The organism is Micromonospora sp. NPDC005206 (assembly GCF_040608175.1).
Taxonomy (GTDB): domain Bacteria; phylum Actinomycetota; class Actinomycetes; order Mycobacteriales; family Micromonosporaceae; genus Micromonospora.
In genome coordinates this window covers 1-115343 of sequence record NZ_JBEXHU010000022.1, presented here as the reverse complement: position 1 = coordinate 115343, position 115343 = coordinate 1, and the positions used below count along the sequence as shown (strand labels likewise).

97 protein-coding genes are annotated in these 115343 nt (G+C 72.4%); 45 read left to right on the top strand and 52 right to left on the bottom strand.

The features are described 5' to 3' along the window. The first annotated feature begins 75 nt into the window (after window positions 1-75). Complete coding sequence (locus ABZU69_RS29470; RefSeq protein ID WP_354967565.1) at window positions 76-1185, top strand: winged helix DNA-binding domain-containing protein; 1110 nt, start codon at window positions 76-78, stop codon at window positions 1183-1185. 118 nt (window positions 1186-1303) lie between these two features. Here ABZU69_RS29470 and ugpC read toward each other — a convergent pair whose 3' ends face one another. From ugpC to ABZU69_RS29450, 4 genes are read right to left on the bottom strand one after another with little or no spacing between them, the layout of a single operon-like run. After that, window positions 1304-2512: a sn-glycerol-3-phosphate ABC transporter ATP-binding protein UgpC gene (ugpC, locus tag ABZU69_RS29465; protein ID WP_354967564.1), complete on the bottom strand. Its 1209-nt coding sequence runs from the start codon at window positions 2510-2512 to the stop codon at window positions 1304-1306. A gap of 10 nt (window positions 2513-2522) precedes the next feature. Next, window positions 2523-3365: a carbohydrate ABC transporter permease gene (locus tag ABZU69_RS29460; RefSeq protein WP_354967563.1), complete on the bottom strand. Its 843-nt coding sequence runs from the start codon at window positions 3363-3365 to the stop codon at window positions 2523-2525. A gap of 1 nt (window position 3366) precedes the next feature. After that, window positions 3367-4362 carry a sugar ABC transporter permease gene (locus ABZU69_RS29455; RefSeq protein WP_354967562.1) on the bottom strand — a complete coding sequence of 332 codons (996 nt, stop codon included), beginning with the start codon at window positions 4360-4362 and terminating at the stop codon, window positions 3367-3369. Further along, the gene (locus ABZU69_RS29450) at window positions 4359-5645 is read right to left on the bottom strand and encodes an ABC transporter substrate-binding protein (protein ID WP_354967561.1); all 1287 of its coding nucleotides are present in this window, start codon (window positions 5643-5645) and stop codon (window positions 4359-4361) included. Before ABZU69_RS29450 ends, ABZU69_RS29455 begins: the two co-directional genes overlap by 4 nt. Before the next feature lie 252 nt (window positions 5646-5897). Between ABZU69_RS29450 and ABZU69_RS29445 the strand changes: the two genes are divergently transcribed. The 3 genes from ABZU69_RS29445 to ABZU69_RS29435 all read left to right on the top strand — a co-directional run bounded on the left by ABZU69_RS29445 (window position 5898) and on the right by ABZU69_RS29435 (window position 7540). After that, window positions 5898-6599, top strand: a complete 702-nt coding sequence (locus tag ABZU69_RS29445; RefSeq protein WP_354967560.1) for a VOC family protein — start codon at window positions 5898-5900, stop codon at window positions 6597-6599. A gap of 184 nt (window positions 6600-6783) precedes the next feature. After that, window positions 6784-7215 carry a hypothetical protein gene (locus ABZU69_RS29440; protein WP_089019976.1) on the top strand — a complete coding sequence of 144 codons (432 nt, stop codon included), beginning with the start codon at window positions 6784-6786 and terminating at the stop codon, window positions 7213-7215. Between the two features lie 46 nt (window positions 7216-7261). Next, window positions 7262-7540, top strand: coding sequence for a hypothetical protein (locus ABZU69_RS29435; RefSeq protein WP_121655610.1), 279 nt, complete (start codon window positions 7262-7264; stop codon window positions 7538-7540). Between the two features lie 25 nt (window positions 7541-7565). Here the strand turns inward: ABZU69_RS29435 and ABZU69_RS29430 are convergent, their stop codons facing one another. The 3 genes from ABZU69_RS29430 to ABZU69_RS29420 form a co-directional block, all read right to left on the bottom strand. Next, window positions 7566-8351 carry a L,D-transpeptidase family protein gene (locus ABZU69_RS29430; RefSeq protein ID WP_354967559.1) on the bottom strand — a complete coding sequence of 262 codons (786 nt, stop codon included), beginning with the start codon at window positions 8349-8351 and terminating at the stop codon, window positions 7566-7568. A 415-nt stretch (window positions 8352-8766) separates the two neighbouring features. Next, a complete protein-coding gene (locus ABZU69_RS29425; RefSeq protein ID WP_354967558.1) occupies window positions 8767-9477 on the bottom strand; it encodes an HAD family hydrolase in 711 nt (236 codons plus the stop codon). 41 nt (window positions 9478-9518) lie between these two features. Continuing rightward, window positions 9519-10151: a WHG domain-containing protein gene (locus tag ABZU69_RS29420; protein ID WP_354967557.1), complete on the bottom strand. Its 633-nt coding sequence runs from the start codon at window positions 10149-10151 to the stop codon at window positions 9519-9521. A gap of 161 nt (window positions 10152-10312) precedes the next feature. On the opposite strand from ABZU69_RS29420, the gene ABZU69_RS29415 reads away from it, so the two are divergent. After that, window positions 10313-11515 (top strand): low temperature requirement protein A, encoded by a 1203-nt coding sequence (locus ABZU69_RS29415; RefSeq protein ID WP_354967556.1) that lies wholly within the window; start codon window positions 10313-10315, stop codon window positions 11513-11515. A gap of 11 nt (window positions 11516-11526) precedes the next feature. Here the strand turns inward: ABZU69_RS29415 and ABZU69_RS29410 are convergent, their stop codons facing one another. The 4 genes from ABZU69_RS29410 to ABZU69_RS29395 form a co-directional block, all read right to left on the bottom strand. Beyond that, window positions 11527-11970: an SRPBCC domain-containing protein gene (locus tag ABZU69_RS29410; RefSeq protein ID WP_354967555.1), complete on the bottom strand. Its 444-nt coding sequence runs from the start codon at window positions 11968-11970 to the stop codon at window positions 11527-11529. A gap of 1 nt (window position 11971) precedes the next feature. Beyond that, window positions 11972-12322 carry a metalloregulator ArsR/SmtB family transcription factor gene (locus tag ABZU69_RS29405; protein ID WP_354967554.1) on the bottom strand — a complete coding sequence of 117 codons (351 nt, stop codon included), beginning with the start codon at window positions 12320-12322 and terminating at the stop codon, window positions 11972-11974. Then, complete coding sequence (locus tag ABZU69_RS29400) at window positions 12319-12777, bottom strand: SRPBCC domain-containing protein (RefSeq protein ID WP_354967553.1); 459 nt, start codon at window positions 12775-12777, stop codon at window positions 12319-12321. Before ABZU69_RS29400 ends, ABZU69_RS29405 begins: the two co-directional genes overlap by 4 nt. A 235-nt stretch (window positions 12778-13012) precedes the next feature. Beyond that, on the bottom strand, window positions 13013-15718 hold the full coding sequence (locus ABZU69_RS29395; RefSeq protein WP_354967552.1) for a glucosidase: 2706 nt from the start codon (window positions 15716-15718) through the stop codon (window positions 13013-13015). A 42-nt stretch (window positions 15719-15760) separates the two neighbouring features. Between ABZU69_RS29395 and ABZU69_RS29390 the strand changes: the two genes are divergently transcribed. The 14 genes from ABZU69_RS29390 to ABZU69_RS29325 all read left to right on the top strand — a co-directional run bounded on the left by ABZU69_RS29390 (window position 15761) and on the right by ABZU69_RS29325 (window position 34976). Continuing rightward, window positions 15761-17704: an amylo-alpha-1,6-glucosidase gene (locus ABZU69_RS29390; protein WP_354967551.1), complete on the top strand. Its 1944-nt coding sequence runs from the start codon at window positions 15761-15763 to the stop codon at window positions 17702-17704. A gap of 137 nt (window positions 17705-17841) precedes the next feature. After that, window positions 17842-19176 carry a glycosyltransferase family 4 protein gene (locus ABZU69_RS29385; protein WP_354967550.1) on the top strand — a complete coding sequence of 445 codons (1335 nt, stop codon included), beginning with the start codon at window positions 17842-17844 and terminating at the stop codon, window positions 19174-19176. A gap of 83 nt (window positions 19177-19259) precedes the next feature. Beyond that, the gene (locus tag ABZU69_RS29380) at window positions 19260-21041 is read left to right on the top strand and encodes a protein kinase (RefSeq protein WP_354967549.1); all 1782 of its coding nucleotides are present in this window, start codon (window positions 19260-19262) and stop codon (window positions 21039-21041) included. Window positions 21042-21159: 118 nt separating this feature from the next. Continuing rightward, the gene (locus tag ABZU69_RS29375) at window positions 21160-22791 is read left to right on the top strand and encodes a protein kinase (RefSeq protein ID WP_354967548.1); all 1632 of its coding nucleotides are present in this window, start codon (window positions 21160-21162) and stop codon (window positions 22789-22791) included. Window positions 22792-22893: 102 nt separating this feature from the next. Then, a complete protein-coding gene (locus tag ABZU69_RS29370; RefSeq protein WP_354967547.1) occupies window positions 22894-23703 on the top strand; it encodes a metal-dependent hydrolase in 810 nt (269 codons plus the stop codon). Further along, entirely contained in the window at window positions 23700-24608 is a 909-nt protein-coding gene (locus ABZU69_RS29365) for an amidohydrolase family protein (protein WP_354967546.1), read from the top strand. Before ABZU69_RS29370 ends, ABZU69_RS29365 begins: the two co-directional genes overlap by 4 nt. Window positions 24609-25238: 630 nt before the next feature. After that, window positions 25239-26288, top strand: a complete 1050-nt coding sequence (locus ABZU69_RS29360) for a LacI family DNA-binding transcriptional regulator (protein WP_354967585.1) — start codon at window positions 25239-25241, stop codon at window positions 26286-26288. Window positions 26289-26373: 85 nt separating this feature from the next. Beyond that, a complete protein-coding gene (locus ABZU69_RS29355; RefSeq protein WP_354967545.1) occupies window positions 26374-27678 on the top strand; it encodes an extracellular solute-binding protein in 1305 nt (434 codons plus the stop codon). 67 nt (window positions 27679-27745) lie between these two features. Continuing rightward, complete coding sequence (locus ABZU69_RS29350) at window positions 27746-28714, top strand: sugar ABC transporter permease (RefSeq protein ID WP_354967544.1); 969 nt, start codon at window positions 27746-27748, stop codon at window positions 28712-28714. A gap of 1 nt (window position 28715) precedes the next feature. Then, complete coding sequence (locus ABZU69_RS29345) at window positions 28716-29612, top strand: carbohydrate ABC transporter permease (RefSeq protein ID WP_354967543.1); 897 nt, start codon at window positions 28716-28718, stop codon at window positions 29610-29612. Next, window positions 29609-31849, top strand: coding sequence for an alpha-xylosidase (yicI, locus tag ABZU69_RS29340; protein ID WP_354967542.1), 2241 nt, complete (start codon window positions 29609-29611; stop codon window positions 31847-31849). Before ABZU69_RS29345 ends, yicI begins: the two co-directional genes overlap by 4 nt. After that, complete coding sequence (locus ABZU69_RS29335) at window positions 31846-33255, top strand: GH1 family beta-glucosidase (RefSeq protein WP_354967541.1); 1410 nt, start codon at window positions 31846-31848, stop codon at window positions 33253-33255. The genes yicI and ABZU69_RS29335 overlap by 4 nt, the downstream gene beginning before the upstream one ends. 73 nt (window positions 33256-33328) lie before the next feature. Then, window positions 33329-34285, top strand: a complete 957-nt coding sequence (locus tag ABZU69_RS29330; protein WP_354967540.1) for a helix-turn-helix domain-containing protein — start codon at window positions 33329-33331, stop codon at window positions 34283-34285. 43 nt (window positions 34286-34328) lie between these two features. Further along, window positions 34329-34976, top strand: coding sequence for a DJ-1/PfpI family protein (locus tag ABZU69_RS29325; RefSeq protein WP_354967539.1), 648 nt, complete (start codon window positions 34329-34331; stop codon window positions 34974-34976). A 19-nt stretch (window positions 34977-34995) separates the two neighbouring features. Here ABZU69_RS29325 and ABZU69_RS29320 read toward each other — a convergent pair whose 3' ends face one another. Together ABZU69_RS29320 and ABZU69_RS29315 are read right to left on the bottom strand one after the other, a co-directional pair. Continuing rightward, window positions 34996-35589: an NTP transferase domain-containing protein gene (locus ABZU69_RS29320; RefSeq protein ID WP_354967538.1), complete on the bottom strand. Its 594-nt coding sequence runs from the start codon at window positions 35587-35589 to the stop codon at window positions 34996-34998. A 141-nt stretch (window positions 35590-35730) separates the two neighbouring features. Further along, the gene (locus tag ABZU69_RS29315; RefSeq protein ID WP_354967584.1) at window positions 35731-37437 is read right to left on the bottom strand and encodes a bifunctional 3'-5' exonuclease/DNA polymerase; all 1707 of its coding nucleotides are present in this window, start codon (window positions 37435-37437) and stop codon (window positions 35731-35733) included. A 139-nt stretch (window positions 37438-37576) separates the two neighbouring features. On the opposite strand from ABZU69_RS29315, the gene ABZU69_RS29310 reads away from it, so the two are divergent. Both ABZU69_RS29310 and ABZU69_RS29305 read left to right on the top strand, forming a co-directional pair. Continuing rightward, on the top strand, window positions 37577-39346 hold the full coding sequence (locus ABZU69_RS29310; RefSeq protein ID WP_354967537.1) for an ABC transporter ATP-binding protein: 1770 nt from the start codon (window positions 37577-37579) through the stop codon (window positions 39344-39346). After that, complete coding sequence (locus ABZU69_RS29305; protein ID WP_354967536.1) at window positions 39343-41094, top strand: ABC transporter ATP-binding protein; 1752 nt, start codon at window positions 39343-39345, stop codon at window positions 41092-41094. The genes ABZU69_RS29310 and ABZU69_RS29305 overlap by 4 nt, the downstream gene beginning before the upstream one ends. Window positions 41095-41250: 156 nt before the next feature. On the opposite strand, the gene ABZU69_RS29300 is transcribed toward ABZU69_RS29305, so the two are convergent. From ABZU69_RS29300 to ABZU69_RS29280, 5 genes are read right to left on the bottom strand one after another with little or no spacing between them, the layout of a single operon-like run. Further along, window positions 41251-42180, bottom strand: coding sequence for a carbohydrate ABC transporter permease (locus ABZU69_RS29300; RefSeq protein WP_354967535.1), 930 nt, complete (start codon window positions 42178-42180; stop codon window positions 41251-41253). Then, the gene (locus ABZU69_RS29295; RefSeq protein ID WP_354967534.1) at window positions 42180-43088 is read right to left on the bottom strand and encodes a sugar ABC transporter permease; all 909 of its coding nucleotides are present in this window, start codon (window positions 43086-43088) and stop codon (window positions 42180-42182) included. Before ABZU69_RS29295 ends, ABZU69_RS29300 begins: the two co-directional genes overlap by 1 nt. A 16-nt stretch (window positions 43089-43104) precedes the next feature. Beyond that, on the bottom strand, window positions 43105-44541 hold the full coding sequence (gene ngcE, locus ABZU69_RS29290; protein ID WP_354967533.1) for an N-acetylglucosamine/diacetylchitobiose ABC transporter substrate-binding protein: 1437 nt from the start codon (window positions 44539-44541) through the stop codon (window positions 43105-43107). A 26-nt stretch (window positions 44542-44567) separates the two neighbouring features. Beyond that, complete coding sequence (locus tag ABZU69_RS29285) at window positions 44568-45317, bottom strand: SIS domain-containing protein (protein ID WP_354967532.1); 750 nt, start codon at window positions 45315-45317, stop codon at window positions 44568-44570. After that, a complete protein-coding gene (locus ABZU69_RS29280; protein ID WP_354967531.1) occupies window positions 45314-46276 on the bottom strand; it encodes a MurR/RpiR family transcriptional regulator in 963 nt (320 codons plus the stop codon). The genes ABZU69_RS29285 and ABZU69_RS29280 overlap by 4 nt, the downstream gene beginning before the upstream one ends. A 205-nt stretch (window positions 46277-46481) precedes the next feature. Between ABZU69_RS29280 and ABZU69_RS29275 the strand changes: the two genes are divergently transcribed. Next, the gene (locus ABZU69_RS29275) at window positions 46482-47468 is read left to right on the top strand and encodes a BadF/BadG/BcrA/BcrD ATPase family protein (RefSeq protein ID WP_354967530.1); all 987 of its coding nucleotides are present in this window, start codon (window positions 46482-46484) and stop codon (window positions 47466-47468) included. A gap of 265 nt (window positions 47469-47733) precedes the next feature. On the opposite strand, the gene ABZU69_RS29270 is transcribed toward ABZU69_RS29275, so the two are convergent. The 3 genes from ABZU69_RS29270 to ngcE (ABZU69_RS29260) form a co-directional block, all read right to left on the bottom strand. Next, the gene (locus ABZU69_RS29270; protein WP_354967529.1) at window positions 47734-48639 is read right to left on the bottom strand and encodes a carbohydrate ABC transporter permease; all 906 of its coding nucleotides are present in this window, start codon (window positions 48637-48639) and stop codon (window positions 47734-47736) included. Continuing rightward, on the bottom strand, window positions 48636-49544 hold the full coding sequence (locus ABZU69_RS29265; protein WP_354967528.1) for a sugar ABC transporter permease: 909 nt from the start codon (window positions 49542-49544) through the stop codon (window positions 48636-48638). Before ABZU69_RS29265 ends, ABZU69_RS29270 begins: the two co-directional genes overlap by 4 nt. Before the next feature lie 62 nt (window positions 49545-49606). Further along, complete coding sequence (gene ngcE / locus ABZU69_RS29260) at window positions 49607-51022, bottom strand: N-acetylglucosamine/diacetylchitobiose ABC transporter substrate-binding protein (protein WP_354967527.1); 1416 nt, start codon at window positions 51020-51022, stop codon at window positions 49607-49609. 202 nt (window positions 51023-51224) lie between these two features. On the opposite strand from ngcE (ABZU69_RS29260), the gene ABZU69_RS29255 reads away from it, so the two are divergent. Beyond that, window positions 51225-52598, top strand: a complete 1374-nt coding sequence (locus ABZU69_RS29255) for an acyltransferase (RefSeq protein ID WP_354967526.1) — start codon at window positions 51225-51227, stop codon at window positions 52596-52598. Here the strand turns inward: ABZU69_RS29255 and ABZU69_RS29250 are convergent. From ABZU69_RS29250 to ABZU69_RS29235, 4 genes are all read right to left on the bottom strand, one after another. After that, the gene (locus ABZU69_RS29250) at window positions 52570-54063 is read right to left on the bottom strand and encodes a CoA-acylating methylmalonate-semialdehyde dehydrogenase (protein ID WP_354967525.1); all 1494 of its coding nucleotides are present in this window, start codon (window positions 54061-54063) and stop codon (window positions 52570-52572) included. The two genes, ABZU69_RS29255 and ABZU69_RS29250, sit on opposite strands and share 29 nt — an antisense overlap. After that, window positions 54060-55358: an aspartate aminotransferase family protein gene (locus ABZU69_RS29245; protein ID WP_354967524.1), complete on the bottom strand. Its 1299-nt coding sequence runs from the start codon at window positions 55356-55358 to the stop codon at window positions 54060-54062. Before ABZU69_RS29245 ends, ABZU69_RS29250 begins: the two co-directional genes overlap by 4 nt. Window positions 55359-55490: 132 nt before the next feature. Further along, window positions 55491-56255, bottom strand: a complete 765-nt coding sequence (locus ABZU69_RS29240; protein ID WP_354967523.1) for a hypothetical protein — start codon at window positions 56253-56255, stop codon at window positions 55491-55493. A gap of 24 nt (window positions 56256-56279) precedes the next feature. Further along, a complete protein-coding gene (locus ABZU69_RS29235; RefSeq protein ID WP_354967522.1) occupies window positions 56280-57149 on the bottom strand; it encodes a hypothetical protein in 870 nt (289 codons plus the stop codon). A gap of 84 nt (window positions 57150-57233) precedes the next feature. Here ABZU69_RS29235 and ABZU69_RS29230 point away from each other — a divergent pair, with 84 nt between their 5' ends. Next, window positions 57234-58199: a hypothetical protein gene (locus ABZU69_RS29230; RefSeq protein WP_354967521.1), complete on the top strand. Its 966-nt coding sequence runs from the start codon at window positions 57234-57236 to the stop codon at window positions 58197-58199. 18 nt (window positions 58200-58217) lie between these two features. On the opposite strand, the gene murD is transcribed toward ABZU69_RS29230, so the two are convergent. After that, window positions 58218-59567 (bottom strand): UDP-N-acetylmuramoyl-L-alanine--D-glutamate ligase, encoded by a 1350-nt coding sequence (gene murD, locus ABZU69_RS29225; RefSeq protein ID WP_354967520.1) that lies wholly within the window; start codon window positions 59565-59567, stop codon window positions 58218-58220. A gap of 92 nt (window positions 59568-59659) precedes the next feature. Between murD and ABZU69_RS29220 the strand changes: the two genes are divergently transcribed. Continuing rightward, window positions 59660-61009: a hypothetical protein gene (locus ABZU69_RS29220; protein ID WP_354967519.1), complete on the top strand. Its 1350-nt coding sequence runs from the start codon at window positions 59660-59662 to the stop codon at window positions 61007-61009. Between the two features lie 32 nt (window positions 61010-61041). On the opposite strand, the gene ABZU69_RS29215 is transcribed toward ABZU69_RS29220, so the two are convergent. Continuing rightward, on the bottom strand, window positions 61042-62850 hold the full coding sequence (locus ABZU69_RS29215) for a PucR family transcriptional regulator (RefSeq protein ID WP_354967583.1): 1809 nt from the start codon (window positions 62848-62850) through the stop codon (window positions 61042-61044). 73 nt (window positions 62851-62923) lie between these two features. Beyond that, on the bottom strand, window positions 62924-63733 hold the full coding sequence (locus ABZU69_RS29210; protein WP_354967518.1) for an RNA methyltransferase: 810 nt from the start codon (window positions 63731-63733) through the stop codon (window positions 62924-62926). Between the two features lie 169 nt (window positions 63734-63902). On the opposite strand from ABZU69_RS29210, the gene ABZU69_RS29205 reads away from it, so the two are divergent. Next, window positions 63903-65711, top strand: coding sequence for a thiamine pyrophosphate-requiring protein (locus ABZU69_RS29205; protein ID WP_354967517.1), 1809 nt, complete (start codon window positions 63903-63905; stop codon window positions 65709-65711). Between the two features lie 16 nt (window positions 65712-65727). Here the strand turns inward: ABZU69_RS29205 and ABZU69_RS29200 are convergent, their stop codons facing one another. Further along, window positions 65728-65916, bottom strand: coding sequence for a DUF397 domain-containing protein (locus ABZU69_RS29200; protein ID WP_354967516.1), 189 nt, complete (start codon window positions 65914-65916; stop codon window positions 65728-65730). Continuing rightward, window positions 65907-66701, bottom strand: coding sequence for a helix-turn-helix transcriptional regulator (locus ABZU69_RS29195; RefSeq protein WP_354967582.1), 795 nt, complete (start codon window positions 66699-66701; stop codon window positions 65907-65909). The genes ABZU69_RS29200 and ABZU69_RS29195 overlap by 10 nt, the downstream gene beginning before the upstream one ends. A 203-nt stretch (window positions 66702-66904) precedes the next feature. Between ABZU69_RS29195 and ABZU69_RS29190 the strand changes: the two genes are divergently transcribed. Continuing rightward, window positions 66905-67258, top strand: coding sequence for a hypothetical protein (locus ABZU69_RS29190; protein WP_354967515.1), 354 nt, complete (start codon window positions 66905-66907; stop codon window positions 67256-67258). Window positions 67259-67280: 22 nt separating this feature from the next. Here the strand turns inward: ABZU69_RS29190 and ABZU69_RS29185 are convergent, their stop codons facing one another. The 4 genes from ABZU69_RS29185 to ABZU69_RS29170 all read right to left on the bottom strand — a co-directional run bounded on the left by ABZU69_RS29185 (window position 67281) and on the right by ABZU69_RS29170 (window position 72189). Next, entirely contained in the window at window positions 67281-69479 is a 2199-nt protein-coding gene (locus ABZU69_RS29185; RefSeq protein WP_354967514.1) for a transglycosylase domain-containing protein, read from the bottom strand. A 211-nt stretch (window positions 69480-69690) separates the two neighbouring features. Further along, on the bottom strand, window positions 69691-70452 hold the full coding sequence (locus ABZU69_RS29180; protein WP_354967513.1) for a hypothetical protein: 762 nt from the start codon (window positions 70450-70452) through the stop codon (window positions 69691-69693). 151 nt (window positions 70453-70603) lie between these two features. Beyond that, window positions 70604-71710 (bottom strand): SPFH domain-containing protein, encoded by a 1107-nt coding sequence (locus tag ABZU69_RS29175; protein WP_354967512.1) that lies wholly within the window; start codon window positions 71708-71710, stop codon window positions 70604-70606. Window positions 71711-71715: 5 nt separating this feature from the next. Continuing rightward, window positions 71716-72189 carry an NfeD family protein gene (locus tag ABZU69_RS29170; protein ID WP_354967511.1) on the bottom strand — a complete coding sequence of 158 codons (474 nt, stop codon included), beginning with the start codon at window positions 72187-72189 and terminating at the stop codon, window positions 71716-71718. A 131-nt stretch (window positions 72190-72320) separates the two neighbouring features. On the opposite strand from ABZU69_RS29170, the gene ABZU69_RS29165 reads away from it, so the two are divergent. Next, the gene (locus tag ABZU69_RS29165) at window positions 72321-73634 is read left to right on the top strand and encodes a serine hydrolase domain-containing protein (protein ID WP_354967510.1); all 1314 of its coding nucleotides are present in this window, start codon (window positions 72321-72323) and stop codon (window positions 73632-73634) included. A gap of 43 nt (window positions 73635-73677) precedes the next feature. Here the strand turns inward: ABZU69_RS29165 and ABZU69_RS29160 are convergent, their stop codons facing one another. Then, window positions 73678-74490 (bottom strand): DUF3097 domain-containing protein, encoded by an 813-nt coding sequence (locus tag ABZU69_RS29160; RefSeq protein WP_354967509.1) that lies wholly within the window; start codon window positions 74488-74490, stop codon window positions 73678-73680. 262 nt (window positions 74491-74752) lie between these two features. On the opposite strand from ABZU69_RS29160, the gene ABZU69_RS29155 reads away from it, so the two are divergent. Beyond that, complete coding sequence (locus tag ABZU69_RS29155; protein ID WP_354967508.1) at window positions 74753-75547, top strand: hypothetical protein; 795 nt, start codon at window positions 74753-74755, stop codon at window positions 75545-75547. A 9-nt stretch (window positions 75548-75556) separates the two neighbouring features. Here ABZU69_RS29155 and ABZU69_RS29150 read toward each other — a convergent pair whose 3' ends face one another. From ABZU69_RS29150 to fabG, 4 genes are all read right to left on the bottom strand, one after another. Beyond that, window positions 75557-76336 carry an HAD-IIA family hydrolase gene (locus tag ABZU69_RS29150; RefSeq protein WP_354967507.1) on the bottom strand — a complete coding sequence of 260 codons (780 nt, stop codon included), beginning with the start codon at window positions 76334-76336 and terminating at the stop codon, window positions 75557-75559. A gap of 36 nt (window positions 76337-76372) precedes the next feature. After that, window positions 76373-77401 (bottom strand): ferrochelatase, encoded by a 1029-nt coding sequence (locus tag ABZU69_RS29145; protein ID WP_354967506.1) that lies wholly within the window; start codon window positions 77399-77401, stop codon window positions 76373-76375. Between the two features lie 123 nt (window positions 77402-77524). Next, window positions 77525-78292, bottom strand: a complete 768-nt coding sequence (gene fabI / locus ABZU69_RS29140) for an enoyl-ACP reductase FabI (protein ID WP_354967505.1) — start codon at window positions 78290-78292, stop codon at window positions 77525-77527. Window positions 78293-78327: 35 nt separating this feature from the next. Beyond that, on the bottom strand, window positions 78328-79032 hold the full coding sequence (gene fabG / locus ABZU69_RS29135; RefSeq protein ID WP_354967504.1) for a 3-oxoacyl-ACP reductase FabG: 705 nt from the start codon (window positions 79030-79032) through the stop codon (window positions 78328-78330). Between the two features lie 155 nt (window positions 79033-79187). Between fabG and ABZU69_RS29130 the strand changes: the two genes are divergently transcribed. The 4 genes from ABZU69_RS29130 to ABZU69_RS29115 all read left to right on the top strand — a co-directional run bounded on the left by ABZU69_RS29130 (window position 79188) and on the right by ABZU69_RS29115 (window position 83271). After that, the gene (locus ABZU69_RS29130) at window positions 79188-80426 is read left to right on the top strand and encodes a histidine kinase (protein ID WP_354967503.1); all 1239 of its coding nucleotides are present in this window, start codon (window positions 79188-79190) and stop codon (window positions 80424-80426) included. After that, a complete protein-coding gene (locus ABZU69_RS29125) occupies window positions 80423-81085 on the top strand; it encodes a response regulator transcription factor (RefSeq protein ID WP_354967502.1) in 663 nt (220 codons plus the stop codon). The genes ABZU69_RS29130 and ABZU69_RS29125 overlap by 4 nt, the downstream gene beginning before the upstream one ends. A 99-nt stretch (window positions 81086-81184) precedes the next feature. Continuing rightward, the gene (locus ABZU69_RS29120) at window positions 81185-82090 is read left to right on the top strand and encodes an alpha/beta hydrolase (protein ID WP_354967501.1); all 906 of its coding nucleotides are present in this window, start codon (window positions 81185-81187) and stop codon (window positions 82088-82090) included. Beyond that, window positions 82087-83271 carry an acyltransferase family protein gene (locus ABZU69_RS29115; RefSeq protein ID WP_354967500.1) on the top strand — a complete coding sequence of 395 codons (1185 nt, stop codon included), beginning with the start codon at window positions 82087-82089 and terminating at the stop codon, window positions 83269-83271. The genes ABZU69_RS29120 and ABZU69_RS29115 overlap by 4 nt, the downstream gene beginning before the upstream one ends. A 413-nt stretch (window positions 83272-83684) precedes the next feature. Here the strand turns inward: ABZU69_RS29115 and ABZU69_RS29110 are convergent, their stop codons facing one another. Genes ABZU69_RS29110 through ABZU69_RS29100 form a run of 3 tightly spaced genes read right to left on the bottom strand, consistent with a single transcriptional unit; the run spans window position 83685 to window position 86718 of the window. Next, window positions 83685-84635, bottom strand: coding sequence for a VWA domain-containing protein (locus ABZU69_RS29110; protein WP_354967499.1), 951 nt, complete (start codon window positions 84633-84635; stop codon window positions 83685-83687). Next, the gene (locus ABZU69_RS29105; RefSeq protein ID WP_354967581.1) at window positions 84632-85633 is read right to left on the bottom strand and encodes a DUF58 domain-containing protein; all 1002 of its coding nucleotides are present in this window, start codon (window positions 85631-85633) and stop codon (window positions 84632-84634) included. Before ABZU69_RS29105 ends, ABZU69_RS29110 begins: the two co-directional genes overlap by 4 nt. Next, window positions 85612-86718 (bottom strand): MoxR family ATPase, encoded by a 1107-nt coding sequence (locus ABZU69_RS29100; RefSeq protein ID WP_354967498.1) that lies wholly within the window; start codon window positions 86716-86718, stop codon window positions 85612-85614. Before ABZU69_RS29100 ends, ABZU69_RS29105 begins: the two co-directional genes overlap by 22 nt. A 241-nt stretch (window positions 86719-86959) precedes the next feature. On the opposite strand from ABZU69_RS29100, the gene ABZU69_RS29095 reads away from it, so the two are divergent. The 3 genes from ABZU69_RS29095 to ABZU69_RS29085 all read left to right on the top strand — a co-directional run bounded on the left by ABZU69_RS29095 (window position 86960) and on the right by ABZU69_RS29085 (window position 89604). Continuing rightward, window positions 86960-87190, top strand: a complete 231-nt coding sequence (locus ABZU69_RS29095; RefSeq protein ID WP_354967497.1) for a hypothetical protein — start codon at window positions 86960-86962, stop codon at window positions 87188-87190. 376 nt (window positions 87191-87566) lie between these two features. Further along, the gene (locus tag ABZU69_RS29090) at window positions 87567-88079 is read left to right on the top strand and encodes a PH domain-containing protein (RefSeq protein WP_354967580.1); all 513 of its coding nucleotides are present in this window, start codon (window positions 87567-87569) and stop codon (window positions 88077-88079) included. A 184-nt stretch (window positions 88080-88263) separates the two neighbouring features. Then, complete coding sequence (locus tag ABZU69_RS29085; RefSeq protein WP_354967579.1) at window positions 88264-89604, top strand: PH domain-containing protein; 1341 nt, start codon at window positions 88264-88266, stop codon at window positions 89602-89604. Window positions 89605-89640: 36 nt separating this feature from the next. Here ABZU69_RS29085 and ABZU69_RS29080 read toward each other — a convergent pair whose 3' ends face one another. Continuing rightward, entirely contained in the window at window positions 89641-90741 is a 1101-nt protein-coding gene (locus ABZU69_RS29080; protein WP_354967496.1) for a phosphatase PAP2 family protein, read from the bottom strand. A gap of 138 nt (window positions 90742-90879) precedes the next feature. Between ABZU69_RS29080 and ABZU69_RS29075 the strand changes: the two genes are divergently transcribed. Next, entirely contained in the window at window positions 90880-91284 is a 405-nt protein-coding gene (locus ABZU69_RS29075; RefSeq protein ID WP_354967495.1) for a hotdog domain-containing protein, read from the top strand. Further along, window positions 91281-92111, top strand: a complete 831-nt coding sequence (locus ABZU69_RS29070) for an MBL fold metallo-hydrolase (RefSeq protein WP_354967494.1) — start codon at window positions 91281-91283, stop codon at window positions 92109-92111. The genes ABZU69_RS29075 and ABZU69_RS29070 overlap by 4 nt, the downstream gene beginning before the upstream one ends. Here ABZU69_RS29070 and ABZU69_RS29065 read toward each other — a convergent pair. Together ABZU69_RS29065 and ABZU69_RS29060 are read right to left on the bottom strand one after the other, a co-directional pair. Next, entirely contained in the window at window positions 92108-93043 is a 936-nt protein-coding gene (locus ABZU69_RS29065; protein WP_354967493.1) for a carbohydrate kinase, read from the bottom strand. The genes ABZU69_RS29070 and ABZU69_RS29065 overlap by 4 nt on opposite strands. A gap of 135 nt (window positions 93044-93178) precedes the next feature. Further along, the gene (locus tag ABZU69_RS29060; RefSeq protein ID WP_354967492.1) at window positions 93179-94330 is read right to left on the bottom strand and encodes an XdhC/CoxI family protein; all 1152 of its coding nucleotides are present in this window, start codon (window positions 94328-94330) and stop codon (window positions 93179-93181) included. A 189-nt stretch (window positions 94331-94519) separates the two neighbouring features. On the opposite strand from ABZU69_RS29060, the gene ABZU69_RS29055 reads away from it, so the two are divergent. The 4 genes from ABZU69_RS29055 (at window position 94520) to ABZU69_RS29040 (ending at window position 99643) form a co-directional block, all read left to right on the top strand. Then, complete coding sequence (locus ABZU69_RS29055; RefSeq protein ID WP_354967578.1) at window positions 94520-95020, top strand: (2Fe-2S)-binding protein; 501 nt, start codon at window positions 94520-94522, stop codon at window positions 95018-95020. Further along, the gene (locus tag ABZU69_RS29050) at window positions 95007-96002 is read left to right on the top strand and encodes a xanthine dehydrogenase family protein subunit M (protein ID WP_354967491.1); all 996 of its coding nucleotides are present in this window, start codon (window positions 95007-95009) and stop codon (window positions 96000-96002) included. Before ABZU69_RS29055 ends, ABZU69_RS29050 begins: the two co-directional genes overlap by 14 nt. Then, window positions 95999-98230: a xanthine dehydrogenase family protein molybdopterin-binding subunit gene (locus tag ABZU69_RS29045; RefSeq protein ID WP_354967490.1), complete on the top strand. Its 2232-nt coding sequence runs from the start codon at window positions 95999-96001 to the stop codon at window positions 98228-98230. The genes ABZU69_RS29050 and ABZU69_RS29045 overlap by 4 nt, the downstream gene beginning before the upstream one ends. 294 nt (window positions 98231-98524) lie before the next feature. Then, window positions 98525-99643, top strand: coding sequence for a lytic polysaccharide monooxygenase (locus tag ABZU69_RS29040; RefSeq protein ID WP_354967489.1), 1119 nt, complete (start codon window positions 98525-98527; stop codon window positions 99641-99643). A gap of 103 nt (window positions 99644-99746) precedes the next feature. On the opposite strand, the gene asnB is transcribed toward ABZU69_RS29040, so the two are convergent. Next, on the bottom strand, window positions 99747-101708 hold the full coding sequence (gene asnB / locus ABZU69_RS29035) for an asparagine synthase (glutamine-hydrolyzing) (RefSeq protein WP_354967488.1): 1962 nt from the start codon (window positions 101706-101708) through the stop codon (window positions 99747-99749). A gap of 133 nt (window positions 101709-101841) precedes the next feature. Here asnB and ABZU69_RS29030 point away from each other — a divergent pair, with 133 nt between their 5' ends. Together ABZU69_RS29030 and ABZU69_RS29025 are read left to right on the top strand one after the other, a co-directional pair. Beyond that, window positions 101842-103323 (top strand): aminopeptidase P family protein, encoded by a 1482-nt coding sequence (locus tag ABZU69_RS29030; protein ID WP_354967487.1) that lies wholly within the window; start codon window positions 101842-101844, stop codon window positions 103321-103323. Window positions 103324-103845: 522 nt separating this feature from the next. After that, complete coding sequence (locus tag ABZU69_RS29025; protein WP_354967486.1) at window positions 103846-105993, top strand: hypothetical protein; 2148 nt, start codon at window positions 103846-103848, stop codon at window positions 105991-105993. A gap of 149 nt (window positions 105994-106142) precedes the next feature. Here ABZU69_RS29025 and pulA read toward each other — a convergent pair whose 3' ends face one another. The 5 genes from pulA to ABZU69_RS29000 all read right to left on the bottom strand — a co-directional run bounded on the left by pulA (window position 106143) and on the right by ABZU69_RS29000 (window position 114499). Beyond that, complete coding sequence (pulA, locus tag ABZU69_RS29020; protein WP_354967485.1) at window positions 106143-111638, bottom strand: pullulanase-type alpha-1,6-glucosidase; 5496 nt, start codon at window positions 111636-111638, stop codon at window positions 106143-106145. A gap of 144 nt (window positions 111639-111782) precedes the next feature. After that, complete coding sequence (locus tag ABZU69_RS29015) at window positions 111783-112091, bottom strand: cellulose binding domain-containing protein (RefSeq protein ID WP_354967484.1); 309 nt, start codon at window positions 112089-112091, stop codon at window positions 111783-111785. Between the two features lie 485 nt (window positions 112092-112576). Beyond that, a complete protein-coding gene (locus tag ABZU69_RS29010) occupies window positions 112577-113269 on the bottom strand; it encodes a hypothetical protein (protein ID WP_354967483.1) in 693 nt (230 codons plus the stop codon). A gap of 126 nt (window positions 113270-113395) precedes the next feature. Next, window positions 113396-113785 (bottom strand): hypothetical protein, encoded by a 390-nt coding sequence (locus ABZU69_RS29005; protein ID WP_354967577.1) that lies wholly within the window; start codon window positions 113783-113785, stop codon window positions 113396-113398. A 36-nt stretch (window positions 113786-113821) separates the two neighbouring features. Next, a complete protein-coding gene (locus ABZU69_RS29000) occupies window positions 113822-114499 on the bottom strand; it encodes a hypothetical protein (RefSeq protein WP_354967482.1) in 678 nt (225 codons plus the stop codon). A 19-nt stretch (window positions 114500-114518) separates the two neighbouring features. Here ABZU69_RS29000 and ABZU69_RS28995 point away from each other — a divergent pair, with 19 nt between their 5' ends. Continuing rightward, window positions 114519-114707 (top strand): hypothetical protein, encoded by a 189-nt coding sequence (locus tag ABZU69_RS28995; protein WP_354967586.1) that lies wholly within the window; start codon window positions 114519-114521, stop codon window positions 114705-114707. 442 nt (window positions 114708-115149) lie between these two features. Here ABZU69_RS28995 and ABZU69_RS28990 read toward each other — a convergent pair. Further along, window positions 115150-115343 (bottom strand): hypothetical protein (locus ABZU69_RS28990; RefSeq protein ID WP_354967481.1); only part of this gene is annotated, 194 nt, incomplete at its 5' end.

Here is a 115343-nt window from a genome sequence, read left to right as displayed (position 1 = left end):
GCGGGGTGTCGTGTCGACCCGGACGTCGGTGGGTGGCCCTAGGCTGGCGGCCCCGACAACCGGAAGGAGCACCCGATGCCCGTCGACCTCAGCGCGGCCGACGCGTTGGCGCTGCGGATGACCAGCCTGCTGCTGCGCCCGCACCCGGGCACGCGACCCGGAACCGTCGGCGAGGTGGTCGAGTGGTTCGGTGCGATGCAGGCGCAGGACCTGGCCAGCGGGCTGTGGTCGCTGGGCGCCCGGCTGCCCGGGTGGACCGTGGCCGACGTGCAGGCGGCTCTGGAACGGCGCGAGGCGCTGCGCACGTGGCCGATGCGAGGCACCGTGCACCTCGTCCCGCCCACCGACGCGCGCTGGATGCTGGAGGTGACCGGCATCCGGTCGCTGGCCGGCGCGACGACCCGACGGGGGCAACTCGGGCTCACCGACGTCGACGCGGACCGGGCGGTGGACGTGCTCGGTGCGGCGCTGGCCGGCGGTGGCCGGCTCACCCGGGCGCAGTGTCTGGCCACCCTCCGCGCGGCCGGCCTGGGCACCGACGGTCAGCGGGGCTACCACCTGCTGTGGTACGCCAGCGTGCGCGGGGTGACCTGCCTGGCGCCGAACATCGGCACCGAGCAGACCTTCGCGCTGCTCGACGAGTGGGCGCCCGGGCCACGCCGGCTGGACCGGGAGGAGGCGCTCGCCCTGCTGGCCCACCGCTACGTGCGCGGGCACGGGCCGGTCAGCGCCCGCGAGTTCGCCGGCTGGACCGGCCTCACCCTGACCGACGCGCGGCGCGGGCTGGCCGCCGCCGGCGACGCGCTGACCGTGGTGCGGGTCGACGACGAGGAGATGTACGTCGACGCGGCGTTGGCCGACGCGCCGCGCACGCCGGTCGACGACGTGCTGGTGCTGCCCGGCTTCGACGAGTACCTGCTCGGCTACCGGGATCGCGCGCTGATGCTCGATCCCGCGCACCAGGCGGCCGTCGTGCCGGGTAACAACGGCATCTTCCAGGCCACCGTGGTGCGGGCCGGCCGCGTGGTGGGCCTGTGGAAGCGGCGCATCGCCCGGGCCGCGGTCACCGTGGCGATCCAGCCGCTGACGCCGCTGGACGCCGGTGAACGTGCCCGGGTGGAGCAGGCACTGGGTCGGTACGCGGGCTTCCTCGGCCTGCCACCCCGGTTCGACTGGCCGGTCTGACCGGGGCTCGCCTCGGCGTCAGTCCTCGGCCGGGCGGGCCGGTCGCGGGCGGGCCGCGGTGGGCAGCTCGACGGGGCCGGCGGGTGAACCCCGCCGGCCCCACCATGATGGACGCCACTCAGTTGGCGAGCGCGCCGGCCGCCCGTCCCTCGTGCAGCGTGAGGTTGCGGCCGTTGGTCGGGTCGAACAGGTGGATCTTCTCCAGGTTGAACCAGACCCGGCGCGACTGCCCCTCGGCCACCGGTGACTCGGCCGACAGCCGGGTGACCAGGTTCCCGCCACCACTGGCGAAGTCGGCGGCGCCCGCGTCGGCGGCCAGCTCCTCCAGCTCGGCGGCGCTGGCCCGCTCCCCCTCGACGGTGAAGTAGACGTACTTGTCCGAGCCCATCGACTCGACGATCTCCACCGGCGCCTCGAACTCCAGGCCCCGGCGGCGGGTGTCCTCGTCGACGAGCTCGGCGTCCTCGAAGTGCTCGGGGCGGATGCCGAGGATCAGCTCGCGCGGCGCGTCGGCCGCCTCCAGCTCGCGGCGGACCCGGTCGCCGAGCGGCACGTCGCCCAACGCGGTACGCAGCCCGCCGTCCTGCACGGCGGCGTGCAGGAAGTTCATCGACGGCGAGCCGATGAAGCCGGCCACGAAGAGGTTGCGCGGGTGGTCGTACAGCTCCTGCGGGGGCCCGACCTGCTGCACCGCACCGCCGCGCATGATGACCACCCGGTCGCCGAGGGTCATCGCCTCGGTCTGGTCGTGGGTGACGTAGACGGTGGTGGTGCCGAGCTGCTTCTGCAACCGGGACACCACGGTACGCATCTGCACCCGCAGCTTCGCGTCCAGATTGGACAGAGGCTCGTCCATGAGGAACGCCTTCGGCTGACGGACGATCGCCCGACCCATCGCCACCCGCTGGCGCTGCCCGCCGGAGAGGTTCGCCGGCCGACGGTCCAGCAGCGAGGTCAGCTCCAGCACCTTCGCCGCCTCGTCGACCTTCTGGTTGATGGTCTCCTTGTCCAGCTTCGCCAGCCGCAGCGGGAACGCCATGTTCTCCCGCACGGTCATGTTCGGGTACAGCGCGTACGACTGGAACACCATGGCGATGTCCCGGTCCCGGGGGGCCTTGTCGTTGACCCGCTGGCCGCCGATGCGCAGCTCGCCGGAGCTGATGTCCTCCAGCCCCGCGATCATGTTGAGGGTGGTGGACTTGCCGCAGCCGGAGGGTCCGACCAGGATGACGAACTCGCCGTCGGCGATCTCCAGGTCGACGTCCTGCACGGCGACGGTCCCGTCCGGGAACTTCTTGCTCACCTTGTCGAGCACGATGTCAGCCACGACTACTCACCTATCCCTTGACTGCGCCGGAGGTCAGGCCGGACACGATGCGGCGCTGGAAGAAGAGGACGAACAGGATGATCGGAACGGTGATCACGACGGCGGCCGCGCAGATCGCCCCGGTGGGGTCCTCGAACTGCGACTCGCCGGTGAAGAACGACAGGGCGACCGGCACCGTACGGGCCCGCTCGGTGGAGGTCAGCGTGATGGCGAACAGGAAGTCGTTCCAGCAGAAGATGAAGACCAGGATCGCCGTGGTGAACAGCCCGGGCGCGGCCAGTGGGGCGATGACCCGCCGGAACGCCTGCCCCTGGGTGGCGCCGTCCATCTTCGCCGCCTTCTCCAGGTCCCACGGGATCTGCTTGAAGAACGCCGACAGCGTGTAGATCGCCAGCGGCAGCGCGAAGGTGATGTACGGCAGGATCAACCCGGGCCAGGTGTCGAAGAGGCCGAGCTGACGCTCGATCTCGAACAGCGGCGACACCAGCGACACCTGCGGGAACATCGCGATCAGCAGGGAGACGCCGACCAGCAGCCCCTTGCCGGGGAAGTCCAGCCGGCTGATCGCGTACGCGGCCATCGCGCCGAGCACCACCGCGACCAGCGTGGCGATCAACGCGATGCCGATCGAGTTGATCAGTGCCCGGACGAACTGGTCGGTGTCGAAGATCGTCCGGTAGTTGTCCAGCGTCCACTCCCGGGGAATGAAGTTCCCGTCGGTGAGGGTGGCCGGCGTCTTGAACGACAGCGACGCGATCCACAGCACCGGGACCAGCGCGAAGACGACCACGAGGATGTCCAGGAGACCCCAGCGCACCCGGGCCCGGGTGGTGGTTTCGGTACCGGTGGCCATGTCAACGCCTCTCGGAGTCGTCGCTGCCCGGGGCAGCGGTGCCGAACAGCTTCACGAAGACGAAGGCGATGATCGCCACGGTGATGAAGATCAGCACCGACATCGTCGACCCGATGCCGAGGTTCAGGCCCCGGATCAGGTTGTTGTAGGCCAGCATCGACACCGACGACGTCTCGTTGCCGCCGGCGGTCAGCACGAAGATGTTGTCGAAGACCCGGAACGCGTCCAGGGTGCGGAACAGCAGCGCGACCAGGATCGCCGGCTTCATCACCGGCAGCATGACCTTGGTGAACCGCTGCCACGACGTCGCGCCGTCGGTGGAGGCGGCCTTGAGCAGGTCCTCCGGGACCAGCGCCAGCCCGGCCATCAGCAGCAGCGCCATGAACGGGGTGGTCTTCCAGATCTCGGCGAGCATGATGATCGCCAGCGAGCTGGCGCGCTCGGTGAGCGGCGCGCCGTCGCTGAACAGGTTGGCCAGGTAGCCGGTGCCGGGCGTCCAGGCGTACCGCCAGGAGAACGCGGCGACGACGGTGACGATGCCGTACGGGATCAGCGCCGCGGTCCGCACGATGCCCCGCCCGACCAGCGTGCGGTGCATGATCAGCGCCAGCCCCATGCCGAGCACCAGCTCGACGCCCACGGTGACCACCGTGATCAGCATGGTCACCCCGAACGCGGTCCACCAGAACTCGTTGGTGAGCACGGTGACGTAGTTCTCCAGCCCGATGAACTTGCGCTCGTCGGGGAAGCGCAGGTCGAAGCGTTGGAGCGACAACCAGACCGAGTAGAGGATCGGGTACGCGGTCACCGCGACCATGACGAGCGCGGCCGGCGCGCAGAGCAACCAGCCGAGCTTGCGTTCGGCCTTCTTGTTCTCGCTCAGCGGCGGCTTGCGACGGCCGGCGCGCTGGGTGGGGACGGTGGCGTGCCGGCCGGTGGAGCGGGTGGTCTCCTCGGCGGTCACGTCCGCCCCGGTCGGGGTCGCGGGCAGACTCATGGGAGGACCCCCTTGGACTGGAGTGCGTCGGCGATGGCGGAGCGCAGCTCATCCGCGGTCTGCTGCGGACGGATCGCCGACGGCGGCGACAGGATCGCCGACATCACGGTGGAGATGCTCTGGTAGGCCGGGGTCAGCGGGCGGGTCGCCGGCTCCTTCAGCTCCTCCAGGATGGTGTCCTTCATCGGGTACGCCTCGGTCATCTCCGGCTCGTCGTAGACGGCCTCGATGGTGGGCGGGACGCCGTCGTTGATGGCGGAGAACTTCTGGTGCTCGGCGTCGCGGATGCACCGGGCCGCCTCGAAGGACAGCTCCGGGTGCTTGGAGTAGGAGCTGACCGCCAGGTTCACCCCGCCGATGGTGACCTTGCTGGGGGTGTTCTCGTCGACGCCCGGGATCCGGGCCCAGCCGACCTGCTTCGCCAGTTCGGGGTTCGCCTCCTGAAGGGCGGGATAGACGAACGGCCAGTTCACCTGGAAGGCTCCCGCACCGGACTGGAACTCCAGCCGGACCGGATCCTCGATGGCGTTGGTGAACGACGGCGAGGTCACGCCCGACGTGGCGAAACGCTGCAACTGCTCCAGCGCCCGGACCGTGCCGGCGTCCATCACGGCCTGCTTGCCGTCGTCACTGAGGATCTTCCCGCCGGCGCTCTCGGCCAGGGTGTTGTAGAGGACGACGAGGCCCTCGTACTGGGCGCCCATGGTGAGCACCTGGTACGGCTTGCCCTGCTCCTTGAGCTGCTGGGCAGCGGTGATCATCTGGTCCCAGGTCTTCGGCGGCTGCGGCACCAGGTCCTTGCGGTACCAGAGCAACTGGACGTTGGTGTTCTTCGGCGCGGCGTAGAGCTTGCCCTCGTAGCGGGCGGTGTCCAGCGGCCCGGAGAGGGTGCCCTGCTCGACCTCGGTCTTGTCCTGGCCGGTCCACTCGCGGATCCAGTCCGCGCTGGCGAACTCCTGGGTCCAGGTGACGTCCAGGCCGAGCACGTCCATCCCGGTGTCCTCGGCGGCCAGCCGACGCACCATCTGCACCCGCTGTTCGTCGGCCTGCCGGGGCAGCACCTGGTAGGCGATCTCGTACCGCCCCTGGGCCTGCGCGTTGCAGTCGTCGACGACCTTCTGCAGGTTCTGCTCCGGCGGGTAGTACAGGTTGATCGTCGGTGGGCCACCAGCGTCACCGGAACCGCAGGCGGCCATGGGCGCCACCAGCGTCAGCGCGGCGGCTGCCGCCACCGCGCGTACCCGTGGTCGCCGTCGACGTCGGGCCTCGTCAGGGTCGCTCATCACCCCTCCCCTCTTGTCGGCCAGCCGCCGGGGAAACGCACCGCGCCCCGGCGCACGGCGAGACGATCGGGGCGCTGGACCAGCGGCGCGCGACCCCGGACGTTTCGTGGCCTTCACACTGCCCGACCTGGAAAGTCGCGAAACCTGACGCCAGTGGGGACCTGGCCGACCGGCCCGGTGTGCGCGACGTCACTTCGGGCGGGTCGGAGGGGGCCGCGTACTCGAGGGCCGGGGGCCCGGCATGCTGTGCCGGTGATCGCACGCTTCAAGGACCTCTGCCTGGACGCCGCCAACCCGCGCCTGCTAGGTGCCTTCTGGGCCCGGATCCTCGACGCCGACGTGGCCGACGCCGGCGGCGAGGACACCCGCGTCGACCCTCGTGCCGCCCGCTCGGGCGCCGAGTCGATCTGGGTGAACCAGGTGCCGGAGCCGCGTACCGGCAAGACCCGCGTACACCTGGATCTGCGGCTGGCCGGCGCGGAGCCGTCGGCGCTGATCGCGGCCGGCGCCCGGCTGCTCCGCGCACCGTCCGGGGACGTGACCTGGTGGGTGCTCGCCGACCCGGAGGGCAACCCGTTCTGCGGGTTCGCGGCCCGCAAGGGCACCCAACCGGGCCCGTTCGAGCTGGTCGTGGACTCTGCCGACCCGGCGGCCCAGGCCGCCTGGTGGGCGGGCGTGGTCGGTGGCACCGCCGAGTTCGGCTCCGGTACCGCGTCGCTGGTCGGCGCGGCCGGGTTCCCCTGGGAGCGCTGGGTGTTCGACGCGGTGCCCGAGCCCAAGACGGTCAAGAACCGGATGCACTGGGACGTCGATCTGGTCGACCCGGAGCCCGCGGCGCTGATCGCGGCGGGCGCGACGCTGCTACGCGAGCCGCAGGACGAGAGCCGTTGGTGGGTCCTGGCCGACCCGGAGGGCAACGAGTTCTGCGCCTTCGCGCCGCGTCCCATCGGGTGAGCGACCGACTACCCAGCGCGGGCACTGTCGACTAGCGTCTTCCTAGCGCCACAGCCATCGCGTTCGCCGCCGACGTCGACACGCCTCCGGCCGACCCCAGCCTGCCCGTTCGGTTGGTAATCGCGGGAAGTCCCACCGCCATTCCCCCGGTTCGCCAGGATCGTCCCAACGAGGAGGTGCCGTCGTGCAGGACACCCGCGCTCTCGCCCTGACGTTCGAGGTGAGCGGCCTGCCACCGGTCAAGACCGAAGCGTTGTCCATCTTCGCCGCCGGGCACCGGCAGGCGACGAGGGTCCGCACCCTGCTCCAGGCCGCCCTGGCGGCGGCCCAACGCACCGGCTGGACGCCGTTGCCCGGGCCGATCGAGGTCGACCTGGTCCTGCGCTGCCCGCCCGGGCACCGTACGGCCGACGCCAGCACCCTGCTCGGCGGCGTCTGCGCGGTGTTGCAGGACAAGAAGCGGGTGACCAGCATCGGCCTGGCCCACCTCGGCGTCCTGGTGGACGTCGCTCTCTTCGACGACGACCGGCAGATCCGCCGGTTGTCGTACCACGAGGAGCCGGCGGAGGACTTCTCGTACCAGGTGCGGGTCGCCGCCGTACCGGCTGAGGTTTGACCGACGGACGCGGTGGGGTACCGCCGACGCCGACGAAGGGAGCACCATGTCGGAGCCACATGTCACGCTCGACCCGCGCGGGCTCGACCCGGTGCAGCAGAAGCTGCGCGGCCCGTTGGAGGATCAGCTGACCTCGGCGCTCCAGGCCGCCACCGACCGGGTCCGCGCCGGTTACGCCGGCGAGCCGGTCGAGCAGGTCTGCCAGCGCCTGTTGGACGAGACACGCTCCGGGCTGCATCCTGACATCGCGGCCGGCTTCAACCCCGACATGGACGAGTTCTGCCGGGTGGCGGTGGCGATCGTCCGCGGCGGCGAGGTCTCCTGATCCACCGGCCCGCCCCGGGCTCAGCTCAGTAGCGGCGCATCTGGGCGTACGGGCTGAGCACGATGCGCGGCGACAGCGCCGGGTCCAGCCAGGTCAGCACATCGACCAGGTCATCGTGTGCGAGGGAGACACAGCCGGCGGTGGCGTTGCCGGCGCTGGTGCTGAACTGGTGCAGGAAGATGCCGCTGCCCGCGTTCGGCACCGGCTTCGACACGTTCGGCGGCATGTTGTAGGTGATCACCGCGAAGTGTGTGTACGCGGGCACCTCCGTCCACAGCGCCTCGCTGGCCCCGCCGGGGTTGGTCGAGCTGTGCTGGAAGGTGTTGTACAGCGACGACGACGGGTTCTCGTTCCACCAGTCACCGCTGACCAGCCGGTGGTACGGGTACCGCACGCCCGGGTTCGCGTCGATGCCGTACATGGTCGGGCCGATCGAGTAGACCCCGGTGGGGGTGGTCGGCACACCCTCCACGTGGTTGTCGCTGAACCCCTTGGAGCCGATCCGGGCGGGCACCAACCCCGAGGCGGGCATCCAGCGACCGCTGATCCGCACGTACGCCTCAAGGGTGGCGTAGGTGGTCGTGGAGCTGGTGGTGCCGACGATGAGCACCTGCTTCGTCTGCGCCGGCAGGGTTGTCAGCCGCGCGGCCAGGTTGCGGCGCGGCCAGACCGAGCCGGTGGATGCGGACACGGTCGCGACGCCCCGGGCCGGCGCGGGTCTGCTCGCGCCGAGCGCGGGTGCCGCCGGGCTGAGCAGGGTCGGCGCGGCCAGGCCCGCCGCGGCGCCGAGCAGGAGCGATCTGCGCTTCATTCCACCATCCTGACAGTCGGCCCGGCACGCGGCTGTCCCGCCCGCCGGGAGGAGTGGTCGATTGGTTGGCCGGGTCAGGACCGGGTCCGCAACTGCCCGGCCCTGACCCCCGGTCATCCGGCATGGGAGCGGACAGCTCCAGCACCCCTGCCGCGCGCGGGCGTGGCTCAACGCCCACGCGGCTCGACAGGGAGGCCGGCCGCCCTGCACTCAGCTCCACGGTGCCCACTCGCCGGACGCCCGTTCGCCCCCGGCACACCCCGAAAGGCCGTGGACGCCGGCACAGGCTAGGCAGGCCACGGCGGGTCGGACAAGCCAGGCAGGACCGCCGGTGGCAGGACTTATCTCACGGGGAAAAACCGTCATGTCGGCGTAACGCGACCATGATCGCCGACGCTGTTCGGTCTCAGAGCGGTCAGAAGTGCCGCAGCAGGTCGCGGAACGCGGCCAAGCGCAGCACGCGGGCGTCGGTCGGGTCCAGTTCGTCGTCCTCCAGCACCCAGGTGTTCTCATTCGGAATGAACACCGCGTTCAGCCCGGCCGCGCGGGCCGGCAGGATGTCCGACTTCGGAGAGTTGCCGATCATCCAGGCGCCGGCCGGCTCGAACCCGTGCTCCCGCACCAACCACCGGTAGGTGTCGACGTTCTTCTCCGCGACGATGTGCGCGGCTCCGAAGTGGTGCAGCAGCCCGCACGCGTCCAGCTTGCGCTGCTGCTCCACCTGGTCCCCCTTGGTCAGCAGCAGCAACTCGTGCCGACCGGCCAGCTCGTCGAGCGCGTCGGCCACCCCGGGCATCAGCTCCACCTGGTGCTCGACCAGGGCCACCGCCAGCCGCTCGATCTCCTGGCGCTCGGCGTCGGTGGCCGGTCGCTCACGCAGCCGCTCCAGGCACTCCGCCAGGCTGCGCAGGAAGACCTTGCTGCCGTAGCCGTGCGCCACCGTGTTGGCCCGCTCGATGTCGTCGAGGACGGCCCGCAGCTCCACCCGGTCCAGTGTCGGGTGGTCGAGCCAGGCCAGGAAATCGTCGATCACCCGCTCGAACACGACGTTGTTCTCCCACAACGTGTCGTCCGCGTCGAAGATCAGCACCTGCGCCTGCCGGCGCGCCGCCTGGTCCACCGTCATGCCGCCCCCCTTGTGATCAACGCTCCTGACGGTTCGGGACCTTAGGGCATGGCGCGAGGCGCACCCAAGGATTTTCCATCCGACTCGGCCGCCAGGCAGGGCCACCGCAACAACCGTTCCGCGATCATCGTCTCCCGCTCCTCCTGCGCCTCCGGACGCAACCGGCCACCCCGGGTGAGCATGACCATGCCGTGCAACAGACTCCAGCCCACCTCGGCCAGGGTGTCCGGATCACGCCCCTCGGCCAGCGGGGTCAGGGCCGCCCGCAGCTCGGCGAACACGCCGCGGGGAGCGGCCGGCACGCCGTCCACGCCGAGGGCCAGGTCGGGGGTCAGCGCGAGCATCGCGTCGTAGACCTCCGGATTCGCGTACGCGAAGTCGAGGTACGCGCTCGCCACCGCTGGCCAGACCCGTTCCGGATCGCCGGTCGCCTCCGCGTGCGCCTCGGCCAGGTCGGCGGCCAGGTCGGCGAAGGCGCACACCGCCACGGCGGCGAGCAGCGCCTCCTGATCGGCGAAGTGCCGGTAGAGGTCGCCGACGTCGACCTCGGCCCGCTCGGCCAGCCGCCGAGGGCTCACCCCCGTCCAGCCCTCGACCTCGGCCAACTCCCGCGCGACCGTGACGATGAGGTCGCGTCGGTCCTCTTCGGTGGCTCCCTCGGCAGATCCGGACACGACCACGAGCGTAAGTCGAAGACACCGACGGCAGCCGCGCGGTGACAGATTGGTGACTGTCCGTGCCGGACGGTCAGTGCCGCACCCGGCGCTTGGTCGTTAGGTGATGGGATCACCGGGACGGGAGGGCACGTGGTCATGGGACGGCACCCGGCGGGCGGATGAGTGAGAGGGGCGACGCGCGGCTGCTCCGCACCGAGAGCAGTCTCCAGCGAGCCACCTTCCTGGAACTCTTCCTCGACTTGGTCTTCGTCTTCGCGCTCACCAGGATCTCGGCCCGGTTGATCACGGATTTTACCGGTACCGAACGCGGCGCGCTCGCGGGTCTCGGTCAGGCCCTGCTGCTGCTCCTGGCCCTGTGGGCCGTCTGGTCGTTGACGGTCTGGTCGACCAGTTGGCTGAATCCGGAGGCGCCGGTAGTCCAGACCGTCATCGTCATGACGATGGCCGGCGCCATGGTGATGGCCGTCGCGGTGCCCGACGGCTTCGGCGCGCGGGCCTCCCTCTTCGCCGTCACCTACGTGACCCTCCAGATCGGCCGGGTGCTGTACTTCCACATCGCCGGACACGGCCGGCCGGATTCGCGGCAAACGATCCGGGTGCTGGTCTGGCTCGGCTTGAGCGCACCGCTCTGGGTCGTCGGTGGGCTGATCGACGATGGCACGGTTCGTGGGTCGCTCTGGACCATCGCCGCGCTGGTCGACTATGTCGGGTTGTTCCTCGGGTGGCCGACACCCCGGGTCGGCGCGCAACGGATCGGCGGACAGACGATAGCGGCCGAACACCTGGCCGAGCGGTACCAACAGTTCCTCCTCATCGCGCTCGGCGAGGCGATCTTCGTCATCGGGTTGGCCTTCAGCGGCAGCCAGTTCCACACCGCGCAGACGGCCGGCTTCACGCTGGCGTTGGCGACCACCGTCCTGCTCTGGCGGATCTACTTCCACCTGGCGGGAGGCGTGCTGGGTGCGGCCATCAGCCGTTCCCGGGACGCCCCCCGCCTGGCCACCGACATGGCACTCGCCCACCTGGTCATGATCGCCGGGGTCGTGCTGACCGGCGTGGGCTTCGAGCTGTTCATCACCGAGCCACTCGGTGACCTTCCGGCGCCCTGGCTCATCGCCGTCCTCGGCGGCCCGGCGGTCTTCCTCGCCGGACGATCGGCCCTCGAATACCAGGTCTTCGGTCGGGTGTCCCGATCCCGGACCGGTGGCCTGCTGGCCCTCGCGCTGCTGACGCCGGCAACGCTCCACCTGCCGCCCCTCGCGACCGGCGCGGCCACTGCCGTGGTGCTCCTGGGCGTCACCTACGCGGACGCGCGACGCTCACACCGCCGACCAGCGGAACAACCTGCACCACCGGTCTAGCCTGGCGGGGCTCAGTGCCAGTCGCTGATCCGGACGTCGTCCGGGGCCGGCCTGCCACGCCCGGTCTCCACAAGCTCCTTGAGACTCATGAGGAACATCGCCCACTTGGTGCTGCAGTGGTGCATGAACTCGACCGGCTCGCGCCAGCCCCCGTGGGTGAACTGGACGATGGTGTACTCACCGCGCTGGTCGAGGCGCCAACCGATCTCGGTGCCGATCCACTCCTCAGGGCCGTCAATGACCCGCCACCGCACGTGGCCGGAGGGGTCGAGCTGCACGACCTCCATGTCGAAGCCACCGACGTCGCCGAACCGGAAGGCCAGGCGTCCGCCGACCTCGCTCTTGCCGACCGTGTCGGTCGTCCACCAGCCGGCGATGCCCTCTGGAGTTGCCACCGCTCGGTAGACGTCGTCGAGTGAAGCGACGACTCCGACCCGGTGCAGGATGTCCACCATGTCACTCTCCCTGGTTGTCGTTGCGGTTGTGCTCGATGGCCTCGGCGATCCGCCTGATCCGGCGGAGGCGGGCGTCCCAGGTGGCACCGACCGCTGACATCTGGGCGGCGGCGCGGGCGAGCTGCGCCTCGTCGACCTGGTAGTGCCGCTCGCGACCGGCCGGCGCGGCGTGCACCAGACCGACCCGGTCCAGGACGGCCAGATGCTTCGAGACGGCCTGGCGGGTGACGGGCAGCCGCTCGCTCAGTGACGTGGCGGTGCCCGACCCCCCGGCGAGAAGAAGGTCGATCATCGTGCGCCGGAGTGGGTCGCCGATGGCCGACCACAGGTCGTCGTCGACCGCGGTGCTCATGAGGTGGCGACCAGCCGCGCAACGTACGTGCCCAGCGCGGGAATGTAGTGGTCCCACCCGCTCACGTGGTCGCGGTACTGCTCCTCGATGACAGCGACCTCCCATCCCATCTCGCGGAACCCGGTCTCGGTCATGCGGATCTGGGTTCCCGTACCGGTCGGGGCCAGCTCGAAGGTGACCAGCAGCGAGGGCCCGCTCCGGGCCGGGTCCGAGTAGCACCACCGGAAAGAGAACCGCTTCGGAGGGTCGACCTCGACGACGGCGAGGGCGACGGTGTTCGTCTCGCCCGTCGCCGCGTCGCGCCACACAAGCTCACCGGGCGCGCCCGCGACCGGCTCGAACCGCGCGTCGTCGGGCCACCACTCCCGCATGTGCTCGGGCCGACTGATCACCTCGAAGACCACCTCGGGCGATGCGTCGACGTGAATGTCCCGCTCGATGGATCCGTGTTCCATGCCACCCAACCTTTCGCAACCTTTGGTTGCGTAAGGCTACAACATCCAGGACGCGACGCGCAACCTTTCGTTGCATGTTGAGTGGCGCGGCCAGCCCGCATGATCGGTGCTCGAACCAGGATCGAGTGGCCTCCGAACGCCGGGGACACCACTACAACATTGATCGAGCACGATCATGCCGGCGCCGCCGCCGACAACGCCGACGCCGCCGCCGGACGCGCGGGCGGCGGCGGGGTCAGCGGCGCAGGGTGAGGATCAGGTCGGCCACCAGCGCCGTCCAGCCCGTCTGGTGCCAGGCGCCCAGCCCGGCCCCGTTGTCGCCGTGGAAGTACTCGGGGAACGCGATCAGGTCCCGCCAGTCCGGGTGGGTCTGGAACAGGCGCGCCGCCCCGTAGATCGGACGTCGACCCCAGTCGTCCTGGGTGAAGAGCGAGATCAGCCGGGCCGAGAGGTCGTCGGCGATCTCGTCCAGCGTGCGCTTCACCCCGGAGCGGGTCGGGTACTCCACCTGAAGGTCGTCGCCGAAGAACGCCGCGTAGTCGCGCAGCGCGCTGATCAGCAGGAAGTTCGTCGGCATCCAGATCGGGCCGCGCCAGTTCGAGTTGCCGCCGAACAGCCCGCTGGTCGACTCCGCCGGCTCGTACCCGACGGAGAACTCCTGCCCACCGAGGGTGACCGAGAACGGCTTGTCGAGATGCGCGCGGGACAGCGTACGGAGGCCGAAGTCGGAGAGGAACTCGTCGCTGTCCAGCATCCGGGCGAGCAGCCGCACCACCTGCTCCGGGCCGACCATGGACAGCAGCCGCTGCTGGCGGCCGTCCGGGCCCAGCCGGCGGGTGCCGATCACCTCGGCGTACTCCGGTCGGTTGGTGAGGAACCAGCGCAGCCGGGCGCCCAGCTCCGGCAGCTGGTGCAGGGTCCGGGCGGTGAGCCGGGTGGTGGCGGCCAGCGGCAGCAGCCCGACCACCGACCGGACCTTCAGCGGCACCTTCGTGCCGTCGGCGAGCCGCAGCACGTCGTAGAAGAAGGCGTCCTCGTCGTCCCAGAGCCCCTGCTCGTACGCGGCGGCGGCGATGTACGCGAAGTGCTCGAAGAACTTGGTGGCCGTGTCCACCCAGGTGCGGTCGTGCTCGGCCAGCACGATCGCCATGTCCAGCATGTTCAGCGCGTACATGGCCATCCAGCCGGTGCCGTCGGACTGCTCCAGCACACCGGCCACCGGCAGCGCCGCCGACCGGTCGAACGGCCCGACGTTGTCCAGCCCGAGGAAGCCGCCCTCGAATACGTTGTTGCCGCCGGTGTCCTTCCGGTTGACCCACCAGGTGAAGTTGAGCAGCAGCTTGTGCATCACCCGGGCCAGGAACTCGTAGTCCCGGCCGCCGTCGATCTCGAACACCTTGAGCGCCGCCCACGCGTGCACCGGCGGGTTCACGTCACCGAACGCCCACTCGTACGCCGGGATCTGCCCGTTGGGGTGCAGGTACCACTCGCGCAGCAGGAGCAGCAGTTGCGCCTTGGCGAAGCCCGGGTCGACCCGGGCGATGCTCACGCAGTGGAAGGCCAGGTCCCAGGCCGCGTACCAGGGGTACTCCCAGGGATCGGGCATGGAGATGACGTCGAAGCTCGTCATGTGCCACCAGGCGCTGTTGCGCCCGTGGCGACGCCCGGCCGGCGGAGTCGAACCCGGGTCGCCGTCCAGCCAACGCTTGACGTCGAAGTGGTAGAACTGCTTGCCCCACATCAGCCCGGCGATGGCCTGCCGGGCCACGAGCGCCTCGTCGGGCGTGGCGGCCTCCGGGATCACGCCGGCGAAGAAGCGGTTCGCCTCGGCACGCCGCGCCCACACCACCGCCTCGAAGCCGTCGCCGAGATCCGCCCGGGGCGGCGGGGCGGCGGCCGGCGGCGACGCGGTGCGGGTCAGCCGCAGCCGGATCTGACGCTGTCCGCCGGCCGGCACGTCGAGCACGTAGTGCAGTGCGCCCTTGGTGCCCTCCCTGGCCGGGTTGACCGTGGCGGCGCCGTTGACCACGTGGTCGTTGATGCCGTCCTTCGGGTAGCGGGACCGGCCGGGCAGGCCCCAGAGCCGCTCGGCGTTGGTGTCGTTGTCGCAGAGCAGCGGCACCGGGTCTCCGTCGCCCTCCAAAAGAAGTTGGCCGAGCACCCGGTGCTCGCCGACCAGCCGCGCGCCCTCACCGGTCAGCCGGGGAATCCGGTCAGCGCCGGGCAGGCCCCAGGCCCAGGTGTTGCGGAACCACAGGCTGGGCAGCACGTGCAGGGTGGCGGCCCGGTCGCCCCGATTGGCCACGGTCACCACCATGCACAGGTCGGTCGGGGACGCCTTGGCGTAGTCGACGCTGACCGCCCAGTACCGGTCGTCGTCGAAGATCCCCGTGTCCACCAGCTCGTACTCGGTGTCGTCCCGGCCGCGCTGCGCGTTCACCGCGACCAGCTCGTCGTACGGGAAGGCGGCCTGCGGGTAGTGGTAGCGCCAGCGCATCCAGGAGTGGGTGGGCGTGGAGTCCTCGTACCACCAGTACTCCTTGACGTCCTCGCCGTGGTTGCCGCCGTCACCGCCGAGGCCGAACATCCGCTCCTTGAGGATCGGGTCCCTGCCGTTCCACAGCGCCAGGGCGAAGGCGAACGTCTGCCGGTCGTCGCAGACGCCGGCCATCCCGTCCTCATTCCAGCGGTAGGCTCTGGACCGCGCGTGGTCGTGCGGGAAGTAGTCCCAGGCCGTACCGTGCTCGCTGTAGTCCTCCCGCACCGTCCCCCACGCCCGTTCGGACAGATAGGGACCCCATGCGCGCCAGTCCTGCTCCCCCGAGTCGGCCTGGGCGAGCCGGAGCCGCTCGGCGTCGGGTGGCGAGGCGTCGGAGGACGAACGGTCAGAGATCACGTGCACATCTTTGACGTCGCCGCGGTACTTGACCACAGCAGCCATTCTCGTCGTGGCGTGTTACACCCCGCCGCCGGTGGAGGAAAGTTGATCGACATTCACTTCGGCCCGCAGGTGTGCGGCGAGCTGACCAGCGCGGCCAGCCGGGAGTGGCTGGTGCCCGACGGCGTCGGCGGGTACGCGATGGGCACCGTCGCCGGGCTGCGGACCCGGCGCTACCACGGTCTGCTGGTGGTGCCCGGTGAGACGCCGGCGTCCCGCCGGGTGGGACTGGTCAGCCTCGACCCGTCGGTCACCCTGCCGTCCGGCGCGCGGGTCCGGCTCGGGGCGCACGAGTGGTCCTCCGGGGACGTCGACCCGCGCGGCTTCGAGCTGCTGGAGCGCTTCGACCTGGTCGACGGGCTGCCCCGGTGGCGGTGGCGGATCGGCGCGGTGGTGATCGAGCGGGAGCTGGCGATGCTGCCCGGCCGCTCCTGCGTGGCGGTGGTGCACCGGCTGGTGGCCGGCGGGCCGGTCCGGCTGGAACTCTCCGCCGCCTGCACCTGGCGTGACGCGCACGGCGAGCGGCGGGCCGACGGCCCGACGCCGCAGGTCGAGGCGGTGGCCGACGGCGCGGTGGTCGAGGGGGCGTACCGGCTGGCCGGCCCGGGCTGGACGCCCGAGGGGCAGTGGTGGCTGGGTGTGCACCACCGCGAGGAGGCGAGCCGGGGGCTGCACCCCGACGAGGACCTCTGGTACGCGGGCCGCTTCGCCGGCGATCTGCGGCGCCCCGGTGACACCGTGTCGGTGCGGGCCTGGGCCGGCCGGCTCGACGAGGAGCCGCCGCCCGCCCCGGAGATCGTGGCGACGGCCCGGCGGCGCAACCGTCAGGTGGTGGCGACGGCGAAGCCGGCGGACCCGGTGGAGGCGACGCTCGCGTTGGCCGCGGACGCGTTCGTGGTGCGTACCGGCCGCACGGCGGTCGACGTGGTCGCCGGCTACCCGTGGTTCGGCGCGTGGTCGCGGGACACGATGATCTCGTACGAGGGGCTGTTCCTCTGCACCGGTCGCGCGGACGAGGGTCGGGAGCTGCTGCGGGCGTACGCGGCGACGCTGTCCGAGGGGATGCTGGCCAACACGGCCGACACCGGGCGGGTGGAGTACAACACCGTCGACGGCACGCTGTGGTTCCTGCACGCGGTGAGCCGGCACGTCACCGTCACCGGTGACACCGACCTCGGCGACGAGCTGCTGCCCGCGCTGCGCACGGTGATCGACGCGCACGTTGCCGGCACCCGCTACGGCATCGCCGTCGACCCGGCCGACGGGCTGCTCACCCAGGGCGCCCCGGGCACCGCGCTGACCTGGATGGACGCCCGGGTGTACGGGGTGCCGGTCACCCCGCGTACCGGCAAGCCGGTCGAGGTCAACGCGCTGTGGATCAACGCGCTGGCCGGGCTCGCCGAGCTGACCGAGCTGGCCGGTCGGGACGCGGCCGAGCTGCGGCGACGGCACGGGCAGGCCACCGCCTCGTTCCGGGACCGCTACCCCGCGCCGGGCGGCTGGCTGCACGACGTGCTGGACGCGCCCGCACCGGCGTACCCGCTGGGCGGGGCCGCCCTGCACGACGACGACTCGCTGCGCCCCAACCAGCTGCTGGCCTGGTCACTTCCGTTCGCGCCGCTGGAGCCGGACGAGGCGACGCTGCGCCGGGTCGCGGCCGGGCTGCTCACCCCGCTCGGGCCGCGCAGCCTCGCCCCGGAGTCGCCGGAGTTCGTCGGCCGGCACCGGGGCGGCCCGGCCGAGCGGGACGGCGGCTACCACCAGGGCACCGTCTGGCCGTGGCTGCTCGGCCCGTACGTGGACGCCTGTCGCCGGGGCAAGATGTCGGTCGATGACATGTTCGTCGGTATTGAGTCCCATCTGACCGAGTTCGGGCTAGGCTCGGTGAGCGAGACGGCCGACGGCCTCGCGCCGCACGCCGCGACCGGCTGCCCGTTCCAGGCATGGTCGGTGGCCGAGCTGCTGCGGGTGCGCCGAAAGGGCCAGTAGCGCTTTACACGACCGCAACGGCGGTGTCTCCGCTGGTTATCTCGCCCCCGGCAGGATTGGTCCGAGATCCAGACGCGACGGCGGGCACCGGCTCCGGTGCGGTCGGCGCGCGCCCGGACACAACCAGAGGGGGCCGCATGTCACCCGACGCCCACGTGATCGACATCCACCCCGCCCGGCAGCTGCGGGTGCTGATGCTCTCCTGGGAATACCCGCCGGTGCTCGTCGGCGGCCTCGGCCGACACGTCCACGCCCTCTCCGTCGCCCTCGCCACCGCCGGCCACGACGTCACCGTCGTCACCCGCCACACCGACGGCGCACCCCTGGAGGAATACGCCGACGGCGTACGCATCCTGCGCGCCCCCGAAGACCCCGTCACCTTCCCCCTGGCCACCGAATCCCTCCTCGCCTGGACCATGGCCTTCAACCACACCCTCACCCGCACCGCCCTACGCGCCACCGAAGCCGGCACCTACGACGTCATCCACGCCCACGACTGGCTCGTCGCCCACACCGCGATCACCCTCGCCGAGCACCTGGACCTGCCCCTGGTCACCACCATCCACGCCACCGAGGCCGGCCGGCACCAGGGCTGGCTGCCCGAGGAGATGAACCGCACCATCCACGGCGTCGAGCACTGGCTCAGCGGCTCCTCCACCCGGGTGATCACCTGTTCGGCGTACATGCGCGAGCAGGTGACCGCGCTGTTCGACCTCCCGGCCAGCCAGGTCGACGTGGTACCCAACGGGGTCGACAACCGGGCCTGGCGGGCCCGGCCACGCGCGGTCGCCTCGGCCCGGGCCCGGTTCGCCGCGGACGGCCCGCTCGTCGGGTACGCCGGCCGACTGGTCTACGAGAAGGGCGTACAGCACCTGGTGCACGCGGTGCCCCGCCTGCGCGAGCGGCACCCCGGGCTGCGCGTGGTGATCGCCGGCGACGGCCCGTACCGCGCCGAGCTGGAGGACGAGGCCCGCCGGCTCGCGCTCTGCTCGACCGTCCACTTCACCGGCTTCCTCGACGCCACCCAACTGCCGGCGGTGCTCGGCGCCACCGACGCCACCGTGGTGCCCAGCCTCTACGAGCCGTTCGGCATGGTGGCGCTGGAGGCGGCGGCCGCCGGTGCGCCACTCGCGGTGGCCCGCACCGGCGGGCTCGCCGAGATCGTCGAGCCCGGCGTGACCGGCGTGACGTTCCCGCACAGCGACCCGGACGCCCTCGCCGGCGCGGTGGGCCACCTCCTCGGCGACGAGGTCTTCGCCCGGCGGGTCGCCCGCCGGGCGCGCAGCATGGTCGTCGAGCGGTACGGCTGGGCCACCATCGCGGCCCGCACCGCCGCCAGCTACACCACCGCCAGACGCGAGCACGGCCCACTTCAGGCCCGCCGGATCGCCGCCCAACTGGCGGGCGGACGTACCCGGATCGCCATCCCGGAGGGCAATCTGCTCGCCGCGGCCGACCACGCCGCCTGCTGAGCCGAGGCGGACGACCGATAGGTGACTCCCGATCCGCTGGTTAGGGTGTATCCCGGACAGCGGCTGAGGAGGAGCGTGCGCAGGTGCTGATCGCCGGTCGGTACCGGCTGCTCGACCTGGTGGGTCGCGGGGGCATGGGCCGCGTGTGGCGGGCCCGCGACGAGATGTTGCACCGAGAGGTCGCGGTCAAGGAGGTCGTGCCGCCGAGCTGGCTGGCCGACCACGAGCGGGCCGAGCTGCGCTCGCGCACCCTGCGGGAGGCGCGCGCCGCGGCCCGGCTCAACCATCCCGCCGTGGTCCGGCTCTACGACGTCGTCCCGGCCGAGGACAGCCCCTGGATCGTGATGGAGTACGTCCCGTCCCGCACCCTGCAGGACGTGCTGGACGCCGGGGGGCCGTTGGCTCCGGCCGAGGCGGCCCGGATCGGCCTGGCCCTGCTCGGCGCGTTGCGGGCCGCGCACACGGCCGGGGTGCTGCACCGCGACGTCAAACCGCAGAACGTGCTCATGGCACATGACGGGCGGGTGCTGCTCACCGACTTCGGGCTGGCCACGTTCGACGGCGGCGACGGGGCGATGACCCGCCCCGGCATGGTGCTCGGCTCCCCGCAGTACGTCGCCCCGGAGCGGGCCTCCGAGGCGGTGTCCACCGTGGCCGCCGACCTGTGGTCGCTCGGGGCCACCCTGCACACCGCCGTCGAGGGCCGCTCCCCGTACGCCCGCAGCACCGCGATGGCCACGCTGAGCGCGCTCGCGGCCGGGCCGCCGGACCCGGCCCCGCACGCCGGGCCGCTCGCGCCGGTACTGGCCGGGCTGCTGCGCCGTGACCCGCGCGACCGTCTCGACCACGAGGCGGCCCACCGGCTGCTCACCGCCGCCGCGACCGGCCACACCGGCCCGCTCCCGGTGCCCGACGGGACAGAGTCGGCAGCGGATCCGGCCGACCATCCCGACACGTCCACCGACCTGTCCGATCAGGATCCCACCATCCCGCTGCCCGAACCTGGCCGACCCACCGCCGCCCGGGCCGGGGCCCCGGGTGATCCGCCCGCCGGAGACGCCGCCGAGCGGACCGACACCCCTGGCGGGCAGGCGCCCGCTCGGGCGGTCGGACGACCGGCCGGGCGGACAGCCCGCCGGGCGGGGCTGGTCGTCACGGCGCTGCTGGTGGCGGCCGCTGCCGGCGTCGGCACCGCGCTGGCCGTCAGCGACGACGAAGCGGCGGACACCGCCGAACGGTCGACCAGCGCGCCGCCGACCGACCGTCCGCCCGACGGTGACGGCCCGGGCGGGCCGCACGGTCACGGCCCCGACCGGCCGGGCCGGCCGCCGGGCGGGGGCGCCTTCCCCCCGCCACCGTTTCCGTGCGTCCGCCCGGACGCCGTCGGTGCGCCGGCGCCGCCCGCGTCGCCGCCTCCCGGCGAGCGCTTCCGGCCGCCGGCCGGCTGGGTCTGGCACGCCGACCCCAGCGGCTTCCGGGTCTCCGTGCCCGCGACCTGGCATTACTCCCGTGACGGCGAGGTGGCCTGCTTCCAGGACCCGGCGACCGGACGGGCGTTCAGCGTCGCCGAGGGCGGCGCCACCGACCCGCTGGCTCGGCTGACCGCGATGCGGGACGCGGCGGCGGAGGTCGGGGCGCTGCCGGAGTACGACGAGGTCCGGCTCGCCGGGGGCGACGGCGGGGCGGAGTGGGAGTCCCGGTGGGCGGCGCCCTACGGCGCCCGGCTGCACGCCCGGCAGCATGTCGCCGGAGCACCCGCCGGTAACGGCCGCTGGACGCTGGGCTGGATCACCGACGACCGGGACTGGACCGCCGCCACCGCGGACTGGACGACGGTGCGAACGAGTTTCCGACCACCCCGTTGACCTGCACCGTGTGGGCCGGTTCGGTGTGCGGTCCGGGGTGGATCGAGGCCGCGCGGTGGATGAGAAAAGCCGCGCCGGTGGCTATCGTGTAACACGGGGTGACCGAGGGGGAGCGACTGTGCAGCAGTTGCTGATCGCGGGTCGGTACCGGCTGCTCGACCTGGTCGGCGCCGGCGGCATGGGCCGGGTGTGGCTGGCCCGCGACGAGATGCTGCACCGCGACGTCGCGGTGAAGGAGGTCGTGCCACCGTCCTGGCTGGCCGAGACCGAACGAGCCGAGCTGCGGCTGCGGACCCTGCGCGAGGCGCGTACGGCGGCCCGACTCAACCACCCCAACGTGGTCCGCATCTACGACGTGGTGCACGACCGGGAGAGCCCCTGGATCGTGATGGAGTACGTACCGTCCCGGTCGGTGCAGCAGATCATCGGCGCGGAGGGGCCGCTGAACCCGCAGCGCACCGCCCGGATCGGGCTGGCCGTTCTCGCCGCGCTGCGGGCCGCGCACACCGCCGGTGTGCTGCACCGCGATGTGAAGCCGCACAACGTGCTGGTCGCCGACGACGGGCGGGTGGTGCTCACCGATTTCGGGCTGGCCACGTTCGACGGCGGCGACGGGGCGATGACCGAGCCGGGCATGGTGCTCGGCTCGCCGCAGTTCGTCGCGCCGGAGCGCGCCCGCGAAGGGGTGTCGAATCCCCGTACCGACCTGTGGTCGCTGGGTGCGACGCTCTACGCGATGGTCGAGGGGCGTTCGCCGTACGCCCGCTCCAGCGCGATGGCGACGCTCAGCGCGCTGGCCACCGAACCGCCGGACCCGATGCGCCGGGCCGGGTCGCTGCACCCCGTGCTCACCGGCCTGTTGCAGCGCGACCCCTGGCGGCGGTTGACCGCGGCGGAGGCGGAGCCGCTGCTGCGCGGCGCGGCGGCGGACGACGACCCGCCCACCGAGCCGGCCCGCTCCGCCGCGGTGGCGGCCGTACGCAGCGCGGGCCGCGCCGCCGTGCCCGCCGCTCCGACCGGTTGGCCCTCCCCGCCCGGCGACCCGCCGGCGTCGACCGACCGGCCGGCGACCCGACCCGGCCGCTGGCGTCGGCGGATGCTCACCCTGGGCGGCGCGGCGACCGCGCTGCTCGCCGCCAGCGGTGTCGCGTTGGCGCTGGTCAACCGCAACGACGGCCGGACGCCACCGTCCGGCGCCGGGGGCGGCGAGGCCACCCCCCGCCCGGCCGCATTCGCCTGCGCGACGCCCCCGCCACCGACGGCCACCCCGGTGCCGTCGGTGCCGCAACCGGCCGACGCGCGGTACCGGCTGGTGAAGGGCTGGACGTGGCACGACGACCCGGCCGGGTTCCGGATCGCCGCGCCGGTGGGCTGGCTGCGCTGGACCGAGGAGTCGACGACCTGCTTCCGGGAGTCCGGCGGGCCTCGGATCCTCAGCGTCGAGGCGGGGCCGGCCCGACCCGACCCGGTGGCGTACTGGAAGGCGGAGGAGGCCCGGCTCACCGGCGGCGAGGCGCTACCGGGCTACCGCAAGGTGGACATCTCGGCGCTGGACATCTTCGAGGGCGGCGCGATCTGGGAGTGCGGCTGGAAGAACGCCGCCGGCGAGCGGGTGCACAGTTTCCGGCTGCTGGCCAACACCTCGGCCGGGCGCGCCTTCACCGTCTCGTGGTTGACAAAAGAGTTCGACTGGCAGGTCAACGCGACATACTTGCCGATGATCCGGCAGAGCTTCACCCCCGCACTCTGACGTTGTCCACCGTGGACCGACCGGAGGATGCCCCTGCGGCGCCGCCGCTAACTACAGTGGCGTAGTTTTGGCGCTCAAGATCCCTGGGGAGGGTGAGCCGAGATGATGGGACCGTCGCACGCGCTGTCCGGCGCGGCGGTGTGGTTGGCCGGGTCCTGGGCACTGGACCAGTTCGCCGACTACCACCAGTCGCCACTCGCGTTGGCGGTGGGCACCGCGGTGTGCGCGGGTGGCGCGCTCTTTCCCGACCTCGACATGTCGGGCAAGGTGACCCGCAACCAGGGTGGCGCGACCGTGGCCCGCACCTTCGGGGTCTTCTCGCTCTTCGCCGCCGAGGTGATGGAGAAGATCTCCCTCGGGGTCTACTACGCCACAAAGCTCAGCAAGGACCCGCGCCGCAACAACGGGCACCGGACGCTGACCCACACGCTTCCGTTCACGGTTCTGATCGGGTGGGGCACCACCGCGCTCTGCGCCGCGTACGGCAAGTGGGCGGTGATCACCATCCTGTTCTTCATGTTCGGCCTGGCCCTGCGCGGGCTGTTCGACAAGTGGGCCGAGCGGGCGGGGTGGGTGATCATCACCCTCGCGTCGGCCGGAGCGGCCTGGTTCACCTTCGCGAACCTGCCGGGTGGGCGCGGCTATCCGCTGATCGGTACCGCCGTCGGCGTGGGCTGCTTCGTCCACATTCTCGGTGACATGATCACCCGAGCCGGCGTGCCGATCCTCTGGCCGATCCCGATCAAGCGGCGCATGTGGACGATGATCGGCCTGCCGAACGGCATCGCCCTGCGTACCGGCAGCAAGGCCGAGGTGGTCGTGCTGCGTGCCGTGCTGACCGTCGTGGCGGCGCTCGCCATGGCGGGCCTGGTCGCGCCGTCGGTGTTGCAACGGTTCAACATCGAGATATGACCGACCCGGGCGCGCAGTCACCTCCGGAGGCTGACGAGCGGGTGCCGGATTTCTGGCGCGCACTGGGGCTGCCAGGGCTGGCCGACGTGCACGTGCACTTCCTGCCGCCGCGACTGCTGCGCCGGGTGTGGGCGTACTTCGACGCGGCCGGCCCGCTGGTCGGCACCGAGTGGCCGATCCGTTACCGGTGGAGCGACGCCGACCGGGTGGCGCACCTGCGCCGGCTCGGGGTACGCGCGTTCAGCGCGTTGGCGTACCCGCACCGGCCGGGCATGGCGGCGGACCTGAACCGCTGGACGTTGGAGTTCGCCCGCGCCACCCCGGGCTGCCTGCCCTCGGCCACCTTCTTCCCCGAGCCGGACGCTCCCGGCTACGTCGAGGAGGCGCTGACCGGCGGGGCCCGGCTGTTCAAGGTGCACGTGCAGGTCGGCGGGTTCGCGCCGACTGACCCGGCGCTGGACCGGGTGTGGGGGCTGCTGGCCGACGCGCGTGTGCCGGTGGTGGTGCACGCCGGGCACGCCCCGGTGGGGACCACGCACACCGGGCCGGACCTGTTCGCCGCCCTGCTCGCCCGCCACCCCCGGCTGACCGCCGTGGTGGCGCATCTCGGCGCCCCCGACTACCGGGCCTTCCTTGATCTGGCCGAGGCGTACGAGCGGGTCCGGTTGGATACCACGATGGCATTCACCCCGTTCTTCGACCGGTTCGTGCCGTTCCCCGCCGACGAGCTGCCCCGGCTGCGCGATTTGGGGCTGGCCGGCAAGGTGTTGCTGGGCAGCGACTTCCCGAACATCCCCTACCCGTACGCCGACCAGTTGACCGGGCTGGCCCGGCTGGACCTCGGCGACGACTGGCTGCGTGCGGTCTGCTGGGACAGCGCCGCCACCCTGTTCGACCTGCGCTGACGCGCCACCCGCCCGAGCCCCACGCGCTCCCGGCTCCCGGCTCCCGGCTCCCGGCTCCCGGCTCCCGGCTCCCGGCTCCCGGCTCCCGGCTCCCGGCTCCCGGGATTGTGCTGGATCCCTCGGGATGTTGCGCGATCCGGCGGGCCGGGCGGGGTCCCTCGATTGCCTTTGCTCTGCTTCAACGACCGCAACACCCACTGTCCGGATACCGGACGGCAGGTGTTGCGTGGAGTGAAGCAGAGCAAAGGCGGCCACAGACCACCCGTGGGCCGGGGCCGGGGCCGGGGCCGGGGCCGGGGCCGGGGCCGGGGCCGGGGCCGGGGCCGGGGCCGGGGGCCCGGGGGCCGGGGCCGAAGCTACGAGGCCGCCGGGCACAGGACGCCGCAGGACGCCGGGCAGGACGCGGGATGCGCGGCGACGGGCCCGGCTAGCGGGCCAGGTGCAGGGCACGGGCGGGCCAGGTGCGGGCTGCCGAGGAGGGCCCGCGGGGCAGCGGCGTCTTTTCGACATCGGCTATTGACGTCGCCGTAACAGGTGGCCTAGCGTCTGTCGAAACGCTTCGTCGAAACGCTTCGACGATCATTCGGGAGCGATCCCACGCCGGGCCGGAGGAGGTGCGCGGTGGCCACCATGCACGACGTCGCCCGCCTCGCCCGGGTCTCGGTCAGCACCGTGTCGTACGTGCTCACCGGCACCCGACCGATCTCCCAGGCCACCCGGGACAAGGTGCTCGCGGCGATGGCCGAGCTCGACTACCAGCCCAACGCGATGGCCCGTGGCCTGGCCAGCCGGCGCAGCCGGATCCTCGGTCTGCTGATGCCGATGGACGAGCGGGGCCTGGGCGCGACCGAAACGGCCTTCGTCACCGGCGCCGCCGCCGCGGCCAGCGCGGCCGGCTACCACCTGGTGCTCTCCCCCGTCGGCGGCGGCGACCTCGACGACCTGCGGCGGCTGGCCAGCCAGCGGATGCTCGACGGGGTCGTGCTGATGGAGGTGCAGCTCGCCGACGAGCGGGTCACCGTCCTGCGGGACGCCGGCGTCCCGCTGGTGTTGATCGGCCGCACCGGCGACACCAGCGGGCTCTCCTACGTCGACATCGACTTCGAGCAGACCGTGCGGGAGGCCGTCGCCCACCTGGTCGGCCTGGGCCATCGGAGCATCGTCTACGTCAACCACTCGGCCGCCACGCTGGCCAGCGGCTACGGCCCAGCCTTGCGTACCCGGCACGCCTTCGTCGCGGCGATGACCGGCCACGGCCTGGAGCCGTTGATGATCCCGGCCGAGGACAGCGCCGCCGGTGGGCGGGCGGCTCTGGCCGCCGCGTTCGCGCAGGCTCCGGAGCTGACCGCCGTGCTGGCCATGAACGAGACCGCGATCTTCGGCATCCTCGGCGAGCTGACCGGTCGGGGCCTCTCGGTGCCCGAGGACGTCTCGGTCGTCTCGATGGTCACCTCGCCGCAGGTCGCCGAGCTGGCCACCCCGGCGCTGACCGCGATGACCTCGCCCGGCTCGGCCCTGGGGCGGATCGCGATCGAGGCGCTGCTGCGCCACCTGGACGGTCCCGGCGACGAGCGCCACCAGCAACTGCTGCCATGCGCGTTGGAGATCCGGGGATCGACCTCCGTGCCACGACGGCCCGCACCGGACGCACCTCGGCGGTCGCCGATCGGCGGGGGCTGACCAGCGAAAACGGCCCGCCGCCGCGCGGCAACGCGACGACGGGCCCAGTGAAGTACCGGCTAGATACTCAACGAGGAGGATAGCAATGCAGCGATTCCGCCGGATCGTCGCCGCGATCGCCCTGGCGGCGACCGCGACGACCACCGTGGCCGCGTGCGGCGGTGGTGACAGCGGGGACGACAGCGGGGCCAAGACCCTCAAGCTCTGGCACTACGAGAGCGCCAACAGTGCCATGGGGGTCGCCTGGGACCGGGCGATCGAGATCTTCAAGGCCGAGCACCCGGGCGTCGAGGTGCGCTTCGAGCGCAAGGCGTTCGAGCAGATCCAGCAGAACGCCGGGATGATCATCAACTCGTCCGAAGGCCCGGACATCATGGAGTACAACAAGGGCAACGCGACCGCCGGCCTGCTCTCCTCCCAGGGCCTGCTCACCGACCTGAGCGCCGAGGCCGACAAGCGCGGCTGGGCCGGCAAGCTCAGCCCCAGCCTGCAGACCACCGCCCGCTACAGCGACAAGGGCGTGATGGGCTCGGGCAACTGGTTCGGCGTGCCGAACTACGGCGAGTACGTCACGGTCTACTACAACAAGGACCTCTTCGACAGGTACGGCGTGAAGGTGCCGACCAGCATGGCGGAGATGACCGCCGCGATGGACACCTTTGTCGGCAAGGGCGTCGCCCCGCTGGGCATGGCCGGCGCTGAGTACCCGGCCGGTCAGCTCTTCTACCAGCTGGCGCTGGCCAAGGCGGACCGGCAGTTCGTCGACAACTACCAGCTCTACAAGAACCCGGTGGACTTCAAGGCCGACCCGCTGAAGTACGGCGCGGACACCTTCGCCGACTGGGTGGGGAAGGGTTACGTCGCAAAGGACTCGGCGAGCCTGAAGGCCGAGGACATGGGCACCGCGTTCATCGGCGGCAAAACCCCCATGATCGTCTCCGGTAGCTGGTGGTACGGCCGGTTCAAGGCCGAGATGAAGGCCAACTGGGACACCTTCCTCTTCCCCGGCAACACCCTGCACGCCGGCTCGTCCGGCAACCTCTGGGTGGTCCCGGAATCCAGCAAGGCCAAGGGCCTGGCGTACGACTTCATCGACATCACCCTGCGTCCGGAGATCCAGGACCTGATCGGCAACAACGGTGGCGTCCCGGTGGCCGGTGACCCGGCGAAGATCAGCGACCCCAAGGACCGGAAGTTGATCGAGGACTTCAACACGGTCAGCAAGCAGGACGGCCTGGCCTTCTACCCGGACTGGCCGGTTCCCGGCTACTACGACGTGCTGGTCTCCGGCTTCCAGGGCCTGATCAACGGCTCCAAGTCGCCCGACCAGGTCCTCGACTCGATCGCCGGGCCGTACGCCGACGGCGTCAAGGAGATCACCGGCAAGTGACACGGCGAGTGGCGGGCGTGACCGGCACGACCGGAGCGCCCGCCCGCTCCACCGGGAAGGATCTTCGATGGCAGCCTCCGAGACCGTCGCCGCCCCGCACCCGCCGGCGACCCCGACCCAGCCCCGGCCCGACCGCGGGCGTCGCGGCCGCAACGCGGCGTACTGGCTCTATCTGCTCCCCGGAGCGGTGCTCTTCATCCTGGTCATCGGCGCACCGCTGGTCGGCACCGGCTACCTGTCGCTGACCAAGTGGTCCGGGGTGGGCGACCCCACCTGGGTCGGCCTGGACAACTACCAGCAGTTGCTGCACGACGAGGTGTTCTGGGCGTCGTTCCGGAACACCGTCGCGATGCTCGTCGCGATGGTGGTGGTGCCGACCCTGCTCGGGCTGGTGCTCGCCTCGGTGCTCTTCGACGTCATCGGCCGGCGGTTCCGGCCGCGCACCGCCGCCGCGCTGCGGGCCGCGTTCTACCTCCCGCAGGTGCTGCCCGTCGTGGTGGCCGGCATCGTCTGGGGCTGGATCCTGCGCCCCGACGGCGCGTTCAACAGCCTCCTCGACGCGGTGGGTCTCGGCGCGCTCCGGCACGACTGGCTCGGCGACCCGGACACCGCGCTGCCCGCTGTGATGGCGGTGATGATCTGGGTGCAGATCGGCTACCCGGTGGTCGTCTTCATGGCGGCGCTGCAACGGGTCGACCCGGAGCTGTACGAGGCGGCCGAGGTCGACGGCGCGAACTGGGCCCACCGGTTCCGGGCGATCACTCTTCCGCAGATCCGGCCGGAGACCTTCGTGGTGGCCCTGACCTGCACCATCGCGGCGTTGAAGGTGTTCGGGCCGATCTTCGCCCTGACCCGGGGCGGCCCGGAGAACGCCACCAACGTGCCGTCCTACTTCGCGTACTACACGTTCTTCAAGAAGCTCCAGGTCGGCTACGGCTCCGCGATCTCCACGGTGCTCACACTGATCATCATCGTGGTGGCCGTGGTCTTCATCTGGATGCAGGCCCGCAGCGAGCGCCGGGATCGGGGGTTCTGAGATGGCCGTCACGCTCATCCCGGCCGAGGGCTCGGTGCTGGCACCGCGCCAGAGCAGGCCGGGCCGTGACCGGCACCGCCGCGGCGCCGCCCGCTGGGTGGTGCTCGCCGTGGTCACGATCGCCGCGCTCGCCATGCTGGTGCCGTTCGCGTTCATGCTGCTCAACGCGTTCAAGTCGCCGACCGACTACTCCTCGGGCGGTCCGCTGAGCTGGCCGACGGAGTTCTACACCAAAGGTCTGCGGACGTACTGGACCACGGTGAACTTCCCGCTGAAGCTGTGGAACTCGGCGCTCATCGCCGGTTCGGTGGCGGTGCTCGGCGTCGTCGTCTCGCTGCTCAACGCGTACGCCCTGGGCATCGGCCGGGTCCGCGGCCGGCTCTGGATCGTCGGGCTCTTCCTGCTGGCCAACATGCTGCCGCAGGAAGCGCTGATCTATCCGCTCTACTACGTGGCAAAGGAGATCGGCCTCTACAACACCCGACTCTCGGTGATCATCATCTTCACCGTGATCCAGAGCGCGTTCGGCACCTACCTGCTCGCCTCGGTGCTGAGCACGTTCCCGCGCTCGCTGCTGGAGGCCGCCTCGCTGGACGGGGCCGGCAAGTGGACGGTGCTGTGGCGGGTGGTCTTTCCCAACCTGCGGCCCACCCTCGCGGTGCTGCTCATCTTCTTCTTCATCTGGACCTGGAACGAGTTCCTGATCCCGCTGGTCATGCTGATCGACAACCAGACGCAGACCATCCCGGTCGCGCTCGCGTCGTTGCAGGGCGACCGCCTGATGGACGCCCCGACCACCAACGCCGGCTCGCTGATCAGCCTGGTGCCGGCCATCATCTTCTTCCTCATCTTCCAGCGCACTCTGGCGCGCGGCATCACGGCAGGAGCCGAGAAGTGAAATTCACCGACGGGTACTGGCAACTGCGCCCCGGCGTCAGCGTGCTGCGCCCCGGCACAGTGGAATCGGTCGAGCCGGACGAGCGCGGCTTCACCGTCTTCGCGCCGGCCGGCCAGATCACCGGGCGCGGCGACACCCTCAACCGGCCCGTGGTCACCGTCCGGTTCTTCTCCCCCGCCCCGGGTGTCGTCGGCGTGACCATCGGCCACCACAGCGGCGGTCTGCCCCGCGAGCCCCACTTCGGGCTGGCCACCGACGACGAGCATCCGGTGACCGTCGACATCACCGGGATCAGCGCGTCGCTGACCACCGGCGAGTTGACCGCCCGGGTCGCGCTCATCGACGGGTGGCGGGTCGACTTCCTGCACGGCGACCGGCTGGTCACCGCGTCCACCGGGCGCAGCGTCGGCGTCGTCACCGACGGCGAAGGCCGCCGGCACGTGCACGAACGGCTCGCCCTCGGCGTCGGCGAGACGGTGTACGGGCTGGGCGAGCGGTTCGGCCCGTTCGTGAAGAACGGCCAGACCGTGGACATCTGGAACGCCGACGGGGGCACCGCCAGCGAGCAGGCGTACAAGAACGTGCCTTTCTACCTCAGCAGCGCCGGCTACGGGGTGTTCGTGGACCACCCGGAGCACGTGTCGTTCGAGGTCGGCTCGGAGGTCGTCACGCAGGCCCAGTTCAGCGTCGAGGGGCAGTCGCTCACCTACTACGTCATCGACGGGCCCACCCCGAAGGACGTGCTGCGCCGCTACACCGCGCTGACCGGCCGTCCGGCCCGGGTCCCCGCCTGGTCATACGGGCTGTGGCTGTCCACGTCGTTCACCACCTCGTACGACGAGAAGACGGTGACGGAGTTCGTCGACGGGATGGCCGAGCGGGACCTGCCGCTGTCGGTGTTCCACTTCGACTGCTTCTGGATGCGCCAGTTCCACTGGGTCGACTTCGTCTGGGACCCGGCGACCTTCCCGGACCCAGAGGGGATGCTGCGCCGGCTGCACGAGCGTGACCTGAAGGTGTGCGTCTGGATCAACCCGTACATCGCGCAGCGTTCGTACCTGTTCGAGGAGGGCCGGCAGGCCGGCTACCTGGTGCGCAACCCGGACGGGTCGGTCTGGCAGTGGGACAAGTGGCAGGCCGGCATGGCGCTGGTCGACTTCACCAACCCGGACGCGGTCCGCTGGTTCACCGGAAAGCTCAAGGTGCTGCTGGACATGGGCGTCGACTGCTTCAAGACGGACTTCGGTGAGCGCATCCCGACCGAGGTGGTGTGGCACGACGGCTCGGACCCGCAGCGGATGCACAACTACTACTCGTACCTCTACAACAAGGCGGTCTTCGAGCTACTGGAGGCCGAGCGTGGGGAGGGTGAGGCGGTGCTGTTCGCCCGCTCGGCCACCACCGGGGGGCAGCAGTTCCCGGTGCACTGGGGCGGCGACTGCGAGTCGACGTTCGTGGCGATGGCCGAGTCGCTGCGCGGCGGGCTGTCCCTGGCGGCGTCCGGCTTCGGCTACTGGAGCCACGACATCGGCGGCTTCGAGGGCACCCCCGACCCGGCCGTGTTCAAGCGGTGGATCGCCTTCGGGCTGCTGTCCTCGCACTCCCGGCTGCACGGTTCCGGCTCGTACCGGGTGCCGTGGGCGTACGACGAGGAGGCCGTCGACGTGCTGCGGCACTTCACCCGGCTCAAGCTCAGGCTGATGCCGTACCTGGCGGGCGCGGCGCAGGAGGCGCACCGCGACGGCATCCCGATGATGCGGCCGATGATCCTGGAGTTCCCGGACGACCCGACCGCCGCGCACCTGGACCGGCAGTACATGCTCGGCTCCGACGTGCTGGTCGCGCCCGTGCTCAGCGCCGACGGGGAGGTCACCTTCTACGTGCCCGTCGGCACCTGGACGCACCTGGTGACCGGCGCGCAGCTCACCGGGCCGGCGTGGGTCACCGAGAAGCACGAGTTCGACAGCGTGCCGGTGCTCGCCCGGCCGGGTGCGATCATCCCGTTCGGGGCGCGCTCGGACCGGCCCGACTACGACTGGGCCGACGGCGTGCAGCTGCGGCTCTACACACCGGCCGAGGGGCAACGCCAACGGGTACGCGTACCGGCGCCCGGGGGCGGGCCCGGCGCGGAGTTCGAGGTGAGCTTCCGCGACGGGGTGGCCACCGCCGAGCTGGTGGCGGGCGCCTCGTCGGCGTACCACTGCGTGGTGGCCGGCACGGAGGTGGCGGCGCGATGATGTCACGTACCTTCCCGGAGAGCTTCGTCTGGGGCTCGGCCACGGCGGCGTACCAGATCGAGGGCGCGGCCACCGAGGACGGGCGCGGGCCGTCCATCTGGGACACCTACAGCCACACCCCCGGCCGGACCTTCAACGGCGACACCGGCGACGTGGCGGCCGACCACTACCACCGCTGGCAGCAGGACCTGGACCACATCGCCGAGCTGGGCCTGGGCGCGTACCGGTTCTCCATCTCGTGGCCGCGCGTGCAGCCGGGCGGCTCCAGCCGCTTCAATCAGGCCGGCCTGGACTTCTACTCCCGGCTGGTGGACGGGCTGCTGGAGCGCGGGGTTCGCCCGGTCGCCACGATGTACCACTGGGACCTGCCGCAGGAGCTGGAGGACGCCGGCGGATGGCCGGTGCGGGAGACCGCGCTGCGCTTCGAGGAGTACGCCGCCGGCGTCGTCGCCGCGCTCGGCGACCGGGTGCACACCTGGACCACGCTGAACGAGCCGTGGTGCTCGGCGTACCTGGGCTACGCCTCCGGCGTGCACGCGCCGGGGCGTACCGAACCGGCGGCGGCGCTGGCCGCGGTGCACCACCTCAACCTGGCGCACGGCCTGGCCGGGCGGGTGGTCCGCGAGCTGGCGCCGGCGGCTGAGCTCTCGGTGACGCTGAACCTGCACGTGATCCGGCCGGAGTCGGACTCGCCGGCGGACGCCGACGCGGTGCGGCGCATCGACGCGCTGGCCAACCGGTCGTTCCTCGGGCCGATGCTCGGCGGGGCGTACCCGGCGGACCTGCTGGCCGACACGGCGAGCGTCACCGACTGGTCGTTCGTCCGCGACGGCGACGAGAAGGTGGCTGCCGTCCCGCTGGACATGCTCGGCGTCAACTACTACTCCAGCACCCTGGTCCGGGCCTGGGACGGGCACTCGGCCCGCTCGGACGCCGACGGTCACGGCGCTTCGGCGCACTCACCGTGGGTCGGCGCCGACGACGTCGACTTCCTGCCTCAGCCCGGCCCGTACACGGCGATGGGCTGGAACATCGACCCCGCCGCGCTGACCGGGCTGCTGCTGCGGCTGCGCCACGAGTACCCCGGTCAGCCCTTGATGATCACCGAGAACGGCGCGGCGTTCGACGACGTCGTGTCGGCCGACGGCACGGTGCACGACGAGCGGCGCGTCGACTACCTGCGCCGGCACATCGCCGCCGTGGCGGATGCCCGCGAGCAGGGCGCGGACGTCCGGGGCTACTTCGTCTGGTCGCTGCTGGACAACTTCGAGTGGGGCTACGGCTACGACCGGCGGTTCGGGATCATCCGGGTCGACTACGACACCCAGGAGCGCACCTGGAAGGACAGCGCGCACTGGTACCGGCGTCTGGTCGAGACCGGGACGCCGGACCAGCCGGCGGACTGACCACGGCTGAGGTGTCACTATCCGTGGGTATGACGTCATGGCGCCACGGTGGTCCCGCCTGCAGACTGGGACCATGGCTGAGCCCGTCACCGTCGTCGCCTTTCCGGGCGTGCAGTCCCTCGATGTCACCGGTCCGTGGGAGGTCCTGGCGGGGGCGAATCGGCACCGGGCGGCACGCGGAGGGCGTCCCGCGTACGACCTGAGGCTGGTGGGCGCGGAGGCCGAGGTGGCGTCCGAGAGCGGCCTCGTCCTGGCGGCCGACGCGCTCGGAGAACCGGTCCGGGCCGGCACCCTCGTCGTGCCCGGTGGCCGCACGGCGGCGGCCGAGGATGCGCACGCCGATCTCGTCGCCTGGTTGGCAGCATGCCGCCCCACGCGGTTGTTGTCCGTCTGCTCCGGGGCGTTCCTGTGCGCGCGGGCCGGGTTGCTCAGTGGTCGCAGGGTGGCCACCCACTGGTCCGTGTCCCGGGACCTCGGTCGGCGGTTTCCCGACGTCACCGTCGACCACGACGCCCTCTACGTGCACGACGGCCCGGTGTGGACCTCCGGTGGAGTCACATCAGGAATCGACCTGGCACTGGCCGTCGTGGCCGCCGATCACGGAGCACGAGTCGCCCAGGAAATCGCCCGCTGGCTCGTGATGTTTCTGCACCGCCCCGGACACCAGGCTCAGTTCTCCGGCCCGGTGTGGTTGGAACGCGCCACCGAGAAGCGGATAGCCGCCGCCCAACGGGCCATCGACGCCGATCCGGCCGCGACACACCGGGTCGACGACCTTGCCGCGCAGTTCGCCATGTCGCCCCGGCACTTCCAGCGCCTGTTCGCACGTGAGACGGGCCTCACCGTCGGTCGTTACCTCACCGAGCTTCGCCTGGAGACCGCCAAACGCCTGCTGGTGCAGTCCGACCTCGGCCTCGACACGGTGGCGGCCAAGGCGGGACTCGGATCCGCCGAGTCGCTCCGACGCGTGTTCGGTGAACGACTCGGCACGACCCCGGGCGCATTTCGCGCGCGCTTCTCGACCCTCTGACCGCGGACACCTTGCTCATCCCTCCCGACCGGAAGGAATTCCGATGACCCATGTCGTCATTCCGCTCTACGAGCGTTTCACCGCGTTGGACGTCATCGGCGTCTACCAGCCACTGGCCCTCACCCCGGGCATTGACGTGGTCCTGGTCGCCGAACGCCCCGGTCCCGTCCGGGACGACTGCGGGATGGTCTCCCTCGTGGCCGAGTCCGCGCTTGACGACGTCGAAGCGACCGACGTTCTCATCGTCCCGGGCGGGCCGGGGACCATTCCGGCTCTCACCGGGCCTCTGCCGGCCTGGATCAGGCGGATCCACGACACGACGACGTGGACGACGTCCGTGTGCTCCGGTTCGATCCTCCTGGGGGCCGCCGGCCTGCTGCGGGGACGACGGAGCACCAGCCACTACCTCGCGGCGCAGGAGCTGATCCGCTTCGGCGCCGAACCGGCAGACCAGCGGATCGTCGAGGAACCGGACGCACACATCATCACGGCCGCCGGAGTGTCCAGTGGCATCGACATGGGGCTGAGACTCGTCGAACTCCTCACCGACCGGACGACCGCGGAGGCCGTCCAGCTCTGGATGGAGTACGACCCACAACCGCCGTTCGACAGCGGCCACCCCTCCCGCGCGACCCCCGAGGTGGTCGCGCGGGCGGCGGCGTACGACAGCGCGGCCAGAGTGGCGCGGTGACCTGCCGGTCAGCGACCCCCTAGACCCCGACCCGCTGCGGCGGGACGGTCAGGCCGTAGAGCGCCATCAGCTCCGGGGTGTCGACCCGGCTGCCGTCGGCGACCGAGTCGCAGCCGATGTCGACGATCTGGTCCTTGTGCGCCAGCAGGTACGGTCGGGCGCCCACGTCGGCGCTGGCCAGCGTGGCGATGCCGGGCCAGTGCCGGCGACCGAAGAGCATCGGGTAGCCGCGCAGCCCGTCGTAGGTGGCGCAGACCAGCACGTCCGGGTACGGCAGTGCGGCCACTCGCCGGACAGCGGCGGCGGTCAGGCCCGGCATGTCGACCGGGACCACCACCACTGCCTCGATTCCCTCGTCCTCCATGGCGGCCAGGCCGGCGCGGATGGACGAGCCGACCCCGGTGCCCCACGCTTTGTTGATGACCACCGTGGCCCGGCCCAGGTCGGCGGTTTCCCGGACCTGGTCGGCGGCGGCACCCAGTACGACCACGATCTGCTCGCAGCCCGCCTCGGTCATCGTGTCGATCATCTGGTTGACCAGGGGCTTCTCCCCCTGGTGCAGCAGCGCCTCGGGACCACCGATGCGGCGCCCCCCGCCCGCGGCGATGATCATTCCTGCGATCCGGTTCAGCTGGGCCCCCTCCACCGTGGAGCGGACCGGGCACGGCGGCACCCGGTCCGTCCCGTCCTACGGACACCGGATGCAACGAGTGCGGCAGGCCTCGGGTAGCGGGGCAAATAGGAAAATCGTCCGCTATGCCGCGTCGGCGTAGCAGTCGACGATGGACAGATCCAGCGGAAATCGCACCGGAGTGTCGCCGAACAGCAGCGCGGTGGCCCGCTCACCGCTGCGACCGACCGCCTCCGCCACCGCCTCGGCCTGTGCCGCCGGACAGTGCACGACCACCTCGTCGTGCTGAAAGAAGACCAACTCGGCGTCGGTGCCGGCCAGCTCGGTGCGCAGCGTGGCCAGCAGCGTCGAGGCCCACTCCGCGGCGGTGGCCTGAATGACGAAGTTGCGGGTGAAGCGCCCCCGCGACCGGGCGGCGCGGGCCCGGGGACTCTGCGGGTCGGCCACGCCATCGGGGTCGGTCGCCCCGTCCGGGTCGCCAAAATCGGCTGAGCCGGGCGGGCAGGTGCGCCCCAGCCACGAGCGCACCAGCCCGCCCGCCTCACCCGTGCGCGCCGCCGCCTCGACGTAGCCGAACGCCGTCGGGTAGCTGCGCTTCAGCACCGCCAGCGCGGGCACCGCCGCCCCGCCGGTCTGCCCGTACATCGCGCCGAGCAGGGCCACCTTGGCCCGGGCCCGATCACCGGCGAAGGCGTCCCGGGCGAGGGCGGCGTACAGGTCACCGGCCCCACCCGCCGCCGCCAACCGGACGTCACCGGACACCGCCGCCAGCACCCGGGGCTCCAACTGGCCGGCGTCGGCCACCACCAACCGCCGGCCCGGGTCGGCCACCACCGCCCGGCGGATCACCTTCGGGATCTGCAACGCGCCACCACCCCGGGTGGCCCAGCGGCCCGAGACCACCCCGCCCGGGACGTACTCCGACTGGAACCGCCCGTCGCGAACCCACTGCTCGCGCCATGACCAGCCGTGCGCCGTCCAGATCCGGTAGAGCTCCTTGTATTCCAGCACCAGCGGCACCGCCGGATGGTCCACCCCGCGCAGCACCCAGGCCCGGGTGTTGGGCAGCTCCACCCCAACCCGGGCGAACGCCTTCAGCAGCTCCGCCGGGGAGTCGGCGTGCAGCTGGCGGACGCCGAACGCGTCGGCGATCCGGGCGGCCAGCTCGGCCAGCCGGCGCGGCGGGCCGCCGACCGGTGACGGCTCACCGAGCAGCTCGGCGAGGATCGCGTCGTGCACCTCGGCCCGCCACGGCAGCCCGACGACACCCATCTCCACCGCGATCAGCGCGCCGGCCGACTCGGCGGCCACCAGCAGCCGGAACCGACCCGGATGCTCGGTGACGGCGACCCGGGCGACCTGGTCGGCGTACACCCGGGTCAGGGCGTCGACCCCCGGGCCCGGCGGGCCGGGCAGCGCGTCGAAGAGCGCCCCCTGCCCGTGCCCCGGCGGCGCGGCCGGGCGCGGCGGCGGGTCGGGTGGCACCGGCGCACCGCTGAGCCGGGCCCAGGCGGCGGCGAACGAACGCGGCTCACCCCAGCGGCCGGCGTGGCCGAGCAGCAGAGCCTCGGTCAGCTCCACGTCATGGCAACGCTCGACGCGCACCCCGGCCCGCAACAACGCCGGATAGACCGCGCCGGCGGTCGGCCAGACCCAGCGCGGACGCTCGGCGGCCTCCCGCGCCGCCACCGCCGCGGCCAGGTCGGTGACGACCTCGGTCGGACCGGTGGGGTGGCCGGCGGCGTCCAGCGGGCACAGCTCTCCCCCACCCCGCTCATCCGCCACCACCGCCACCAGCACAGATGCGATTCTGCCTCGCCCCTGTGACAGGAACGGAAAGGTGCCCTTCCTTACATCTCGGCGCGTGCCGGCAAACGGGTCGATGGGTCGTGAAAGGGCTCGGTAGCGTGGCCGGGTGCCCCCGCAGATTCCGCATTCCGATCCTGGCACTCCGGACACCGGGGGTCCGATGCGGTACCTCTGGTGGCTGGTCCGCCGCCAGCCCTGGCGGGTGCTGCGCGGCAGCCTGCTCGGGACCGCCTGGATGATCGGGCTGTCGGTCCGGCCCTACCTGATCGCCCGCGCCGTCGACGACGGGCTGCGCGCGGGCGACACCCAGGCCCTGGCGTTCTGGGTGGCGGCGATCCTCGTCGCGGGTGCGGGGCTGTCGTACCTGGGCATCATGCGGCACCGCACCATGACCTTCATCCGGGAGGACGCCAAGGCCCGCTCGGCCGCCGTCGTGCTGCGGCAGCTGTCCCGGATCGGCGCGGTGCTGCCGCGCCGGGTCGCCGCCGGCGAGGTGGCCACCATCGGCGGCTCCGACATCGACTGGTCGGCGCAGGTGCTCACGCTGACCGGGCCGGGGGTCGGCGCGATCGTCGCGTACGCGGTCATCGCCGTGGTGCTCTGGTCGATCTCCCCGGTGCTCGCGCTCTGCATCCTGGTGGGAGTGCCCGCCGTCGGGCTGGTCGTCGGTCCGCTGCTACGCCGCCTGGAGCGGGCCGAATCGGTCTACCGGAAGCAGCAGGGCGCGCTCACCGCCCGATCCGGCGACATCGTGGCCGGGCTACGGGTGCTCGCCGGGGTGGGCGGTCGGGACCTGTTCGCCCGCCGGTACGCGGCCAGATCCCGCGACCTGCTCGCCGAGGGCTACCGGGTCGGCGCGGTCAACAGCTGGATCGACGCGGCGACCGTCGCCATCCCCGGGTTGTTCCTGGCGGCGGTGGTGTGGCTGACGGCCCGGATGGCGGTGGCCGGTGATGTCACGATCGGTGAGCTGGTCGCCGTCTACGGCTACGTGGCGACCCTGATCGTGCCGGTCTGGTTCCTGCTCGAAGGCAGCCACCAACTGATCCGCGGCCGGGTCGCCGCCCGGCGGATCGTCGCCCTGCTCAAGCTGACCCCGGACGACGTCGGCGGCCCGCGCAGCGCACCGGATCGGCGGGGTGGCGTTCCGGATCGACGCCGCCGGGACGTCGTCTCCGCGCCGGAGCACCCCGCGGACCTGCACGACCCGGTGACCGGGCTGACCGTTCCCGTCGGCCGGCTGACCGGCGTGGCCGCCGACGATCCTTCGGCGGCGCTGGCCCTGGCCGATCGGCTCGGCCGGTACGTGGCCAGCGAATCCACCTGGGGCGGCGTGCCGCTGACCGGGATCGCCCTGGACGAGATCCGCGCGCGCATCGTGGTCGCCGATCACGACTCGTACCTGTTCCCCGGCACGCTGCGGGAGGTCCTGCTCTCCCGAACCGAGTCCGACGACGACCGGCTGAACGACGACGACGACGACCGGATCAGCGCGGCTCTGCGGGCCGCGTCGGCCGAGGACATCGTCGATGCGCTGCCGGCCGGGCTGGACACCGTGATCGACGCCCGGGCCCGGACGCTCTCCGGCGGCCAGCGCCAACGGGTACGCCTGGCCCGGGCGCTGCTCGCCGAGCCGGAGGTGCTGATCCTCGTCGACCCCACGTCGGCCGTGGACGCGCACACCGAGGCGCGGATCGCCGAACGGCTACGTGCCGCGCGAGCCGGCCGCACGACGGTCGTGCTCGCCACCTCGCCGCTGCTGCTCAGCCGGACCGACCTCGTCGCGCACCTGCGTGCGGGCCGGATCGTCGCCACCGGCACCCACACCGACCTGCTCCACCAGGACCCCGGCTACCGGCACCTGGTGGCCCGGGACAGCGCCGATCCCGACGTGGACCGACCCGCCGACGTCGAGGGGGCCTATCCGTGAGCCGACTGCCGGTGGCGGACCGCAGGACGGTACGCCGGGCGCTGCGGGACCTGATCGGCCGGCACCGGCGCTCGGTCGGCGTCGTGCTGGCGTTGCACGGCGCCGCCGCGGTCGCCGGGCTGGCCCCGCCGTGGCTGCTGGGCACCATCGTCGACCGTGTCAGCGCGGGTGCGAGTGTGACCACGGTGGATCGCCTGGCCCTGGCGATCGGCGGGTGCGTCCTGGTCAGCGCGTTGCTCTCCCGGTACGCGCAGTACGCCGGCCACCGGTTCGGGGAGCGGGCCGTCGCCGAGTTGCGCGAGGAGTTCGTCGACAGGACGCTCGGGCTGCCCGTCTCGGTCGTCGAGCGGGCAGGTTCCGGGGACCTGGCGACCCGCAGTTCCGTCGACGTGTCGACGGTCGGCACCACGGTCCGGGACGTGGTGCCCACCATGGTCATCGCCTCGGTGCAGCTGACGCTGCTGTTCGGGGCGGTCTTCCTGCTGCACCCGCTGCTCGGGCTGGCGGCGCTGGCCGGGCTGCCGTCGATCTGGGCGGTGACCCGCTGGTACCTCCGGCGGGCCAGCTCCGCGTACCTCACCGAGGGCGCGGCGGCCGCGGAGCTGACCGAGACGCTGACCACCACCGCCGAGGGCGCCCGCACGGTCGAGGCGCTGCGGCTGGCCGACGACCGTATCCGGCACGGCACCACCCGCATCACCCGGCTGTGGCGGGCCCGGCGGGCGACCCTCGCGCTGCGTACGGTGTTCTTCAGCGTGGTGGAGGCCAGCTACCCGCTACCCGTCGCCCTGGTCCTGCTCGTCGGCGGGTATCTGCTCGCCGAGGAGATGGTGTCGCTCGGCGCGGTGGTCGCCGCCGCGCTCTATCTTCAGCAGGCGATCGATCCGCTGGACCGGCTGCTGCAGTGGACCGAGCAGGCGCAGCGCGGCTTCGCGTCGTTCGCCCGGGTGCTCGGCGTCGGCCTGGTCCCACCGGAGCCGCCCGGCACGGTCGCCACGTCACGGGGAGAGCGACTCGTCGTGCGCGAGGCGCGGTTCTCGTACGGCGGGGGGCGCGACGTGCTGCACGGCATCGACCTGGAGGTGCGGCCCGGGGAGCGGCTGGCCGTCGTCGGCCCGTCGGGGGCCGGCAAGTCCACCCTGGCCCGGCTGCTCGCCGGGATCGACGCGCCGCGCCGTGGCGTCGTCAGCATCGGTGGCTGCCCGGTGACCGACCTCGACCCGGCCGAGCGTCGTCGCCGGATCGCCCTGGTCACCCAGGAACACCACGTCTTCATCGGTTCGCTACGCGACAATCTCGCCTTCGCCGCCCCGGACGCCTCCGACGAGCAGATGCGCGCCGCGCTGGTCACGGTGGGCGCCGACTGGTACGCCGACCTGCCCGACGGCCTGGACACCGCGCTCGGGGACGGGGCCCGGCAGCTCGGCGCGGCCGAGGCGCAGCAACTGGCGCTGGCCCGGTTGGTGCTCGCCGACCCGCACACGCTGATCCTGGACGAGGCGACCGCCGCGCTCGACCCGACGACCGCCCGGCGTACCGAGCGGGCGCTGGCCGCCGTGCTCGTCGGGCGGACCGTCATCGCCATCGCGCACCGGCTGAACACCGCGCACGACGCCGACCGGGTCGCCGTCCTGGCCGACGGCCGGATCACCGAGATCGGCAGCCACGACGAGCTGGTGGCGGCCGACGGGGCGTACGCCGCGCTGTGGTACTCCTGGCACGCCCACGCCGACGACCACCCGAGGTGAAAGGAAGGGCACCTTTTTAACGCCTCCGGTAGAGGAAGGGCCCCTTATTAACAAACCCCCCGCAGCACGCGCAGGCGCTGGGGTCGGCACCGGCCGAGGAGGTGTTGTTAATAGGGGGCCCTTCCTATGCACCAGGCGTTAAGAAGGTGCCCTTCCTTACTTCACGGCGCCGGAGGTGAGGCCGGCCTGGATCTGACGCTGAAAGATCGCGTACACGATGATCATCGGGAGGATCGCGATGGTCAGCGCGGCGAACAACCCGGACCAGTCCGCCTCGTAGCCGGCGTTGACCGAGATGTCCGCGATGCCCTGGGTGAGCACCCACTTGTCCTTCGCGTTGGAGAGCAGCACCAGGGGAAGTTGGTACTGCGCCCACTGACCGATGATGTTGAAGATCGCCACGCTGATCAGACCCGGCTTCGCCATCGGCATCATGACCTGGAAGAACAGCCGCGTGTGCCCGCAGCCGTCGATCAGCCCCGCCTCCGCCACCGACGACGGCAGCGTCTTGAAGAACGCGGCCAGGAAGAAGATCGTGAACGGCAGCGAGTACGCGATGTAGACCAGCACCACCCCGGTGTGGGTGTCCAGCAGGCCCAGGTTCTTCACCACGAAGAAGAGCGGCACCAGGGCCAGGAAGACCGGGAAGGCCAACCCGGAGACGAAGAGGTAGTAGATCGCCCGGTTGCCCCAGAACTTGTACCGGGCCAGCACGTACGCCGCCATCGAGCCCAGCAGCATGGTGCCGAAGGTGCTGCACGTGACCACAATGACGCTGTTGAGGAAGTACCGGCCGACGTGCGCCTTGGTCCAGGCCCGGCCGAAGTTTTCCCAGCGCAGTTCCGCCGGGAGCGTCCACGGGCTGCTGAAGATCTCGGTCGTGTTCTTGAACGCGGCGAGGAACGTCCAGAGGATCGGCACGATCACGATCACCGCCCACACGGCGAGCGCGATGTGCCCCAGGCCGGCGAAGAGCCGTGCCTCCGAGCGGGGGCTCTTCGACCCTCGTCCACCGGGGGCGCCCGGGTCGCCGGTCTTCGGCGGTAGCGCCGCCGGCGTCGGCGGCAGCGTCGACTGCGGGTTCATCAGTACTCCACGCTTTCCCGCTTGGTGAGCCGCAGCGTCAGCGCCGCGAACGTGAGGGTCAGGAAGAAGAGCGCCACACCCATCGCGGAGGCGTAGCCGTATTTCGAGTAGACGAACGCGTTGCGGTAGATCTCCATGGCCAGCACCGTGGTGGCGCCGTCCGGGCCGCCACCGTCCACGGAGAGCACCGCGACGATGGCGAACGCGTCGAACGCCGCGATGCCCAGGTAGACCCAGGCGACCTGGAGGGTGTCCCAGAGCAGCGGCAGGGTGACCCGGAAGAACAGGGTCACCTTGGTCGCCCCGTCCATCTCGGCGGCCTCGTAGATCTCACCCGGGATGGAGGCCATCCCGGCCGAGAAGAGCACCACGTAGAAGCCGACCGCCTGCCAGACCAGCACCCCGATGATCGACCAGAGGGCCAGGTTCGGCCGGACCAGGAAGAGCACCGGATCGAAGCCGAGCTTCATCAGTACGCCGTTGATCAGGCCGGACTCGTTGGGCCGGTAGACCATCTGGAACAGCACCGCGATGATGGCCACCGCCAGGACCTGGGGGAAGAAGAACACCACCCGGTAGAACTTCGCCCCCCAGACCCCCTGGCGTTGCCCACCGCTGCTCTTCCCGCCCACGTTGAGCAGGAACGAGAAGAACAGCGCGATGGCAATGGTGATCAGCGGCAGGGCAAGCAGCAGTACGCCGTGGTGCTGGACCGCCTTCCAGAAGCTGCCGTCGTCGAGCAGCCTCCGGTAGTTGTCGAAGCCCACCCACTGCGGGGCGGAGAGCCCCCTCCAGTTGGTCATCGAGATCTGGAACGCCTGCGCGTACGGCGCGATGACGAAGACCACGTACAGCGTGACCGGGGCGAACAGGAACCCGATCACGAACGGATACTTGCCGTGCCGCATGACCCCTACGCTCCGATCAGCGCTTGAACTTGGTGACGGAGCTGTCCTTCTTGATCGCGTCGGCGCGCTTCTGGATCCGCTCCACGAAGGCGTCCGCCTTGATCCGGCCGAACATCAGCTCGTTGGTGGCGGTACGCGCCTCCGTGTCGAGCTCCTTGTACCAGCCGTCGAAGTACAGGTTGAACACATCCTGGCCGGCCGCCTTGAGCGCGGCCTGCGAGCTGGCCACACCGGGCGGGAAGGCGAAGCCCTCCGAGCCGGCGGTGACCACGGTCGGGGCCTTGACCACCTCGGTGAAGCCCTTCGCGCCCGCCGTGGACAGCATCTGGCGCATGTACTCCAGGCCGCCCTTGGGGTTCTTGCTCTTCGCCGAGACGAAGTAGCCCTCACCCGCGGTGGCCCGCAGCGCCGTGGCCGGCAGCTTGTCCGAGGCGGACATGCTCGGCACCGGCATGAGCTGGTACTCGAAGCCGGCCGGGGTGTCCTTCTTCTGCTCGCCTTCCAGCCAGTCACCGCTGGGGTACATGGCCACCTTGTACTGGTTCTGCCGCAGCTGCACGTCGGTGTGCTTGAGCCCCTCGAAGCTCTTGTCGCTGAACTTCGCCCCGACCTCGGCCCACGCGGTGGCAGCCTGCTTGACCGCGTCCTGCTGCCAGGCGCCGTCCTCCAGGTTGTCGATGTTCTTCAGCACGTCCGTGCCGCCGATCTTGGCGGCGTGGGTGAGGATCACGTTCCACTGGTAGTAGGCCGCGTTCGCCCCGGCGTAGCCGTACGGCGTGATGCCCTTGGCCTTGATGGCGGTGAGCAGGGTGATGAACTCGTCCCAGTTCTTCGCCGGCGCCCAGCCGTTGTCCTTGAACAGCTTGCCGGAGTACCAGATGCCGAAGACGGTGGAGACGTAGTACAGGACGAACGGCTTGCCGTTGAACGAGCCCGCCTCGATGGTGCCGGGCACCACGGTGTCGCGGACCTTCTTGGCCGGGTCGTCGACCGACGGCGCGTCCCACAGCTCGGTGAGGTCCTGGAGCTGACCGTCGGCGACCAGCGCGCCGAAGTCCATCAGCTTCTCGCCCGAGTTGTTCACGAACTCCGGCGGGTTGCCGGAGGCGAAACGCGGCTGGAGCACGGTGGAGACGGCCTGGGTGGCCTGGTGCTTGACCTCCGCCTTGGGGAACGCCTTCTTGTAGAGCGGCTCGTGCACGTCGGTGGCGTACTTCTCGCCGTAGCCGCCGTTGAAGATGACCACCTCGATCGGGGCGTCCTCCTTGACACCCAGCGGGTTGGTCGCGCTCTTGGTGCCGCCGGAGACCTGCTCGTTCTTCTCGTCGCCACCGCTGGTGGCGCAGGCGCTGAGCAGGCCGATGGCCGGAGTGGCGAGCATGCCCACGGCGGCGGCGCGGCGCAGCACCGTACGGCGGTCAAGTTCGGCCGGGTGCTCGGGGGTAATCGACATCGTCGTCTCTCCTTGTGGAATTCGGGTCAGGCCGTGCGCCGGAGACGCCCGGCGTACCGCGACTCGAGGGCGATGTTGTGCTCGTCCCCGCCGGGGACGTTGGCCGAGAGGTAGATAGGGGGCACCTCTCCGGCCTGATGGAACCGTCGGACGACCTCCGCGGTCAGCAGCTGCGCCAGCAGCGCAGTGGTGACCGAGGAGACCGCACAGACCGCGCCGCCGCCCTCGAGCGGCAGCAGTGCATCGCCGTACGGCGCGCCATTGTCCAGCACGACGTCGGCGAGGTCGGCGAGCCGTCGACCGGACGGGTGCCGCGGGGCCACCCGTGCGGTGTGCTCGACCGAGGTGACCGCGATCAACGGGTGACCGCGCTCGGTGACCAGCGCCGCCAGCTCGACCACCGAGCCGTTGATGCCGGATTGGGACGCCACCACGAACACGTCGCGCGGCTGAGGCGCCGCGAGCGCGTAGATCTGGTGGGCGATTGAGGGGTCGCGTTCCAGCTTCGGGTCGGCGAGCACATCCGGCGGGGCGTCGCCGTGCACCACCAGGTCACGCACCGAGAGCCGGTTGGTGGGAACCAACCCGCCGGCCCGGGCGACCAGTTCGGCGGCGAACGCCTCGGAGTGCCCGGCGCCGAACGCCTGGAGCACACCGCCGGCGCGCAGGCTCTCGGCGATCAGGTCGGCGGCCCGGGTGATGCCGTCGGCCTCGGTGTCGAGCAGCCGGTCGAGCACCGGGCGGACTGCGTCCGCGTACCCCTGGGCGCTGATCATGCGAGGGCTCCCTTCGCGGCCTTGTGCCCGTCGACGGCCTGCGCGGTACGCCGGAAGGCCGCGTGCGCGCGGTCGTGGGTGCGCTGGGCGACGGCGATGTAGAGCAGGTCGAGCACCACCAGCTGGGGGTGGCGGGCGGAGAGCGCGTCCGGCCGGAAGGTGGTCGCCTGGCTGGCGGTGAGCAGCACGATGTCGGCAAGCTCGGCCAGCGGTGAGCGGGGGAAGCCGGTGAGGGCGATCGTGGTGGCGCCCCGACTGCCCGCCTCGGCGAGCATCTCGATCGTCTCCCGAGTCTGGCCGGTGTGCGAGATGCCCAGCGCCACGTCTCCGGTGCGCAGCAGCGCGGCGCTGGCCAGCCCCTCGTGCACGTCGTTCCAGGCCCACGCGGCCACCCCGATGCGGTGCAGGCTGAACTGCATTTCCTCGCCGACCAGGGCGCTGCCGCTGGCGCCGAAGATGTTCACCCTGCTGGCGCCGGCGATGGCCACCGCGGCCCGCTCCACCTCGGAGAGGTCGAGCAGCGCGGCGGTGTCGTGCATGGCCCGGGTGTCGGCGGCCATGATCTGGTCGAGCACCCGGGCCAGCGGGTCGCTCGGCTGGATTTCCCGTCCGATGTCGATGGTCCACCCGGCCGAACGGGCCCGACCTGTCTCGGAGGCGATGCCCAGCCGCAGGTCGGCGTACCCCTCGAAGCCCATCGCCCGGCAGAAACGGGTGATGGTCGCCGGTGACGTGCCGCTACGCTCGGCCAACTCGACTATGGTGGATCGGGCGGCCGCCTCCGGGTCGCTCAGCACGTGCTCGGCGACCCGGCGCAGCGCGCCGGTCAGCTCACCGAGCCCGTTGCGGACCCGGGCCAGCACCCCGTCGGAGGCGGACCCGAGCGCGCCTCGCCGGTCGAACGCGTCGGCGTCGACCACCGCGGTCCCCGCGGAGGTGTCCACCTCGTGATCAACCATGCGACGCCTGGCCTTTCCAAAAAGATTGTTAACTGTTAGTGGTAAAAGTTCTTACTGAACGCCCCTCCGTGTCAAGACTGTGGGCGAAGTTTTCAAACTGTTACCTGGCGCACAGCCCGCCGCGCCGGCCAGATCTTGCCCCGCACGACGGCGCCGACCAGCATGAACGGGGCCCAACGTCGCGCAGCGCAAGGAGGCCGTGCCGATGTCCGACACCGTCGTGGTCGGTCTCGACGTCGGCGGTACGTCCACCCGGGCGACCGCTCTGACCCTCACCGGCGAACGCCTCGGCACCGGCCGAGCCGGCGGTGGCAACCCCACCAGCCACGGCGCCGAACAGGCCGCCACGGAGCTGCTGAAGGCCCTGCGCGGTGCGCTCGCCGACGTCGACCCGACCCGGGTGGCGGCCGGCACCATCGGGCTGGCCGGGGCGGCCCGGCTGCTCGCGGACCCGGCCGGCCGCGCCGCCTTCGACCGGGCCTGGCAGGACGCCGGCCTGCGCTGCCCGTACGCGGTGCACGGCGACGCCCTGGTGGCCTACGCCTCCGGCACCGCCGCCCCGGATGGCACGGTGCTCATCGCCGGCACCGGGGCGATCACCGCTCAGGTCCGTGACCTGCGGCTGGACCGGGTCGCCGACGGACACGGCTGGCTGCTCGGCGACGCCGGGTCCGGCTTCTGGCTGGGCCGTGAGGCGGTCCGCCGGTTGCTCGCCGACCTGGACGCCGGCCGCGCCCCCGGCGCGCTGGCCACGGCGGTGCTCACCGACCTGCTGGGCAGCCCCGAGATCGCCGCCCGCCCTCGGGACACCGTGGACGCCACGATCCAGGCGGTGACCCGCCGACCCCCGATCGAGCTGGCCCGGCTGGCGCCGCTGGTCGTCACCGCCGCCGCCGACGGTGAACCGGTCGCCACCGCGCTGCTCACCGAGGCCGCCGCGCACCTGGTCGACAGCGTGGGCCGGATCCGCCCGGCCGGGGCGGTGACACCGTTCGTGCTCGGCGGTGGGCTGCTCACCGGGAACACCCCGCTGGCCGCCGCCGTCCGGGCCGAGGTCGGCCGGCACTGGCCGGACGCGCCGCTGCGCACCGCCGGCGACGGGGCCGCCGCCGCGGCCTGGCTCGCCGCCCGCGAGCTGCCCGAGGTGACCGATCCGACCACCCTGCACGCCCTCCTCTTCCCCACCCCCTGACCGCCCGACCCACACCCGCCCCGCGCCCCGCCCGCCGCGTTGGGTCAGAGCGGGCTCGATCGTGGAAATAGTCCCCACCTCGCGTCCGGAGGCCACTACATCCTGGATCGAGCACGATCAACGCGAGCCCCCGCCCCACGCCTGCCCGAGAGGCCCCGCGCGCCCGCCGCTCCACGGCGAAGAATCGGGGTGGGGACGCGGAGGTCTGCGCCAGCTGCGCGGCGATCGAGATCGGTCAGACGTGCGGCCCGGATCGGCGGGTCGGCTACTTGAGCTGACCCGCGGTCAGGCCGGTCTGCACCTGTCGCTGGAAGCCCACGTACACGGCGAGCACCGGCAGCACGGCGATGCTCAGCCCGGCGAAGAGCCGGGCGTAGTCGCCGGCGTATCCCTGGCTGACCGACAGCGCGAACAGCCCCTGGGCGAGCACCCACTTGGACTCGTCGCCCTGCATCAACACCTGCGGTAACAGGAACTGGTTCCAGTGGCTGAGGAAGTTGAAGATCGCCACACTGATCAGTCCCGGACGCGCCATCGGCAGCATCACCCGGAAGAACAGTCGGAAGTGACCGCAGCCGTCGACCATCGCGGCCTCGGCCACCGAGGTCGGCAGGGTCCGGAAGAACGCGGTCAGGAAGAACACCGTGAACGGCAGCGAGTAGGCCGCGTACACCAGGATCAACCCGATCCAGGTGCCGAAGAGGCCGGCGTTGCGGACCACGAAGAAGAGCGGCACCAGGGCGAGGAACACCGGGAACATCAGACCGCCGACGAACAGGTAGTAGACGAACTGCCGGCCGCGGAACTCGTACCGGGCGAAGACGTACGCGGCGGTGGCGCCCATCAGCATGGTGAGGCTGACCGAGCCGGCCACCACCACCAGGCTGTTGAAGAAGTACCGGCCGATGTGCGCGCCGGTCCAGGCCCGCGCCCAGTTGTCCAGGTTCAGCGCCCCGGGCAGCCCCCACGGGTCGGCCAGGATCTCGCCGTTGGTCTTGAACGAGCTGATGAACATCCACAGCAGCGGCAGCACGGTGAGCAGGCCCCAGAGCAGCAGGAAGCCGTGCGAGAAGACGTTGGCCACGCCGAGGTCCCGGCGGAGCGGGCGGTCCCGGCCGGCGGAGGGCGTCGACGCGGTGGCGGCGGGGGCGGGTCTGTCCACTGTGGTCACGAGTACTCGATCCGATCGCGCCGGCCGACCCGCAGCGACAGCACCGCCACCGAGAGGGTCAGGAAGAACATCACCACGCCGATGGCCGAGGCGTAGCCGAACTTGGTCTCACTGCCGAAGGCGGTGTCGTACATCCGTACGCCGATCACGTCGGTGGAGAAGTTCGGCCCGCCGTTGGTCATCAGCTGCACGAGGACGAACCCGTCCAGGGCGAAGATGGCCAGGTAGACCCAGGCCACCTGGACGGTGTCCCAGAGCAGCGGCAGGGTGACCCGGCGCAGCGTGGTGAACCGGGACGCGCCGTCGAGCAGCACCGCCTCGTAAATCTCCTTCGGCACGGCCGACATCGCCGCGCCGAACAGCACCACGTAGAAGCCGACGTTGCTCCACACCATCACCGCGAGGACGCACCAGAAGGCGGTCGCCGGGTCACCGAGCCAGGTCGGCGCGGGCAGGCCGAGCGCGTGCAGGGCACTGGTGAGCAGCCCTTGATTCGGGTGGTAGACCTCCTTCCAGAGCAGCGCGATGATCACCACGGAGAGCACCTGCGGGAAGAAGTACACCGTGCGGTAGAACGCGCCGCCACGTACACCGGTCACGCCGGCACGGCCCTTGCGCCCACCCATGGCGAGCATGGTGGCGAAGAAGATCCCGAGCACAATGGTCAGCACCGGCACCAGGGCCAGCAGGATCGTGTTGTTCTGCAAGGCGTTCCAGACGTACCCGTCGTGCCACAGCGTCTTGAAGTTCGCCAGACCGACCGAGTTGGCGTCGGCCGAGTAGCCGAGCCAGTCGGTGGTGGAGATCTGGAACGCCTGCAGGTACGGCGACACGACGAAGACGACGTACAGCAGCACCGGCGGCACCAGGAAGGTGACGATCAGCGGCCACTTGCCATGTCTCACGATGAGGACCTACTTCCCGTGGTGCGGCCGGTGGGGGCGGTCCGCCCCCACCGGCCGGGGTGTCACGCAGCCCGCTTGAACTTCTTGATCGAGCTGTCCTGGGCGATCGAGTCGGCGCCCTTCTGGCACTGGTCGAGGAAGTCCGCCGGGCCGATCCGGCCACTGAAGAACTCGCCGCACGCGGCGTCGACGAGATTGCGCTCCAGCTTGCGGTAGAAGTTGTTGTAGACCCAGTTGAAGCCGTTGGCGCCGGACGCGTCCAGTGCCTTGACCACGGTGCTCAGCCCGTACGGCAGCTCGACGCCCTCGCTGGCGCCGGCCACCACGGTGAGGCTGGCGACCTTCCGGGTGAAGTCCTGGGCGCCCTTCTTCGAGAGCATGGTCCGGAAGTACTCCAGGCCACCGGCGACGTTGCGGGCCTTGGCCGGCACCATGAACGGCTCGCCGGCGGTGCCCCGGATCGCCTCGAACGGCAGCTTGTCGCCGCTGCCCAGGCTCGGCGTCGGCGCGATGGTCATGTTGAACCCGGCCGGGGTGACGGCCTTCTGCTCGCTCTCCAGCCAGGAACCGCAGGAGATGAACGCGGCCTTGCCCTGGCACCAGGCGGTCTGCGACTGCTTGTGGTCCAGGCCGGGCGAGCCCTCCAGGATGTACTTGTCCTTGACGATCTGGTGCCAGGCGTCGGCCGCGGCCTTCATCGCGTCGGACTTCCAGGCGTTCGGCTCCAGGTTGTCGAGGGCGGTGGCCACCGACGGGCCGCCGAACTTGATCGCGGTGGAGATCAGCGGCCAGCTCATGTAGCGCGGGTGTATGCCGGCGTACGTCCAGGGGGCGATGCCGGCGGCCTTGATCTGCTTGCAGAGCGCGATGTGCTCGTCCCAGGTCTTGGCATACTCCCACTTGCGTTCAGTGAACAGCTTGTTGGAGTACCAGATGCCGTACGCGGTGTAGGTGTAGTTCATCACCAGGAACTTGCCGTCGTACGAACCGATCTCGACCGCGCCGGGCAGCAGCGTGTCCTTGATCGTCTTGCCGGGGATGTCGAGGCTCGGGGCGGCGAGCAGCTCGCCCAGGTCGGCGAGGGCGTTCTGGCTCACCAGGCCGTTGAAGTCGATCTGACCCGTGCCGGAGTTGTTGACCACGTCCGGCGGGGTGCCGTCGACGAAGCGCGGCTGGAGGGTCTTGCTGATCTCCTGGGTGGAGGAGTGCTTGATCTGCGCCTTCGGGTACTTCTCGGTGTACATGGCCTCGTGGGCCTTCGCGTACTCCTCGCCGAACCCGCCGCCGAAGATCACCACCTCGAGCGGGGCGTCCTCCTTGACGCCGAGCGGGTTCTGCTCGGACTTGGTGCCCTTGTAGGCGGTGGCGTCGCTCTTGTCGTCGCCGCCGCCGGTGGCGCAGCCGGTCAGCAGGCCGGCGGCGGGGGTGGCCAGCAGCCCGGCGGCGGCGCTGCGCCGCAGGATGTCACGCCTGTTCATGATGTCTCCTCGGGTCGGGTCGGGCGGGCGCCGGTGATGGGGGGTGGCGTCCGTCGCGTCGAGGCGCAGGGGGATGTGTTGCTTGTCTTCATATGACACTGAGTCGTTGAAGAATTTCTACGGCAGCGACGCGCGGACTTCAACCCCCGGCTGCCGAACCGTTATCACCACCGGCCAGCACCGGGTCGCATAGCCTGAGGCGATGCGCCGCCTGCGCCAGCTCGCAGAGCGCACCCCGCCCGGCCGGGAGCGGTACGTCGACCTGCTCCGGGCGCTCGCCATCACCATGGTCGTTCTCGGGCACTGGGGCGTCACGGTGATCGAGCGGGACGCCGCCGGCCGGCCCACCGGGCACTCCGCGCTCGGCGAGCTGCCCTGGGCGTACCCGCTGACCTGGGTGGCCCAGGTGATGCCGGTCTTCTTCCTGGTCGGCGGCTACGCCAACGCGGCCTCGCTGACCCGGCTGCGGGCCCGGGACGGCGACGCCGCCGGCTGGTTGCTCGACCGCAGCGCCCGACTGGTGCGCCCCACCAGCGTGCTGGTGCTGGTGCTCAGCGCCGCGGCGGCGGTGGCCCGGCTGCTCGACGCCGACCCGACCCGGATCCGCGAGGTGGTCTGGTTCGCCACCATCCCGCTCTGGTTCCTGGTCGCCTACCTGGCGGTGGTCGCGCTCACCCCACCGATGTACGCGCTGCATCGCCGCTTCGGCCTGGCCGTCCCGCTCGTGCTGGTCGCCCTGGTCGGCGTCGGCGACCTGCTCCGAATGACCGGGCCGGAGCAGCAGGGGTACGGCAACTACCTGTTCGGCTGGCTGGCCGTACACCAGCTCGGCTTCGCCTGGCACGACACCCGCGCTGCCGGGCCGTCGGCACCCGACCGTCCGGGGGTACGCCGACGCCGGCTGCCCACGTCCCGCCGAGCCGGCGTGGTGTTCCTGGCCGTCGGGCTGGCCGCGCTGCTGCTGCTCACCGTGCTCGGCCCCTGGCCGGTGGCCATGCTGCACGTGCCCGGAGAGCGGCTGGACAACGCCGCGCCGCCCAGCCTCGCGTTGCTGGCCGTCGCCGCCACCCAGCTCGGCCTGGTCCTGCTGCTGCACGGCCCGGCGGAGCGCCTGCTGCGCCGCACCGGCCCGTGGCAGCTCGTGATCGGGGTCAACCTGGTGGTGCTGACCGTTTTCCTCTGGCACCTGACCGCCGCCGTCCTGCTGATCGGCCTGCTCGACGCGACCGGGACGCTGCCCACCCCGGCGGTCGGTTCGGCCGCCTGGTGGGCGTGGCGGGGGCCCTGGCTGCTGCTGCTCGCGGTGGTCCTGGCGGTCCTGGTCGCCATCTTCGGCCCGGTGGAGGCGCGCAGCGCCCGGCACCGCACCGGGCGCCGGGCCGGACGGGGCACCACCACCCGGACGGCGCTGACCGTGGCCGGCTACGCCGCTGTGGTGGCCGCGCTGCTGATCAACAGCGCGACCCCCGCGCGGGCACCGGAGCCGCTCGGCACACCCGTCCCGGCCCTGCTGGCGTACCTGGCCGGGGCGGGCGTGCTGCGGCTGCTCAGGTCTGGGTGGGGAACCCGAGGTTGACCCCACCGTGGCGTGGGTCCAGCCAGCGGCTGGTGACCACCTTGCCCCGGGTGAAGAAGCGCACCCCGTCCTCGCCGTGCGCGTGCAGGTCGCCGAAGAGCGAGGCCTTCCAGCCGCCGAACGAGTGGTACGCCATCGGCACCGGGATCGGCACGTTGATCCCGACCATGCCCACCTCCACCTCGTGCTGGTAGCGCCGCGCCGCGCCGCCGTCGTTGGTGAAGATCGCCGTGCCGTTGCCGTACGGGCTGCCGTTGACCAGCTCCACCGCCTCGTCGTACGAGCCCACCCGGACCACGGCGAGCACCGGCCCGAAGATCTCGTCCGTGTAGACCGACATCTGCGGGGTCACCCGATCGAACAGCGTCGGACCCAGCCAGAAGCCGTTCGGGTCGCCGTCCGGCGTGACGTCCCGACCGTCCACCACCGGCACCGCGCCGGCGGCCACCCCGGCGTCCACGTAGAAGCGCACCTTCGCCGCGTGCTCGGCCGTGACCAACGGGCCCATGTCGCAGCCCCGCCGGCCATCACCGGTACGCAGCCCGGCCATCCGGGCGGCGATCCGCTCGACCAGCGCGTCGGCCACCGGCTCCACCGCCACCAGCACCGAGATGGCCATGCACCGCTCCCCCGCCGAGCCGAACCCGGCGTTGACCGCCGCGTCGGCGGCCAGGTCCAGGTCGGCGTCGGGGAGCACGACCATGTGGTTCTTCGCCCCGCCGAGCGCCTGCACCCGCTTGCCGGCGGCGGTGCCGCGCTGGTAGACGTACCGGGCGATCGGGGTGGAGCCGACGAACGACACCGACTGCACCTCCGGGTGGTCCAGCAGCGCGTCGACCGCCTCCTTGTCCCCGTTGACCACGTTCAGCACCCCGTCGGGCAGGCCCGCCTCGGCGAACCACTCGGCCAGCAGCAGCGCCGCGCCGGGGTCCTTCTCGCTGGGCTTGAGCACCACCGCGTTGCCGCAGGCCACCGCGACCGGCACGAACCACAGCGGCACCATCACCGGGAAGTTGAACGGAGAGATCACCGCGACCACCCCGAGCGGCTGGCGGATCGTGTACGAGTCGACCTCGGTGGAGACGTTCTCGCTGAACGCGCCGCGCAACGCCGAGGGCAGGCCGCAGGCGTACTCGATCACCTCCAGGCCGCGCTGCACCTCCCCGGCGGCGTCGGCGAGCACCTTGCCGTGCTCTGCCGTGATCACCTCGGCGAGCCGGTCCCGGCGGGAGTGCACCAGCTCCCGGAAGGCGAACAGCACCGCCGACCGCTTCGCCAGGGACGCGTCCCGCCAGGCCCGGGCGGCGAGGGCGGCGGCCCGCACCGCGACGTCGACGTCCGCGGCCGAGGCCAGCTCCACCTCGGCGGTACGCCGACCCGTCGCCGGGTCGAACACGTCGCCCCGCCGCTCGGACGTGCCGCCGACCCGCTTGCCGTCGATGAAGTGCCCGATTCGGCTGCTCACGCCGCCACCCCCGCCGCCGACCGGATCGCGTCGACGAGGATCGCCAGGCCCTCGCGGGCCTCCTCCTCGGTCAGCGTCAACGGTGGACCCATCCGCAGCACGTTGCCGTACAGGCCGCCCTTGCCGGCGAGCAGGCCACCGGACCGGCACGCCTCGAAGACCCGGTTGGTCAGCGCCGGGTCGGGTTCGCTGGTGCCCGGCCGGACGAACTCGACGCCGAGCATCAGCCCCTTGCCGCGTACCTCCGCGACGCAGTCGAGGCCGCCCACGGCGGACCGCAGGCCGTCGGCGAGGATCGCGCCGACCCGGGCCGCGTTCGCCTGGAGGTCGTGCGCGATCAGGTAGTCGAGCACCGCGTTGCCGGCCGCTGTGGAGATCGGGTTGCCGCCGAACGTGGAGAAGCTGATCGCCGGGACCGACTCCAGCACCTCGGCACGCCCGACCACCCCGGCCAGCGCGAACCCGTTGCCGATGCCCTTGGCGAAGGTGAGCAGGTCGGGCGTGACCCCGTGCGCCTGGTAGCCCCAGAAGTGCTCCCCGGTACGCCCCCAGCCGGTCTGCACCTCGTCGGCGATGAACAGGATGCCGTGCTCGTCGAGGACCTTCTTCCAGCCGGCGAAGAGCCCGTCCGGCGGGTGCACGAAGCCACCCACGCCCTGGATCGGCTCGGCGATCAACGCCGCCACGTCGCCGGCGGTCTGGGTGGCCAGCACCTCACGCAGGTCCTCCACCGCCGCGTCGACCTGCTCCTCGGCGCTCAGCCGGGCGAGCAGGCCGCGCACCCGGTCACCCGAGTGCAGCCAGGCCACCTGGAGCGGGTTCAGCCCGCTGGCCGACCAGTTGCGGTTGCCGGTGACGCCCATCGCCGCGTACGACCGGCCGTGGTAGCTGTTGCGCACGGCCAGGATCTGGTGCGAGCGGCGGTGGTTGGTGGCGACCAGCAACGCAGCCTCGTTCGCCTCGGTGCCGGAGTTGGTGAAGAACACCCGGGCGTCCGGGATGCCGGAGCGCTGCGCGATCTTCTCGGCCAGCTCCACCTGCTGGCGGATCAGGTAGAGCGTCGAGCTGTGCACGATGCCGGAGGTGAGCTGCCGCTCGACCGCCTCCCGGATCTCCGGGATGTCGTAGCCGATCATGTTGGTCAGCACGCCACCGAAGAAGTCCAGGTAGCTGCGGCCCTGGGCGTCGGTGACCCGGCGACCCGAGCCGGAGACCAACTCGATCGGCTCGGCGTAGTACAGCGGCATCCAGGACGGAAGCACGGCCCGGTGCCGGGCCAGCAGGTCGTCGGTCATCGTGGCAACCCTTCAGCGGCATTCGTGGATACCGCACGCTCCCACCGGCGGCCGGTGTGGGCAACTGCCACTGTGTAGCGCAGCGCGCGCCCGCTCCTGACAGTGCGTCAGCCTCGGGCGGCGGGCCAGACGTCAGCCGGCGGCGGCGGCGCGGCGACCGACCGCGCCGACCCGCGAGGCCGCGTGCAGCGCCCCGGCCACCAGCGCGAAGGCCACCCAGCCGGCCGCCAGGGCGGTAGCCGGCGAGGTGTCCTGCCACCAGTGGTACGCCGCCAGGAAGCCGACCAGCGCCAGGCTGTCGCGGGCGAAGTGCCGGGTGAACGCCACCAGGTCGCGACGGCTCTCGACGGCCACCAGCACCCCGGAGTACGGGAAGGTCACCACCATCGCGCGCAGCAGCTCGCCGAGCAGCCCGGTGAGCGTCGCGCCGACCAGGATCACCAGCAGCTTCACCGGCGCCGGCAGGCGTCGCCCCGCCTCCACCTGCAGCTCGGTCTCCTGCGGCGGCTCGGTTGGTGGCGGCGGGGCGGGATGCTGCCGGCGCAGCATCAGCATCGCCAGCGCCCAGAGCGCCACGCTGGCGCACAGCGCCAGCGCGAACGGCACCGGCACGGCCAGCAGGCCGGCGCTGAACGCCACGTACCCGGCGATCCCGGCGGCGTCGGCGAGAAGGATCGGCCAGCACAGCCGATGATGCGTGACCGCCACGACGACGAAGAACAGGTTGAGGCCGAGCACCCCGAGCAGTTGCGCGCCCTGCACCCGGTGCCCGGTGCTCACCAGGGCCAGCGACATCGGCAGCGGGAGACTGTAGACGAACGCCCGCAGGCGCACCGACCGGATCAGGCTGACCGCCCACACCACCGCCGTCACCAGCAGCACAGCGCTCACGGTCATCGGCGGGCCGCCCTCCGGTCGCGGTCAGTCCAGGAAGGTCGCGGCCTCGACGCAGACCTCGAAGACGTCGGTCAGCCGGGCCAGGTCCGCGGCGTTGACCGAGAACTGGTTCTCGGTGATCTCGCCGTGCGCGCTCATCACACCCTCCCAGCGCGCCGTGCCGTCCCACAGGGTCAGGTTGACGTGCCGCGAGGCCTCCACCACGCCCCACGGCAGCAGCCCCACCCGCACCCCGGCCCGTTGCTGCGCCCGCACCAGCTCGCTCAGCTCGTCGGTCAGGCCGGCGTGCAGGAAGACCCGCGTGATCCGTACCCCCCGGGCCAGCGCCTCGGTGTTGGCCGCCCAGTAGTGCCGCCCGACGTCGCCACGCCACCAGCTCAGCTCGCCGCTGGCCCTCGGCATCACGTTGGTCACCGCGTCCAGCCGCCGCACGCACTCCCGGGTCGCGCCGAGCAGGTCCTGGCAGTCGTCGCCCGGCCGGATGATCTGCCCGGCGCGCAACTGCTCGGTCTGCGCCCGGAACCGTTCGAAGCGGCGCCGGGCCTCCTCGGCGACCCGGCTGCCCGGATGCCGCTCGACCGCCTCCCGGGTGCCGGTGACCAGCTCGGGCACCGCGTGCACCAGCCAGGACGGCCCCTCCAGCAACGTCCGCAGGTGGAAGCGGCGCTCGGCGCGGGCCAGCGAGTCCACCAGCAGCGAGATGGTGGTACCCATCAGCCCGGCGAGCAGCGACTCCACCCCGGTCGCCGCGTTGGTCAGGTCCAACGTGACGGACAGCGAGACCGACAGCAGGATGCCGACCAGCGCGACCGGGTCGGTGTGCGCCAGCAGCCGGACGAAGCCACCCGCCGGCCCGACCCGGTCGTTGCGGGGCCGGTGGAGCAAATCGGCCATCGAGGTACCTCCCGGGCGCCGGCTGCCGTCAGGGTACGACGGGACGACAACGAGGCCGCCCCGCCGGCCCGGTACGATCCGGCGGTGCCTGAGCTGCCCGTACCGCTGCCGACCGGGGCGCCGGGCGAACCGGCCGCCGGCATCGCCGAGTGGGTCTCCGCAGACCCGATACGCCGACTGGTCGAGCACTTCGGGGGCAGCTGGCCGGACGGCGACCTCGCCGACGTGCTCCGGTTCCTGGACGAGTTCTCCGCCCGACACTGGGACTTCCGCGGCGGCCGGGAACGGCCCGACGCCCGGGAGCCGGACCTCGACCCCGGCACCGTCGAGCTGGTGCTCGCGTCGGCGGCGGCGCTCGGCCTGATCCGGCCGGTGGCGCCGGCCCGGTCGGCGTACGCCCACCTGGTGGTGCTCGGCGGCCTGGCGCACGCCTGCGTACGCCGGGTCGGGTACGCCGCCCACCTGCTGCGCTCCGGACTGCGGGTGGACGGCGAGGTCGCCGTGCTCGGCAGCTTCCGGCCGCTGTCCGACTGGGAACGCCGGACGCTGGCCGATGCGGGCCTGCCCGCCGACGACACCGAGGTGGATGTGCTGGACACGGCGGTCCGGCGGGTGTTCGGGGTGGCCGCCCCGGCCGAGCAGGAGGGTGTCGACGCCGGGCACCCGCACCACTCCTGGTCGTCGCGGACCTACCGACCGGTCGGCCTGCCGCCGGTGCGGGTGCTCGCCGCGCCGTCCAGCGAACCGTACCGGCGGCGCGCGCACACCGCCGACACACAGCGGTTCTGGGCGGCGCACGTCCAGCTCGCCCCGGGCGACGAGGTGCTGATGGTCACCGCGCCGATCTACGTGCCGTTCCAGCACTGCGACGCGCTACGCACCCTGGCCGTGCCGTACGGCTGCGGCATCGACACCGTCGGGGTGGACCCGACGCTGGCCGACCTGGCCGTGTTGCCCGAGCAGACACTCACGCCGGGGCGCTACCTCCAGGAGATCCGCTCGGCGATCCGCTCGATGCGCGCCCTGCACGACCGGCCCGACCCGCTCTGACCCCGGCCGGGCGCGGTGTCACGCCCCGGCGGTGTCGGCGACGGCCTGGGCGAAGACCTCCGAGCGGTGCTCGAAGTTGCGGAACTGGCCGTAGCTCGGCGCCGCCGGGGACAGCAGGACCACCCCACCGGCCGGGGTCAGCTCCCTGGACAGCCGCACCGCGTCCACCAGGTCGTCGACCAGCTCGGTACGCACCTTGGGCAGGTTGGCGAGCGCCGCCACGATCCGGGTACCGCTGTCCGGGATGCCGATCACGGTCAACTCCCGCTCCGCCAGGTGCTCGGCCAGCGGCGTGTAGTCCAGACCCCGGTCGGTGCCCCCGACGATCACGGTCAACGGCCGGCCGTCGTACGCGTCGATGGCGTGCATGGCCGCGTACGGGCTGGTGGCCAGGGTGTCGTCCACGAACGTCAGCCCGGACGGGTCGGTGATCTCGGTGAGCCGGTGGGCCAGCCCCTGGAACCCGGCGACCGCGACGGCGAGCCTGTCCTTCTCGGCCACCACGTCCACGCCGAGCGCGTCGAGCACGGCGAGCGCCACGCACAGGTTGCCCTCGTTGTGCCGGCCGACCAGGGGCAGCACGGCGCGCGGGAAGAGCGGCTGGTCGCCGAGGTGGAACCAGGGCGTGCCGTCCGCGCCGGTGGCCACGTTGGTGGTGTCGGGGCGACCGGCACGGACCACCGGGCGATCACCCAGCTCGGCGGCGAGCCGGGGGTCGGCGCCGTTCACCACGATCGTCTCCGGGCCGTGGGCGAGCAGGTTGAGCTTGTCCCGGTAGTACTCCCGCTCCCCGCCGTGCGCGTCCAGGTGCTCGGGGAAGAGCGCGGTGACCACGGCCACCCGGGGCGAGTCGCTGAGGTCGCTGCACTGGTAGCTGGACAGCTCCAGCACGTACAGCTCGGCCTCCGGCAGGTCGAGCGTGGGCACGCCGATGTTGCCGCCGAAGACGTTCGGCCGGCCCATCGCCGTGAACAGGTGGCTGATCAGGCTGGAGGTGGTGCTCTTGCCCTTGCTGCCGGTGACCCCGACGGTGCGCGCGGCGTGGTCGGCCATCCACAGCGCGGTGCCCTGGGTCACGGTGACGCCGCGCCTGCGCAGCTCGACCAGCCACGGGTGGGTCTGCGGCACGCCCGGCGAGCGGACCACCACGTCGGCGGCGGCCAGCCGCTCGAAGCCCGCCTCGCCGGTGACCAGCGGGGCCGCCTCGGCCAGCGGGCCGTCCCACGGCAGCGAGAGGAAGTTGGCGCTGTCGTCAACGGCGACCAGGTCGGCCGGGCCGTGCGCGGCGATCGCGGTCACCGCGGCCCGGCCCTCGCGGCCGGTACCCCAGACGGCGACGGTACGTCCGCGCAGGTCAGACAGGCGCACGGGGCTCTCCTCGGTGGTCGCGGCGGCGGTGGGGCAGGGCTCGGTCCGGCGCAGCCGGACACGGCCGGACGAACCAGGGCCTAGTATGGCGTGTGCCCAACGAGCAGCTCCGGCGGATGGACGCCTTCACCTTCCCGTCCTACTCGATCGACTTCGCCACCGGCGAGGTGTTGTTCGACTACGCCCTGACCGGCCCGGCCGGCGAGCAGCGGTTCACCGAGGTCATCACCCTTCCGCTGCCGGCGGAGCCGCCGTCGGACGAGACGGTGGCCACCCTCGGCCGGGTGCTGGAGGTGCTGCACCTGGTCGCCGGGGTCAGTTACTACAAGGCCGCCGCGCCGCCCCGGCTGGTGCTGCCGGCGCCGCTGGGCGCGGCCACCGTCGACTACGTCACCGCCGTCTACACCAGGGGCCTGGCGGAGTACGCGTACCGCAACCAGCTGCCGCACGTGCTGGAGCTGCGGCCGGAGGTGCCAGCCGGTTCGCCGGAGTCGCCGCGCGTGTACGACGACTCCGACCGTCGCCCCCTCTCCGCGGTCGGCGGCGGCAAGGACTCCATCGTCAGCCTGGAGGCGCTGCGCCGAGCCGAACTGGACCCGGTGCCGTTCTCGGTCAACCCGAACCACGTGATCGTCTCGGTCAACGAGGCGTCCGGGCTGACCCCCCTCGCTGCCCGGCGGCGGATCGACCCGGTGCTGTTCGACCTGAACGCGGCCGGCGCGCTGAACGGCCACATCCCGGTCACCGCGATCAACTCGCTGATCGCCGTGGCGACCGCGGTGCTGCACGGGCTGGGCCCGGTGGTGATGTCCAACGAGCGCTCGGCGTCCGACCCGAACCTGGTCTGGAACGGTCACGAGATCAACCACCAGTGGTCCAAGGGCGTCGAGGCCGAAGGGCTGCTGCGCGCGGCGCTGGCCGAGCACGCCGGCCTGACCGAGCCGTACTTCTCGCTGCTGCGCTCGCTGTCCGAGCTGCACATCGCCCGACTGTTCGCCGAATTCACCCGGTACGACGACGTGGTGACCAGCTGCAACCAGGCGTTCAAGCTGCGCGACGCGAGCGAACGCTGGTGCCGCAACTGCCCGAAGTGCCGGTTCGTCTTCCTGGCCATGGCGCCGTTCATGCCGCGGGAGCGGGTCACCCACATCTTCGGCGGCGACCTGCTCGCCGACCCCGAGCAGATCCCCGGCTACCGGGAACTGCTGGGCGTGGACGGGCACAAGCCGTTCGAGTGCGTGGGCGAGGTCGAGGAGTCGGTGGTGGCTCTGGGCCTGCTCGCCGAGCAGGACCAGTGGCGCGACGCACCGGTGATCCGCGCCCTGGTCGACGCCGTCCCAGCCACCGCCTGGTCCGCGGTGGCCACCTCGGACGTCTTCACCCCCGGCGGCCCCAACCACATCCCCCCCACCTACGCCAAGGCCCTGACAGCCCTCACCTGACCCGCCCCGGGCCCGGGGCGGGGCCGGGTGGGTCAGGGGGTCCGGACGGCGTCCAGGGCCAGTAGGGCGACGTGTAGGGAGAGGGAGGCTTCGACGGAGTCGAGGTCGACGTCGAGAATCCGGGCGATGCGGGCCAGGCGCTCGTAGAAGGCCGGCCGGGACAGGTGGGCGGCGGCGGCGCCGGCGGACTTGTTGCGCCCCTGCTCCAGGTACGCGCGCAGGGTGTCGAGCAGCCGCTCCCGGGGGTGCCGGGCGTCGTACTCCAGCAGTGCCCCGAGCTCGCGCTCCACGAACGTCTGCAACCGGGGCTCGTCGCGCAGCAGGTGCAGCAGGCCGGCCAGCCCGACGTGCGGCAGCCGGAAGATCGGCAGATCACGCCGGTCCCGGCGGGCCGCCTCGGCGATCTGGCGCGCCTCGACCAGTGACCGTCGGGCTTCCCGCAGGTTGCCCACCCCGGACCCGGCGGCCACGATCACCCCGCCGGGAGCACCGCCGGCAGCCCGGGACGGGTCGGCGGCGGACACCATCCGGGACGCGTCCGCGCCGGACGCGGTCCGGACCGTGCCGGCGTCGAGGCGTACCCGGCGCAGCGCGGCGGCGAACGCGGACAGCGCGCGGTCCTCGGCGGCCGGGTCCGGCAGGGCCAGCAGCGCGCCCACCGAGTGGTCGTCGACGGCGCTGGTCAGCGCGGTCAGCTTCGCCTCCCGCAACGCCTGGCCGACCGCCTCGGACAGGTCCCGCAGCCGGGCGGGGCCGGCCTCGGGGCCACCCTCGCCGGCCGGGTCGTCGGCCCGGTGGCGGACCATCACGCCGACCAGGTGCCGGCGTTCGAGCACCACGCCGAGCGCCTTCGCCCGCAATGCCACCTCATCCACCGGCCGGGAGTGGTCGAGCAACGCGGTCAGCAGGGTGCGGTGGATCTGCCGTTCCAGCCCCTCGGCGTCGCGGCGGATCAGCCGGCCCAGCGCGAGGGTGGACGCGGCCCGCTCGATCAGGATGGTGAGCCGGGTCGGCGGCCCGCTGCCGGGGCGTGCGTCGGGCTCCACCGGGTCGGCGCCTCGGCGGCTGGGCAGCTCCCCGCCGGCCGGCCAGCGCAGCAGCAGCCGTCCCCAGTCCTGCCCCCGGGCGCCGACGACCGTCACCAGCCAGCCGCTGTCGGGGTCGTACGCGGTCCGCCCGGCCGGCCGGATCCGCCGAGAGTGCTGCTCCCAGCCGTCCAGCAGCAGCTCGGCGCTCTCGCCCGCCGGGTCGTACCCCAGCACCTGCCGGGACAGGTTCTCCAACACCACCGGGCAACCGGACAGCTCGGCGGCCTGCCGGATCACCTCGGCGGCGTCCGCGCCCTCGACCGACAGGTCGGTGAACCGCTGGTGGATCTCCTCGGTGGCGCGCAGCTCGGTGAGCTGCGCGTCGACGATCAGCGCGTGCACGGCCTCGGTGATCCGTACGAACGGGGTGGCCCGGCGCAGCTCCACCAGGGGCAGGCCGCGCCGTTCGGCGGCGGCGGCCATCACCCGGGGCACCCCGCTGACGTACCGGCGGCCCAGCTCGACGACGAGCCCGGAGACGCCGACGTCGGCCAGGTCGCCGATGAACGCGCGCAGCCCCGCGTCGTCACCGGGCAGCCCGATGCCGGTGGTGAGCACGAGTTCGCCGCCGCCGAGCAGGGTGGCGATGTCCGGCACCTCGGCGACGTGCACCCAACGGACCGGCCGGTCCAGCCCGGCGTCCCCGGCCACCACGCGCGGCGCGCCGTGGCGGACCGGGTCGAGGGCGAGGACCTCACGGACGGTAGGGAACACGGCCGCCACGCTACCGTCCGTGACACCGGAACTCGACATGCCGCCGCCGACGGGCCGGGTCACCGGTCGGATCTGCTCCGCGTCCAATCGGCTGACAAGGGCGTCCGCGCCCTCACCACGGGTCGTCGCGGCTCAACTCCCAGCAGGCCACGGCGGTGGCGGCGGCCACGTTGAGTGAGTCGACGCCACGGCGCATCGGGATGACCACCCGGACGTCGGCGGCGTCCATGGCGGCCCGGGTCAGGCCGGCGCCCTCGGCGCCGAGCAGCAGCGCCGAGCGGGCCCGCTGGGTGGCGTCGAGGCGCTGGATCGGCACCGCGTCCGGCGCCGGGGTCATGGCCAGCACGGTGAAACCGGCCGCCCGGACCTCGGCGAGCGCGTCCGGCCACGGATCCAGCTTCGCGTACGGGACGGCGAAGACCTCCCCCATGCTGACCCGGACGCTGCGCCGGTAGAGCGGGTCGGCGCAACTCGGCGAGAGCAGCACCGCGTCCACCCCGAGGGCGGCCACCGCCCTGAAGATCGCGCCGAGGTTGGTGTGGTTGTTGACGTCCTCCAGGATCACCACCCGGCGCGCGGTGGCGAGCACCTCGGCCGCTGTCGGCAGCGGCCGGCGGTGGAACGACGCCAGCACCCCCCGGTGTACGTGGAAACCGGTGGCCCGCTCCAGCACGTCCTGCGTCGCCGCGTAGACCGGCGCGTCGCCGGTGTCCAGGTCGGCGAGCTGGTCGGTGCGCTTGGCGTCGATCAGGTACGACCGGGCGGGGTAGCCGGCGCGCAGCGCCCGGCGCAGCACCAGCTCCCCCTCGGCGATGAACAGGCCGTGCGGTGGCTCCCAACGGGTGCGCAGCTCGACGTCGGTGAGCGCGCGGTAGTCGGCGATCCGGTCGTCGTCGGGGTCGGTGATCTGGTGGACGGGCACCCGACGATTCTGCCGGACGCCCGGCCGGGCACTCCGAAGCCGGTCGAGCCCACGGCATTGAGGGTGTTTTGTCCGTAAAGGAAGGGGAATGGCGTGCGACGTACCGGACCCGACGGGAAGGACCAGCCAGGTGAGCCCAGATCACACCGCGCCGGGCGAAGCAGGCACCATGCCCAAGCAGCCGACCGTCGCGGACCACATCGTCGCCCGCCTCTTCAGCTGGGGAGTGCACCGCTACTTCGGCTATCCCGGCGACGGCATCAACGGCCTCACCTCCGCCCTGCAACGCACCAACGAGCGGGCCCAGTTCGTCCAGGTGCGGCACGAGGAGACCGCCGGCTTCGCCGCGTCGGCGCACGTCAAGTACGGCGGCGGGCCGCTGGGCTGCGCGTTGGTGACCAGCGGTCCGGGAGCCATCCACCTGCTCAACGGCCTGTACGACGCCAAGCTCGACCACCAGCCGGTGATCGCCCTGGTCGGGCACACCGTGGTCACCGCCGAGGGTGGCGGCTACTACCAGGAGGTCGACCTGCTCGCCCTCTACAAGGACGTGGCCGCGGCGTTCCTGGCCCAACTCGACCACCCGGCGCAGGTCCGTCACCTCGTCGACCGGGCGTGCCGCACGGCGCTGGCCCGGCGTACGGTCACCGCCCTGGTGCTTCCCGCGGACCTCCAGGACAAGCCGGCCGTCCCGGACCCGCCGCACGCGCACGGCTACTACCAGACCAGCAACGTGCCGAGCAGCACGCCGACCGTGCCGCCCGAGGCGGACCTGCGCCGGGCGGCCGAGGTGCTGCGCGGCGGGGAACGGGTGGCGATGCTGGTGGGGCAGGGCGCCCTCGGCGCAAAGGACGAGGTCCGCGAGATCGCCCAGCGGCTCGGCGCCGGGGTGGCCACCGCGCTGCTCGGTTTCACCGCCGTCGACCACCGGGAGCCGTGGGTGACCGGCGCGATCGGGCTTCTCGGCACCCGGCCGAGCTGGCAGATGATGAGTCGCTGCGACCGCCTGCTGATCGTGGGCAGCAACATGCCGTACTCGGAGTTCTATCCGCCACCCGGGCAGGCCCGCGGGGTGCAGATCGACCTGGACGGCACCCAGCTCGGGCTGCGGTATCCGACCGAGGTCAACCTGACCGGCGACGCCGCCCCCACCCTGCGGGCGCTGCTGCGCGAGCTGGGCCCCGGTCCCGGGCCGACCGAATGGCGGACGGAGATCACCGAGGCCACCTCGGCGTGGCGCCGGGTGCAGCGCGACCTGGCCGAGCAGGACGCCGACCCGGTCAACCCGCAGCTGCTGTTCAGCACGCTCAGCGAGCGGCTACCTGACAACGCCATGCTCGCCGTGGACTGCGGCACCGCCACCGCCTGGTACGCCCGACACGTGCAGGTCCGCCCCGGGATGCTGGCCAGCCTCTCCGGCACGCTGCTGTCCATGGGCGGCGCCATGCCGTACGCGCTGAGCGCCAAGTTCGCCCACCCGGACCGACCCCTCGTCGCGCTCATCGGCGACGGGGCGATGCAGATGAACGGGGTCAACGAGCTGATCACCGTGGCCAAGTACTGGCGGAGCTGGGCCGACCCGCGGTTCGTGGTGCTGGTGCTCAACAACCGGGACCTGGCGTTCGTCAGTTGGGAGCAGCGCTCAAGTGAGGGGACGCCGATGTTCCCGGACAGCCAGCAGCTGCCGGACATCGGCTACCACCAGTGGGCACAGGTGCTCGGGTTGCACGGCGAGCTGGTCGACTCCCCCGACGATGTGCCCGGCGTCTGGGAGCGAGCCCTCGCGGCCGACCGTCCCGTGGTGATCAACGCGCTGGTCGACCCGGCCGAGCTGATGCTGCCACCGCACTTCACCGCCGAGCAGGCGCGCAAGACCGCAGCCGCGGTGCTGCGCGGGGACACCGACTGGGCCGGGATCATCCGCCGCGGCCTGCCCGCCACCATCGCGAGCTACCGCCCACGTCGCCGGCAGGGCTGACCGCCGGCCGGCGAGGTCAGCGTTGGCGGGCGAAGCCGACGAAGGCCCGCCAGGCGGTCGGCGCGAACGCGAGGGTGCCGCCCGAGCGGTCCTTCGTGTCCCGGACCAGCACCACCCCCGGCAGGTTGTCCGCTACCTCCACGCAGGAGCCGCCATTGCCGCCGGACCGGCTCGACTTGCGCCAGTGGGCACCCGTCAGGTCCATGTCTTCGCCACTTCCTTGATCAAGTCGAGTGACTGTCGCCGGGAGAGTGCCTCGTTCCGCACGATCTCCCAGGTGCCCGACAGCCTAGCAACGTCCGCGGCCTGCTCCACGATCTGCGCGGTGAGCTGATTGTCGGCGTGCGCGACCCGATCGCCGTCCGGCAGCTCGGCGATGATGAACTGGCCAGCCATGCCCAGATACATTCCCGTCTCGGCTGGCACGACCTGCAACTGCACGTGGTCCAGTTCCGCCAGCTCCACGAGTCTGGCAAGTTGGGCGGCCATCAACCCAGGTCGGTCGACCGGCCGACGGATCACCGCCTCGTCGACCACGGCCACGAGTTGCGTTGGCTTCTCCCGCGTCAAGATCGCCTGCCGGTCGAGGCGCGAGGCGACGGCCCGATCGATTTCCTCGACGGTGAACCGCCCGCCGGCCAATGTGGCCCTCGCGTAGTCCTGCGTCTGCAGGAGCCCCGGGACATACAGCGGCTCGTACCAGCGGAGCAGGACGGCTTCGCGTTCGAACTCGATCCATTCGCGCAGCCAGACCGGCGCGGCGGCGTCGTCCTTCACCAGATCGGCCCAGAGCCGCACGAAGAGCCCGCCGGTGTCCAGTGCCCGGTCGACGGCGGCGAGATAGTCCTCGCGAGGCGGGCGGGTGCCCAACTCGACCGCGCTGACCTGCTTGCCGGAGAAGTGCGCCCGCTCGCCCAGCTCGTCCTGGGTGAGCCCGGCCAGGGTGCGCTGCCGGCGCAGCTCGCGAACCAGGAACTCCGACGCGGACACGCTCACCGGCTCTCCACCTCCTCTACGGCGGGCCGGGCCGGTTCCCGGGCACTCTCGGGTGCCGGTCCGATGCTCCCCGCCCCACTGCGGAAGCTTCCGAGCGTAGTGGCCTGGTCAGCAGACTGTGAAGCACGCGGCGCCGGGTCGGCGGCCATTCCCCCGGTACGCCCCGGCGCCGCTCCCCCTGGGCAGAAGGAGACATGGTGAACGGAGCAGACCTGAACGACGGCGCTGGCACACGCGACGCGGCGGCCCGCGTACCCCCGGATCGGTGCCGGCCGACGGCGGTGGGTGAGCTACCGGCGTGGCTGGAGCCGCACCGGCCGTTGAAGCCGCTCTGGGTGTGCGCCGGGTGCGGTGACCCGTGGCCGTGCGCGGTGGCCCGGCTGCTGCTGCGGGCCCGGCACGAGGCGGACCGGGTACCGCTCTACGTCCTGCTGACGGGCGTCTTCGCTCACGCCACCCGTGACCTGTACACGCTCAACCCCTACGACACGCCGCGTCCGCACGCGCTCTTCGCCCGCTTCGTCGACTGGGCCGACCCGCGCTTCCGCTGACCGACCCCCGCCGGGGGTGCGGTCAGCCGCGACGGTCGAGCCAGCGTTGGAGCAACGACCGCGGGTCGTCCTGGTCGGACCTGCGGTCGGGGACGACGGGAGCCCGCTCGACCGGGCGGCGGGGTTCGCCGGCCAGCTCGCGGCTCGGCGCGACGAACGCCTTCTCCGGCTGGCCCTTGACGGCGGTGGCGATGACCCGGGCGACCGCGTCGATCACCTTGGCCTGCACCGCGGAACCCACCGAGTCGGTCGTGTCGTCCGGGTTGGCGGCGATGCCGGCGACCGCGACCTGCGGGGTGAAACCGACGAACGTCTCGGTGGCGTTCTGCTCCGAGCTGCCGGTCTTGCCGGCCACCGGGCGGCCGTCGAGGATGTCGTTCACGCCGGTGGCCGTACCGCCGTTGCACTGCCCGTACGGCGACTGCTGCCCGACCGGGCAGCGGGCGGCGTCGGTCGCGGCACGGGCCACGTCGGCGTCGAGCACGCGCTTGCAGGACGGCTGCCCGACCGGCACCTTGTCGCCGTTCGCGGCGGTCACCGAGACCACCGGCACCGGCGTGCAGTAGGTGCCCTCGGCGGCCACCGTGGCGTACGCGTTGGCCAGGTCCAGCGGGGTGGTGGCGGCCACGCCCAGGGTGAACGAACCCCAGTTGGCGGCATCGTTCTTGGCGAAGTCGGCGTCCGGGCCAGCGCGGAAGGTGATGCCGAGCCGCTGCGCCATCTCCACCACCTTGTCCTGGCCGACCTGCTCGGCCAGCCAGACGAAGTAGGTGTTCACCGAGCGGCCGAAGCCGTCCCACATCATCCGGTACCCGTCCATCCAGTCCGGGTTGGCGTTGGCCGGGCACCAATGGCCGTCACAGCTCCCGGGGCCCTCGGCGGCGTACCGGGTGGGTAGCTTGGCGGGCGCGTCGAAGCCGGTGGAGAGGGTACGGCCCGACTCCAGCGCCGCGAGCATGGTGAACAGCTTGAACGTCGAACCGGCCTGGTACCCGTCGACGCTGGCACCGCCGGAGATCAGCGGGTTGACGGTGTTCGGGAAGTTGGCCTGCCCGTTCGGGTTGTCGGCGAGGCTGTAGTGCCGGTTGACCGCCATCGCCAGCACCTGACCGGTGCCCGGCTGCACGGCCGCGATCGGCAGGGCGCGCTTGTTGTCGTACCCGTAGACCTTGGTGGCCTGCTGCTGCGCGGTGGCCTGGACCTGCGGGTCCAGCGACGTGACCACGGTGTAGCCGCCCGCGCGCAGAGCCTGCTCGCGCTCCGGCACGGTGGCCCCGAACGCCGGCTGGGTCACCCACCAGCGACGCAGGTAGTCGCAGAAGTAGCCCCAGTCGTCGTGGCCCTGGGCCACGGAGGTGCAACCGTTGGGCTGCTGCGTCGGGTGCAGGGTCAGCGGCTCGGCCTTGGCCTGCGCGGCCTGCGCTGCGGTGATCGCCCCGGTTTCGGCCATCGAGTCCAGCACGTACGACCGGCGGGCCAGCGCCTCGTCCTTGTCCCCGCCGATCGGGCTGTACGCGTCCGGGGACTGCACCAGACCGGCGAGCAGCGCCGACTCGGCGAGGGTCAACCGCGCCGGCGGCTTGCCGAAGTACTTCTGGCTGGCCGCCGCGATCCCGTACGCGCCGGAGCCGAAGTAGGCGATGTTCAGGTACCGGTTGAGGATCTCGTCCTTGCCGAGGCTCCGCTCCAGCGCGCCCGCGTACCGGATCTCCTGGATCTTGCGGCCGATGGTGGGATCGGTGGCGGCGGCGCGCTCCTCGGCGGTGCGAGTGGGGTCGGTCTTGAGCACGTTACGGACGTACTGCATGGTCAGGGTCGAGCCGCCCTGCTCGGTGCCGCCACCCTTGACGTTCGCCACCAGCGCGCGGGCCAGGCCCCGCAGGTCGGCGCCGCCGTGCTCGTAGAACCTCCGGTCCTCAGCCGCCACGATCGCCTGCCGCATCACCGGGGCGATCTCCGACAGCGGCACATCGGTGCGGTTCACGTCGTAGAACGTCGTGATCAGCGTCTTGCCGTCATTGGCGTAGAGGTAGGAGCGCTGCGGGGTGGCCGGGGTGCGCAGCGCGTCGGGCAACGCGGCGTACGTCCCGATCGCGGAGCGGGTGGCGAACCCGAGCAGCAGGTTGCCCGGCAACGCGGCGACTGCCAGGGCGAGCCCGGCCAGCAAGCCGGCGAGCAGCACGGTGAACAGCCGCGACAGCGGCGAGCGAGAGGCGGCCATGCTCCCCAGGATTGCCACGAAAGCCGCCAACCAACCACCCTCAACCCCGGATTGTCAGCAACTTCACGGCCCCCCACCAGCCAACTCCCACCACCCCCACCCCGCGCGCTCCCCTGGCACCGGTGATCAAGAGGTTTGCGTCAACCAGGAGGCCCTTTTTGACGCAAACCTCTTGATCACCGGGTGGGGTGGGTGGTTAAAGCGGGGTGTGTCAGGGGGTGGAGAGGCTGGCGCTGGCGGCGTCGCGGGCCGTTTCGCGGGGCATCAGGCGGCCGGAGCGGTAGCCGATGCCGATGCCGGCGATCAGCACGAAGATCGCGCCGAACGTCTGCAACGAGCCGATCAGGGCGCCGCCCAGGCCGAGCAACGGCGCGGCGATGATCAGCATGACCCCGTCGCCGAGGCTGAACGTGCCCGAACGGGCCACCGCCCACCCGGTGAGGACCCAGCCCACGCTGTAGAAGGTGGCGCCGACCAGGACCAGCGAACGCGCGGTGACGCCGAAGACCGGTGTCTGCTCGGCGAGCCCGGCGAAGGGCAGCATCAGCACGGTGCCGGCGATGCTGACCAGCAGCCCGGCGGTGGCCACCCGGCGGCTGCGGGTCGCGGCCAGCAGCCCGGTGAGGGCCAGCAGCGCGAGCAGGCCGAGCCAGACCGCGGCCACCCAGCCGATGAGGTACGCCGCCTGGCCGTCGGCCGGATACGGGTCGTTGCCCACCCCGCCGTCGCTGGCCATCGCCACCGCGCCGTAGAGGATGGCGTACGCGGGCAGCAGCCACACCGCCGCCCGCGCGAACCGGCGCACCGACCAGGCCCAACTGGCGTTCGTTGCCGGCCCGGCCGGGGTCGGCTCGCCGACGAAGGGCAGTACGCCGAACCCGCCACCGCTGGCCCGGGAGCCCAGCGGGCCGGCCGGGTCGTGCGCGCCGGGCACCGGTTCCGAGGACCACATCCGATTCGCCGGATCCTTCATGCGTCACCTCGCTCGTCCACGAGCGGTGCGGGACGCGCCGGGGCGCCCCGATTGCCTCGTCACCACCCGTCCTAGGACCGATCGTGGCAGGCGTCGGAGCGCCCCATGAGTCTTTCTCGCATTTATCCGGCCGGACGGCCGGCCAACTCGATTACTCGCGCTCGCGCTGGTCGGTCGGGTCGTTGACCAGACTGGCCGGCGAGACCGGCTCCGGCGCGGGCAGCCCCTGCTGCTTGCTGCCACCGGTGGCCTGCGCCTCGGCGACGCGTACCTCGTCATGAATCTGCTGGGCGGCGTCCGCCGCGGCCTGCGCGGCCTGCGCGGCCTCGCGCTCGACCTGGCTCGCGTGGTCGGCCGCCTCCGGCGCGGGCAGGTCCCCCACCATCTGGCTCAGCCCGCCGAGCGCGCCACCCATCCCCTCCAGTGCCTTGGTCAGCTCGGCCGGGATGATCCAGACCTTGTTGGCGCTGCCCTGGGCGATCTGCGGCAGGGCCTGCAGGTACTGGTAAGCGAGCACCTTCTGGCTCGGGTTCGCCTGGTGGATCGCGTCGAAGACCGTCCGGATCGCCTTCGCCTGACCCTCGGCCTGCAGGATCCGCGCCTGCCGGTCACCGTCGGCCCGCAGCACCGCGGACTGCTTCTCACCCTCGGCGGTGAGGATCTGCGACTGCTTGTGCCCCTCGGCGGTGAGGATCGCCGCGCGACGGTCCCGCTCGGCGCGCATCTGCTTCTCCATGGAGTCGCGGATGCTGGCCGGCGGCTCGATCGCCTTGATCTCCACCCGGGTCACCTTGATGCCCCAGCGGCCGGTGGTCTCGTCCAGCACGCCCGAGAGGTGCCGGTTGATCTCGTCGCGGCTGGTCAGCGCGCGCTCCAGGTCCAGCGAGCCGATCACGTTACGCAGCGTGGTGACGGTGAGCTGCTCGATGGCCTGCAGGAAGCTGGAGATCTCGTACGTCGCCCGAACCGAGTCGACCACCTTGAAGTAGAGGACCGTGTCGATCGAGACCACCAGGTTGTCCGAGGTGATCACCGGCTGCGGCGGGAAGCTGACGACCTGCTCCCGCATGTCGACCTTCGTGCGTACCGCGTCGATGAACGGCACCAGCAGGTTGAGGCCGGGGCTGAGCGTGCGCTTGTACTTTCCGAGCCGTTCCACCACGTCCTGGCGCTGCTGCGGCACGATCCGCACCGCCTTTGCCAGCGTCACCACAGCGATCAACGCCACTGCGATCAGCAGTACGCCTATGGCCGTCATCCCGTTCACCCTCTCGCTTCCGGCAGCTCGCCGGCGGAAGAAACGTCGTCCTGCCAGACCAGGGCGGTCGCGCCCCGGACCTTTATCACTCGCACCCGTTCACCAGGCTCGTACGTCTGCGTCGTGTCGTACGACCGGGCGCTCCACAGCTCCCCGTCAATCTTGACGAGGCCGCGCTCGGCGTCCACCCGCTCCAGCACCGACGCCATGGAGCCCTCGATCGCCTCCACGCCGAAGGCCTGCTCGCCGCTGTCCAGTGCCGAGCGCTGGTGCCGCCGGATGACCGGGCGGACCACCACCAGACTCAGCGCCGACACCACCGCGAACACCAATGCCTGCACCGCCACCGGCGCGCCCAGAGCGGCCGCGCCCGCGGCGGCGAACGCGCCGACCCCGAACATGATCAGAAAAAGCGTCGTCGTGAAGACCTCGGCGACAACCAGCAGCACACCCAACACGATCCACACCACGGCGTCCACACCACGATCGTGACACGCAAATGCACGCGCGGCCGACCCGTGATGATCAGTAGGCTCGGCGGAACCCACCTGGCCCGCCGAAACACCCCAGAAATGGTGATCCGGCCGAGCCGACGAGCAAGGAGTTCCCGTTGACCCTGCTGCCCGAGACCGCCCGACAGGTCGACGCCCAGGTGGCCCAGGCGCAGGCCGACGGCCGGGCCCCGTCGCTGGTGCTGGGCGTGGTCCGCGACGGCACGCTGGCGCACCTGGCCGCCGCCGGCGAGCACCCCCGCGCGGACATCGACCTGCAGTACCGGCTGGGCTCGATCAGCAAGACGATGACCGCCACCCTGATCATGCAGTTGCGCGACGCCGGCCGGCTGGCCGTGGACGACCCGCTGGAGCGGCACCTACCGGGCACCGGCGTCGGCACACTCACCCTGCGCCAACTACTCGGGCACGCCAGCGGCATCCAGCGTGAACCCGAGGGCGACTGGTGGGAGCGGACCGCGGGCGCCGACCTGACCACCCTGCTCGCCGGGCTCACCGCCGACAAGATCGCCTACCCGCCGCACGCCACATACCACTACTCCAACCTGGCGTACGGGCTGCTCGGCGGGGTGCTCGAACGGCTCACCGGCACTCCCTGGGCGGACCTGCTCAGCGAGCGGGTCCTCGCCCCGCTGGGGATGCGCCGCACCACGTACGCGGCCACCGAACCGTTCGCCCGTGGCTACGTCGTCCACCCGTGGCACGACACGCTGCGCGAGGAGCCCCGTACCGACACCGGGGCGATGGCCCCGGCCGGGCAGCTCTGGTCGACGATCGAGGACCTGGGTCGGTGGGCGGCGTTCCTGGCCGACCCGGACCCGAAGGTGCTGGCCGCCGAGACGCTGACCGAGATGTGCTCCCCCGTGGTGATCAGCGACCTGGAGTCCTGGAACCACGGGCACGGCCTCGGGCTGGAACTCTTCCGGGAGGGCGACCGGGTGTACGTCGGGCACGGCGGCTCGATGCCCGGCTACATCGCCTCGCTGGCCGTCCACCGGCCCACCCGCACCGCCGTGGTCGGCTTCGCCAACTCGTACGGCCTGCGCACCGGGCACCTCGGGGCACTCGGCCGGCGGCTGCTCACGCTGGTGCTGGACGCCGACCCGACGCCGGTCACCCCGTGGCGGCCAGCCGCAGCCGCACCGCCCGCCGAGCTCGCCGAGCTGACCGGCCGCTGGTGGTGGATGGGCAGCGAGATCGAGGTGACCGTGGACGCCGCCGGCGAGCTGCTGGCGGGCCCGGTCGGCGCGCCGGACCTGCGCTTCGTCGCGGAGGGACCGGACCGCTGGCGGGGCCGCGCGGGCGGGCAGGATGGCGAGATCCTCACCGTGTGCCGGGACGAGCAGGGCCGGGCGGTCGCCCTGGACATCGCCACCTTCGTCCACACCCGCACCCCCGACCGGGAGCCCTGACCCGCGTCGCCTCGCTGGTCCGTCGAGGGCAGGGCCGGGTCGGTCAGGCTGGGTCGGTGACGAAGTCGATGAGGCGTTCCATGGCGTTGATCAGGGGGGTCTCCACGTCGGCGAAGGTGTTCACCCGGGACAGGATGTGCCGCCACATGTCGGCCGGCTCGGCCACCCCGAGGGCCGCGCAGACCCCCTCCTTCCACGGCCGCCCCGGCGGTACCACCGGCCACGCCGCGATGCCCAGCGCCGCGGGCTTGACCGCCTGCCAGACGTCCACGTACGGATGCCCGGTCACCAGCACGTACGGCGAGGTCACCCGGGCCACGATCCGGCTCTCCTTGCTGCCCGGCACCAGGTGGTCGACGAGTACGCCGAGTCGGCGGGTCGGGCCGGAGGCGAAGTCGCGCACCTCGGCGTCCAGGGCGTCGATGCCGTCCAGCGGTTCCACGACCACGCCCTCGATCCGCAGGTCGTCGCCCCAGATCCGCTCGACCAGCGCCGCGTCGTGAATGCCCTCCACCCAGATCCGGCTGGCCCTGGCCACCTGGGCGCGGACGTTGTCCACCGCCACCGAGCCGGACGCGGTGCGCCGGCGGGCCGCCGGCACCGGCGCGCGGGCCGGACGGCGCAGCGTGACCGGGCTGCCGTCGAGCAGGAACGCCGCCGGTAGCAGGGGGAAGTTGCGTCGCCGGCCGTGCCGGTCCTCCAGCACCACCGCGCCGGCCTCGAAGCCCACCACCGCCCCGCAGAACCCGGAGTCGGCGTCCTCCACCACGAGATCCGGCTCGGCGTCCACCTCGGGGGTGACCTTCCGCCGCCGCCAGTCGCCCGCCAACACGTCCTCGCCGTATCGCCCCGCCATGTCGATCACGCTAACCCCGCCACCCCCGGCCACCATCCCGACACACCGCCGAGCCCTGCACCCCCACCCTCGGCTGCATCGATCATGGAGTTGTGGTGCCCCGCGAAACGGCACGAATCAGCAGGGACCGCCCACCACGGCTCCATGATCGACCTGAGCAGTGGGTGGGCCGCGAGTGGGGCGAAGGGGGCAGTTCGGGGCAGGCAGGGCGGCCGGAGCGGCAGTCGAGACAGGGCCACCGCTGACCACGTACCCTTTCGGCATGTCCACCCCCACAGCGGGCGCGGCCACACTCACGCCGCGCCGGTCGAGCCGGTTCGTCGCCTGGGTGCGCGCGTGGCGCGCCGGGTTGGTGCCGTACGACGAGGTCGCCGACGCCATCGCCGGCGACGAGGAGCACCTCGTGGCGGACGCCCCCGGCACCTGGACCGACGTCCCGCTGGGCGCCGCGCTGCCCACCCTGGCCAAGCTCTCCCCGGACGAGATCCGTCTGGTGCTGCCCGCGCCGGGCGACCCCCGGGGGCTGCCCGGCCCCGGCGACTTCGCCGGCGCGGCGCTGGACGCGGGCGAGGCGGTGGTGGCCGGTGGGCTCGGGTTGATCCCGCAGGTCCGGCTGCACACCTCCGGCTCGGGAGACTGTTTCGAGACGGTGCTCTGGCGGGTCTACCCGCTGCCGGCCAACGCGCCCGCCGCGTCGCTGTCGCTGCCCGGCGCCGCCGAGGCCGAGGCCGAACTGGCTGCCGCGCTCGCCGAGACGACCGCCGCGCTGACCCGCCTGGACGTCGCCCAGTGGCGGCCCGAGCTGGCCGGGGCGCTGGCCGCGCTGCGCCGCCCGGATGGCGCCACCGACCTGCCGCCCGGCTTCGACCCCCGGGCCCGCCGACTCTTCGCCCGCGCCGCGGTGCTCGACCGGGTGCTCGCGCTGGCCGGGCACGCCGCGCCCGGTGGCGCGATCAACAACTACGAGGCGCAGCAGCGCGACGCCGCGCTCCGCCCGCTCACCACGGCCTGCCGGCAGGCGCTGGTGGCCGCCTGCAACGCTCCACTGCGCCCCTGACGAGGTTGGTCAGACCTCGTCGAGCAGGTCCGCCACCGAGTTGATGATCCGGGACGGGCGGTACGGGTAACGCTCCGCCTCGGTGCGGCTGCTGATCCCGGTGAGCACCAGGATGGTCTCCAGCCCGGCCTCCAGCCCGCACAGGATGTCGGTGTCCATCCGGTCGCCGATCATCGCGGTACTCTCGGAGTGCGCGTTGATGGTGTTCAGCGCCGAGCGCATCATCATCGGGTTCGGCTTGCCGACGAAGTACGGCTCCACCCCGGTCGCCTTGGAGATCATGGCGGCGACCGAGCCGGCGGCGGGCAGCGCGCCCTCCACCGACGGACCGGTGACATCGGGGTTGGTGCAGATGAACCGAGCCCCGTCGTTGATCAACCGGACCGCCTTGGTGATCGCCTCGAAGCTGTAGGTGCGGGTCTCACCGAGCACCACGTAATCCGGGGCGAAGTCGCTGAGCACGTAACCGACCGCGTGCAACGCCGTGGTCAGCCCCGCCTCCCCGATCACGTACGCGGTGCCGCCCGGCCGCTGGTCGGCGAGGAACTGGCCGGTGGCCAGCGCGGAGGACCAGATCGACTCCTCCGGCACGTCCAGCCCCATCCGGCTCAGCCGGGCGGTCAGGTCGCGCGGGGTGTAGATCGAGTTGTTGGTCAGCACCAGGAACGGCTTGCCGGACGAGCGCAGCCGGTTGATGAACTCCGGCGCGCCAGGCACCGGCTGGCCCTCGTGCACGAGCACGCCGTCCATGTCGGTCAGCCAGCTCTCGACGGGCTTGCGGTCATGCATCGGTCATCCCCGGGGTGTCGGTGGGCGGGTGGACGGTCAGGGGCGGCGGGTCGGCACGCAACACACGGTGGGGCAGGTGTCCCACATCGGCAGCTCGCCCAGGCGGCGGCGCAGCTGCGCACCGTCCGGGTCGGTCCGCTCGGTGACCAGCTCCCGCACCATGGCCACGAAGCGCGGGTCGGTGCCCGGGGTGCCGGCCCGGACGAAGTCCAGGCCGAGCTGCTTGGCCGTCTCCAGCGCCTCGGTGTCCAGGTCCCACACCACCTCAAGGTGGTCCGAGACGAACCCGATCGGGCTGACCACCACGCCGGTGGTGCCGCCCTGCGCGAGGGTCGCCAGGTGGTCGTTGATGTCCGGCTCCAGCCACGGCACCTGCGGCGGCCCGGAGCGGCTCTGCCACACCAGGTCGTACGGCAGGTCGGGAGCGGCGGCCGCGGCCACCAGCCGTGCGGTCTCGTGCAGCTGCGCCTCGTACCGGCCGCCGTGCGGGCCGGCGTTGGCCGCCATCGAGGTGGGGACGGAGTGAGCGGTGAAGACCAGCCGGGTGCCGTCCCGCTTCGCCGGGTCGAGCTGCCCCAGGGCGGCACGGACCGCGTCGACGTGCGGCTCGACGAAGCCGGGATGGTCCCAGAACTGGCGCAGCTTCTCGATCACCGGGGCGTCCGGGCCGACCGCGGCCCGGGCGGCGGCGATGTCCTCCTGGTACTGCCGGCAGGACGAGTAGCCGCCGTACGCGCTGGTGACGAAGGCCAGCGCCCGGCTGACGCCGTCGTCGCGCATCTGGGTCACGGTGTCCGCGAGAAGCGGGTCCCAGTTGCGGTTGCCCCAGTAGACGGGCAGGTCGAGACCGTGTGCGGCGAAGTCGGCGCGGACGGCGGCCAGCAGGTCACGGCACTGCTGGTTGATCGGGGACACCCCGCCGAAATGCTGGTAGTGCTCGGCGACCTCGGCCAGCCGCTCGGGCGGCACGCCCCGGCCCCGGGTCACGTTCTGCAGGAACGGCATCACGTCCTCGGGCCGCTCCGGCCCACCGAAGGACACCAGCACCACCGCGTCGTACGCCATGGGTCCATTCTTGCCGGTCGGCCGGGACGACCCGGCGACGCCCCCTGCTCCGGAGTGGTCCACGGTGTTAAGAAGGGTCCCCTGCTCTACCGCAGGCGTTAACAGGGGACCCTTCCTTGCACCTCAGGCGCCGATGGCGTGGTAGCCGCCGTCGACGTGCACGATCTCGCCGGTGGTGGCCGGGAACCAGTCGGACAGCAGCGCCAGGCAGGCCCGGGCCGCGGGCTCCTGGTCGGTGAGGCTCCAGCCGAGCGGAGCCCGCTCGGTCCAGGCGTCCTCGAACTGGTCGAAGCCGGGGATCGACTTGGCGGCGATGGTGCGCAGCGGCCCGGCGGCGACCAGATTGCTGCGGATGCCCTGCTTACCCAGGTGCATCGCCAGGTAGCGGGACGCGGCCTCCAGGCCGGCCTTGGCCACGCCCATCCAGTCGTAGACCGGCCACGCCTTCGTCGCGTCGAAGGTCAGGCCGACCACCGCGCCGCCTGCGGACATCAGCGGCAGCGCCGCCATGGCGAGCGACTTGTACGAGTAGGTGGAGACGTGCAGCGCGGTCGCCACGTCCTCCCAGGGGGCGTCGAGGAAGCCGCCGCCCAGGCAGCTCTGCGGGGCGAAGCCGATGGAGTGCACGACGCCGTCGAGCCCGTCGACGTGCTCGCGGACGCGGTCGGCGAGGCTGGCCAGGTGCTCCGTGTTGGTCACGTCCACCTCGATCACCGGCGCCGGCTCGGGCAGTCGCTTGGCGATCCGCTCGACCAGGGAGAGCCGTCCGAAGCCGGTCAGCACGACCTGCGCGCCGTTCTCCTGGGCGAGCTTCGCCACCGAGAAGGCGATCGAGGCGTCGGTGATGACACCGGTGACCAGCAGCCGCTTACCGGCGAGCAGTCCGGACATGCAGGGTTCCTCCGTACGTAGTCAGAAAGCGCTGGTCAGTGGCCCATGCCGAGGCCACCGTCGACCGGGATCACGGCACCGGAGACGTACCCGGCGGGGTCGCCGGCCAGCCAGGTGACCACCGCGGCGACCTCGTCCGGGTGGGCCATCCGGCCAGCCGGGATGGACTTGCGGATCTCCGCCTTGCGGTCGTCGGACAGGCCGGCGGTCATGTCCGTGTCGATGAAGCCGGGCGCCACCACGTTCGCGGTGATGTTGCGGCTGCCCAGCTCCCGGGTGATCGAGCGGGCCACGCCGACCAGGCCGGCCTTGCTGGCGGCGTAGTTGACCTGACCTGCGCCGCCGGAGAGCGCGACCACCGACGAGACGAAGATCATGCGACCCCACCTGGCCCGGAGCATCTTCCCGGAGGCCCGCTTGGCGCACCGGAACGCGCCGGTGAGGTTGGTGTCCAGCACGCCGGTGAACTGCTCCTCGGACATCCGCAGCAGCAGCGTGTCGTCGGTGATACCGGCGTTGCAGACCAGCACCTCGACCGGCCCCAGCTCGGCCTCCACGGCGGTGAACGCCGCGTCGATCGAGTCGGCGTCGGTGACGTCGGCTCGCACCCCGAACAGCCCCTCGGGGGCGTCGCCGCTGCGGTGGGTCACCGCCACCCGGTCGCCCTGCTTGGCGAAGGCCTGCGCGATGGCCAGGCCGATTCCCCGGTTTCCCCCGGTCACCAGCACGGTACGGGCCACGATTCCCCCTTGCGAATGGTCAGCACGGACGCGTCGGAGCCTAGGCGTTACCGGTAGGTAAGCGCTAACGGGAGTCGCGTCACACTGGGGTACGACACCGGAGTCAACCCCTGGTGGCACGCCCCGCGAAGGGTCGGCCCCGTAGCCTCCCGGTGGTGAACCGGCAACCGATCGTCGGGGCCCTGCGCGCCCTGCGGCACACCCTGCTGGGCGCGGACGCCCCGCCCGGCCGGCCGCTGCTGGCCCGCTGGCCCGGGCTGGCCCGTTACGCCGCCCCGGTCGGGCTGCTCGCCGCGCTCGGCCTCTTCTGGATCACGCTGGCCCTGGAGAACGACTGGGGCCTGCCGGCGCCGATCGCGGTGCTGTTCGCGGCGATGACCGTGGCGCCGCTGCTGGCGCTGCCCCGGCGTCCGTTGCTGGCCTGGCGGCTGACCGTGCTGGCCCTGCTGGTGTGCACGTTCAACGCGCCGGCCGACGCGCCCGGCCCGTGGACCCCGCCGCTGGCGCTCGGGTCGATCGCGGTGGTCGCGGTGGTCGTCGCGCGGGTCGACCGGCCGGTGCTGGTCTGGGTGGTGGCGATCACCACGGTTCCGGTGTTCACCCTGGTCCGCGCCGAGAACCGGGCCGCCGTCCTGGCGCTGCTCGGCGCGCTGGCGATCGTCGGAGACCTGATCCGGCGCAACCGGATGTCCCGGCGCGCGCTGGCCGAGCAGACCGAGCTGAGCGAACGGGAGCAGGAGCGCCGCGCGGTGCTGGAGGAACGCACCCGCATCGCCCGGGAGCTGCACGACGTGGTGGCCCACCACATGTCGCTGATCGCGGTGCAGTCGGAGACCGCGCCGTACCGGCTGACCGACGTGCCGGCGCCGGTGGCCGCGGAGTTCGCCGCCATCGCCGGCTCGGCCCGTGACGCGCTGACCGACATGCGGCGGCTGCTGGGGGTGCTGCGCAGCGAGTCGAGCGACCCGCAGACCGCGCCGCAGCCCGACCTGGCCGACCTGGACGCGATGGTGGACGCGGCACGCCGGGCCGGGGTGCCGGTGACTTTGGACGCCGAGCCGGCGGACGACGGGCGGGTGCCCGCGCCGGTCGGGCTGGCCGCGTACCGCATCGTGCAGGAAGGCCTGGCCAACGCGGCCCGGCACGCGGCCGGCGCCGCGGTGCGGGTCACCGTCCGCGCCGGCCGGTCCACCCTGGCGGTACGCGTGCAGAACGCGCCGCCCGACGACGTGGACGTCCGGCCGACCGCCGAGGCCGGCGCCGGGCACGGGCTGACCGGCATGCGGGAGCGGGCCACCTCGCTGGGCGGTACGTTCACCGCCGGGCCGCTGCCCGGTGGGGGTTACGAGGTGGCGGTCGAGCTGCCGTACGACGCGGAGAGCGGGGACCGATGATCAAGGTGCTGATCGCGGACGACCAGGCGATGGTCCGGCAGGGCTTCGGCGCGCTCCTCGCCGCCCAGCCGGACCTGCTGGTGGTCGGTGACGCCGCCGACGGCGCGCAGGCCGTCGCCGCCGCCCGCCGGCTCGACCCGGACGTGGTGCTGATGGACGTGCGGATGCCCGTGCTGGACGGGCTGGCCGCCACCCGCAAGCTGCTCGGCGACCGGTCGGCGCATCGCCCCCGGGTGCTCATCCTCACCACCTTCGACCTGGACGACTACGTGTACGAGGCGCTGCGCGCCGGGGCCAGCGGCTTCCTGCTCAAGGACGCCCCGGCGGCCGACCTGGTGCACGCGGTGCGGGTGGTGGCGGCCGGGGACGCGCTGCTCGCCCCGGCGGTCACCCGCCGGCTGATCGCCGAGTTCGCGGCCCGCCCGGACCGCCACCGGCCGCGCCCCACCGACCTGGCCGGGCTCACTCCGCGGGAGACCGAGGTGCTGCGGTTGATCGCCCGGGGCCGCAACAACGCGGAGATCGCCGGCGACCTGGTGGTGGCCGAGCAGACGGTCAAGACGCACGTCGGGCGGATCCTGGCCAAGCTGGGGCTGCGCGACCGCGCCCAGGCCGTGGTGCTGGCGTACGAGACGGGTCTGGTCGCCGCCGGCGAGTAGCTCTGCGGAGCCAGCCCGGGAACGGCTCCCCGGGACGACGCGCGAGCGCTGCCCGCCCACGCACTCTCCCTCCGGATGACATTCCGGAGGGAGACCATGATGCGACCACGAGGTGCCGGCCGACTGGCGCTGGCCGCGCTGCTCGGCGTGAACCTGGTTCTGCCGACCCGACCCGAGCCCGTCGGGGCGGCCGGGTTCGTCGAGGCGTACCCGGTCACGGCGGCGGCGATGCGCGCGGCCGGCCCGCCGTACGCGGACTGGGCGGCCGGCGGGCGCCGGTTCCTGACGTTCGACCCGCGCGGCGACGGTCGTGCCGTCGAGGTGCTCGGCGACCTGGCCGACGCGGACCGGATCGCGGTGCTGGTGCCCGGTGTCGGCAGCACGCTGGCCGACTTCGACCGTGGACTGGGCGGGGTGGCGCGGCGGGCGCCGGCGGCGCAGGCCGGGCAGCTGTACCGGGAGCTGCGGGCGGCCGACCCGGCGGCGCGGGTCGCGGTGCTGGCCTGGCTCGGCTACGACCCACCCGACGGGGTGCTGGCCGCTGCCGCGGGCACGAGCGCCCGGCGGGGCGCGGTCGGCCTGGCCGCAATGCTGCGGGAGCTAGCTGGGCGCCGCCCCGCCGCGACCATCACCCTGGTCGGGCACAGCTACGGGGCGCTGGTGGTGTCGCTGGCCGCGGCGGACGCCCCGCCGCAGGTCGGTGACGTGGTCAGCCTCGGCGGGATCGGCGCCGGGGTGCAGCACGCCGACGAGCTGCGCGGCGGGCGGCGGTTCTGGGCCGCCGAGGCGCCCACCGACTGGATCCGGCGGGTGCCGTCGGTGCGGCTGCCCGGTCTCGGGTACGGCCGGCGACCCGGCGACCCGGCGTTCGGCGCCCGGCCGTTGCCGGTGGGTGGGGTCGCCGGGCACGACGGCTACCTGGTGCCGGGCAGCGCCACGCTGGTCGCGGTGGCGGCGGTCGTGCTGGGCGGCGCCGACGCCGACCGGGCCGGGAACGCCCGGTGAGCCGCGACCGCGCGGTAGACGCGCTGCGGGCGTACGCCATCGGCGGGGTGGTGCTCGGGCACTGGCTGGTCACCGGCCTGGTGCTGACCGCCGGCGGCGGGCTGCACCAGGCCAGCCCGCTGACCGCGCTGCCTGGCCTGGCCCCGGTGACGTGGGTGTTGCAGACCCTCGGGTTGTTCTTCTTCACCGCCGGGTTCGGCTCGGCCCGGTCGCTGGCACGCCACCGGGACGGGCCGGGCGGCTGGCTGGCGCGTCGGCTGCGCCGGCTGGCGCTGCCCGCGCTGGCGCTGCTGGGTGCGGGAGCCGCCGTGCTGCTCGCCGCCACCGTCGCCGGCATCCCGGACGACACGCTCGCCGTCGCGCTGCGGCTCGCCGTCAGTCCACTGTGGTTCCTGCTACCGCTGCTGCTCCTCGTCGCGTCGACCGGCCCGCTGCGTGCCGCCGTCGCGACGTGGGGGGTGATCCGCTGCGTCGCACCGGCGGTGGCCGTGGTGGCGGCGGCCGACCTGGCGGGCCGCCTGCTACCGGCCGGCACCGACCTGCCGCCGGTCACCGTGGTGGCGGCCTGGGCGGTGCCGTACCTGCTCGGCCTGGCGCACGCCGACGGTCGGCTGGCCGGTCGGCGGGTGGCGGGCGCGCTGGCCGGCGGCGGTGCCGCCGCGTTGGCCGCGCTGCTGGCGCTGGGCTATCCGGTCAGCGCGGTCGGGGTGCCCGGGGAGGGGGTGTCGAACCTGAACCCGCCGTCGCTGCTGGCGGTGGCGCTGGCGGTCACCCAGGTCGGGGTGGGGCTGCTCGCCCGGCCGGCGCTGGAACGGCTGCTGGCCCGCCCGCTGCCGGGCCGGGCGGTGACCGAGGTGAACCGGAACGCGGTGCGGATCTACCTGTGGCACCAGCCGGTGCTGGTCGCGGTGACCGCGCTCGTCGCCCGGGGTGGGGTGGCCCTGCCGGGGCTGCACACCGCGCCGGACGGCCCGGGCTGGGTGCTCGCCCGGTGCTGCTGGCTGCCGCTGTTCGCCGCGGTGCTGGTCACGCTGACACGGGCGGGCCGCCGTCCGGCCCGGCCGACGGGGTGGCGACGGCCGGGCGGTGGAGGGGCGGCCGGTCGGTCGGCCGAGTGCGTCCCGTCGGCAGCGCGGGTGTACGATGATCGACGTTCCGGCCCGCCCGACTTCAGGAGGTGATCGCTGTGCGAGATAGCGATCCTCCCAGTCGTGGCCGGGCCGATGGTCAGCCCCGCTGAGCCACGACTCAGTCTGGTGAGCTGACCCCGCTCCGCTCCCCCGCCACCCGGCCCACGCCGAGGTGCGCGTGCCGCGCCGTCCGAATCCGGACGGTCGCCGGGAGCCGCCCGGTCACGACTTCGTGTGCGCGTCCCCACCCCCTGCGGTCCGCCCCCGCACGCGGACCGTCCAGCCGCCACCCGGAGCCGTCCATGAGCCGCTACGTCGCCCCGCTGGGCTTCACCCTCGCCGCCGTCTGGGTGGCCATCGTCTTCGTGCTCGCCGGCGGCGGGCACTGACCCCACCGCTCGCGCCCGATCTCGTCACCCGGGCAGTGGTGGCGGCGCCCGGGACCAGCCCGGGCACCGCCGGCCTCACAGCATCCGGGACGACCAGAGCAGGCTGAGCGCACCCGCGCAGAGCGCCAGCAGCAACGCCACCCCGGCGTACCACTGGGTCACCTCGCGCGGCTCGGTGCGGAACCCGATCGAACTGCCCATGTCCTGGTAGACCTGCTTCAGCTCGCTCACCGAGGCCGCCTCGTAGAAGTAGCCCTCGGTGGTCTCGGCCAGCTCGGCCAGGGCCAGCCGGTCGACCGGCACCCGCTGGAGCTGGCCGCCGATGTCCACCTGGCCGGTGTCGGTGCCGAAGGCGATGGTGGAGACCGGCACGTTGGCCGCCTGCGCGGCCGCCGCCGCCTCCTCCACCGACCGGCCGGACGTGCGGAACCCGTCGGAGAGCAGCACGATCCGGGCCGGTGGAATACCCGCCGCCCCGTCGGCCGGCACCGAGCGGATCGCCTCCAGGCAGGTGAACACGGCCTCGCCGGTCGCGGTCGCCTCGGCCAGCACCAGCCCGTCGATCGCACTGGTCACCGCCGCCCGGTCCTTGCCCGGTGGCACCAGCACGTTGGCCGCCTTGGCGAACGACACCAGCCCCAGGTTGTAGCTCTTCGGCAACTCGCCGACGAACTGCTTCGCCGCCTCCTGGGCCGCCTCCAGGCGGTTCGGCGCCACGTCGTCGGCCTGCATGGACAGCGACACGTCGATGGCGAGCATCACGGTGGCCCGCTCCAGCGGCTCCTTGGTGTCCACCGCGGGACGGGCCAGCGCGGTGGCCAGCACCAGCAGACAGAGCAGGAACGCGGTCGCCGAAACGTGCCGGCGCCAGCCCAGCCCCTTCGGCGCCACGGTGCGCAGCAGATCCACGTTGGTGAAGCGCATCGCGTACGCCCGGCGGTGCAACTGCCGCCACAGGTAGAACGCGGCGAGGGCGAGCACCGGCAGCACGGCCAGCAGCCACCACGGTTGCATGAAACGGATCATCGTGTCGTCCCCCGGGTGCGGGCGTGCCGCTGCGCGGCCACGAAACGCACCATGTCCAGCAGCCAGTCTCGGTCGGTACGCAGTCGCAGGTGGGCCGCGCCGGCGCTACGCAGCGCGGCGGCGATCGTGGCCCGCTGGGCGGCGGCAGCCTCGGCGTAGCGCTGCCGAAGCCGCGGGTCGGCGGTCTGCACCTCGTGCAGCTCGCCGCTCTCGGGGTCGACCACCGGCAGCACACCCACGTCGGGCAGCTCCAGCTCCCGCGGGTCGACCACCTCGATCGCCAGCACGTCATGCCGGACCCGCAGCTTGCGCATCGGCCGGGTCCACTGCTCGGTTGGCGCGAGGAAGTCCGAGACCACCACCGCCACCCCTCGCCGTCGGGGCGGCCGGTTGAGCATCTCGATCAGCGCGCCCAGGTCACCCCGGCCGGGCTGGATCGCGGTGCTGGCGACGGCGCGCAGCAGGCCCTGCGCCTCCTTGCGACCGGAGCGGGCCGGCAGGCGGGTGAGCACCCCGGGCCCGGCCGGCGACGGCCGCCCCCGCCAGCGCCGGGCCGGGGCGGCCGCGCCGCCGCCGGTGCCGATCACCGCGCCGATCCGGTTACCGCCGCGCACGGTCAGGTGGGTGATCGCGGCGGCGGCGGCCACCACGACCTCCCGCTTGAGCCACTGCCCGGTGCCGAAGTCCAGGCTGGCCGAGAGGTCCAGCGCCAACCAGGTCTCCAGCTCCCGGTCCGCCACCGTACGCCGCACGTGCGGCGTCGTCGTCCGTGCCGTGACCGGCCAGTCCATCCGGCGTACGTCGTCGCCGGCCCGGTACTCCCGCGACTCGCCCGCCTCGCTGCCCGGCCCGGGCAGCAGGCCCGCGTAGTCGCCCTGGAGCAGACCGTCGAGCTTTCGGGTGACCAGCAACTGGAGCCGGGACAGCACGGCCTCGCTGCGGTCGGGGACGGGGGCGGGTCGAGGGGTGGGTGAGGTCACGGCCGCTGCCCGGGCCAGCCGGCGCCCGGCGGCGGGGTGGTCGACGACGGGCTGGCCTGCTGCCGAGGTGCGACCGCCGGGAGCGGAATGGTGGACATCACCCGGTGCACGATGTGGTCGGCCGGCACGTCGTCGGCGAGCGCGTCATAGCTGAGCACCAGCCGGTGTCGCAGGATGTCCGGGGCGATGTCCTGCACGTCCTGCGGCAGCGCGTAGTCCCGCCCGCGCAGCAGCGCCAGCGCGCGGGTCGCCCGGACCAGGCCGAGCGAGGCGCGCGGGCTGGCCCCGTACTGGATCAGCTGGGCGACGTCGGGCATGCCGTGCTCGGCCGGCGCGCGGGTGGCCAGCACCAGCCGGACCGCGTAGTCGACCAGGGCGTTGTGCACGAAGACCTGGTCCGCCTTGCGTTGCAGGGCGATCAGGTCGGGCGTGTCGAAGACCGCGCTCGGCTCCGGCGCGGCGACGCCCATCCGGTAGACGATCTCCCGCTCCTCGGCGTCGGTCGGGTAACCCACCACGATCTTCATGAGGAACCGGTCCCGCTGCGCCTCCGGCAGCGGGTAGACGCCCTCCTGCTCGATCGGGTTCTGGGTGGCCATCACCAGGAACGGGTCGGGCACCCGGTAGCTCTCCCCGCCGATGGACACCTGCCGCTCGCTCATCACCTCCAGCAGCGCCGACTGCACCTTGGCCGGAGCCCGGTTGATCTCGTCGGCGAGCAGGAAGTTGACGAAGACCGGCCCCAGCTCGACGTCGAACTTCTCGCTCGACTGCCGGTAGATCCGGGTGCCCATGATGTCGGCCGGCACCAGGTCCGGGGTGAACTGCACCCGGGCGAAGGACCCGCCGACAACCTTGGCGAGGGTCTCCACGGCCAGGGTCTTGGCTACCCCGGGCACCCCTTCGAGCAGGCAGTGACCGCGGGCGAGCAGCGCGACGAACATCCGCTCCACCATCCGGTCCTGCCCGACGATGACCCGTTTGATCTCAAACAGCGCCCGTTCCAGCAGGGTCGCGTCCTGCGCGGGTGTGGTCACCGGCGCGGGGTCCGCCGGGGCCGCCCCGTTCGGCGTCGGGGCGTCGGGCATGGTCGGCTGGGCCACCGGTCCTCCACAGCGTTGGTCGGTCGTCGCGGCTGATGCGGTATCAAGACTCGCACGCCTTGCTGAGTGTCGAGGTGGGGAGAAGCCGATTTTCGCCGCGCCGTCCCCGGCAGCCGAATCGCCCGTCACGGGGTGGACACGGACCGGCCCGCCGCGTGTACCATTCACCCCGTCGCCGGGCGGCTCCCCCCGTGGCCGCCCGGCGCTCAAGCCCTCCGCCCGCCGCCCTAGACTGGCCGGGATGAGCAACCCCTCCCCCGCCGGCGAGGCCCTGATCTGCTCGGCCCGCGGCTGCCGCGCCCCCGCTGTCTGGGCGCTGGAGTGGAACAATCCCCGTCTGCACACCCCCGAACGGCGCAAGACCTGGCTGGCCTGCGACGAGCACCGGGGCAGCCTCGGCGATTTCCTGGACGCACGCGGCTTCCTGCGTGCCGTCAATCCGGTGCCCGGATCGCCTACCCTCGACATGTGAGCGAGCGCAGCGGGCGAACAACTGGGCACAGCGGTGGGACGCCTCGCGCCGCTGCCGCGCGGAACGGATCCCATCGGTGAGCGCGGAGGACCGCGTCGACCCACCGGCCTCCCCCGGCCCCGCCTCCCCGTCCTGGCCGCGCACCGCACCACCACCGCCACCGCCCGGGGCGTTCCCGGCGCCCGGCACGCTCGGCCCGGATCCCGCCCCGCCCGACGCGTCATCGCCCGCCCCGCTGCCGCCGGCAGCCCTACCGACAGCCGGCGGGTACGACGCCAACCCCCGCCCACCCGACCTGCCGGCGCCCGGCCTGCTGCCCGCCGGCCCGTCGCCCGCCGCCGGCGCAGCGGGTCCGGCCTCCGGCGCACCCGGCCCGCTGTTGACGGACGGGTCCACAGGGCGGGGGCCACTGGAGCCCTGGCCGGACACGGTCCACTGGCAGCCGATCTCCACCGACCTGATCTGGGTGGAGCTGATCCGGCTGGCCGTGGTGCTCGCGATCGGGCTGGCGGTGACGGCGGTCGGCTGGGCACTGAGCGGTCAGGGCCTGTTCGGGCTCGCCCTCACCGCCGTGCTGGTGTTCGGCGCGTGGCGGGCCGTGGCGATCGTCCGCGCGGTCCGGGCCTGGGGTTACGCCGAGCGGGAGGACGACCTGCTGGTCCGGCACGGGCTGCTGGTCCGGCGGCTCTCCATCGTGCCGTATTCCAGGATGCAGTTCGTCGACGTCAGCGCCGGGCCGCTGGAGCGCGCCTTCGACCTGGCCACCGTGCAGTTGCACACGGCGGCGGCGGCGAGCGACGCCCGGGTGCCGGGGCTGCGCCCGGCGGAGGCGTCCCGGCTGCGTGACCGACTCACCGCGCTCGGCGAGGACCGGGCGGAGGGGCTGTGAGCACGCGACCGGTCGACCGCCGGCCGCGCCGGAGGCCGACCCGATGAGCGACCGTCCCGCCGAGCCGGGCACCGGCCCGCCCCGGCCACCCGGCGGCGCGCCCCCCACCGGCCCGCCCCCCGGCGGCGCGGTACCGCCCTACGCGCCCGGCGGCGCGGTGCCCTATGCGGCGGTGCCGCCCGGGGTGCCCTATCCCTGGCCGCTGCCGACGGCGGGTGGCGACGGCGAGCCGCGTCAGCGACTACACCCGCTCAGCCCGCTGTTGCACGGGGCCAAGTCGCTGGTCGTGGTGATCGCCGGGCTGTCCTGGTCGACGCTGTCCCGGGTCGGCTTCGGCTGGTTCGCGGCCATGGTGGTGATACTGGCGCTCGGCGCGACCGTGCTGTCGGTGATCAGCTGGTACAACACCGGCTACCACGTGGTGGGCCGCGAGCTGCGGGTGTACGAGGGGCTGCTCTGGCGGCGTACCCGGGCGATCCCCCTGGAGCGGTTGCAGGCCGTGGAGGTGGTCCGGCCGCTGCTCGCCCAGTTCACCGGCCTGGCCGAGCTGCGGCTCGAGGTGGTCGGCGGGGGCAAGACCGAGGCGCCGCTGGCGTACCTGACGGTGGCCGACGCGGCCCGGCTGCGCGAGCGGCTGCTGGCGCTCGCCGGCCGCGCGTCGCAGCCGCCCGCGCCGGGTCTCACGGCGCCCGGGACAGCGCCGCAGGCCGCGCCGGGCCGCCCGCTGCACGCGGTACGCAACCAGAACCTGCTGGTCAGCCAACTGCTCACCCCGCAGGCGTTCCTGCTCCCGTTCGGCCTGGCGTTCGTCGTGGTGCAGTTCCTCACCGCGGGGTCCTGGTCGTTCGTCGCCGTGGCGAGCACGCTGACCGCGATGGCCGGTGTGCTGCTGCAACCGATCCGCCGGGTCCTCGACGACTGGAACTTCCGGCTGGCCCGCGACGACGGCACGCTGCGGGTGCACAACGGCCTGCTGGAAACCCGGGCGCAGACCGTGCCGCTGGACCGGGTGCAGACCGTACGGGCCACCTGGCCGCTGCTCTGGCGGGTGAAGGGCTGGCTGCGGCTGCGGCTGGAGGTTGCCGGGTACTCCGCCGCGGAGGCCGACGACCGCAACCGGCCGGACCGCCTGCTGCCGGTCGGTGACCTGCCGACCGCGACGATGATCGTCACCGAGGTGCTGCCGGGCGTACGCCTCGACGCGCTGACGCTGAACCCACCGCCGCCCCGGGCCCGCTGGCTGCACCCGCTGGGCCGGGGCGCGCTCGGCGCCGGCCTGTTCGAGCGGGTCTTCGCCACCCGGTCCGGGCTGCTCACCCGGCAGGTGGCGATCGTGCCGTACGCCCGGATCCAGAGCGTGCGGGTGGTGCAGGGGCCGGCGCAGCGCCGGCTCGGGCTGGCCACCGTCCACGCGGACACCGCGGGCGGGTCGGGCGCGGCGGCACAGGACCGGGATCTGGCGGAGGCGTGGGGCCTGGCGGCCGAGCTGACCGCCCGCGCCCACGCCGCCCGCCGCTCCGGCTGACCCGTCCCACCCCGGCCGGGGCCGGACCTGGCGGCGTCAGCGGTCGGCGGGTACCGGCGGCTCGTCGGCGTTGCTCGGCCCGACCGGTGCCGCCTGCCCGCTGGCTGGCCGGCCCGGTGGGTCGGTGGCGCCGTCGGGGCCGGTGACCTGCCCCGGTGGCGGTTGCTCGGCGGCCGGCCCGGGACGACGGGCTCGCAGCGCCGCCCACCCGCGCTCGGCCAGGCCGACCACCAGGAAGGTCAGCCCGACGTACGTCCAGCCGACCAGCACGTCGATCACGTAGTGCTCACCCGAGTAGACCAGGGTGAAGGTCATCGCCAGCGGGTACGCGAGCAGCAGCGGCCACCAGCGGCGGCGGGTGGTATGCAGGAAGAAGAGCACCACGAACAGAGCCCACGCGGTGTGCAGCGACGGCATCGCGGCGACCGGGTTCGAGGCGATCTGGCCGGCGTTGAGCACGTTGCCGGCGCCGTGCATGCCGAACGCCTTCCACCCGCGGGTGGAGATCCGGGCGACCTCGGTGAGCAGCCCGTTCTGCGCGGCCCACCACGGCGGCGCGGCCGGGTAGATGAAGTAGGTGGCCAGGCCGGCGGCGCAGAGGAAACCCCAGCGCCGCATGTACGCCGCCCAGCGTTGCCGGTCCCGCAGCCAGAGCACCGCGGCGGCGGCCAGCGCCACCACGAAGTGGGAGAAGTACACCCAGCTCGCCGCGACGTCGTACCAGTGCAGCTGCGGGTGGTAGAGGTGCTGCTGCAACCAGATGGTGGGCACCTCACCGCCGGTGGCCCAGCCGAACATGAACCGGTCGGCGACGATCAGCTCCATCGCGTGCGGGGTGGCCCCGTTGTCGGCGAACCCCCGGGAGAGGTTGTACGCGGCGAGCAGGAGGACCACCGGCACCCAGTCCCGGGCGAAGCGCAGGTGACTACGCCACGGCCGGTCGCTGTTCCAGGCGATGGTCCCGGCCCAGATCCAGACGAAGGCGTACGCGGGGTCGGTGGGCAGCCCGATGCCCAGCCAGGCGGCCACGAAGGCGACCGCCCAGACTGTCATGGCGACGATGCGCCGACGGCCCCCGTCCGGGGACGCGGGCGGGTCGGTCCGGGCGGGGGGTTGGGGGTCAGTCACGACGGCCATCGCGGTCAAGGTTAACGACGGGTGCGGCATCGACCGACGGCGACCACCCGCCGGGCCGGTCCAGCGGTGGCGCGGCGGGTACGGCCGGATCGCCGGGCGAGTGCTCGGCGGGCTCGGCGAGCACCTAGGCTGGCGACCATGCAGGAGCAGCCCGAGCCGGCCTTCGCGCCGGGTCTGACCGCCCAGGTCGAGTTGACCGTCACCGACGCGGACACCGCCCAGGCGGTCGGTTCCGGGGACGTACCGGTGCTCGGCACCCCCCGGGTGCTCGCGCTGGCCGAGGCGGCCACCGTCGCCGCGACCGCGACGGCGATGCCGTCCGGGTCGACCACCGTGGGGACCCGGGTCGAGCTGGAGCACCTGGCGCCGACCGTGGTCGGCCGGACGGTCCGGGCGCAGGCCCTGCTGGCGGCCGTCGACGGTCGCCGGCTGTCGTTCGAGGTCACCGTCACCGATGGCGGCGAGACGGTGGCCCGGGGTCGGGTGGACCGCATCCTGGTGGACCGGCAACGCTTCGTCGACCGTGCCGGGCGGGCGTCATGACCGGCGGGTTCGTCGAGGTCGCCGACCGGGTGCACCTGCTGCGCGAGCCGCTGCTGCGGGTCAACGTCACCCTGGTCGTCGGCGACGACGAGGCGCTGCTGGTGGACACCCTCTCCTCGGCGGCCCAGGCCACCGAGCTGGCCGCCGCCGTCCGGGCGGTCACCGACCGTCCGCTGACGCTGGTCAACACCCACCACCACTACGACCACTGCTTCGGCAACGCCGTCCTCGCCGGCGACCCGCCCCGCCCGGTGTACGCGCACGCGCTGGCCGCCGCGGCCCTGCGCGAGCAGCCGGAGCGGCTGCGCCGGGAGGCGTACGACGAGGTGCGCGAGGAACATCCGGCGCTGGCCGCCGAGCTGGCCGACACACCGCTGCTCGCCCCGACGCACACCGTGCACACCGAGACGGCACTCGACCTGGGCGGCCGGCGGGTGCTGCTGCGTCACCCCGGGCGGGGGCACACCGACGCCGACCTGGTGGTGCACGTACCCGACGCGGACGTGCTGGTCGCCGGGGACCTGGTGGAGCAGAGCGGCCCGCCCGCCTTCGAGGACTCGTACCCCCTGCGGTGGCCGGACGCGGTCGCCGACCTGCTCCGGCTGACCGGCGTGGGCACGGTGGTGGTGCCGGGCCACGGCGACCCGGTGGACGTGGAGTTCGTCCGCGCCCAGCACGCCGAGCTGGCGAAGCTGGCGTGGCTGATCCGGGCCGGGCACACCGGCGGCGCGCCGCCGGAACGGGTCGCCGCCGAGGCGCCCTTCGGCGCCCGCGCCGCCCTCACCGCCGCCCGCCGCGGCTACATCGAACTCGACGGGAACGCTTAGATCCCGAAGCGGCGTTGGACGTCGGCACGGGTGGGCATGGCGGTGGCGCCGCCGGGTGACTCGCAGACCAGGCCGGCCACCCGCAGGGCGAACCCCACCCGCTCGACCCAGCCCGCCGGGTCGGCCGGCTCGCCGTCGAGGAGCAGATCGGCGATCAACGCGGCCATCACCGAGTCGCCGGCGCCGGTGGCGTCGACCGCGTCGACCCGGGGGGCCGGCACCCGGACCGGGTCGGCGTCGGCGGCGGCCAGCACCGCGCCGGCCGCGCCGAGCGTCACCACGACCGTCGCGGCGCCCAGCTCGCGCAGGTATGCGGCCACCCCCTCGACCGGCTCGCCCGGGTAGAGCAGCTCGGCGTCGGCGGTGCTCAGCTTGACCAGGTGTGCGCCGGCGGCGAACTCGGCCACCACCTCCCGCAGCCCGGCCAGCGCGCCCGGCCCGGGAAGGAGCCGGGGGCGCACGTTCGGGTCGAAGACCCGTAGGCCGGTGGCGAGCCCCCAGGCACGCCGGGCGGCCGCCAGCGTGCTGGGTTGGAGCAGGACGACGGAGCCGCAGTAGAGCACGTCGGCCCCCTCCAGCAGCGCCCGGTCGAGATCCTCGGGGGCGAGCAGGCTGTAGGAGGGCGGCTCCCCGTAGAAGCGGAAGTCGGGTTCCGGGCCGGCGAAGGTCACCACCGCGAGGGTGGTCGGCGCCGGCACGGTGACCGCGCCGGCCAGCCCGACATCGGCCGCGGTCAGGAAGGCGCGAATCCGGCCGGCCAGCACGTCGTCGCCGAGTGAGCCGACGAACTGCGCCGCGCCGCCGAGCCGGGCCACCCCGACGGCGACGTTGAGCGGCGCGCCGCCGATCGCCTGCCGGTAGACCCGCTCGCCGTCCCGCTCGGTGTCGAGCAGATCGACGAGCGCCTCGCCGAGCACCACCGCGTATCCCATGCCGGTCCCTTCGTCCTCGCCAGCCACCGACCGCCCGCCTCGGCGGTCCGCGTGGCACCAGGCTGGCACAGCGCACGACCCGGTGGGCGCCGAAGGCGCAGGTCCGATCGGGCCACTGACGAGGCGTCCGGGGTGCTATCCCGCCTGGTGGATCGGCCCGGCGAGTGCCGTCAGCGGGCGGCCGGTCCCGCCCCAGCGGGCCGCGACGATCTGCGCGGCCACGCTCACCGCGGTCTCCTCCGGGGTACGCCCACCGAGGTCCAGCCCGATCGGCGAGGCCAGGCGAGCGAGCTGCTCCGCGCTGAGCCCTGCCTCGCGCAGCAGCTTGTGCCGCTCGTCGTGGGTGCGCCGCGACCCCATCGCGCCGACGTACGCCAGCGGGTGGCGCAGCGCCAGCGCCAGCAGCGGCACGTCGAACTTCGGGTCGTGGGTCAGCACGCAGACCACCGTCCGCCCGTCGACCCGGCCGGCGTCCAGCTCCGCCCCCAGGTAGCGGTGCGGCCACTGCACCACCACCTCGTCCGCCTCGGGGAAGCGCCGAGCGGTGGCGAAGACCGGACGGGCGTCGCAGACGGTCACCCGGTAGCCGAGGAACGCGCCGATCCTGGCCACCGCGCCGGCGAAGTCGATGGCCCCGAAGACGATCATCCGGGGCGCGGTGGCGTACGCGGTCACGAAGAGGCTCAGGCCGTCGCCTCGGCGCTGCCCGTGGTAGCCGTACCGGAGCATCCCGCTGTGCCCGGCGGCGAGCAGCCCGAGGGCGTCGGCGGTGGCGGCGGCGTCCAGCCGGTCGTCGCCGAGCGAGCCGGTCACCCGCTGCCCGGTCAGCACCAGCCGGCGGCCCAGTCGCCCCGCCGGGTCGGCCGGCACCGCTCCCGGCGGATCGCCGGCGTCGGCCGCCACGCAGGTGACCACCGCCACCGGTTGGCCGGCCCGGCGTGCCGCGTCGACCGCGTCCAGCTCCACGAGGCCGCCGCCGTCGATCCGCTCCACGAACACGTCGAGCTCCCCGCCGCAGGTCAGGCCCGCGGCGTACGCGGCGTCGTCGCTGACTCCGTAGCGGGTCAGCTCGGGGGCGCCGGTGTCGAGCACGTGGCGGGCCCGTTCGTAGAGGTCGGCCTCGACGCAGCCGCCGGAGACGCTGCCGGTGACCGTGCCGTCGGCCGCGACCAGCATGCTGGCGCCGGGCGGCTGCGGCGCGGACCGCCAGGTGGCCACGACGGTGGCCAGGGCGACCGCCTCGCCGGCGCGGCAGCGGCGGTGCAGCTCCTCGAACACGTCGGGCACGTTCCGCCGCCTCTCCGTCTCGCCGCCGCGTCAGCCGGCCGTGCCGGCCAAGCCCGTCGACCTGGTGGCATCGCCAGGAAAGCGGCGAATCAGTCTCATGAGCAGGATATGGTCGATTTCAATTGGAGGGGGTGCGAGTTGGTGAAGTCCTACCAGGCGCTGCGTACCGCGCCGAGCCCCGACCACGCCGTGGTCCGCGGTCCCGGCGCCGTCGAGGTCCACCTCACGGTGAACGGGGAATCCCGGACGACGACCGTCGAGCCACGGGTCAGCCTGCTCGACGCCCTGCGCGACCGGCTCGAACTGACGGGGACCAAGAAGGGCTGCAACCAGGGGGCCTGCGGCGCCTGCACGGTGTGGGTGGACGGACGCCGCGTGCTGTCCTGCCTCACCCTGGCGATCACCTGCGAGAACCGCGAGGTGACCACGATCGAGGGACTGTCCGACGGGGACACCCTGCACCCGGTGCAGCAGGCGTTCCTGGACTGCGACGCCTTCCAGTGCGGCTACTGCACATCCGGGCAGATCATGTCCGCGGTGGCGCTGCTGGCCGAGGGGCACGCCGGCGACGACATGGAGATCCGGGAGTGGATGAGCGGCAACATCTGCCGCTGTGCCGCGTACCCGCACATCCGGGCGGCCGTCCGCCGGGTCCGCGACCAGGGAGGCACCGCCGATGCGGCCCGTTAGCTACTCGCGCGCCACCGACGTCGGCAGCGCGATCGGCGCGGTGAGCGCCGACCCGGAGAGCACCTTCCTGGCCGGTGGCACCACCCAGATCGACCTGCTGCGCATCTACGTCGAGCAGCCGCGCCGCCTCGTCGACATCAACGACCTGCCGCTGAACCGCGTCGAGGAGCTGCCCGGCGGCGGGCTTCGGCTCGGCGGACTGGCCCGGATGAGCGACGTGGCCGAGGAACCGGAGCTGGTGCGCCGTTACCCGATGGTCGCCGAGGCGCTGCTGCTCGGCGCCTCCCCGCAGCTGCGTAACATGGCCACCCTCGGCGGCAACCTGTTGCAGCGGGTGCGGTGCGGCTACTTCCGCGACACCGCGGCGGCCTGCAACAAGCGCGTCCCCGGCAGCGGGTGCAGCGCGATCGAGGGGATCAACCGGGGGCACGCCGTGCTCGGCACCAGCGAGCGCTGCATCGCCACCCATCCGTCCGACCTGGCCGTCGCGCTGGTCGCGCTCGACGCCGTGGTGCAGACCGAGGGACCGGGCGGCCCGCGGAGCATCCCGATCGACGACTTCTTCCTGCTTCCCGGCGAGACCCCGGAGCGGGAACACCCGCTGGCCCACGGCGAGCTGGTGACCGGGATCGACCTGCCGCCGGCACCGGTCGCGGCCACGTCCCGGTACATCAAGATCCGTGATCGCGAGTCGTACGAGTTCGCGCTCGCCTCGGTCGCGGCGGCCATCTCGGTGGGCGGCGGCCAGATCACGGAGGTACGGCTGGCCCTGGGCGGGGTGGCCACCAAACCGTGGCGGGCCCGGGCGGCCGAGCAGGTGCTCGTCGGCGCTCCGGCGACCACCGAGTCGTTCCGCCGGGCGGCGGCGGCCGAGCTGGCGCCGGCGGTGTCGCACGGGATGAACGCCTTCAAGATCGAGCTGACCCGGCGGACGATCGTCCGGGCCCTGGAGCAGCTGACGCAGCGGGAGGTAACGGCATGAGCCCGGCGATCGGCGCGACGCTCAACCGGGTGGACGGGCGCGCCAAGGTACGCGGCGAGGCGCGCTACTCCGCAGAGGTCCCGGTGACCGGCCTGGTCCACGGCGTGCTGGTCGGCGCCACGGTGGCCAGCGGCCGGATCACCGCGATCGACACCGTCGAGGCCGAGCGGGCCGACGGGGTGCTGGCCGTGTTCACCCATCGCAATCTGGACCGGGTCGCCACCGTGCCGAAGCTGCTCCCGTCGCTGGCCGGGCTGGCCGCACCGGGCCAGACCTTCTTCCCGATGCAGGACGAGACGATCCACTACGCCGGTCAGCCCATCGCCCTCGTGGTCGCCGACACCATCGAACGCGCCGAGCACGCGGGCACCCTGATCCGCGTCGAGTACGCCTCCACGCCCGCCATCACCCTGATCGACCAGGCCCGGGACCAGGCGTACGTGCCCGAGCGGATCTTCGGCGGGCTGCTGCCCGGGCACGGGTCCCGTGGTGACGTGGCGAAGGCGCTGGCCGAGGCGGAGGTGTGCGTGGACGCGACGTACCGGTTCGCGCCCAACCACCACAACCCGATCGAGGCGTCCGCCAGCACCGCGGTGTGGGAGGACATCGACCGGTTGACCGTCTACGACTCGACCCAGGGGCCGAACGCCACCCAGTTCACCGTCGCGGCGCTGCTCGGCCTGCCGCCGATCTCGATCCGGGTGGTGAGCCACGCCGTCGGCGGCAGCTTCGGCTCCAAGGCGATGATCTGGCACCACCCGGCGCTGGCCGCGCTCGCCGCCCGGCAGGTTGGCCGGCCGGTGCGGCTGGCGCTGACCCGGGAGCAGATGTTCACCTCCTGCGGGCACCGCGAGGAGCAGGAACAGCGGATCACCCTCGGCGCCCACGCGGACGGTCGGATCACCGCGCTGCGCCACCACAAACTCTCCCTCACCTCCCAGTTCGACGACTGGGCCGAGCCGTCGTTGCAGAGCCCGGCCGTGGCGTACACGAGCCCCCACTACGAGGGGGTCTACCACCTGATCCGGGGCAACACGATCACCCCGACCTTCATGCGCGCCCCCGGTGAGGCGACCGGCATGTTCGCCCTCGAATGCGCGATGGACGAGCTGGCCGAGCGGGTCGGGATCGACCCGCTGGAGCTGCGGCTGCGCAACTGCTCCGACACCGATCCGGAGAGCGGGCACCCCTGGTCCAGCAGCGGGCTGAAGGAGTGCTACCAGCGGGCGTCCGAGCTGTTCGGCTGGTCCGACCGCGACTCCCGGCCCCGGCGCGAGGGCCAGTGGCTGATCGGCAGTGGCATGGCTAGCGCGCTCTACCCGGTGACCCAACCGGTGAACCCGCAGCGAGCCCAGGCCCGGCTCTACAACGACGGCACCGCGGTCGTCGAGGCCGGCGTGTCGGAGTTCGGCACCGGCGTCTACACCGCGATGACCCAGGTCGCGGCGGACGCGCTCGGCCTGCCGGTGGAGCGGGTGCGGTTCGTCGGCGGCAGCAGTGACCTGCCGAACGTCACCGCCGCCGTGGGCTCCACGGGCACCAGCGCGGTCGGTTCCGCCGTACACCTGGCGGTGACCCAGCTTCGCGACGAGCTGATCGGGCGCGCGGTCGCCGACGACCACTCGCCCCTGCACGGCGCGGACCCCGCCGGGGTGGTCGTGCGGGACGGCCGGATGGCGCGGCGCGACCGGCCCGACGTCGGCGAGACGTACGCCGATCTGATGCAGCGCACCCTGACTCCGGACGTGGAGGTGCTCGGCACCTGGACGCCGCCACCGCAGGACGCCGGGTACGGGGTGCACACCTTCGGCGCGCAGATGGCCGAGGTGGCGGTCGACGCCGACCTCGGCGTGGTCCGGGTACGTCGGATGGTCGGGGTGTTCGCGCCGGGCCGGGTGCTCAACCGCAAGACCGCGCACAGCCAGTTGATGGGCGGCATGCTGTGGGGGCTCGGCCAGGCGCTGCTGGAGGCCACCCGGATGGATCCCCGGTCGGGTCGTTGGGCCAACGCCAGCCTCGGCGACTACCTGGTGGCGGTCAACGCGGACGCGCCGGACGTAATGGTGGACACCATCGAGGTGCACGACGAGGTCGTGAACCCGCTCGGGATGAAGGGCGTCGGGGAGATCGGCGTGGTGGGTGCGGCCGCCGCGATCGCCAACGCCGTGCACCACGCAACCGGCCGTCGGCAGTACGAGCTGCCGATCACCCTGGAGAAGCTGCTCTGAAGACGGCCTGACACATCGAGAACTGACTATTGCGTCGCGGCCGGGCGGCATGGTGGGATGACGCGTACCGGGCGGTGCGAGGGCTGCCGCGCCGCCGGTTGCCGGGTTCGTTCGACGCGAGGGCGCCGGTCCACGACAGGGACCGTTGACGGCGCGTGTCCACCGGCCGATCCCCTGCCGGGGCACGCACCGTGATCGTCGCTTCCGCTCCTTGCAGCGGGGCGATCAGGCCACATCCCCACCCGATTGCGGCGGGGCGGCTCGGGCGGCGCGCCTCGCGAGTCAGGAGAACCCGTGAACCGTTCCCGTACGGCCGCGTTGCTCACCGCGGCCGTGACCCTCACCCTCGGCGCCCTCGCCCTGGCGTCCAGTCCGGAGCCGGCCGCCGCGCACGGCGCGGCGATGACCCCCGGCAGCCGCACCTTCCTGTGCTGGCAGGACGGCCTGAGCCAGACCGGCGAGATTAGGCCGAACAACCCGGCGTGCTCCGCGGCCGTGGCGCAGAGCGGCGCGAACTCGCTCTACAACTGGTTCAGCGTGCTGCGCTCCGACGCCGGCGGCCGGACGGTCGGCTTCATCCCGGACGGGCAGCTGTGCAGCGGCGGCAACCCCGGCTACCGGGGCTACGACCTGCCCCGTACCGACTGGCCGTTGACCCACCTGACCGCCGGTGCGCGGTTGGATTTCCGGTACAGCAACTGGGCGCACCACCCGGGCACGTTCTACTTCTACGTGACCAAGAACAGCTGGAGCCCGACGCGGGCGCTGGCGTGGAGTGACCTTGAGGAGCAGCCGTTCCTGACGGTGACCAACCCGCCGCAGCGCGGCGGGGTCGGCACCAACGAGGGGCACTACTACTTCAGCGGCAACCTGCCGTCGGGCAAGAGCGGCAGGCACATCGTCTACTCCCGCTGGGTGCGCTCGGACTCGCAGGAGAACTTCTTCGGCTGCTCCGACGTGACCTTCGACGGCGGCAACGGCCAGGTGACCGGGGTGGGTCCGGGCGGCACCCCGCCGCCGAACCCGACCACTCCCCCGCCGAACCCGACCACCCCGCCGCCGAACCCGACGACTCCCCCACCGAACCCGACCACCCCGCCGCCGCACGGCGGTGACTGCATGGCGGTCTACAAGGTCGTCAGCGCGTGGCCGGGCGGCTTCCAGGGCGAAGTCATGATCATGAATCACGGCAGTACGCCGTTCAACGGCTGGACCGCCAGCTGGACCTGGCCCAGCGGGCAGTCGATCAGTCAGATCTGGAACGCCACCCAGACCTCGTCCGGTTCCTCGGTGACAGCCACCAACGTCGCACACGACGGCACGGTCGCACCGGAGGGCACCACGACCTTCGGCTTCCTGGGCAGCACCACAGGCACCAACACCCTGCCCACGGTCAGCTGCGCCCGCCGCTGACCCCGCGGACCGGGCGGGCCGCTGGCGCGGACCGAAGAACCGGGGTGTTAAGAAGGGCCCCCTGCTATGCAGAATGCGATAACAGGGGGCCCAACCTTACCGGTCAGCGGACCATGGAGCCCACGACCGGCTTCGTCAGCAGGGCGGACTGGTTGCGCTGAATGCCCGGGTCGAGGGTCTTGGCCACGAAGATGGCGTGCCAGATGCAGAAGATCAACACCGTCCACACCTTGCGGGAGTGGTCGGCCTCCTCCCGCTTGTGCTCGTCGAGCAGCCGCAGCGCGTACGACAGGTCGAGCAGGTCGCCGGCACCCGAGGTGCTCAGCACGTGCCGGGCCCACTCGTACATCTCGCCGCGCAGCCAGACCCGGGTGGGGGTCGGGAAGCCCAGCTTCTTGCGGTTGACGATGGCCGGCGGGACGACGCCCTGCAACGCCTGGCGCATCGCGTACTTCGTGGCGTCGGAGCGCGGCGGCAGCTTGAGGTCCACCGGGATCTTCGCCGCGACGTCGAACACCGGGCGGTCGAGGAACGGCACCCGCACCTCCAGCGAGTGGGCCATCGAGATCCGGTCGGCCTTGACCAGGATGTCCCCGCGCAGCCAGGTGTAGAGGTCGACGTACTGCATCTTGGTGACGTCGTCCAGCTCCGTGCACTCCGCGTAGATCGGGGCGGTCACGTCGGTGTAGCGCACCGAGGGGTCGTAGCGGCGCATGAGCTGCTGCTTCTCCTCCTCGGTGAACATCCGGGCGTTGCCGTAGTAGCGCTCCTCGATCGGGGTGGTGCCGCGCTCCAGGAAGCTCTTGCCCTTGACCCCCTGCGGGATCGCCTTGGAGACCGCGCGCAGGCCCTTCTGCACCCCGCCGGGCAGGCCGTTGACCGTGCCCAGCGACAGTGGCTCCCGGTAGATCGTGTAGCCACCGAAGAACTCGTCGGCCCCCTCACCGGACAGCACCACGGTGACGTGCTCGGCGGCCTTCTTCGCCACGAAGTAGAGCGGCACCAGCGCCGGGTCGGCCACCGGGTCGTCCAGGTGCCAGACGATCTTCGGCAGCGCGTCGATCATGTCCTGCGGACCGATCTTGGTGGGGATCGTGGTGACGTCCAGGTGCCGGGCCGAATCCTGGGCGACGTCGATCTCCGAATAGCCCGGCACGTCGTAGCCGACGGTGAAGGTGAGGATGTTCGGGTTGAACTCCCGCGCCAGCGCGACCACCGCGGTGGAGTCGATGCCGCTGGACAGGAACGAGCCGACCGGCACGTCGGAGCGCATGTGCATGCGCACGCTCTCCCGCAACGTCTCCCGGATCTCGTGGTACAGCTTCTGCTCGTCGTCGACCGCCGCCGGCCGGAACACCGGCCGGTACCACCGACGTACGTCGATCCGCCCGCCCGGGGTCCAGGTCAGGTACTCCCCGGAGCCGATCCGGTTGATGCCCTTGTGCAGGGTGCCGGGCTCGGGGACGTACTGCAGGGTCAGGTAGTGGCTGAGGTTGGCCGCGTCGACGCCCGCGTCGCCCTGGTAGCTGCTGTGCGCGAACGGCAGCAGCGCCTTCTTCTCCGAGGCCAGGTAGAGCCCGTCGGCGGTCTCCAGGTAGTGCATCGGCTTGATGCCGAAGTAGTCGCGGGCACCGAAGGCGCGCCGCTCCTGCCGGTCCCAGATGACGAAGGCGAACATGCCGCGCAACCGGGTGAGCACCTGCTCGCCCCAGAAGTGGTAGCCGGCGACGATCACCTCGCCGTCACCGGCGGTGGCGAACTGGGCGCCGAAGTCCCGGATCAGCTCGTCGCGCAGCTCGATGTAGTTGTAGATCTCACCGTTGAAGGTGAGCAGGTAACGACCGTTCGCGTAGGGCAACGGCTCGTGGCTCGACGCGACGTCGATGATGGCGAGCCGCTTGTGGGCGAACACTCCGTCCGCGTACCGGCCGGAGGCGTCGCCGACCACCTCGACCCCTGTCTCGTCGGGGCCGCGGTGGTGCAGGCATTCCAACGCTCCGGCGATGTGGTCGCGGTGCGCGGCGGCGTTGCCGTTCGCGCTGAAGAAGGCCAGGAGTCCGCACATGGTGGTCATCTTCCCACGCGCGCCGGGGGCCCGTCGCAGCCGTCCAACGATCCGGAGCGCTCCCGGCCGGCGCCACCGCGAACCGGGCGCGCGGTACCGTCGGGACCAGCAATGACACGGAGGGAGCGGCGCAATGACCGAGGGACGCACCGACGGTACGCCGACGGACGGTACAGAATCGCATGATCCGGACTTCCCGGAGGCGTTCCTGTCCTTCATGCGGCAGGGCTGGCGGGACAGCGCGCTCCCGGTGGCGCCCCGGCCGGAGGCCCCCAACTACGCCAAGCGGCGGGCCGCGCTCTCGGCGGCCTTCCCCGGCGAGACGCTGGTCATCCCGACCGGCGCGGAGAAGGTCCGGGCCAACGACACCGGCTACCCGTTCCGGCCGGGCAGTGACTTCGCCTACCTGACCGGCGACCACGACCCGGACAGCGTGCTGGTGCTGCGCCCGAACGGCTCCGGGCACGACGCCACGCTGTACATGCGGCCCCGCTCGTCGCGGGAGACCGACGAGTTCTTCCGCAGCCGGCACGGCGAGCTGTGGGTGGGCCGACGGCACACGCTCAGCGAGAAGTCCACCGAGCTGGGCCTGCCCACCGCCGACCTGACCGGCCTGGAGGCGACGCTGGCCGACCTGCGCCCGGGGCGGACCCGGGTGCTGCGCGGCTTCGACGCCCAGGTGGACGCGGCGGTCCGCCCGTACGACGGGGTGCGCGCCGAGGGGCAGCCGCCCCGCGACCGGGAGCTGGCGATCGCCATCTCGGAGCAGAAGCTCGTCAAGGACGAGTGGGAGATCGGCCAGCTCCAGGACGCGATCGACGCCACGGTGCGCGGCTTCGAGGACGTGGCCCGGATCCTGCCGGCCGACCGCGCCGTCTCGGAGCGGCTGCTGGAGGGGATCTTCGCGCTGCGGGCCCGGCACGACGGCAACGACGTCGGGTACAGCTCCATCGTCGGCGCCGGCGAGCACGCCACGATCCTGCACTGGGTGCACAACCACGGCGCGACCCGGCCGGGCGAGCTGCTGCTGATGGACATGGGTGTCGAGGGCCACAACCTCTACACCGCCGACGTGACCCGGGTGCTGCCGGTGAGCGGACGGTTCACCGCCCTGCAACGCCAGGTCTACGACATCGTGTACGCGTCCCAGCAGGCCGGCATCGAGGCCATCCGGCCCGGGGTGAAGTTCAAGGACGTCCACCTGACCTGCATGCGGGTGCTCGCTGAGGGCCTGTCGGAGCTGGGCCTGTTGCCGGTGAGCGTGGACGAGGCGATGGACGAGAAGTCCTCGGTCTACCGGCGGTGGACGCTGCACGGCTTCGGCCACATGCTCGGCATCGACGTGCACGACTGCTCGAACGCCCGCAAGGAGACGTACCGCGACGGCACGCTGGGCGAGGGCTACGTGCTCACCGTCGAGCCGGGACTCTACTTCCAGCCGGAGGACGAGCTGGTCCCCGCCGAGCTGCGGGGCGTCGGCATCCGGATCGAGGACGACGTGCTGGTGACCGCCACCGGCGCGATGAACCTGTCGGCCGGGCTGCCGCGTACGGCGGACGAGGTGGAGACCTGGCTGGCCGCGCAGCGGGAGGCCGGTCCGCGCCTGCCCGTCTGACCCCGCACGAACAACAACGGCGAGCCTCGCCGCCGGCGTCAGCGACGTATCTCGTCGTGAGGACGCCAGCGGTGGGGCCCGCCGTCATTTGCGCTACTCTCGCCCGTCCCGGCCACCTCGGGCAGTGCAACCGCACCCCCAGCCAACCGCGGAGTGCGCCGGGTGGAGCCTGCCCGACCATCACCGTCGACCCTCCGCGGCCGCCGCGCGAGCTTTGCGCCGCCCGCCACCTCCTCGGCGTTCCCGCGAGCTTTCCCCCCCTTTCCACGTCCTGGTGGCATCCGTCAGCTTTCCGCCGCCGGCCGCGTTCCCCGCCACCGGTCATGCCCGGCCGGCACCGGCCGTCCCCCTTCCTGCCGTCCGCGTCCCCGCGTGCCTTATGTGGGACTTCTTCGGATACGCACGCATAGTGAACAAGTCTCCCATACGGTGTTGTTTGGCAGCTACAACCGATTTGTAGCGGAGGCCGCCTCGCCACGGCGAAGCGACCTTGTCGGTACAAGGAGAGGGCAGAGAGCTCCGATGTCCAACAACCTTCGCAACAACGATGACGCGGCGCACGACAAGAACTCACCGTTCCGCCGGCGTCGGCTCTGGCTGGTCACCGCCGTCGCCGGCCTCGCAGGGGCGGTCAGCCTCACGGGCGTCGCCTACGCCACCACAGGCGTGACCGGTTCACACCGGCTGACCGACGTCAAGTGGTCGACCGCCCAGCTTGTCGGCGACGATGACCAGGCCAAGGACCAGGTAAAGGACGACAAGGGCAAGGACGACAAGGGCAAGGACGACAAGGGCAAGGACGACAAGGACAAGGACGACAAGGACGACCGCGATCGCGTCCGGGAGGTGGAGTGCGACGACGATGCCCTCGTCGAGGCCCTCGACCTGGCCAACCGTGACGACGGCGGCACCCTGAAGCTGGCCAAGGACTGCACCTACGAGCTCGACCAGCACGACAAGAAGTCCGAGGCGGGCCTGCCGACGATCAAGCAGGAAATCACCATCGAGGGCAACGGCGCGACGATCAAGCGGGAAGCCGAGGAGGGCTTCCGGATCTTCCGCGTCGCCAACGGCGGTGACCTGACGCTGAAGGACGTCGAGGTCCGCAACGGCGCCGCCGGCGAAGACCGCAAGGACGACAAGCGCAAGGAGCCGCCGAAGAAGGCGGTTCCCGGTAACCAGTCCGGGACCGGTGGGGGCGCGCCTGCCCCGGCACCTGCGCTGGCGGAGCCCGCAGCCGCCCCGGCCGCGAAGCCCGCAGCCGCCACTGCCGCGAAGCCCGCAGCCGCCACTGCCGCGAAGCCCGCAGCCGCCACTGCCGCGAAGCCGGCGGCCGCCACTGCCGTGGAGCCCGCAGCCGCCCCGGCCGTGGAGCCCGCAGCCGCCCCGGCCGTGGAGCCCGCAGCCACCGCGAAGCCGGCGGCCACCGCGACGAAGCCAGCCGAGAACGGCTGGCACGGTGAGGAGTCCGGCGAGGACAAGAAGGACTGGGAGTCCGGCAAGGACTGGGAGTCTGGCAAGGACGACAAGGAGCACGAGGGCGACGGTGGTGGCCTGCTGGTCGAGCGGGGCGGCGAGGCGCACCTGGTGAACACCAAGTTCTTCCTCAACAGCGCCGAGAACAACGGCGGCGCGGTCGCCAACTTCGGCCGGCTTGACGTCGAGAGCAGCACCTTCGACAACAACCACGCCGGAAAGGACGGCGGCGCCATCTTCAACGCCGGTGTCCTCAAGGTCTCCGGGTCCCGCGACGGCAAGGGCGGCGAGTCCCGCATCACCAACAACACCGCCGGCAACGACGGTGGCGGCGTCGCCAACGGCCACGGCGACAAGGACAAGAAGAAGGACGAGCACGGCAAGGACAACCTCAGCAGCGACGGCCGTCACGACGACAACAACGACGACAAGAAGGCCGGCACCGTCACGATCGAGAAGACCCTGATCGAGGGCAACACCGCCAAGAAGAACGGCGGCGGCCTGTCCAGCAACGACGGCTTCGTCGAGGTCAGCTGGACGTTCGTCAAGAACAACACCGCCGGCGAGAACGGCGGCGGCATCGCGGCCGTCGACACCGTCCTGACGGTCAAGAACAGCAACATCGAGAAGAACAAGGCCCACAAGGACGGCGGCGGCATCTACAACGTCAGCAGCGAGGACGACAAGAAGCGCAACACCGTCCTGTCGAACGGCGGCAAGGACAAGGACGAGGAGAACCGCGCCACCGCCACCGTCACCGAAAGCGAGATCCTCGAGAACAGCGCCGGCCGCTTCGGCGGCGGCATCTTCAACGGCGAGCCGTTCGAGGACAAGCACAATGGTGGCGGCATGTCCGGCCCGGCCGCTTGGCAGGGCTCCGGGTCCAACCACAAGGACCACGAGGACGACGCGGCCACCCTGGTCCTGCGTGACAGCAAGATCAAGGAGAACTTCGCCGGCAAGAACGGCGGAGGCATCTACAACAACGAAGGCAAGGTGACCCTGACCAACACCAAGGTCACCAAGAACAAGGCCGACAACGGCAACGAGGACAAGGACAAGGGCAAGCACGACAAGGGGATCGCCGGCGGCATCTTCAACAACGATGGCAAGGTCAAGCTCGACGACGACTCCACCGTCACCGACAACGACCCCACCAACTGCGCCAACACCGTCGAGGACTGCTTCAACTGAGCAACGCGACAGGGAAACAGCGACGGAAAAGGTCGGCCCCCTGCCACCGGAGGTGGCAGGGGGCCGCACCCTGCGAACTAGGGTCTGTGTCGAAGTCCTCGGTCGAGCCTGGGCCCGCCGCAGGCCGGCCAGGGACTTCGACACAGACCCTATCTCTGGACGAAGACCACCACGCTGCGAGCGGGCACGGTGAACGTGCCGGTGGCCCGATCGAACGCGGCCGTCCGCAGCGTCGGGTCGGCCGAGGTCGTCAGCACGGGGTGCAGCGACACGTCCGCCCCCCGCAGGCCCGGCAGCCGCTGGGACGCGGCGCCCGGGGTGCCGTTGAAGACCACCGCGACCGACTTCCACCGCGGGTCCAGGCCGCGACCGTCCAGCGTCATCGTCAGCACGCCGGGCGTCTCCGCCTCCCCGGAGAGCGGGAACGCCACCCGCCGCTGCACCTGGTCGGCCGAGGCGAGGCCGAAGACCGGCGACGAGGCCCGGATGCGCAGCAGCTCGGCGTACCGCGCGTCGGTGGTGGTGATCGCCGCGCAGTCCGGCACCAGCGCGGGGTCGGCCAGCAGCGGCTTCGCGTACGGCCACTTGTCCTCGTTGTCCTGCGCCGGCGGCAGGCCGGCGCCGAACCCGTTGCCGTTGGCGCAGCCCCAGCGGATCTGGTTGAACCAGTCACCGGAGTTGTACGAGTTGCGGTCCAGCGACTTCGACCGCAGCCGCTCGGTGCCGGCGGTGACGAAGCCGGTGCCCTGGCCCAGCACCACCGTGCCCAGCGCCAGCACCTGCATCCGAGCGCGGTCCAGCGCGACGGTGGTCTGTGGCAGCTTGTACGCCAGCGCGTCGTACAGGATCTCGTTGTCGTGCGCGTCGACATAGGTGACCGCCTCCCCCGGCGCGGCGGTGTAGCCGGCCGGCGAGCCGTTGTAGTCCACCTGCGCGCCGGTGACCTGCCGCCCGGCGGAGTCGGTGAACCGGTACCCGCGCAGGTTGCCGGTCAGTCCCACCTTGATCAGGTCGTGGGCGTGCAGCAGCCGGGCCTTCTGCTCGGCCGGCGACCCGTTGACCGGATCACCGTTCGGGTCGGTGTAGAGCCCGGAGGCGAAGCCCTGCGCCCGCGGGTTGGCGTCGAACGGTCCACCGCCGCGCACCGCGTCGCGCAGCCGGTCGTTGAAGGTGCCGATACCGGTGCCCGCCATGTTGGCCTGGGTGGCCTGCACGAACCGGGCGTCGTTGGCGACCTCGCCGAAGTTCCAGCCCTCGCCGTAGAGCAGGATCGACCGGCCGTCCACGCCGTCGCGGGCGACGGTCAGCCGGTCCAGCGCCTTGCGTACGGCCAGGATGTTCGCCTTCGGGTGGTGACCCATCAGGTCGAACCGGAAGCCGTCCACCTTGTACTGCCTGGCCCAGGTGACCAGCGAGTCGACCACCAGTTTGCCCATCATGGCGTGCTCCGGGGCGGTGTTGGCGCAGCAGGTGGAGTTGGCCACCGTGCCGTCCTCCAGCAGCCGCTGGTAGTAGCCGGGCACGATCTGGTCGAGCACCGACTTCTCGTCGACGCCCGCCGCCGAGGTGTGGTTGTAGACCACGTCCATGACCACCCGCAGGCCGACGCCGTTCACCCCGGCCACCATCCGGCGGAACTCGGCGGTCCGCGCCGCGCCGGCCGGGTCGACCGCGTAGCCGCCCTCCGGCACCGTGTAGTGCAGCGGGTCGTAGCCCCAGTTGTAGCCGTCGGCCTCGGCGACCGCCGCCACGCACCTCTGCTGCTCCGCGGAGTCCGGCGGCAGGGCCGCCAGGTCACAGGCCGGCTGGCGCTGGTCGACCCGCTTCTCCGGGATGGTCGCGAAGTCGAACGCCGGCAGCAGGTGCAGGTGGGTGACCCCGGCGTCGCCGAGCGTCCGGAGGTGGGTCATGCCGGCTGTCTTCGGGTCGGTGAAGGCGAGGAAGGTGCCCCGCCGCTCGGCCGGCACGCTGTCGTCGGCGATGGAGAAGTCGCGCACCGACAGCTCGGAGACCTGCGCCTTCGCCGCCGGCACCGCGGCCGGCTTGCGCAGCGTCCGCCAGCCCGGCGGGGCCAGTGCCGGGTCGTTCAGGTCGACCAGCTGACTGTGCGCCGAATCCGCCGACAGGGCCACCGAGTACGGGTCGGTCACCGAGGCGGTGACCATCCGCTGCGCCGCCGGCTGCCACGCCTGCACCTGGTACCGGTAGTACTTCCCGGTCCAGGCGTGGCTCCCGCGCACCGACCAGACCCCGGTGCGGTCGTCGCGGCGCATCGACACCGTCCTCGGCTGGGCGGTGGGCGAGTCGAACAGTTGCAGTGCCACCGTCCGGGCGGTCGGCGCCCAGAGCGCCAGGCTCGGCGTCCCGCCGGCGAACGTCGGCCCGAGGGTGGCGTCGGTCGCCCGGGCATACACGTCGTCGAGCACACCGGGGATCTGCACGCCGGTGGCGGCGAGCAGGGCCCCCTCGGCGTCGCGCTCGGTGACCAGCAGCTGCCCACGCAGCGCCGCCGGCACCCGGGCCAGGTCACCCCGGTCGAGGGTGAAGCCGCGGTACGCCCACAGGTGCGGGAACGCGGCACGCTGGGCCTCGGTCAGCCCGTTGCGCTGCGCCCGCAACGGCAGGGTGGTGTACGTCCCGGTCAGCTCCCCATCGGCCACGCTCACCCCGCCGGCCGGCGCGGTGACCAGCGCGTACGTCCTACCGTCGGTCGGGCCGGTCTGCCAGGCCACGGTGGACCGGTCGATCCAGTGCGCCTTCTGCTTGGCGATATCGGTGTCCCGGCCGGCGCCGGTCGCGGTCGAGGGCAGCAGCCGGCCCGGGGTGGCGGCGAGCAGCCACACCTCCCGGCCGGCGCTGGCGAAGTCGAGCCGCTGGTCGTCCGGCAGGTCCTTGGTGTCGCCCTGGTGGATGATGTAGTTCAGCCCGGTCGCCCCGGCCGCCAGCGGCACCCGGAACACCGCGCCGAACGCGTCGACGGAGGTCGGCGTGAGCGGTGTGGACCACTCGGTCGGGTTGGCCGCGCCGTCCCACAGGTGCAGGCCCCAGCCGTCGTAGTTGCCGTCGACCCGCCGGTAGTGGATCACCGCGGTGCCCTCCTCGACCGGCGGGTCCGGTTGACCGGTGGCCGCCTGCCGAGTCGGGTAGATCGCCGGGTCGCCCTGCTTGAGCCAGACCTCACCGGTCTGCGTGACGTCGACGCTGCGGTCCTGGGCGACGTCCTTGGTGCCGTTCCGGTCGACCACCAGGAAGCTCACCGACTTCGCGCCCGGCTTGAGCTTCACCCAGGCGAACCGGCCGTAGGAGTCCTCCCCGGCGAACGGCTGCCCCTTGGGCCACTCGGTGACGTACGCCGGGTCGATGTCGCCCCACGCGTACAGGCCCCAGTCGTCGTACCCACCGGCGGGGCGCTGGTAGTGCACCACCGCCCACTCCCGGGACCCACCCTGCTGCGGCGTGCCCACGATGGCGGTCGACCGGGCGGTCGCGGTGCGGCCCCGCCCGTCGCGGACCACCGCCTTGTACTCCACCGACGTCCCGCCGGCCAGCCCGGTCAGGTCGTGCTGCACGGTGTACGGCGCGTGGTCGGCGCTGCCCAACAGGGTCCACCGACCGCCGGCGACCCGGGCCGCCATGGTGACGGTGGCCAGCGGGTCACCGGTCACCTGGGCGGTGACCGCGGCTCGGGTGGCCACCGGCGCGTCCGGCGCGGGAGCGGTGATGGTGATGGTCGGTTTGCCGGCGGGCTGCGCGACGGGGGTGCCGGCCCGGTGCACCACCGCCGACAGCGGCGGCACGGTCAGGGTCAGCTTTCCGTCGGCGCCCGCGGCGGCGGCACCGGTCGAGCCGTAGATGCCGGTGAAGGTGGCGCCGGCCGACCAGGTGTCCACGGTGACAGTCTGCGCGGTGTCGGCGTTGTTCACCGCCACCACGTACTCGATGCGGTCTGCGGGGGCGATCCGGGAGGCGGCGAAGACGCCCGGGCCGTCGGCGGCGTACCGGGTGACCTGCACACCGTCGCGCAGCGCGGGGTGCGCCTGGCGCAGCCTGCCCAGCTCCGCGATGGTCCGGTAGAGCGGGTGGGTGGGGTCGAACTGGTCACTGGCGTGGGTGCGGTCCGTGCCGAGCAGGTCGTCGTCGAGGTAGTCGGTGACCTTCGAGGCGAACATGTCCTGCCGGGCGTCCTTGTCCCCGCCCGGGCCGGTGAAGCCCTGCTCGTCGCCGGAGTAGATCACCGGCTGGCCACGGGTGAGGAACATCAGCTGGTGCGCGAGCTGGTCGCGGCGCAGGTGGCTGGCCGAATCGGTGCCTCCACCGGCGATGAACGAGCCGATCCGGCCCATGTCGTGGTTGCCGAGGAAGGTGGTGAGCCGGCCCGCGTCGGTGTCCCGGGCGGCGTAGAGGTCGTCGCGGGCGTACACGTCGGCCAGCGCCTTCGCCGAACCGGCGCCGGCGGTGTAGCCCCGCGCGGCCTCCTGGAACGCGAAGTCGAGGGTCGCCGGCAGACCACCCTGCCGGACGTAGCTGGAGCTGATCTCCGGGTCGGCGCTGTACACCTCGCCGAACATGAAGAAGTCCTTCTTGCCGGCCTTCTCGGCGGCCCGCTCGATGCCCTGGCTGAACTGCGGCCAGAAGTCCATGTTGACGTGCTTGACGGTGTCCAGCCGGAAGCCGTCGACGCCGGTCGCGCCGATCCAGTCCCCGTACGCCCTGGTCAGACCCTGGACCACCTCTGGGCGTTCGGTCCACAGGTCGTCGAGGCCGAAGAAGTCGCCGTACTCGCTGTTCTCGCCGGCGAAGGTGGAGTCGCCCCGGTTGTGGTACATGGTGGCGTCGTTCAGCCAGGCCGGGACCTTGACCGTGGCGTCCTCCCGCTCGGCGAACGTCGGCGTGTACGGGAACGACGCCTGGTTCACCGGCGGGAAGGCGCGGGTGCCGTCGGCGTAGTTACGGTCCTCGAACGCCCGCCCCTGCGCGTCGGTGTACGGCGAGGTCGCCTTGTCCACGTAGGCGTACCGGTTCTCGGCGTACTTGATGACGTCGGCGGTGTGGTTGACGATCACGTCGAGGTAGATCTTGATGCCGCGCTGGTGGGCCAGTTTGACCAGCCGCTTCATCTCCTCCTTGGTGCCGAAGTGCGGGTCCACCTGGGTGAAGTCGGTGATCCAGTAGCCGTGGTAGCCGGCCGAGACGTCGTCGCCGGAGCCCTGCACCGGCCGGTTCTTGAAGATCGGGGCGAGCCAGATGGCGGTGGTGCCCATCCCCTGGATGTAGTCCAGCTTGTCGATGACGCCCTTCAGGTCGCCGCCGTGGTAGAAGCCCTTGTCGGTCGGGTCGAGGCCGGTGCGCAGCCGGTCACCGGAGAGGCCACCCCGGTCGTTACGGGGGTCGCCGTTGGCGAACCGGTCCGGCAGGACGAAGTAGAACTGCTCGGCGCGGGCGGTGTCGGTGCCCGCCTTCAGGAGTTCCTCGGCGGTGGGCTCGCCGCGCCACTGGGCGGCGCCGGCGACAGCGAGGGGGTCGGTGCCGGAAGGCCGGGGGTCCGCGGCGGCTGGACGCACCGCGACCGGGCTGCCGACGAGCGTGAGGGTGAGCAGGGAGGCGAGGGCGAGCAGGGCGGTGCGCGGTGTCGGCGGGGGTTTCATCGACGGCCTTCCTCTGGTCGTGATTGGCCGCACGCTAACCCTTGCCGAAACAATCTGCAATGCCTTGCAAACAAAGTCGTAACAGAGCAGCCGCCTTGCGGAAGCACCCGTCACCAGGCGTACGTCCACCGACGACCGTCCAGGTCAGAACCCGATGCAGCGCACCCCGTCGACCGTGCACCCCCGCGGCGTGGTCGACGACCGCTCCAGATGAAACCGCAACGACGCCGAGCCGCCGGCCGGCACGTCCACCCCGCTGGCGTACGTGAAGCCGCCGTCGGTCTGCCGCACCGTCCCCTGTGGCACGCCCTCCACCCAGGCGGTCACCAGCCGCCCACCGCCGAAGTCCAGCCGCACCGTCCACCCCCGGTCCTCGACGGCCCGGTTGACGATCAGCACCTCGCCGATGAAACCCCCGTCGAAGCTCTGCACGACCCGGTATCGGCCACTCACCGCGGGCGCGCCCTGCGTTGGCCGCGGCGCCGGCCCGCTCGACGTCGGCCCGCCCGGCCGACCGGCGCTCGGCGGTCGCGACCCGGCCGGCGCGCTCGGGGACAGCCCACTCGCGCGCGGGGACAACCCGGGCCGCAACGGCGGCGCCGACGATCTCGGGGGTGTCGGCGCCGTGACGGTGGGCGGGACCGAACCCTGCGGAACTGGCAGCGCCGGCGGCAGCGCCGATGCGTCGTCCGGCGCCGGACTACGTCCCCGATACGCGCCCAGGGCAATGAAGAGCAGGACCACCATCACCACGACGCCGGCGAACACCACGATCCAGGGCGACGACGCGACAGCGGCCGGACCACGGGACGGTCGCGGGGCGCGACGCATGCCGGACATGTACCTCCCTCAGCGGGCCGTCCGGGCAGCGTAGCCACCGGCGGTCGGACCCGGAAGCTCCGGCGGCGGCACCGGAGGTCCGCTGACCGGGCACCAGGTCAACCGAGTTGGCAGTCGACCCCGTTGACCGTGCACCGGTCCGGTCGCTCCCCCGAGTCGCCCCAGCCGAGCCGCAGCCGCAGCGTCCGGCTGTCACCCGGGGCCAGGGAACGGGTGCCGCGCAGCACGAACTCGCCGTCCCCGCGCGCCGACACCGAAACTCCCGAGTCGCCGCTGATCCGCAGCTTCCGCACGTCGTCGTCGTACGACAGCTCCACCCGCCAGTCCAGCGACCCACCCGACGCGTTCGTGACCGACAGCACCGCCTCGGTCCCGTCCCACCCGTCCGTTCCGACCTGGTACCGGGCGGTGACCGTCTCCTGGGCCGGACCGAGCGGCACCGCCGACGCCGCCGGGGCGGACGTCCGACCCGGAGCCGGCGAGCTGGTGCTGACCCGTGGCGACGGCGCCCGGCTGCTGCGGGTCGGTCGCGGCGACGCCGTGCGCGGCTCCGCCCCGGTCGGAGTCGGCGTCGGCGTCGGCGTGGCCGACGCGGTGGCCGGCGCGGTCGGCAGGAACACCGGCGGCCCGGCCTGCGACATGGGCTCCGGCTCCCGGGTACGGAACGACAGCAGCGCGACCACCAACAACACCACCAGCGCGCAGACCCCGAGCAGCACCACGATCCACGGGACCGACGCCAGCACCCGCGCCGCCCGCACACCCTCCGCACCGTCCGGCCGCATCGCCATCAGGTCTCCCCTCGTCCCCGCCGACGCGCCAGCGTAGCCAGCACAGGCCAGACCGGAAACCAGGCGGGTACGGATCGGACCGACCAGCCGACCCGGAGCGGAAAACGGCTCGATCGCACCGGTTGGTCAGGCCGTCCGGACAACCGTGGAGATGAGCGGCCCCTCACCGGTGGTGCGCAGCAGGTAGCTGTACCGCTCCCCCGGCACCGCGTGCCCCCGACTGTCCAGGAATTCCCACTCCACCGCCACCATGGTCAGCAGCGCGGACATCGGCTGCACGTCCTCGATCTGGGCGTGCGCCGCCACCAGTTCCCGGTCCTGGTAGTCGGGTGCGGCGCCCACGAAGGACAGCGCCACCGCCGCCGGCGAGTTGAACGAGAAGCTGTAGGTGTCGGCCACCACCAGCCCGGGCAGGGCGTAGCAGCTGGCGATGGCCGGCAGGTCGCCGGAGGTCAACGCCACGCCGTACCGGTCGAAGAAGTCGGTCAGCGCCTTGAGATCGGTGGAGGCTTTCACGGCCCAGCAATTGCCGGTCACCGGGCACGTCAAACCTCAGCGCGGCGGAACCTGGACCTCGATCTCCGCACCCAGCCGCGCGTCGGCGGCCAGCCCCAGGTCGTCCCCGCTCCAGAACCGCCCCGGGTCGTACCAGTTTGGACGCCGGCCGGCGGGCAGCAACCCCATCGCCTCGTAGGTCACGGCCACCACCTCGGCGCAGTACGCCGTCTCCAGAGCCCGGTCCCGCGCGGCCGGCGACCCACCCGTCAACGAGGCCGACGGCGGCGCCGGCCGACCGGGTCGCGGCAACGCCGGCACCCGACCGCGCACCCAGCGCCAGGCCAACTGCGCGGTGGACGGGAACGGCGTGCCGTCCAGCCGCGCGATCGTACGGAGCACCGCCCGTTCCATCTCCCCGTCCGCCGGTGGATCGAGCTGCCGCAGCCAGGCCCGCTGACCGTACCGGTTGGCCCAGACGCAGACCGCGTCCCGCAGGTCGTGCAGTTGCACACCGCGCTGGTGGGTGCCGGACCACAGATCCGGCAGCGACCTGCCCAGCTCCGCGTGCCACATCAGCGGCGGCATGTCGTCCAGCACCACGGCCATGCCCACGTGGTTGACCGGACTGTTGGTGGTGAACTGGATCGCCCGGTCCGGCACGCTGCGACCCCGGAACACCCACACGTCGCCGGTGCGGGTCAACTCGACCGCCTCGTCCAGGCTGATGCTCATGAGGGTCTAGCCTAGGCCGATGGGGCAACGAATGCGGTGGTGGAAGGTCCTCGGGCTGGCCGGCCTCGCCGGGGTCGCGGCCACCGGTGTGGTCATCGCACGGGCCGAACGGCGCCGGCGCGCGTACACCCCGGAGGAGATCCGGCAGCGGCTGCTCGAACGGCACGCCCAGGCGAGCGACGCCGCGAAACCCGCCGACCCGGCCTGACCACCCGCCTCGACACTCCCCCGTCGACGCAGCGATCTCCTTCGAAGACCTGGCTGCGAACCTAGTAACCGCCGAACGGTAACCGCACGATCGACGGCCGGTCTCCCGTGACGGGAGACCGGCCCGGTCGCGGGCGGCATCCGCACCAAGGCGCGTTATACCTCAGAGTCATATTTATGCCTCACAGGTATCGGGCTCGAATGCCTGCTGCCTCGCCCGCCCGGAACGCCGTCCTGACCTCGGGGCGGTTGTGGCCTCGGCGTGTTTGGCAGGCGGCAGTGTCCCGGGGATCGCGCGGATCGTGGACCCGGCCGGGTTGAGACCCCCGACGGACTGATGTCCGGTTCGTGATGGGCGCGGCTGGACGTGGTGTCCGGTTCCGGAGTTAATGTCCCGTGATCGGGGGCACCCGCAGGGTGGAATCGGGGGCCGGTCGGGGTGGTTATACCTGGCAGATCACCGCGGGGCCCGGTAGCCGCAGGCCGCCGGGAACACCGGCCAGGCCGCCACGGTTACGTCCCCCGTAGCCGCCGACCGCCGGGAACACCCGCCGGGCCGGCACGGTTACATCCCCCGGACACCCGAGCAGGTCCCCTCCGATCGCCGGGTCGTCCCCCGTGAACTTCTCGTGCGGCG

Bases quoted from the DNA above. Each gene is read 5' to 3' on its own strand.
- ABZU69_RS29175 (WP_354967512.1), bottom strand. From the start codon at position 71,710: ATGACGGCCATAGGCGTACTGCTGATCGCAGTGGCGTTGATCGCTGTG.
- ABZU69_RS29045 (WP_354967490.1), top strand. From the start codon at position 95,999: ATGAGCCCGGCGATCGGCGCGACGCTCAACCGGGTGGACGGGCGCGCC.
- ABZU69_RS29215 (WP_354967583.1), bottom strand. From the start codon at position 62,850: ATGTCGAGTTCCGGTGTCACGGACGGTAGCGTGGCGGCCGTGTTCCCT.
- ABZU69_RS29200 (WP_354967516.1), bottom strand. From the start codon at position 65,916: ATGGACCTGACGGGTGCCCACTGGCGCAAGTCGAGCCGGTCCGGCGGC.
- ABZU69_RS29455 (WP_354967562.1), bottom strand. From the start codon at position 4,362: ATGAGTCTGCCCGCGACCCCGACCGGGGCGGACGTGACCGCCGAGGAG.
- ABZU69_RS29370 (WP_354967547.1), top strand. From the start codon at position 22,894: ATGATGGGACCGTCGCACGCGCTGTCCGGCGCGGCGGTGTGGTTGGCC.
- ABZU69_RS29415 (WP_354967556.1), top strand. From the start codon at position 10,313: ATGAGTGAGAGGGGCGACGCGCGGCTGCTCCGCACCGAGAGCAGTCTC.
- ABZU69_RS29205 (WP_354967517.1), top strand. From the start codon at position 63,903: ATGCCCAAGCAGCCGACCGTCGCGGACCACATCGTCGCCCGCCTCTTC.
- ABZU69_RS29275 (WP_354967530.1), top strand. From the start codon at position 46,482: ATGTCCGACACCGTCGTGGTCGGTCTCGACGTCGGCGGTACGTCCACC.
- ABZU69_RS29400 (WP_354967553.1), bottom strand. From the start codon at position 12,777: ATGGAACACGGATCCATCGAGCGGGACATTCACGTCGACGCATCGCCC.
- ABZU69_RS29255 (WP_354967526.1), top strand. From the start codon at position 51,225: ATGCGCCGCCTGCGCCAGCTCGCAGAGCGCACCCCGCCCGGCCGGGAG.
- fabI (WP_354967505.1), bottom strand. From the start codon at position 78,292: ATGTCCGGACTGCTCGCCGGTAAGCGGCTGCTGGTCACCGGTGTCATC.
- ABZU69_RS29385 (WP_354967550.1), top strand. From the start codon at position 17,842: ATGTCACCCGACGCCCACGTGATCGACATCCACCCCGCCCGGCAGCTG.
- ABZU69_RS29355 (WP_354967545.1), top strand. From the start codon at position 26,374: ATGCAGCGATTCCGCCGGATCGTCGCCGCGATCGCCCTGGCGGCGACC.
- pulA (WP_354967485.1), bottom strand. From the start codon at position 111,638: ATGAAACCCCCGCCGACACCGCGCACCGCCCTGCTCGCCCTCGCCTCC.
- ABZU69_RS29010 (WP_354967483.1), bottom strand. From the start codon at position 113,269: ATGGCGATGCGGCCGGACGGTGCGGAGGGTGTGCGGGCGGCGCGGGTG.
- ABZU69_RS29310 (WP_354967537.1), top strand. From the start codon at position 37,577: ATGCGGTACCTCTGGTGGCTGGTCCGCCGCCAGCCCTGGCGGGTGCTG.
- ABZU69_RS28995 (WP_354967586.1), top strand. From the start codon at position 114,519: ATGGGGCAACGAATGCGGTGGTGGAAGGTCCTCGGGCTGGCCGGCCTC.
- ABZU69_RS29350 (WP_354967544.1), top strand. From the start codon at position 27,746: ATGGCAGCCTCCGAGACCGTCGCCGCCCCGCACCCGCCGGCGACCCCG.
- ABZU69_RS29395 (WP_354967552.1), bottom strand. From the start codon at position 15,718: ATGGCTGCTGTGGTCAAGTACCGCGGCGACGTCAAAGATGTGCACGTG.
- ABZU69_RS29365 (WP_354967546.1), top strand. From the start codon at position 23,700: ATGACCGACCCGGGCGCGCAGTCACCTCCGGAGGCTGACGAGCGGGTG.
- ABZU69_RS29065 (WP_354967493.1), bottom strand. From the start codon at position 93,043: ATGGGATACGCGGTGGTGCTCGGCGAGGCGCTCGTCGATCTGCTCGAC.
- ABZU69_RS29150 (WP_354967507.1), bottom strand. From the start codon at position 76,336: ATGCATGACCGCAAGCCCGTCGAGAGCTGGCTGACCGACATGGACGGC.
- ABZU69_RS29335 (WP_354967541.1), top strand. From the start codon at position 31,846: ATGATGTCACGTACCTTCCCGGAGAGCTTCGTCTGGGGCTCGGCCACG.
- ABZU69_RS29145 (WP_354967506.1), bottom strand. From the start codon at position 77,401: ATGGCGTACGACGCGGTGGTGCTGGTGTCCTTCGGTGGGCCGGAGCGG.
- ABZU69_RS29470 (WP_354967565.1), top strand. From the start codon at position 76: ATGCCCGTCGACCTCAGCGCGGCCGACGCGTTGGCGCTGCGGATGACC.
- ABZU69_RS29030 (WP_354967487.1), top strand. From the start codon at position 101,842: ATGACCGAGGGACGCACCGACGGTACGCCGACGGACGGTACAGAATCG.
- ngcE (WP_354967533.1), bottom strand. From the start codon at position 44,541: ATGTCGATTACCCCCGAGCACCCGGCCGAACTTGACCGCCGTACGGTG.
- ABZU69_RS29185 (WP_354967514.1), bottom strand. From the start codon at position 69,479: ATGGCCGCCTCTCGCTCGCCGCTGTCGCGGCTGTTCACCGTGCTGCTC.
- ABZU69_RS29300 (WP_354967535.1), bottom strand. From the start codon at position 42,180: ATGAACCCGCAGTCGACGCTGCCGCCGACGCCGGCGGCGCTACCGCCG.
- ABZU69_RS29120 (WP_354967501.1), top strand. From the start codon at position 81,185: ATGCGACCACGAGGTGCCGGCCGACTGGCGCTGGCCGCGCTGCTCGGC.
- ABZU69_RS29330 (WP_354967540.1), top strand. From the start codon at position 33,329: ATGGCTGAGCCCGTCACCGTCGTCGCCTTTCCGGGCGTGCAGTCCCTC.
- ABZU69_RS29235 (WP_354967522.1), bottom strand. From the start codon at position 57,149: ATGGCCGATTTGCTCCACCGGCCCCGCAACGACCGGGTCGGGCCGGCG.
- ABZU69_RS29450 (WP_354967561.1), bottom strand. From the start codon at position 5,645: ATGAGCGACCCTGACGAGGCCCGACGTCGACGGCGACCACGGGTACGC.
- ABZU69_RS29435 (WP_121655610.1), top strand. From the start codon at position 7,262: ATGTCGGAGCCACATGTCACGCTCGACCCGCGCGGGCTCGACCCGGTG.
- ABZU69_RS29075 (WP_354967495.1), top strand. From the start codon at position 90,880: ATGCAGGAGCAGCCCGAGCCGGCCTTCGCGCCGGGTCTGACCGCCCAG.
- ngcE (WP_354967527.1), bottom strand. From the start codon at position 51,022: ATGAACAGGCGTGACATCCTGCGGCGCAGCGCCGCCGCCGGGCTGCTG.
- ABZU69_RS29095 (WP_354967497.1), top strand. From the start codon at position 86,960: ATGAGCAACCCCTCCCCCGCCGGCGAGGCCCTGATCTGCTCGGCCCGC.
- ABZU69_RS29410 (WP_354967555.1), bottom strand. From the start codon at position 11,970: ATGGTGGACATCCTGCACCGGGTCGGAGTCGTCGCTTCACTCGACGAC.
- ABZU69_RS29070 (WP_354967494.1), top strand. From the start codon at position 91,281: ATGACCGGCGGGTTCGTCGAGGTCGCCGACCGGGTGCACCTGCTGCGC.
- asnB (WP_354967488.1), bottom strand. From the start codon at position 101,708: ATGTGCGGACTCCTGGCCTTCTTCAGCGCGAACGGCAACGCCGCCGCG.
- ABZU69_RS29080 (WP_354967496.1), bottom strand. From the start codon at position 90,741: ATGGCCGTCGTGACTGACCCCCAACCCCCCGCCCGGACCGACCCGCCC.
- ABZU69_RS29460 (WP_354967563.1), bottom strand. From the start codon at position 3,365: ATGGCCACCGGTACCGAAACCACCACCCGGGCCCGGGTGCGCTGGGGT.
- ABZU69_RS29160 (WP_354967509.1), bottom strand. From the start codon at position 74,490: ATGGCGGGGCGATACGGCGAGGACGTGTTGGCGGGCGACTGGCGGCGG.
- ABZU69_RS29125 (WP_354967502.1), top strand. From the start codon at position 80,423: ATGATCAAGGTGCTGATCGCGGACGACCAGGCGATGGTCCGGCAGGGC.
- ABZU69_RS29430 (WP_354967559.1), bottom strand. From the start codon at position 8,351: ATGAAGCGCAGATCGCTCCTGCTCGGCGCCGCGGCGGGCCTGGCCGCG.
- ABZU69_RS29110 (WP_354967499.1), bottom strand. From the start codon at position 84,635: ATGATCCGTTTCATGCAACCGTGGTGGCTGCTGGCCGTGCTGCCGGTG.
- ABZU69_RS29050 (WP_354967491.1), top strand. From the start codon at position 95,007: ATGCGGCCCGTTAGCTACTCGCGCGCCACCGACGTCGGCAGCGCGATC.
- ABZU69_RS29295 (WP_354967534.1), bottom strand. From the start codon at position 43,088: ATGCGGCACGGCAAGTATCCGTTCGTGATCGGGTTCCTGTTCGCCCCG.
- ABZU69_RS29000 (WP_354967482.1), bottom strand. From the start codon at position 114,499: ATGAGCATCAGCCTGGACGAGGCGGTCGAGTTGACCCGCACCGGCGAC.
- ABZU69_RS29320 (WP_354967538.1), bottom strand. From the start codon at position 35,589: ATGATCATCGCCGCGGGCGGGGGGCGCCGCATCGGTGGTCCCGAGGCG.
- ABZU69_RS29245 (WP_354967524.1), bottom strand. From the start codon at position 55,358: ATGACCGACGACCTGCTGGCCCGGCACCGGGCCGTGCTTCCGTCCTGG.
- ABZU69_RS29025 (WP_354967486.1), top strand. From the start codon at position 103,846: ATGTCCAACAACCTTCGCAACAACGATGACGCGGCGCACGACAAGAAC.
- ABZU69_RS29155 (WP_354967508.1), top strand. From the start codon at position 74,753: ATGTCCACCCCCACAGCGGGCGCGGCCACACTCACGCCGCGCCGGTCG.
- ABZU69_RS29280 (WP_354967531.1), bottom strand. From the start codon at position 46,276: ATGGTTGATCACGAGGTGGACACCTCCGCGGGGACCGCGGTGGTCGAC.
- ABZU69_RS29285 (WP_354967532.1), bottom strand. From the start codon at position 45,317: ATGATCAGCGCCCAGGGGTACGCGGACGCAGTCCGCCCGGTGCTCGAC.
- ABZU69_RS29360 (WP_354967585.1), top strand. From the start codon at position 25,239: ATGCACGACGTCGCCCGCCTCGCCCGGGTCTCGGTCAGCACCGTGTCG.
- ABZU69_RS29180 (WP_354967513.1), bottom strand. From the start codon at position 70,452: ATGAAGGATCCGGCGAATCGGATGTGGTCCTCGGAACCGGTGCCCGGC.
- ABZU69_RS29325 (WP_354967539.1), top strand. From the start codon at position 34,329: ATGACCCATGTCGTCATTCCGCTCTACGAGCGTTTCACCGCGTTGGAC.
- ABZU69_RS29425 (WP_354967558.1), bottom strand. From the start codon at position 9,477: ATGACGGTGGACCAGGCGGCGCGCCGGCAGGCGCAGGTGCTGATCTTC.
- ABZU69_RS29240 (WP_354967523.1), bottom strand. From the start codon at position 56,255: ATGACCGTGAGCGCTGTGCTGCTGGTGACGGCGGTGGTGTGGGCGGTC.
- ABZU69_RS29405 (WP_354967554.1), bottom strand. From the start codon at position 12,322: ATGAGCACCGCGGTCGACGACGACCTGTGGTCGGCCATCGGCGACCCA.
- ABZU69_RS29345 (WP_354967543.1), top strand. From the start codon at position 28,716: ATGGCCGTCACGCTCATCCCGGCCGAGGGCTCGGTGCTGGCACCGCGC.